Source organism: Streptococcus oralis (assembly GCF_001578705.1).
GTDB lineage: Bacteria > Bacillota > Bacilli > Lactobacillales > Streptococcaceae > Streptococcus > Streptococcus oralis_J.
This window is the reverse complement of sequence record NZ_KQ969037.1, coordinates 1,014,814-1,130,156: the sequence shown is the minus strand read 5'-3', so window position 1 is coordinate 1,130,156 and position 115,343 is coordinate 1,014,814. Positions and strand designations below refer to the sequence as shown.

Here is a 115,343-nt window from a genome sequence, read left to right as displayed (position 1 = left end):
TTTTAACTGCCGGCCTCGCTTTGCTCTTTCAATCTTGGGTTGTGCCGGTATCGGTGCTCTTTCCTCTCTTGATTGGTCTCAGCCGTTTATTGGCAACTTTTATCCAGGAAGCAAAATACCTGCCCGATCTGGCTACGCTAAATCTTTTTGACTATGAAGGACTTCAGCATTCAATAGATCTATCAGGGCTGGGAATACAGCTGTTCTGGCTAGCTTTGGTTTGGAGCTCTGCTATATTCTTAACCTTGAAACGAGATGTTCGTTAGAGGTATGCTATAATGGAAATCATGAGACAGTATCGTATTTTGGTGGTTGATGACGACCAGAGCATTTTAAAGCTGGTGAAAAACGTCCTAGAGCTCGATGCTTATGATGTGACGACGCTTGATCGGATAGAAGAGCTAGAGCTGACACATTTTGTCGGATATGACTTGGTTCTGCTGGATGTGATGATGGAGCCTGTTAATGGTTTTGAGCTGTGTTCCTATATTCGTCCGCATCTTTCTTGCCCAATCATATTTCTGACGGCTAAGGAATTGGAGGCTGACAAGGTGGAAGGGCTCTTTCGCGGAGCAGATGACTATATTGTCAAACCTTTTGGGACCAACGAATTGCTGGCGCGTGTCAAGGCTCATCTTCGGCGGGAGGAAAGACGTGAGGAGCGCTATTCTGAAATTGCTTCTTGTCAATTTTATCCGGAGCGCTATGAAGTTGCCTGTTTTGGTAAAGTCTTGAAATTCTCAGAGCGAGAGTTTAAATTGCTGCATTTACTAGCTAGCAATCCCAAACAGACCTTTTCAGCTGAACGTCTGCATACCTTGCTTTACCCAGAAAGTTCAGAAACACAGCTTCGTTCCATCTCAGAATACGTATATCAGATTCGTCAAAAATGCAAACAAGAAGGGCTGCAAGCAATCGCAACAGTGAGAGGAGTAGGCTATAGATGGCAATTAGAACCCGAAATTTTAAAAGCCTAGTCTGGACAACCAGTTTAAAAATCGTCTTTTTTCATGTTTTGATTTTTGTGCTTATCGGCTATGAATTTACACAAGGCAGCGATTATGCCCTTTTCACCTTGTTCTTTTGGGCAGGGAGCTTGCTGCTGATTACTTTTTATCATATTTTGAAATTGCTCCGAAAAATCGACAGGGAAATAAAAATGCTAAAGAGCGAGAAGCTTTTAGAAGAAAATCAAAGCCAGCTTTTTCGGATCGAGGAAATGCTAGAAGTTTATAGCGATTTACGAAGCAGCCATCAAGAAAATGCTCGTCTTCTAGAAAAAGAGCAGCAGCACAATCAGGAGTTGATTCTACAGCTATCAGCGACATCGCACGATTTGAAAACGCCCTTAACTGTGATTAAGGGGAATGCTGAGCTCTTGGAATTGGCGCAGTTGGACCAGCCACAGGCAGACTATGCTGCTGAGATTTTGCAGGCCAGTCACAAGATGGAAGAGTATTGTGGCTCTTTGATTGATTATGCTAAGACTTTTCAGATTGATGCTAATCAGTTCAGTCAGCTTTCCTTAGGGGACTTTTTGGCTGATCTACAGGACGACTGGGCACTGTTCAGCAAACAGGAAAGCTATCGTTTTTGTCTCCAAGAAGATTGTGATCCTAGCTTGAGTTTATCAATTCATTTGGACTATCTCAAGCGAGCTTTGCTCAATATTTTACTGAATGCGCTTGAACATGCTGACCCGGATCAAAAGGAAGTGAAGCTGACGGTATCAGTGCAGCAGGACCAGTTGGTTTTTGCTATCTGGAACAATGGCCCTGCATTTTCAGAGGAGATGCTGCTGGGAGCGGAACAGCTCTTTTATCAGAGTGACCAAAGCCGCAATTCAGCTAATCCCCATCATGGAATCGGCTTAGCCTTTTCTAAGCAGGTAGCTCTCTTGCACGGTGGTCGTCTGACCCTGCTCAATCCAGACCAAGGAGGAGCCTGTGTCGAGTTGACAATTTCATTGAAATAAATGAGGATGGAAAGAAACATAAAACGCATAATACCAAGTGTTCAAAAAAACTTGATATTATGCGTTTTATCTTTTATCATGTAAAGATTTACTGGATTTTCCCTCAGATTGAGTTTTTTTCCCAGCCTTGTTCATTTATTTGCGATACAAGCGATCGTATTGGTAGTAAGGGTCAAAGGTCACGTTGATGCCTAGCTTGCGAAGGACGTTCTTGTCTTCGTCTGTCAAGATGATAGTTGAGTGAGCTTCGCTTCCTTTGAGGTTACCAAGTTCCTTCATAGCGCGCGCAGCATCAGGGTTTTCCATGGCTGTGATGGCAAGAGCAATCAGGATTTCATTTGAGTGCAGGCGCGGATTGCGACTGCCTAGATGGTTGATCTTAAGACCTTGGATTGGTTTGACAACTTCAGGCTCGATTAGTTTTACTTCTTTAGCGATGTTAGCGGATTTCTTGATGGCATTGATCAAGGCAGCAGCTGTTGGACCAAAGAGTTCTGAGTTTTTACCAGTGACAATGTCACCAGATGGTAATTCGAGAGCTAGGGCAGGTCCGCCAGTTTCGTCAGCCTTTTGACGTGCTGCGACAGCAACTTTACGGTCTGCAGGTGTGATACCGAGGTCGTTCATGAGAAGTTCAATCTTCTTGACAGCAGTTTCTCCGACTTTTTCAGCTTTGAAATCAAGAACGGTTTGATAGTAGCGACGGATGATTTCTTGTTTAGAAGCTTCGATAGCGGCTTCATTATCTGTAATAGCAAAACCAACCATGTTGACACCCATGTCTGTCGGTGAAGCGTATGGAGATTCACCTAGGATACGTTCTAGCATGCGCTTGAGCACTGGGAAAATTTCGATATCACGGTTGTAGTTGACAGTGGTTTCTCCGTAGGTTTGGAGATGGAAGGGGTCAATCATGTTGACATCATCTAGGTCTGCTGTAGCAGCCTCGTAGGCCAAGTTGACTGGATGATGAAGGGGCAGGTTCCAGACTGGGAAAGTTTCAAACTTAGCGTAGCCAGACTTGATACCGTTGATTTGATCGTGGTACATATTGGACACACAGGTTGCCAATTTTCCAGAACCAGGTCCAGGAGCCGTTACGACGATTAATTTACGACTGGTTTTGATGTAGTCATTTTTCCCCATACCTTCTGGAGAAATGATATGATCCATATCCGTTGGGTATCCTTTGATTGGATAATGAAGATAAGAATCAATTCCGTTTTTCTCTAGCTGGTTGCGGAAGGCATCTGCAGCGGGTTGGCCAGCGTATTGTGTGATGACAACAGATTCGACAAAAATCCCCAATTCATTGAATTTATCAATCAAGCGAAGAACTTCTTGGTCATAGGAAATACCCAAGTCACCACGTGCTTTGGAATGCTCGATGTTGCTAGCATTAATGGCGATAACAACCTCAACCTGCTCTTTCAACTCCTGCAAGAGCTTGATTTTGTTATCAGGCTCATAACCAGGAAGTACACGAGCGGCGTGGAAATCTTCTAACATTTTGCCACCAAACTCTAGGTAAAGCTTGCCGTCAAATTGGTTAATACGCTCCAAAATGTGGTCGCGTTGTAGATTCAAATATTGTTCAGAACTAAAAGCTTGTTTTTTCATTTTTTTACCTCTGACCTCCATTATAATAAAAAATTGGAAGTTAGGAAACTATAAAGGTAAAAAAGAAATCAAAAAGATTAGGCAAACGCTTGCATAAAATTTTAAAAAGCGCTATCATAGACTATAGAATATTAAAATAATGAGGTAAAAAGATGCAAGAAAAATGGTGGCATAATGCCGTAGTCTATCAAGTCTATCCAAAGAGTTTTATGGATAGTAATGGAGATGGAATTGGCGATTTGCCAGGAATTACTAGTAAGTTAGATTATCTAGCCAAGCTAGGAATCACAGCGATTTGGCTTTCTCCCGTTTATGACAGTCCTATGGATGATAATGGCTATGACATTGCTGATTATCAAGCGATTGCTGGTATTTTTGGGACTATGGAGGATATGGATGAATTGATCGCAGAAGCTAAGAAGCGTGATATTCGAATTATCATGGACTTGGTGGTCAATCATACCTCGGATGAGCATGCCTGGTTTGTAGAGGCCTGTGAAAATCCTGACAGCCCTGAGCGAGACTACTATATCTGGCGGGATGAGCCTAACGATCTAGATTCTATCTTTAGTGGGTCTGCTTGGGAATACGATGAAAAGTCGGGTCAATACTATCTTCACTTTTTCAGCAAGAAACAGCCCGATCTCAACTGGGAGAATGAAAAACTCCGCCAGAAAATTTATGAGATGATGAACTTCTGGATTGATAAAGGTATTGGTGGTTTCCGCATGGATGTCATTGATATGATTGGTAAGATTCCTGATGAGAAGGTAGTCAATAACGGTCCCATGCTCCATCCCTATCTCAAAGAGATGAATAAGGCGACTTTTGGGGATAAAGATCTCTTGACGGTGGGAGAAACTTGGGGGGCGACGCCAGAGATTGCTAAGCTCTACTCTGATCCAAAGGGTCAAGAATTGTCTATGGTCTTCCAGTTTGAGCATATCTGTCTTCAGTATCAGGAAGAACAACCTAAGTGGCACTATCAAAAAGAGCTGAATATCAGTAAGTTGAAAGAAATCTTCAATAAATGGCAGACAGAGTTAGGAGTTGAAGACGGCTGGAATTCCCTCTTCTGGAACAACCACGATCTTCCTCGTATCGTCTCTATCTGGGGAAATGACCAAGAATACCGCGAAAAATCAGCCAAAGCCTTTGCAATCTTGCTTCATCTCATGAGAGGGACTCCATATATCTACCAAGGTGAGGAGATTGGAATGACCAATTATCCTTTTGAAACACTGGATCAAGTAGAAGATATTGAATCCCTTAACTATGCGCGTGAGGCTCTTGAAAAAGGCGTTCGACTAGAGGAAATTATGGACAGTATCCGTGTCATCGGACGTGATAATGCCCGTACTCCGATGCAATGGGATGAGAGCAAAAATGCTGGTTTCTCAACAGGTCAACCTTGGTTAACCGTTAATCCAAACTACCAAGAAATCAACGTTCAAGAAGCACTGGCAAATCCAGATTCTATTTTCTATACCTATCAGAGACTCATCCAAATCCGTAAGGAAAACAGCTGGTTGATTCGAGCTGATTTTGAATTGCTCGATACGGCTGATAAGGTCTTTGCCTATATCCGTAAGGACGGTGCCCGTCGCTTCCTAGTCGTGGCTAATTTGTCCAATGAAAAACAAAAATTTTCAGTAGAAGGAAAAGTGAAATCGGTCTTGATTGAAAACACTGTGGCTCAAGAAGCAATTGAAAAACAGGTCTTGGCTCCATGGGATGCTTTCTGTGTGGAACTAACGGATTAAAATAAGTGAACCTCAAGCCATTGATGCTTGAGGTTCTTTTACTAAAAAATGTGTAGAAAAGTCTTTAAAAAATATTTGTTAGAATTTTCTAAAAAATTATCCGAAAGTCCTTGCTTTTCTAAAAAAATAGGGTATAATGGTGAAAATACTATCTTTAAGGAGATTACTTATGAGATCGAAAAAGTGGCTCTTAGGAGCAGGTGCTGTTTTGAGTGCGGCCCTACTGTTAACTGCTTGTGGGCAAAGTGAAAAAAAGGCTGATGCTCCCAAGACATTTTCTTATGTCTATGCAATAGATCCATCATCTTTGGACTACAGCGTGACGAGCAAGAGCTCAACTTCTGACGTTATAGCCAACGTTGTCGATGGTCTTTTGGAAAACGATAAATACGGAAACTTGATTCCGTCGCTTGCAGAAGACTGGTCCGTTTCTAAAGATGGCTTGACCTACACCTACAAACTTCGTAAGGGTGTGAAATGGTATACTTCTGAGGGAGAAGAGTATGCTGAAGTCAAGGCTCAGGACTTTGTTACTGGTCTGAAACACGCAGCTGATGGTAAATCAGACGGCCTCTCCCTCCTTCAAGACTCTATCAAAGGTTTGGCTGCCTACATCAGTGGAGAAAGCAATGACTTTTCTACTGTAGGAGTCAAGGCTGTTGATGATTACACGGTTGAATACACGCTTAACAAACCAGAAAGCTTCTGGAACTCTAAAGTCACAACTGCTACCATGCTTCCAGTTAATGAAGAATTCTTGAATTCTAAAGGGAGCGATTACGGTGCGCCAACACCATCAAGCATCCTTTATAACGGTCCATACCTTTTGAAATCCTTGACTTCAAAATCAGTCATCGAGTATGAAAAGAATCCAAACTACTGGGACAAGGATAATGTTAAGATTGACAACATCAAACTAACTTTCTATGATGGTTCCGACCAAGAATCCTTGATTCGTAGCTTTACACAAGGTGCTTATACAACAGCTCGTCTCTTCCCAACAAGCTCAAACTTTGAGTCAACTAAAAAAGAGTACGGCGATAAGATTGTCTACAGTCCACAAGAAGCGACAAGCTACTACCTTACTGTTAACGTAAACCGCCAATCTTATAATAAAACAGCCAAAACAGACGAAGCTCAAAAAACATCAACGAAAGAAGCTCTTCTCAACAAGAACTTCCGTCAGGCGCTGAACTTTGCCCTTGATCGTCACTCTTACACTGCTCAGTTGAATGGTGAAGAAGGTGCGGACAAGATTATCCGTAACAGCCTAGTGCCTCATGACTACGTTCAAGTAGGTGAAAAGACATTTGGAGAGTTGGCACAGGCAGAGTTGGTTTCTTACGGAGACCAATGGAAAGATGTAGCTCTTACAGATGGTAAGGATACGCTTTACAACCCAGAAAAAGCCAAGGCAGCCTTTGCAAAAGCCAAAACAGAATTGCAGGCTAAGGGAGTGACCTTCCCAATCCATTTGGATGTTCCAGTTGAACAGACCGATGTCATTGCCGTTCAACAGACAAACTCACTCAAACAGTCTATCGAATCAACACTCGGAACTGAGAATGTCATCGTCGATGTCCTTCAAATGACCGATAATGAAAAAATGAGCATTACGTCTCAAGCTAAGGTTCCAGCACAAAAAGACTACGACTTGAATGGAACTGGTTGGGGACCAGACTATCAAGACCCAGCTACCTACCTAAACATTCTTGATGCTAAGAAGGGTTCTGCCCTTAAACACTTGGGTATTACTCGTGGAAAAGATCCAGAAGTGATGGCTCAAGTTGGTCTAGACGAATACAAGAAACTCTTGGATGATGCCGCAGCTGAAACAAGTGATCTCAATAAGCGTTACGAGAAATACGCTAAAGCTCAAGCCTGGGTATCTGATAGTTCGCTCTTGATTCCAGTTGCCTCTTCAGGTGGTTCTCCAACTGTTAGCCGTACTGTACCATTCTCAAAAGCATACTCTCAAGTCGGAATCAAGGGAGACCCATTTGTCTTCAAAGGTTTGGAGTTGCAGAATGATGTCGTGACTACAAAAGAATACGAAGAAGCTCTCAAGAAATGGCAGAAAGAAAAAATTGAAACAAATGCCAAATACCAAAAAGAGCTAGAAAAACACGTCAAATAGTCTATAAACAGAAAAGGAAGTTGCAGAAAATCTGTGCTTCCTTTTTCTGATTTTGAGATACCAGTTGTCGTAAAACTAGTAACTTTACATTTTTGGATGGATTTGATAGAATATGGTTATGTTACAAGAAGTGACATAAAGGAGTGAATGATTAAAATGAAAAAAAGACTTATCGGGACAGGTCTTGTCCTAGCGACGGGGCTCTTGCTTTCGGCATGTGGACAGTCCAACACAGATACCAGCACCTACTCGTCAACATTTGGTGCGAATCCAACAACTTTTAACTATCTTCTGGATTATTATGCAGATAACACTGCTGTTATTACCAATCTCGTAGATGGCTTGTTAGAAAATGATAGCTATGGAAATCTAACGCCAGCTTTGGCTGAAGAATGGTCTGTGTCGTCAGATGGTCTGATCTATACCTACAAGCTCAGAAAAGATGCCAAGTGGTACACGGCTGATGGTGAGGAATACGCTCCAGTCAAAGCCCAAGATTTTGTCACTGGGATTAAATATGCCGCGGACAACAAGGGGCAAGCCATGGATCTAATCCAAAATTCAATCAAGGGATTGAATGACTATGTGACGGGTGTGACCAATGACTTTTCAACTGTTGGTGTCAAAGCCTTGGATGATTATACAGTCGAGTATGCTTTGACTCGACCAGAGCCGTACTGGAATTCAAAGACAACCAATAGTATCCTTTTCCCAGTCAACGAAGAGTTCTTGAAATCAAAGGATAAAGATTTTGGTACATTGACACCAGACGGTATCCTTTATAACGGTCCATATCTGTTAAAAGATTTCACATCAAAATCTTCGATCGAATATGTGAAGAATCCACACTATTATGATCATGATAAAGTAACCATTGAAAAAGTTAAGTTAGCTTACTTTGATGGATCAGATCAGGAGATGACGATTCGAAACTTTGAAAGTGGTGCTTACTCGATTGCGGGAGTCTATCCAAATAGTTCGAACTATGCTAAGACAAAAGAAAAATACCAAGACAATATCGTTTATAGCTTGCAGGACAAGACATCTTGGTATTTTAACTTTAACGTTAACCGCAAGACCTATAACCATACCGCTAAAACAACGGACGAACAAAAGAAATCAGCTCAAACAGCTATCTTAAACAAAAATTTCCGTCAGGCTATCAACTTTGGTATTGATCGAACGGCCTACTCTGCTCAATCTAACGGTGAAGAAGCAGCGAGCAAAACCCTTCGTAATACTTTGGTTCCCCCAACATTTGTCCAGGTGGGAGATAAGACCTTTGGAGAAGTAACAGCTTCTAAGCTTGTAAACTATGGAACTGAGTGGTCAGGTATCAATTTGGCAGATGCTCAAGATGCCTACTTTAACAAGGAAAAGGCCCAAGCAAAATTTGCAGAAGCTAAAAAGGAATTGGAAGCCCAAGGCGTGACTTTCCCAATCCATTTGGATGTTCCTGTTGATCAGACGAATAAAAATGCGGTGTCTGGTATGAACTCGGTTAAACAAACCCTTGAAACAGTACTAGGTTCTGACAATATCATCATTGATGTTCAACAGCTTTCTACGGATGACTTTGGAAATGTTGCCTTCCTAGCGCCAAATCCAGCAGCTCGTGACTACGACCTAAACTTTGATGGTTGGGTTGGTGATTACCAGGATCCATCCACTTATCTAGATCCCTTCAATGCTGAAACAGGCTTTTATCTCAAGATTTTTGGTCTTGATGCCAAGGAAGACCAAGAACTCATCAAGAGTCTAGGGCTAGATACCTATACAAAACTTCTAAAAGAAGCGGATGCTGAGAATAAAGATATCGCTAAGCGTTATGAAAAATACGCTGAAGCTCAAGCTTGGATGATTGACAATTCTCTGGTCATGTCAGCTATGTCAAATGGTGGAACAGCCTCTGTAACTAAAGTAACTCCGTTTACACGTGCCTACTCTCTAGTGGGAATCAAGGGTGACGGAAACAACTATAAGTACATGAGATTACAAAAAGACCCTGTTACCAAGAAACAATTTGACGAGGCCAAGGCTAAGTGGGAAGAAGAAAGTAAAAAGGCTATCGAAAAGAGCCAAAAAGAATTTAAAAATCATATCAAATAACAGCGAAGACAAGGTCTCCTCCAAGAGGCCTTGTTTTTGTTTATCAAAACTCTCAATGCTGAAAGCTATAACTTCAAAAAATGATTAAGAAAAAGGAATGAAAACGCTGAGAATTGTAGGAGTGAATGGAAATTATCCTGTTTTTGTGATATAATTACTCTAATTATTTGAGTACGGGGGTATTATGACTAAGCGTTCAAAGAGATCTCGCTCGGGGAGAGTAAAACGAAGCATTAACATAGCCTTGTTGGCTGCTTACCTATTGTTGGCTGGCTTTTTACTGTTTTTGATTTTTAAATATAATATCCTTGCTTTTAGATATCTTAATCTAGTGGCAACTGCGTTGGTTCTACTAGTTGCCTTAGCAGGGCTGCTCTTGATTATCTATAAAAAAGCTGAGAAGTTCACCATTTTTCTATTGGTGCTCTCTATCCTTGTTAGCTCTGTGTCACTCTTTGCAGTACAGCAGTTTGTTGGACTGACCAATCGATTAAATGCGACTTCTAATTACTCAGAGTATTCTATCAGTGTCGCTGTTTTAGCAGATAGCGAGATTGGGAATGTTAAACAGCTGACGAGTGTAACGGCACCGACTGGGACTGATAATGAAAATATTCAAAAACTACTAGCTGATATCAAGTCGAGCCAGAACACTGACTTGACGGTTGACCAGAGTTCGTCTTACTTGGCGGCATACAAGAGTCTGATTGCAGGTGACACCAAGGCCATTGTTTTAAATAGCGTCTTTGAAAATATCATCGAGTCAGAGTATCCGGACTATGCGTCAAAGATTAAAAAGATTTATACCAAGGGATTCACTAAAAAAGTAGAAGCTCCTAAAACTTCAAAGAGTCAGTCTTTTAATATCTATGTGAGTGGTATTGATACCTATGGTCCGATTAGTTCTGTATCGCGCTCAGACGTCAATATCCTGATGACGGTCAATCGTGCTACCAAGAAAATCCTCTTGACCACAACGCCACGTGATGCCTATGTACCAATCGCTGATGGTGGAAATAATCAAAGAGATAAATTGACCCATGCGGGCATTTATGGAGTTGATTCATCCATCCACACCTTAGAAAATCTCTATGGAGTAGATATCAATTACTATGTGCGATTGAACTTCACTTCTTTCTTGAAATTGATTGATTTGTTGGGTGGGGTAGATGTTTATAATGATCAGGAATTCACAGCTCTACACGGGAAGTTTCAATTCCCTGTAGGCAATGTTCATCTTGATTCAGAACAGGCTCTCGGTTTTGTTCGTGAGCGCTACTCCCTAGCGGATGGTGACCGTGACCGTGGGCGCAATCAACAAAAGGTGATTGTGGCTATCCTTCAAAAATTAACGTCGACCGAAGCACTGAAAAATTATAGTACGATCATTGATAGCTTGCAAGATTCTATCCAAACAAACATGCCGCTTGAGACCATGATGAACTTGGTCAATGCTCAGTTAGAAAGCGGTGGAACTTACAAAGTGAACTCGCAAGACTTGAAAGGTACAGGACGGATGGATCTCCCTTCCTATGCGATGCCAGATAGTAACCTCTATATGATGGAAATTGACGACAGTAGCCTTGCATCTGTCAAAGCTGCTATTCAAGACGTGTTGGAGGGCATATGAAATGATTGATATTCATTCGCACATTGTCTTTGATGTAGATGATGGTCCCAAGTCAAGAGAGGAAAGCAAGGCCCTCTTGACAGAAGCCTACAGGCAGGGGGTGCGAACCATTGTCTCTACCTCTCACCGTCGCAAGGGCATGTTTGAAACTCCAGAAGAGAAGATAGCAGAAAATTTTCTTCAGGTTCGGGAAATAGCTAAGGAAGTTGCGAGTGACTTGGTCATTGCTTATGGGGCGGAAATTTACTACACACCAGATGTTTTGGATAAACTGGAAAAAAAGCGGATTCCAACCCTCAATGATAGTCGTTATGCCTTGATAGAGTTTAGTATGAACACCCCTTATCGCGATATTCATAGCGCCTTGAGCAAGATCTTGATGTTGGGAATTACTCCAGTCATTGCCCACATCGAGCGCTATGATGCTCTTGAAAATAATGAAAAACGTGTCCGAGAACTGATCGATATGGGCTGTTACACGCAAGTAAATAGTTCACACATCCTCAAACCCAAACTTTTTGGAGAACGTTATAAATTCATGAAAAAAAGAGCTCAGTATTTTTTAGAGCAGGATTTGGTTCATGTCATTGCAAGTGATATGCACAATCTAGACGGCAGACCTCCTCACATGGCAGAAGCATATGATCTTGTTGCTCAAAAATACGGAGATGCGAAGGCTCAGGAACTCTTTATAGACAACCCTCGAAAAATTGTAATGGATCAACTAATTTAGGAGAAATGATGAAAGAACAAAATACGATAGAAATCGATGTATTTCAATTACTTAAAACCTTGTGGAAACGCAAATTAATTATTTTATTAGTGGCACTTGTGACAGGGGCGGGAGCTTTTGCATATAGCACTTTTATTGTTAAGCCAGAATATACGAGCACCACGCGTATTTACGTAGTCAACCGTAATCAAGGAGATAAGCCGGGGCTGACAAATCAGGACTTGCAGGCAGGATCTTATCTGGTAAAAGACTACCGTGAGATTATCCTTTCGCAGGATGTATTGGAAAAGGTCGTGACAAATTTGAAATTAGACATGGCAGCAAAAACGTTAGCTAGCAAAGTTCAAGTGACTGTACCAGCTGATACTCGTATCGTCTCAATCTCTGTCAAGGATAAACAACCAGAGGAAGCCAGCCGCATCGCTAATTCTCTACGAGAAGTTGCTGCAGAAAAGATCATCGCTGTAACGCGAGTATCTGATGTAACGACGCTTGAAGAAGCGCGACCAGCTACGACTCCCTCTTCTCCAAATGTTCGACGCAACATCTTGTTTGGTTTTCTTGGAGGAGTCGTCGTAACAGTAATTACTGTTCTTTTGATTGAGTTACTCGATACCCGTGTGAAACGTCCTGAAGATGTCGAAGATGTACTGCAAATTCCGCTTCTAGGGGTCGTTCCAGATTTGGATAAAATGAAATAGGAGGAAGTTATGCCAACGTTAGAAATCTCACAGGAAAAATTGGATCTTGTAAAAAAGGCAGAGGAATATTATAACGCCTTGTGCACGAATCTACAGTTAAGTGGAGATGATTTAAAAGTGCTTTCTATCACTTCAGTGAATCCAGGAGAAGGAAAATCAACGACTTCCACCAATATCGCTTATGCTTTTGCGCGTGCAGGTTATAAAACGCTGCTGATTGATGGAGATATTCGCAATTCTGTTATGTCAGGCGTTTTTAAAACAAGGGATAAGATTACAGGGTTGACAGATTTTTTATCGGGAACTACAGACCTATCACAGGGGCTTTGTGATACCACTATTGAAAATCTCTTTGTGATTCAGGCTGGCTCTGTGTCACCGAATCCGACAGCTCTTCTTCAAAGTAAGAATTTCAGTACAATGCTTGAAACCTTGCGTAAATATTTTGACTACATCATTGTAGACACTGCCCCCGTAGGTGTCGTGATTGATGCAGCTATTATTACGCGAAAATGTGATGCTTCTATCTTAGTGACAGAGGTAGGTGAAACAAATCGACGGGATATTCAAAAAGCGAAAGAACAACTGGAACATACAGGGCAACCATTTTTAGGAGTTGTGTTGAATAGATTCGATACTTCGGTAGACAAATACGGTTCTTATGGAAGTTATGGAGATTACGGGAAAAAATAAGTCGTTAAGTATATATAAAGATGCTTTTAGATTTACAATCAGAATTCTTGGAGACTGCTGAATTCAAATAATATTGATTTGAAATGAAATTTGTAAAAGAGTTTTTAAGGTGAGTTTCATAATTAGTGACTGAAATCATTCTCTTACTTCCACACCATGGAAAAATAAGGTAAATGAGAAATGTTTTTTTCCATAGTAAAGTTTTGATATGGCTAGTAGAATGGTAATATTTTTAACTTTATCTAGTAATACAATTAACTGTAATCATTTGTGTTCATACCAAGAAATATCAAGTGCTTGTTTTTGAAAATCATAAATGTTAGATAGTTTTTAAATTTCTACAGAGAGATTGTTTTGAGAGGTAATTTATGTATAGGAAAATAAAACGATTAGGGGATATTTTACTTTCTTTTATAGGAATAATAGTACTGTTTCCAGTGTTTATTATAATTGCAATCGCTATAAAGCTTGATTCAAAAGGACCAGTAATATTTAAACAAAAGCGATTTGGACTTCATAAGGAATCGTTCTATGTCTTTAAATTTCGAACCATGAAGGTTGAATCGCCAAAATATGTGGCGACTCGAGACTTAGATAAGCCAGAACAGTGGATTACCAAGGTAGGTGCTTGCTTGCGAAAAACATCTTTGGATGAACTGCCTCAACTGTGGAACATTCTTGTTGGTGACATGAGTGTTGTAGGTCCTAGACCTGTGGCTATTAATGAACTTGATTTGATAAAAGAAAGAGAACAGTATGGTGCGAATGATATCTTGCCAGGATTAACTGGATGGGCACAAATTAATGGACGTGATAATTTATCAACAGAGATGAAGGCGGAAATAGATGGTTATTATGTAAAACATATGTCGTTAAGAATGGATCTTAGATGTATCGTTAGAACAATCCCTTACGTATTAAAACGTAAGGGAATTGTGGAGGGTAGTGGTAAGAAAGAGTTGGATTGAGGCAATGAAAATCTTATTTGTTTGTCAACATTACAAGCCAGAACCGTTTAGGTTGTCAGATATTTGTGAGGATCTAGTTCAACGAGGACATGAGGTGGCTGTTTTGACAGGGATTCCTAACTATCCCGAGGGGGAAATATATGCTGATTATCGTAAGAGAAAAAAAAGAAGAGAGACTATAAATGGTGTTACTATTTTTCGTTCATATACAATTGCTAGGAGAAAAAATACTTTATACCGTATATTGAATTATTTTAGTTTTGCTCTTTCTTCTACGATAGGTGTTATATTTGGGCGTTATAAAGCAAAAAATGGCTTAGATTTTGATTGTGTCTTTGTCAATCAACTATCTCCAGTTATGATGGCTTGGGCCGGCATAGTTTATAAGAACAAGTACAATAAACCTATGTTTTTGTATTGCATGGATGTTTGGCCAGATAGTTTAATTGTGGGTGGGGTGAAGGAAAATGGATTGATTTACAAGATATTTGAATTTATTTCAAAAAAAGTATATCAAGCCAGCGATTATATATTTGTTACTAGTCTATCTTTTAAAGATTATTTTGTAAAAAAATTTAATATTCCTCTCCACAAAATTACTTACTTACCACAATATGCAGAGGATTTATTTGTACCAAGTGAATTAAAAACGAACAAAAATGCTATCAACTTAACTTTTGCTGGAAATATTGGAAAAGCTCAGAATTTAGAGACTATTTTGAAAGCAGCTAGTGCAATAGAACAGATTCCTGATTTAGCAAAGAGAGTTCATTTTCATTTTGTTGGAGATGGTACGGAACTATTAAACATGCAAAAATTAGCATGTGAATTAGAATTAGAGAACACTTCATTTTATGGTAGACGTCCATTAGAAGAGATGCCTGATTTTTATACAAAATCAGATGCGATGCTAGTTTCTTTAATAGGCGACTCTATAATTTCTCGCACCTTACCAGGCAAGGTACAATCTTATATGGCGGCAGGAAAACCAATTATAGGGGCGATTTCAGGAGATACTCAGAGAGTTGTAGAAGAAGCAGAATGTGGTTTCATAAGTCCAGAAGGGGATGTTGATCAGTTAGTGCAAAATATTCGTAAGTTCTGTTTGCTTTCTGTAGAGGAAAGAGAGAAACTAGGAAGGCAAGCTCGTTGTTATTATGAAGAACAGTTTTCGAAAGAGTGGTTTATGACATACTTAGAAAATCATTTAAAAGAGGGGCTTCTATCATGAAGGTTTTAATGATTAATTCCGTTTGTGGTATTAGGAGTACTGGTAGAATTTGTACGGATATCGCAACTGCTTTGACAGAAGAAGGATATGAAGTTAAAATTGCTTATGGTCGTGAGTATGTTCCAAAACAATTTCAACAATATGCAGTGAAAATTGGTACAAAGTCTGATTTCCATTTTCATGCAATTCGTTCCCGATTATTTGATGAATCTGGTTTTGGAAGTAGGCAGGCAACGCTTAACTTTATTAAATGGATGAAAGAGTTTGATCCTGATATTATTCATCTCCATAACCTTCATGGATATTATATCAATGTTGAACTGTTATTTGATTATCTCCGAATATGCGGTAAAAAGATTATATGGACTTTGCATGATTGTTGGGCATTTACAGGACACTCGGCTTACTTTGATTGTTTGGAATGTGAGTCAAAGGGGGTTTGTGACCATCCATCTCAGAAAAATGATTATCCCAAGTCGTTCGTGAATTTTTCAAAGCGAAATTATCAAAGAAAGAAAAAATGTCTTACTCATATTCCTAATCTCACTATTGTTACTCCGTCTCAATGGCTAGCTAATTTAGTAAGACAGTCATTTTTAAAAGAATATCCAGTGAAAGTAATTCATAATGGTATTGATACTACTGTCTTTCAACCGAGGCTAATAGCCGCTCAAAAATTGAGAAAAAGATACCATCTTGAAGGAAAGCAGGTATTGCTTGGTGTGGCTGCTATCTGGGATGATAGAAAGGGATTTTCTGATATGTTAGCGCTCGCGAATGATCTAACTGATAATCAGAGAATAGTTTTGATAGGGTTAAAAGATAGGCAACTCAAAAAACTACCCAAAGGAATCATTGGGTTAACAGAAACTAATAGTCCAGAAGAGTTGGCAGCATGGTATACACTAGCGGATGTATTCCTAAATCCTACTTATCAAGATAATTACCCGACAACTAATTTAGAAGCTATTTCTTGTGGGACACCAGTTATCAGCTATCCGACAGGTGGTAGTGTAGAAAGTGCTAAACTTTATGGTCTCGTTTGTCAGGATAGAAACGTAGCTTCTATTTTATCTTCGTTAGAAAAAGTCTCTCAGCTATCTAAAACAGAAAAATTGGATTTTTCAATTGCAAGTTTTATTAAACAAATGAAATATTTATATTAGAACTTGACTTATAGGAAAACGAGGAATTTGCATTAAAATGATGAAAAGAATTTATTATCACCTTTTGGCTATTGTAGCTTGGACTCTTCCAAATTCTTATGCTTTTATTGATTCGTTAAAGGTGTTTTTCCCGAATATTAGTTTACAAATTGCAGGTTCTCTTTTGGCTGTTGTCTCAATAGGAATTTTTATTACTAGAATATATTATACAAGATATGAAGTTTTTATATCTCTATTGATTTGTATTTTTATTTTAATCTTTTATTCAACTCGCTTTTTTTATTCGACTAACGTAGAGTTGTATCAGTCTTTCTTCAATTCCTTTCTGATTCGTCCAGTTCCTGCGATATTAGTAGCGATGCTGTTAGCTAAGAATAATCATATAAAAGGTTTCATAAAATGGTCAGAACCTATGATGATTTTCTATACATTGACATCATTTTTAGCAGCCCTATCTCCTAGAAATAGCATTATTATTTACCAATCTTTATCTTATTATGCCATGACAGCTTATATGATTAATGTGTTTAATATTATATACAAAGAGAAAATATTGGAGGAGCAACTGACGTATTTCAGATTCTCAGCGTGGAATTTTATTAGATATTTTTTACTTTTGATTCAAGCTTTTAATGCACTCTCAGGAGGTGGGAGAGGTGCCTTTATTTTATTAATTATTTTTACAGGAATATTATTAATAAGAATTGCTATGAAATTTAAGTTCCTTTTCTCATTTATTGGAGGCCTGTCTGCTATAGCTCTAGTTGTTTTTTTTACAAAAGGTTTGGATTTGACATGGCTCTTGAATATGGACGGTGGAGAGCGATTGTTGAACTTCTTCGGCAGACCTGAACGTATATCTACAGATAATAGATTATTGATCTATGATACTGTTTGGTCTGCAATACAGGAAAAACCCTTTTTAGGATGGGGAGTTGGTTCAACTTTTTTAAAATTTAATGGATATTCACATAATATTGTATTGGATTTATTGCATGATATGGGAAGTTTTGGTTTATTAATTATTCTTTCGGCTTTCTGTGCTTCTTCAGTAATATTGTACAAATTACGTAAAATAGATTGGAAAGTGAATTTATTTATTCTGATGTTTCTAGAAGTATATGTTCACATGAGTTTCAGTGGAAGCTATCTTGCAGATGGTAGACTATGGTTTTTGGTGATCTTTACTTATTGTTACTACAGGTGGAAAGTGCAGGAAAAGGATGAAGTTAGCAATTTTATTATCTGATATTTCAAAAATAGGAGGAGTGCAGCGCGTCACGACAGCTCTTGTTAATGAACTTTGCCAAAATATAGACGTTACAATTATCAGCATCTTTTCGGAAAATGAGCTACCAGCTTTTGAACTTTCAGATAGAGTTCAGGTGAGCTATCTTTTGAAAGAACATGTTAATTTGAAGAAGAATTTTTTAAAAGTTAGTGGAGCTTTGCGAAAAGTGTTGAAAAAACAGCAGTTTGATGTTGTTCTATCGTCAGGAACTGGTCTAGTATCCTTTCTTTGGTTTGCTAGTTTGGGGATTCCTACCAGACTTTTGGCATGGGAACATCAATGTTTTTACTTTGGGAGATCGTTTGGTCTAGAGTGGTTGGGGCGAAAACTAGCCTGTCGTTTTGCTGAGAGTATTGTTGTCTTGACTAAAAAAGATGAAGGATTTTACAAAGAGAATCGTCCTAAGGCTCATATTGAACAAATCTATAATATCCTAGACATGAATTCACAAACAGCTAAGTGTCAGCTCTCTTCTAAAAAAATTATCAGTGTTGGCTCTTTAGGACGACAAAAAGGTTTTGATCTGGCTCTTGAGGTAGCTAGTCAAATACAATTAAGCTATCCAGATTGGCAGTGGGACATTTATGGTGATGGTTCCGATAGAGAAAAATTAGAGGAGAAAGTCAGGGAATACCATTTAGAAGGTTTTATAAATTTGAAAGGGCTTGTTCAGAATGTTCGGGAGCTCTATCCTGACTACTCTATCTACGCCATGACATCACGACATGAAGGATTACCAACTGTATTATTAGAGGCTAAAAACTGCCAGATGCCAGTTGTTTCATTTGATTGTAACTGTGGCCCATCTGATATTATTTCAGATGGAAGAAATGGTTTTTTGATTGATTGTTTTGATGTAAATATCTATGCAAAAACTTTATCTAAATTGATGGCTAGTTTAGAGTTGCGAGAACAAGTTGCAAAATCGAGTGTTATTCCAGTAGAAGAATTGTCAACAACTTATATCCTAGATAAGTGGAAAAATCTTTTAAAGATAGAAAGAAGATAATATGAAAATAGTCCATGTAGAAGATTTTTTTCATCCAGATGCAGGTTACCAGATTAATGTTTTACCAAAATATCTAGCAAAGTTTGGTCATGAACAAGTGATCATCACTTCAGAAATGGATAAAATCCCCGATAATCTTACCCAATTTTTTGGACGAGAAAATATAGAGGAGAGAGATAGAAGCTATGAAGAAAAGTATCATGTGAAGATCATTCGCTTGCCTCTTCATGGTTTTGTAAGCGGACGAGCAATTTTTTCTAGAAAGCTTATTTCAACTATTAAGGGTCTTTCTCCAGATGTATTGTATATTCATGGGAACGACACTTTAACAGGGATTCGTCTCCTTTTAGCACGAAAGAAACTTAATTGCAGAATCGTCACTGATAGTCATATGCTTGAGATGGCATCAAAAAATCCTTTCAACACCTACTTTAGGAGATTTTATAAAACCTTGATTACTCCCATTTTGATAAAAGAACAGATACCAATTATCCGAACGCAAGATGATAACTATGTTGAAAAACACTTGGGAATTCCTTTGTCGCAAGCTCCATGGATTTCTTATGGGTCGGATACAGCGTTCTTTCACGCAGATAGCCAGATTAAGGAAGATTTTCGTTCTCAATATCAGATCGCTTCAGATGCTCTTATTTGTGTTTATGCAGGAAAGTTAGATGAGCATAAGGGGGGGATGTTTTTGGCAGAATCCCTAAGTAAAAAGTTAAATACGGAGCAACCAATTGTTTTCATTATAGTGGGTAATACAAATGGAGAGTATGGAGAAGCTGTCGAGAAAAGTTTCTCCCAATCTGAAAATCAAATCTTGCGTTTTCCGACTCAAAAATATCAAAAATTAGCACAGTTTTTCCAAGTAGCAGATTTTGCTTTATTTCCTAAACAATGTAGTTTAAGTTTTTATGATGCACAGGCCTGTGGTTTACCAGTTTTATTGGAAGATAATAATATCAACCTTGATAGAACTTCTCATTATAATGGTTGGACGTTCAAGGCTAACAGCAAATTAAGCTTGAGAAATTCATTAAAAATGATTGCGAGTCTAGATGAAGAGAAGAGACAAGAGTACTCTCAGAATGCACTGCACTATATCCTTGAACATTATAATTATGAAGATAAAGCAAGAGAATATGAAAAGATTCTTATAGGGGAATGTACGAAATGAGATAGTTTATATTTCGTTATTTTTATGGGAAAGGTGGATTTAATGAAAATTTGTATTGTTTCAGTCGGAGTGAGCGGACTACCGATTCCAGCTGTAAAAGGGGGGGCAGTAGAAAATCTCATTGATAATTATTTAATTTACAATGAGAAATATAATCATGACGAAATTACGGTCGTTAGTTGTGATCATAAGAAGGCACGTGAGGCTTCAAAAAAATACAAGTATACTCAATTTGTCTATATAGATACTCATTCACTTAAATATAAAATAAACAAAATAATACGTTATACCATCAATAAATATTCACCTTTCTTCGTAGGGAATGCATATATCAGTCAATTATCAGACTTGTCTGATTTTGATACAGTTTTGATTGAAAATCGCCCTGAATACGGTTATTATATTCGTAAAAAGTTTAAAGGAAATCTTGTTTTACATCTTCATAATGATTTATTAATGGACAATGAGTATTCTGTAGATTATAGCGTTTATGATAAAATTATCACAGTATCTGACTATATTAGGGATAGGTCAGAAGTAGTAACGTCAGGTGTTCCGATACAGACTGTCTATAATGGTATTGACACAGAACTTTTTTTGCAGAATTTCTCTGAAGTTGATTTATCAGATCTTAAAAATCAGTTGGAAATTTTGTCGGACGATTTTGTGATTGGTTTTTTTGGACGTATCAACAAAAATAAAGGTATCAAAGAACTGCTTGAAGCCTTCTTGTTGCTACCAAAGAATTTGAATATAAAATTACTAGCTGTTGGTAGTTCTATATTTGGTCAGACGGAGTTGGATACTTTCACAACAGAGCTACGGCAATTGGCAAAACAAGCATCAGATAAAGTTGTTTTTACAGGCTATGTTAATTACAATGACATTCCTAAGTATCATCATATTGCAGATTGCATTGTTGTTCCATCTATTTGGGAGGAACCAGCGGGTTTGACGGTCTGTGAAGCTTTGATATCAGGAAAATATGTTATTACAACAGATGCTGGAGGGATACCAGAGATTGTAGCTGGCAGTGATGCCCTTGTGGTAGCAAATGATGAGTGTATAGTTGAACACCTTAAAACAGCCCTATTGAGTGTCTACCAAAAAGGGAAATGCTCTTCGGTTATTACTTCTAATAGAGATAGAGGAGCCTATTTTTCTATTAAAAAATATGGAAGAGACTTACGGAAAGAGCTCACACAAAATGAAAGAATCATTAACATATGAGTCGTGTAAAAAATAGTTTTTTTAATATTCTAGCTGGAATAGTTGGTACTATCATATCGAGTGTTTTAGCTTTCATAGTTAGAACAGTGTTTATCCGAGTTTTGGGAGAGACTTATCTAGGTTTCAATGGTCTATACACCAATATCTTAACAGTTTTATCCCTAGCTGAATTAGGGATCGGATCATCAATTGCTTATTTGATGTACAAACCTTTAGCAGAAAAAGATGGGGACAAATTAGCTCAAGTAGTTCAATTTTATAAAAAAATATATCGAGTGATTGGTATCATTATTCTTATTTTAGGTTTGTGTCTCGTTCCTTTTTTACCAGTCATTGTAAATTTAAAAAATGCAGAAGATTTGAACTATACAGCATTGTATTTGCTTTATTTAGCAGATACAGTTTCTACTTATCTATTCTTTGCATATAAAAGAGGGGTATTGGTTGCTGATCAAAAGGTCTATGTTGCGAATATCTTTGATATAATTATAACGACAATTTTATCTATTTTACAAATTATCACTTTGATGATTTTTAAAGATTTTTATCTATATATTATTTTAAAAATTGCTAAAAATCTTACTTTGAACCTAGTAATTAGTTTAAAAGTAGATAAAATGTATCCAAGTATTCATAAATTTAAAGGGATAGCTCCACTTCCAAAGATGGAAAGACGACTAGTTTGGAAAAATGTATATGCTACCTCTGTTCGACAAATCTTTAACGAATTAATGAATTCAACAGATAGTATAGTTATTTCCATTGTTTTAGGAATAGTTATGGTTGGTAAGTATTCGAACTATGCTTATATTTTATCAATCGTATATATTTTCTTTGGAGGAATTTTTAATCCGATTCAGGCTTCTATTGGAAACCTATCTCTTTCAGCTTCTATAGAGAAAAAAAATGAAATCTTCAATAGATTACGTTTTATAAATTTTTTCTTTTTATCATTTTGCTCAAGTTGTCTTCTAGTATTGGTAAATCCTTTTATTACTATTTGGATTGGAGAAAATTATACTTTATCATTTACAGGTGTGATTGCAATAGTTGGTATGTTATTCGTTAGACAAACTGGAAATTGTACAACCATTTTTCGTTTGGGAGAAGGATATTTTAGAGATTATCATTTTTCTCCTTTAATTGCGGGCATTTTAAATTTAGTTGTTTCAGTAATTTTAGTAAATTATATAGGTATTGCAGGTGTTTTTGTTGGAACAATGTTAGGATTTGGTTTCCAATTTATACTGGTGGATACAATTGTTACTTATAAAAAAGTACTTAGTCGTCCTCTATCAGAGTTTTATTTAAAATGGTTGCAGACGATCTTATTAACTGTAGGTTTATGTATTGCGAGTTACTATTTATCTCGATTGGTTAGAGTGAATAGTATATATGATTTGATACTGTTGTTTATAGTGGTTATTGGATTTAATTTTTTTGCTTTATGTTTTATTTATTGGCGAAATGATGATTTTCAATATTTTATTCAATTGGTTAAAAATTTTATAAAAAAGTTGGAGGAAAAAAATCATGATTAATGTAATCGGATTAGGTTATATTGGATTGCCAACAATTTTAATGTTGGCAACAAACGGCGTGAAAGTAGTTGGAACTGACTACAATCAGGATTTGGTGAGAACTTTAAATGAAGGTCAAACAACCTTTAAAGAAGATGGATTGGATGAACTATTCCATAAAGCAGTGGAGTCGGGTGTGGACTTTACAACCGAATATCAACAAACGGATACCTATATTATTTCCGTTCCAACACCATATGACTCCTTCTCTAAAAAAATTGATCCAAGCTATGTGATTGAAGCTACAAAAACGGTACTTGATAATTGCAATAAAGGAGCGGTTATTATTATTGAATCGACCGTATCACCAGGAACGGTTGATAAATTTATTCGACCTGTTGTAGAAGAAAAAGGTTTTGTTATTGGTAGTGATATTCATCTTGTCCATGCTCCAGAACGTATTATTCCAGGGAATATGGTCTATGAATTGGTGAATAATAACCGTACAATTGGAGCTGATGACCTAGAAATCGGCTATAAAGTGAAAGAGCTTTATGCTTCATTTTGTAAGGGCGATATTGTTGTTACAGATATTCGAACTGCGGAGATGACCAAGGTAGTAGAAAATACATTTAGAGCTGTAAATATTGCTTTTGCTAACGAATTAGCACAGATTTGTAGTTATGATAATATGGATGTTTATGAAATTATCCGGATCTGTAATATGCATCCACGGGTAAATATTCTACAACCTGGACCTGGTGTTGGTGGGCATTGTATTTCTGTGGATCCTTGGTTCTTAGTTGGAGATTATCCTGAGTTGACAAATGTTATTGGACATTCTATGCGAACAAATGCTGCCATGCCAGAATTTGTATTAAATCGTATCTATACCATTATGAACGAACATCATCTAACAGATATTAGTCGGGTTGGTCTATATGGTCTCACCTACAAAGAGAATGTAGATGATATGCGTGAATCTCCAACACTTCAGTTATTAGAATCTATGAGCCGCCATCTGGCAACACCTGCTATTAAAGTATATGATCCATTTATAGAAAAAAATGTTGTGGCGAATCAGTTACATGATTTAGATGAATTTTTATCTAATGTTGATATTGTTGTACTGTTGGTTGGTCATGATGAGATTTTACAAAATATGAATAAACTAAAAGATAAGATAGTGTTAGATACACGTTATATCTGTCATCTTGATGGAACTTACAGATTGTAATTAGTGATAAATAAAGTAAGGATTGACTATGAAAAAAATAGTTGTAATTTTCGGAACTCGTCCCGAAGCTATCAAGATGTGTCCCTTGGTTAAAGAGCTAAGAACACGTAAGAATCTTGAAACATTGGTCTGTGTTACGGGTCAACATCGTCAAATGCTGGATCAAGTTTTGGATACTTTTAGGATTACGCCTGATTTTGATTTATCTATTATGAAGGACAAACAAACTCTCTTTGATGTCACAATTGGCATTTTGGAAGGCATGAAGACTGTCTTAGAGTCAGTTAATCCTGATTTAATATTAGTTCATGGGGATACGAGTACAACATTTGCCAGTTCACTGGCCGCCTTTTATCTACAGATTCCAATTGGACATGTAGAGGCTGGTTTGCGTACTTATGATATTTATTCACCTTATCCTGAAGAATTTAATCGTCAAGCAGTAGGTGCTTTGGCTCAGTATCATTTTACACCAACACAACTCTCAAAAGACAATCTCTTGAGAGAAGGAAAAAATTCTGAAGCTATATTTATCACTGGTAATACAGCAATTGATGCTTTACAAACTACAATTCAAGAGGATTATACTCATCCTGAGTTAAATTGGGTTGGGGATAGCAAACTAATATTAATTACTGCTCATCGTCGCGAAAATATTGGTGACCCGATGAGGCACATGTTTAGAGCAATCCGACGTATCATTGAAGAACATTCGGATATAAAGGCTCTTTACCCCATTCATATGAATCCTCTAGTTCGTCAAATTGCTGAGGAAGAACTAAGCGGATGTGAACGTATCAAAATGATCGATCCGTTGGAAGTATTAGATTTTCATAACTTTTTATCACGGAGTTATCTCATTTTAACAGATAGTGGTGGTATCCAAGAAGAGGCACCTAGTTTAGGAAAACCTGTTTTAGTTATGAGAGATACAACTGAGCGTCCAGAGGGAATTAAAGCAGGAACTTTGAAGCTTGTAGGTACTGATGAGGACAATATTTATAGACATTTTAAAGAATTGTTAGAAAATGATTCAGTTTATCAAGCGATGAGCCAAGCTTCAAATCCGTATGGAGATGGAACAGCTTGCAAGAAAATTGCAGACATACTAGAAGGAGAAGTATAATATATGTCACAATTTACAGGAAAAACTCTCCTAATTACAGGAGGAACAGGTTCATTTGGCAATGCTGTTCTTAATCGTTTTTTACAGACTGATATTGGTGAAATTCGTATTTTTTCCCGCGATGAAAAAAAGCAGGATGATATGCGTCATGAATTTCAGGCTAAATTACCGGAAGTGGCGGGGAAGATTAGATTTTATATAGGTGATGTGCGCGATCTGCAGTCGGTAAAGAATGCCATGTATGGTGTTGACTATGTTTTTCATGCTGCTGCTCTGAAGCAAGTACCCTCTTGCGAGTTTTTTCCACTTGAGGCTGTAAAGACTAATGTTATAGGGACAGAAAATGTTTTAAGTGCAGCTATTGAAGCTGGAGTTAAGAATGTTATTTGTCTATCTACCGATAAGGCTGCCTACCCTGTTAATGCCATGGGAACTTCTAAAGCCATGATGGAAAAGGTGGCTGTTGCCAAATCTCGTACTATTAGCGAGGATAAAACCAAGATTTGTGTTACTCGTTACGGTAATGTTCTTTGTAGTCGAGGTTCTGTAGTGCCACTCTGGATTGAACAAATTAAGCAAGGAAATCCTATCACTATTACTGAACCAGATATGACACGATTTGTGATGACGTTAGAAGAGGCAGTGGATTTGGTTTTATTTGCATTTGAAGAAGGAAAATCTGGGGATGTTTTAGTTCAGAAAGCACCAGCTTGCACTATTGAAGTATTAGCTAAGGCTGTGTTAGAAATTTTTTCTCCAGAGAGAGGTATCCAAATTATAGGAATTCGGCATGGTGAAAAAATGTATGAAACCTTACTAACCAATGAAGAGTGTGCTAATGCTATTGATCTGGGTGAATTTTATCGAGTACCGAGTGATAACCGTAACCTCAACTATGACAAATACTTTAAAGATGGTAGTACGAATAGGAACCTATTGACAGAGTTCAATAGCAATAATACTGATTTGATGAATGTAGAGCAAGTTAAGGAAAAACTCTTGGAACTTCCATATATTCAAGAAGAATTGACTTTGATGGAGGTATAAATATGCCGTTAAACATTTTAGTGACTGGTTCCAAAGGATTTGTGGGTAAAAACCTCATTTGTACCCTAGAAGCTTTGAAGGACGGACGGGATAAGTCTCGACCAGGCTTGGAGATTGGGGAGATTTTTCAGTATGATCGCGATACAGATCCTGCTTTCTTGGAAGAATATTGTAAGAAGGCAGATTTTGTATTCCATCTAGCGGGTGTCAATCGTCCTCAGAATCCTGATGAGTTCATGGAGGGGAATTATGGATTTTCTAGTATATTGTTGGATACTTTGGAAAAGCATAGAAATATTTGCCCCATTTTACTCTCTAGTTCTACTCAAGCAAGCCTAGAAGGACGTTTTACAGATTCTGTCTACGGACAATCTAAACTAGCAGGAGAGAAGTTATTCTTCAAATATGGAAAGAGAACGGGAGCAACTGTTTTGGTTTATCGCTTTCCAAATCTCTATGGCAAATGGTGTCGTCCTAACTATAACTCCGCAGTGGCAACCTTCTGTTATAATTTGGCTCATGATCTACCTATTCAGGTGAATGATCCAAGTGTAGAATTGGATTTGCTTTATATAGATGATTTGATAATGGAGTGTTTGGCTGCTTTAGAGGGACATCCTCATCGTTGTGATTTAGACGGTCTGCAGGTTTTGCCTAACCCATTGGGAACTTATTGTTACGTTCCAACAACTCATCGTGCAACTTTAGGCGAAATTGTTACTCTATTAGAGACATTTAAAAAACAGCCCGATAGTCTGATTATGCCCGAAATTCCTCGTGGATCCTTTGCTAAGAAACTTTACTCGACCTACCTATCTTATCTACCAGTAGATAAATTTAAGTTTCCACTCAAGATGAATGTGGATGAACGAGGTAGTTTTACTGAGTTGTTAAAAACAGAGGGAGCGGGACAATTTTCAGTTAATATTTCTAAACCAGGTATTACTAAGGGACAGCATTGGCATCACTCCAAGTGGGAATTTTTTATGGTTGTGTCAGGTCGTGCTTTGATCCAAGAAAGACGAATGGGGTTGGATGAGAACGGACAAGAATACCCTATTTTCAATTTTGAAGTATCAGGAGAGAAGATCGAAGCTATACATATGGTACCAGGATATGCTCATAATATCATTAATCTTTCTGATACAGAAAATTTAGTTACGGTTATGTGGGCTAATGAATCCTTTGATCCTAACCATCCAGATACTTTTTTTGAACCAGTGGAGAAATAAATGAAGATTAGAACAGATTATAGCGATATTCGTTTCTTGAATAATGACAGACTTAAGTTATTAATTGTTGTGGGGACGCGTCCAGAGATTATTCGTCTAAGTAGTGTTATTACTAAGTGTCGTAAGTATTTCGATGTGATTTTGGCACATACCGGGCAGAACTATGATTACAATCTAAATGGTATTTTCTTTGATGATTTAGGTTTGGATGCTCCTGATGTTTATATGGATTCTGTTGGAGATGATCTTGGTGCTACTATAGGGAACATTATCAATACTTCTTATAAATTGATGAATCAAATCAAACCAGATGCTCTATTGATTTTGGGAGATACGAATTCTTGTTTATCAGCTATTGCAGCAAAGCGTTTGCATATCCCAATTTTTCATATGGAAGCAGGGAATCGCTGTAAGGATGAGTGCCTGCCGGAGGAGACCAATCGTCGTATTGTGGATATTATTTCAGATGTCAATCTAGCCTACTCTGAACATGCTCGCAAGTATTTACATGAGTGTGGTTTACCTAAGGAGCGAACCTATGTGACAGGTTCTCCTATGGCAGAAGTCTTACATAAAAATTTAGCTGCTATTGAATCGTCAGATATCCATAAACGTTTGGGATTGGAAAAAGGAAAGTATATCTTACTTTCAGCGCATCGTGAGGAAAATATTGATACAGATAAGAATTTTATTTCACTCTTTACAGCTATTAATAAACTAGCTGTAAAGTATAATATGCCAATCTTGTATTCTTGTCATCCTCGATCTAAGAAAAAATTAAAAGAGAGCGGTTTTGAGTTAGATAAGCGTGTGATTCAGCATGAACCGCTGGGATTCCATGATTACAATTGCTTGCAGATGAATGCTTTTGCTGTAGTGTCTGATTCGGGAACTTTACCAGAAGAAAGTAGTTTCTTTACTAGTCAAGGTAATCCCTTCCCAGCTGTTTGTATCCGTACTAGTACAGAACGTCCTGAGTCCTTGGACAAAGCAGGATTTGTTTTGGCAGGAATTGATGAAAAGTCTCTTCTTCAAGCAGTTGAAACTGCTGTTAGTTTGCATGGAGATGGAGATTTTGGTCTTCCAGTTCCAGACTATGTGGAGGAAAATGTCTCTACTAAAGTTGTTAAAATAATACAGAGTTATACAGGTATTGTAGACAGGATGGTTTGGAGAAAAAAGTAAAATGTCAAATTTCAAGTTGATTACTTGAGATAATTTCTCTAAGAGTTAGTCTTGTAGTTTAATATCTTTTTAGGATCATTATTGATCCGAGATTCTATTTGAACAGCTAGTCTTCTAGTCGCTGTTTTTGATCCTATAGGAAATAATCTGCGGATAAGGCGCATGTGATTTTCATTAGTTTCTCTCTCCCATGAACAACAGGGGTGAGTGTAAGTAGGTGCTTTCTTTACCAAACGCTTCTGTAGGATTCTTAACAGGGATTCATTGACAGCTTGATTGCTTTTTGGTTGATCAGCTAACGAATAACCTCATATCTGCTTTTTTGATTAGTTAGGGATAGAAAGCAAGCTTTTCCCCAAAAAGAATCCAGTAATGTAACGATGAGATTTCTCCCCTGATTTCCATCGCTCAATGAATTAACGTTCAGTTATTATCAGTGGTTTACCTTTCGATGTATAATGATTTTGTATCTCTATGTTTTTCTACTTGTTTTGTGGGCTCTTTGTCAACTGTAGTGGATTGAAGTCGGCTAAGATCTAGAAAGGACGAATTTCGTCCTTTCTTTTTTGATGTTCAAAGCGATGAAAATCCTTTTTTTGAAGTTTTCAAAGTTTCGAAAACCAAAAGCATTGCGTTTGATGAGTTTAATGAGATTATTAGTCGCTTCTAATTTGGCGTTGGAATAAGCTAATTGAAGGGCGTTGACGATTTTCTCTTTATCCTTGAGGAAGGTTTTAAAGACAGTCTGAAAAAGAGGATGAATCTGCTTTAGATTGTCCTCAATAAGTCCGAAAAAATTCTTCGGTTCCTTATTCTGAAAGTGAGAAAGCAAGAGCTGATAAAGATTATAGTGGTGTTTCAAGTCTTCGGAATAGCTTAAGAGCTTGTCAAGAATCTTTTTATTCGTCAAGTGCATGCGAAAAGTAGGTCTATAAAATCGCTTTTCAGAATATACCAAACTAACCCAAAAATTCTGAAAATTCTGTTGACATCTTTCTGAAAAGGTTCTATAATAGATAGAAAGTTTTAAAGGAGAAAATGATGAAAAGTTCAAAACTATTTGCCCTTGCGGGCGTGACATTATTGGCAGCGACTACTTTAGCTGCATGTTCTGGATCAGGTTCGAGCGCTAAAGGGGAGAAGACATTCTCATACATTTATGAGACGGATCCTGATAACCTAAACTATTTGACAACCAATAAAGCAGCTACAGCAAATATTACCAGTAACGTGGTTGATGGTCTGCTAGAAAATGACCGTTACGGAAACTTTGTGCCGTCTATGGCTGAGGATTGGTCTGTATCCAAGGATGGATTGACTTACACTTATACTATCCGTAAGGATGCAAAATGGTATACTTCTGAAGGTGAAGAATACGCGGCAGTCAAAGCTCAAGACTTTGTAACAGGACTTAAATATGCTGCTGATAAAAAATCTGATGGTCTTTACCTTGTCCAAGAATCGATCAAAGGATTGGACGCCTATGTAAAAGGGGAAATCAAAGATTTCTCACAAGTAGGAATCAAGGCCCTTGATGATTATACAGTTCAGTACACATTGAACAAGCCAGAAAGCTTCTGGAACTCTAAGACAACGATGGGTGTAATGGCTCCAGTTAACGAAGAATTTTTGAACTCTAAAGGGGATGATTTCGCCAAAGGGACAGATCCGAGTAGCATCCTTTACAATGGACCATTCTTGCTCAAGTCGATCGTCGCCAAATCTTCTGTTGAATTTGAAAAAAATCCAAACTACTGGGATAAGGACAATGTTCACATTGACAAAGTGAAATTGTCATTCTGGGATGGTCAGGATACCAACAAACCAACTGAAGCCTTTAAAGATGGTAGCTTCACAATGGCGCGTCTCTTCCCAACAAGTGCTGGCTATCCAGAAACTGAAAAAAACTTTAAAGACAACATCGTGTATACACAACAAGACTCAGCAACTTTTTTAGTTGGTATCAATATTGACCGTCAGTCCTATCAATATACTTCTAAGACAGCTGATGAACAAAAAACATCAACTAAGAAAGCTCTTTTAAACAAAGACTTCCGTCAAGCTCTTGCTTTTGGTTTTGATAGAACTGCCTATGCTTCTCAAGTAAACGGTGCAAGCGGTGCAACTAAACTTCTTCGTAACTTGTTTGTCCCACCAGCATTTGTGCAAGCAGATGGGAAAAATTTTGGTGAGTTGGTCAAAGAAAAGTTGGTGACCTATGGTGATGAGTGGAGCAACGTGAACTTGGATGATGCTCAAGATGGTCTCTACAATCCAGAAAAAGCCAAAGCAGAATTCGCCAAGGCTAAGACAGCTCTTCAAGCAGAAGGGGTGCAATTCCCTATTCACTTGGATATGCCTGTAGACCAAACAAACACAACAAAAGTTCAACGTGTTCAATCCTTGAAACAGTCACTCGAAGCTACTTTAGGAACAGACAATATCGTTGTCGATATTCAACAACTTCAAAAAGACGATGTTCTAAATATTACCTACTTTGCCGAAACTGCTGCTGGTGAAGACTGGGATATCTCAGATAACGTTGGTTGGTCTCCAGACTTTGCGGATCCATCTACCTATCTTGATATCATCAAGCCATCTGTAGGAGAAAACACGAAGACCTACCTAGGATTTGATTATGGAACCAACAACGCTGCTGCCAAGCAAGTTGGTTTGGAAGACTACGAAAAAATGGTTGTGGAAGCTGGGGAAGAAACTACTGACGTTTCAAAACGTTATGAAAAATATGCTGCTGCCCAAGCTTGGTTGACAGATAGTGCCTTGATCATCCCAACAACTTCTCAAACTGGTCGTCCAATGTTGTCTAAGATGGTACCATTTACTCTTCCGTTTGCTTACTCAGGTAACAAAGGTATGAGCGAAGCCCTTTTGTACAAATATCTAGAAGTACAAGATAAGCCAGTAACAACAGAAGAATACCAAAAAGCCCAAGAAAAATGGATGAAAGAAAAAGAAGAGTCGAATAAAAAGGCTCAAGAAGATCTCGCAAAACATGTGAAATAACTGTTGCAGAATATAAGAAAGGATTTAGTATTTCTCTTGAATGCTGAATCCTTTTTTACATTTGTAAAGAAAGATTCTAAATTTGGAGCCTCTTTTTGTCAGAATAGAGAAAATTTTTGTTAATTTTACTTGTTTCCTATTGCTTTCTTAGTTATTATTTGTTATATTAAAAGTATAATTATTTTTTGTTTATCGGGGTTAAGCATTGCACTTTCAGAGGAAGGAGTATTTTTTAAAAAGGAAATGTAAACGCTTACTCAAAAATGAAAGGATTTAGGAGTTTATGAACAAAGGATCATTTGAAAAACGTTGTAAATATAGTATTCGGAAATTTTCATTAGGTGTTGCTTCTGTTATGATTGGGGCTGCATTCTTTGGGACAAGTACAGTTCTTGCAGATAGCGTGCAGTCTGGCTCCACGGCGAATTTACCAGCGGATTTAGCTACTGCTCTTGCAACAGCAAAAGAGAATGATGGGCGTGATTTTGAAGCGCCTAAGGCAGGAGAAGAGCAAGGCTCTCCAGAAGTTACGGATGGACCTAAGACAGAAGAAGAACTATTAGCACTTGAAAAAGAAAAATCAGCTAGTTCAGATAAGTTACCAGAAGGCTTAGAGGGCAAATTAGACAAGGCTGAAGATAAAGGGAAAGAAGTTGACAAGGATCAATTAGCTAAAGATACTGGGAATCTCGTTCCAGAAGATGTAGCTAAAACAAAGAATGGTGAATTAAACTATGGAGCAACCGTTAAAATCAAGACTCCATCGGGTGAAGGTAGTGGTATCGTTATTGGAAAAAATCTTGTTTTAACAGTTTCCCATAACTTTATCAAGGATCGTCAAGATGGCAATATTCGTAAGGTTGTAGACAATGATCAGGGAGATGGGGAAATCTATAGCTTCTCCTATCCAGGCTTATCTGATGTAAAATTCAGTAAAAAAGACATCGTCCATTGGGATCGTGACGGTTATCTTAAGGGTTTTAAGAATGATTTGGCGCTTGTGAGATTGTCTACTGTCCTTGAAAATGCTCCGGTAGAAGTAAGTGAGAAACCAGCTGTCAAAAAAATCGGAGATAAACTCCATGTCTTTGGTTATCCAGAAGGAAAATTGGCGCCAGCTGTGAATACAACAGTTGATTTTACAGAATCGTACGGAGAAGGTGTTCAAGGAATTGGTTATCAAGGAGGGAAACCTGGTGCGAGTGGTGGAGGTATCTTTGATACAGATGGTAAACTGATTGGAGTTCATCAAAATGGTGTAGTTGGAAAACGAAGCGGTGGCATTCTCTTCTCACCTGCCCAATTGAAATGGATCCAAGATCACATGAAGGGAATTTCAAGTGTCAAACCTGCAGACTTGGAAGAGAAAGAAAAACCAGCCGAAGACAAACCAAAAGAGGACAAACCAGCTGCTAAACCTGAAACACCTGAGAAAGTGATAGCTGAATGGCAAACGGTAGCGAAAAAAGAGCAACAGGGCACAGTCACTGTTCGTGAAGAAAAGGGTGTTCGCTATAATCAATTATCCTCAACTGATCAAAATGATAACGCAGGCAAACCAGCCCTGTTTGAAAAGAAGGGCTTGACCGTTGATGCTAATGGAAATGCGACTGTCGATTTAACCTTCAAAGAAGATTCTGAAAAGGGCAAATCACGCTTTGGTGTCTTCCTGAAATTTAAAGATACCAATAATAATGTTTTTGTCGGTTATGACAAGGATGGCTGGTTCTGGGAGTATAAATCTCCAACTGCTAGCACTTGGTATAAGGGAGGTCGTGTAGCAGCACCTGAAACGGGGTCGACAAACCGTCTTTCTATCACTCTCAAGTCAGATGGGCAGCTCAATGCAACCAACAATGACACCAAACTCTTTGATACAGTGACTCTGCCAGCGGCGGTCAATGATCATCTTAAAAATGAGAAGAAAATCCTCCTTAAGGCAGGATCATACGGTAATGAGCGTACAGTTGTTAGTGTCAAAACAGATAATCAAGATGGCGTGAAAGCAGAGGACACTCCTGCTGAGAAAGAGACGGGAGCTGAGGTTGATGATAGCAAGATAACTTATGACACTATCCAGTCTAAAGTTCTCAAAGCAGTGATTGATCAAGCCTTTCCACGTGTTAAGGAATATAGCTTGAATGGACATACCTTGCCAGGTCAAGTACAAGAAATTAAGAAAATCTTGATCAACAAACATGCAGTCACACCTGAAGTTACCTATAAGAAAATAAACGAAACAACTGCAGAATATTTGATGAAACTGCGTGATGATGCTAATCTAATCAATGCGGAAATGACCGTTCGTCTGCAAGTTGTGGATAATCAATTGCATTTTGATGTGACCAGGATTGTCAACCACAATCAAGTCACCCCGGGTCAAAAGATTGATGATGAGAGAAAATTGCTCTCGACCATTAGTTTTCTTGGCAATGCTTTAGTTTCTGTTTCAAGTGATCAAACTGGAGCTAAGTTTGACGGGGCGACCATGTCAAACAATACACATGTTAGTGGGGATGATCATATCGCTGTAACCAATCCGATGAAAGATTTGGCTAAGGGTTACATGTATGGCTTTGTCTCTACAGATAAGCTTGCCGCAGGTGTTTGGAGCAATTCTCAAAATAGCTATGGTGGTGGCTCGAATGATTGGACACGTTTGACTGCCTACAAGGAGACGATTGGAAGCGCTAACTATGTAGGGATTCATAGTTCTGAATGGCAATGGGAAAAAGCTTATAAGGGGATTGTATTCCCAGAATACACCAAGGAACTTCCAAGTGCCAAAGTTGTCATCACTGAAGATGCCAATGGAGACAAGAAAGTCGACTGGCAAGATGGAGCTATTGCTTATCGTAGCATTATGAATAATCCTCAAGGTTGGGAAAAAGTTAAGGATATCACTGCCTACCGTATCGCGATGAATTTTGGTTCACAGGCACAAAATCCATTCCTCATGACCTTAGACGGTATCAAAAAAATCAACCTTCATACGGATGGACTTGGTCAAGGAGTTCTCCTTAAAGGTTATGGTAGTGAAGGACATGACTCTGGTCACTTGAACTATGCAGATATTGGAAAACGTATTGGCGGGGTTGAAGACTTTAAGTCTCTGATTGAGAAGGCTAAGAAGTACGGTGCTCATCTAGGTATCCACGTTAACGCCTCTGAAACTTATCCGGAGTCTAAGTATTTTAATGAAAAAATTCTTCGTAAGAATGCGGATGGTAGTTACAGCTATGGTTGGAACTGGCTAGACCAAGGTATCAACATTGATGCGGCTTATGACTTGGCGCATGGACGCTTGGCTCGCTGGGAAGACTTGAAGAAAAAACTTGGTGATGGTCTCGACTTTATCTATGTGGACGTATGGGGCAATGGTCAATCAGGTGATAACGGTGCCTGGGCTACCCACGTTCTCGCTAAAGAGATCAACAAACAAGGCTGGCGCTTTGCGATTGAGTGGGGCCATGGTGGTGAGTACGACTCTACCTTCCATCACTGGGCAGCTGACTTGACCTATGGTGGCTACACTAACAAAGGTATCAACAGTGCCATCACGCGCTTTATCCGTAACCACCAAAAAGATGCTTGGGTAGGGGACTACAGAAGTCACGGTGGTGCTGCAGACTACCCACTTCTAGGTGGCTACAGCATGAAAGACTTTGAAGGCTGGCAAGGACGGAGCGACTACAATGGCTACGTGACTAACCTCTTTGCTCATGATGTCATGACCAAGTATTTCCAACACTTCACTGTAAGTAAATGGGAAAATGGCACACCAGTTACCATGACTGACAACGGTAGCACCTATAAATGGACACCAGAAATGCGAGTGGAATTGGTAGATGCTGACAATAATAAAGTAGTTGTAACTCGTAAGTCAAATGATGTCAATAGCCCACTATACCGTGAACGTACAGTAACGCTCAACGGACGTGTCATCCAAGATGGTTCAGCTTATTTGACTCCTTGGAACTGGGATGCGAATGGTAAGAAACTTCCTACTGATAAGGAAAAAATGTACTACTTCAATACGCAGGCCGGTGCAACAACTTGGACCCTTCCAAGCGATTGGGCCAAGAGCAAGGTTTACCTTTACAAGCTAACTGACCAAGGGAAGACAGAAGAGCAAGAACTAACTGTGAAAGACGGCAAGATTACCCTAGATCTTCTCGCAAATCAACCATACGTTCTCTATCGTTCGAAACAAAGCAATCCTGAAATGTCATGGAGCGAAGGCATGCATATCTATGACCAAGGATTTAACAGCGGTACCTTGAAACATTGGACCATTTCAGGCGATGCTTCTAAGGCAGAAATTGTCAAATCACAAGGCGCAAATGATATGCTTCGTATTCAAGGAAACAAAGAAAAAGTTAGTCTCACTCAGAAATTAACTGGCTTGAAACCAAATACCAAGTATGCTGTTTATGTAGGTGTCGATAACCGTAGTAATGCTAAGGCAAGTATCACTGTGAATACTGGTGAAAAAGAAGTGACTACTTATACCAATAAGTCTCTCGCGCTCAACTATGTTAAGGCCTACGCCCACAATACACGACGTGACAATGCTACAGTTGACAATACAAGTTACTTCCAAAACATGTATGCCTTCTTTACAACTGGATCGGACGTCTCAAATGTTACTCTTACTTTGAGTCGTGAAGCTGGTGATGAAGCAACTTACTTTGATGAAATTCGTACCTTTGAAAATAATTCAAGCATGTACGGAGAAAACCATGATACAGGTAAAGACACCTTCAAACAAGACTTTGAAAATGTAGCTCAGGGGATCTTCCCATTCGTAGTGGGTGGTGTCGAAGGTGTTGAAGACAACCGCACTCACTTGTCTGAAAAGCATGATCCATATACACAACGTGGTTGGAACGGTAAGAAAGTTGATGATGTTATCGATGGAAATTGGTCACTCAAGACCAATGGACTAGTTAGCCGTCGTAACTTGGTTTACCAAACCATCCCACAAAACTTCCGATTTGAAGCTGGTAAGACCTACCGTGTAACCTTTGAATACGAAGCAGGCTCAGACAATACCTATGCCTTTGTCGTCGGTAAGGGAGAATTCCAGTCAGGTCGTCGTGGTAGTCAAGCAAGCAACTTGGAAATGCATGAATTGCCAAATACTTGGACGGATTCTAAGAAAGCCAAGAAGGCAACCTTCCTCGTGACAGGTGCAGAAACAGGCGATACTTGGGTAGGTATCTACTCAACTGGAAACGCAAGCAATACTCGTGGTGATTCTGGTGGAAATGCCAACTTCCGAGGTTATAACGACTTCATGATGGATAATCTTCAAATCGAAGAAATTACGCTAACAGGTAAGATGTTGACAGAAAATGCTCTGAAGAACTACTTGCCAACGGTTGCCATGACCAACTATACGAAAGAGTCTATGGATGCTTTGAAAGAGGCGGTCTTTAACCTCAGTCAGGCAGATGATGACATTAGCGTGGAAGAAGCGCGTGCAGAGATTGCCAAGATTGAAGCCTTGAAGAATGCTTTGGTTCAGAAGAAAACAGCCTTGGTAGCAGAAGACTTTGAAAGTTTGGATGCGCCAGCTCAACCAGGTGAAGGTCTTGAGAATGCCTTTGATGGCAATGTGTCTAGTCTATGGCATACATCTTGGAATGGTGGAGATGTAGGCAAGCCTGCAATCATGGTCTTGAAAGAGCCAACTGAAATCACAGGACTTCGCTATGTTCCACGTGGTTCAGGTTCAAATGGTAACTTGCGTGATGTAAAACTGGTTGTCACAGATGAGTCTGGCAAGGAGCACACTTTCACTGCGACGGACTGGCCTGATAATAATAAGCCCAAAGACATTAACTTTGGCAAGACAATCAAGGCTAAGAAAATTGTCCTTACGGGTACCAAAACATACGGAGACGGTGGAGATAAATACCAATCTGCAGCGGAACTTATCTTTACTCGTCCGCAGGTAGCAGAAACACCGCTTGACTTGTCAGGATATGAAGCAGCTTTAGCTAAGGCTCAAAAATTGACAGATAAAGAAAATCAAGAGGAAGTAGCTAGTGTTCAGGCAAGCATGAAATATGCGACGGATAACCATCTCTTGACGGAAAGAATGGTGAAATACTTTGCAGATTATCTCAATCAATTAAAAGATTCCGCTCCGAAACCTGATGCTCCGACAAGCAGTAAGGGTGAAGAGCAACCACCAGTTCTTGAAGTACCAGAATTCAAAGGCGGTGTTAATGCGGCAGAAGCAGCTGCTCATGACCTACCAGAGTTCAAGGGAGGAGTCAATGCAGCAGAAGCAGCTGTACATGAAGTACCAGAGTTCAAAGGCGGTGTTAATGCGGCAGAAGCAGCTGCTCATAAAGTCCCTGAGTTCAAGGGCGGCGTTAATGCGGTTGAAGCTTTGGTAAGTGAAGTTCCAGAATACACCGGTGGCGTCAATGGAGTTGAGCCAGCTGTACATGAAAAACCAGAGTACACAGGCCCGCTAGGTACAGCAGGTGATGAACCAGCACCAACTGTTGAGAAACCAGAGTATAAGTTGACACCAGCTCCGCTAGCTGATACAAAGACATCAGAAATCAAAGATACTCTGAAAAATGAAGAAAGCAAGAAGACACTCCCAGAAACAGGAGAAGCCCAGTCTGATACAGCCCTCTTCCTAGCAGGAATCAGCCTAGCATTGTCAGCCGCCCTCTTTGCTATTAACAGTAAAAAAGAATAGATATTTATTTATTCCACAACTACATTGTTTGGATAAGTGACTTGGACTTCTAGGGGAGTCAGAGTCGGAAAATGAATCAAACACCTGGAGAGGACCTCTTGGTTCTCTCCTTTTTAAAAGGAGAAATGATAACGCTTACTAGCGTAGGCGGATGAAAGGAAATAGGAGAAATATGGACAAACACTTTTTTGAGAAACGCTGTCATTATAGTATCCGCAAATTTGCAATTGGTGCAGCCTCAGTTATGATTGGTGCTAGTATCTTTGGAGCCAATATGGTTCAGGCAGCAGAAACAGCAGCGCCTTCAGAGACAGAGGGAAGTATCACTCATGTTCAAGCCCTGGATAAGCTACCAGATGATTTAGCCGCTGCGCTTGAAAAAGCAGATGCAGAAGCTGCAACAGAAGCAAGTCATGAAGAAACTCCATCGACTGATGAGGGAACCAATCCTGCAGCAAGTGAAGAGGCAAAACCAGAGACAAATCCTGCAACTCCCAAGCCAACAGAAACGCCGAAACCGGTTGAAACACCAAAGGCAGACAAACAACCTGCGGAAACCACTACACCAGCAGTAAAACCAGCTGAAAAGACAATCGAAGATAGAGAAGATGTCAACCATCTCGAGGGTGCTACTGCTCAGGCAAGCAACCATGAGACTGGGACCAACTTTACTGCAGATAAGGCTATCGATGGAGATGACAATACCCGTTGGGCTACAGATAGAGATGCAGTAAAACCAACTTTTGAATTAACTCTTCCAAAAACTACCCTTATCAAGCATGTGGAAATTGACTGGGATCGTCGTCTTCGTAATGGGCAAAATGACCCAAATATCAAATCTTGGAGTCTCTACTACGCAGGTCAGGAAGATGTGGGGGCTAATGGAGAAAAACAATGGAAACTCGCTCATACCAAAACAGGAGAACCTGTTTTAGATGAGAAAGTAGATCTAGCTGAAAGTATCAAAGCTAAGTATCTCAAATTGGAGGTCAATGATTACCAAGCGGGAACAATGAACTGGAGAAACGTTGGAATCCAAGAAATTCGAGCTTATTCTAACGTTCCGGACCATAGTAAGGTAACGGACATCCGCCAAGTAACCGAACTAACAGTAGCAGAAGACGGACAGTCTCTTGTCTTACCAACTTTACCAGGGAAAGTTAGCCTTATCGGAAGCAACAAGCAAGGTGTGATTGACCTTCAAAATCACATCTATAAGCCTTTGACAGATCAACGCGTCAAGGTCATGGTCCAACAAATCAGAGACAGTCATACTTTCACTAAGGAATTTGAAGTAGTCATCAAGGGCCTACATCAGGACGAAGGTGTGGGTGTCAAACCAAAAGTAGCACCAGCTGTTCAACAATGGTATGGGAAAGAAGGCCAATCTTCTATCACTTCAGATACAGTTCTTGCGACAGGAAATTCAGGCTTTGATCAGGCAGCAACCTTCTACCAGTCAGACCTTGCCAGCCGTGGATTGGAACTAGCAACAGGTGACAAGCAAGCTCAAAAACGAATCGAATTTAAAAAGGTTGAAAACAAGGGTTACGGTAAGGAAGGGTATGGCATCACTATCCAAAATAATGTGATTACCATCGAAGCTGCCACAAACACAGGAGCCTTTTACGCCACTCGGACTCTTCTTCAAATGGGAGAAACAGACCTACAAAATGGCGAAATTCGTGATTTCCCAAGTTTCAGCCACCGTGGCTTTATGCTAGATACAGGTCGTAAATTTATCCCTTACGACACCCTTGTAGACATCATGCTCAACATGGCTTACTACAAGATGAACGACTTGCAGTTGCACCTTAATGATAACTATATCTTTCTCAAGGAACACTTGGCAGGAAAGAATCTTTCTAAAGAGGAAGAACTCAAGTATGTCCTTGAACATGCCAAGACTGGTTTCCGTGTGGAGACAGACATTGTCGGTAAGAATGGCCAAAAATTGACATCAGATGAGCATTATACCAAGGAAGAAATGCAAAATCTGATTAAACTTGCCAAGGCCTTGCATATCAACCTAGTGCCAGAAATTGACACACCAGGTCATGCACTATCATTTGTCAAAGTTCGCCCAGACCTCATGTATCAAGGTAGTTTGAGCGATTATGCAGGCAAGCACAATGTTGAGCGCGTAGCCATGCTAGACTTGGATAACAAGTACGAAGAAACTCTTAAATTTGTCAAATCAGTTTATGACAAACTCCTCGATGGTCCAGATGCACCGCTTCATGGCGTGTCCACTGTTCATATCGGAACGGATGAATACTATGGCAGCAGAGAAAGCTATCGTCGCTATGTCAATGACCTTATCAAATACATTAAAGGAAAAGGCTATACCCCTCGAATCTGGGGCTCACTCAGTGCGAAACGTGGGAACACTCCTGTTGATTGGAACGGAGTAGAAGTTGATATCTGGAGTATTAGCTGGCAACGACCAAATGAAGCCATTGCTCAGGGAGCTAAGATTATCAACATCACGGATGTACCGACCTATAGTGTGCCAAGTGGAAGCAATAGTCAAGCAGCCTACGGGGACTATGCAAACTACGAACGTCAGTACAATAGCTGGACACCGAATGATTTTAGAACAGGTGGCGGTCCACTTCTACCAGCTTCTCATCCAAGTATCCTTGGTGGTGGGCACGCAGTTTGGAATGACAATATCGACCTTCATGAGACAGGTTTGACCTCTTATGACATCTTCAAACGCTTCTTCAAGAGCATGCAAACCACTGCAGAGCGCACTTGGGGATCTGACCGTGCAGCTGCGACCTTTGCAGAACGCACCCTACCAACGAGCCCTTATGCGCCACAGTCAAATCCTGATAAAGAGATTGATCAAAGCGACTTGTTTACCATCAATCCTGAAACAGTCAAGAACTATGCGAGCAAGAAAGTGAAGACAAGCGAGCAGGGATTGGCTTTTGAGAAAGACAGCAGTATCGAAGGCTTGGCAGGTGATGTTGGTCCAAGTCATGTCTTGAAGTTTGATGTAACTGTCACTGGAGACGGTGAACAAACCTTCTCAACAAGTGGGGACAACCGTATCTATCTAGCTGATAAAGATGGCTACCTTGCTTATCAATTTGAACAGTTCCATATTCAATTCAATAAAAAACTTGAAAAGAACAAACGTTATCAAATCTCCATCGTAACCAAACCACAGTCAACCGAAGTCTATGTAGATGGTGAAAAGATTGAGCGTATCACAAATCCAGCTCACCCTCGCTTTGCCCACAATAGCTTGGTACTACCGCTTGAAAGCATCGGTGGTTTCAAAGGAATCTTGCATAGTGCAGAGTTGTCAGATAAACCATTTGTAAATCCTCGTTTGATTGCAAATGATAAGATTACTGCAACCGCAAGCAGTCAGCAACTTCCAGGGAACGCGACTGAAGGCGCTGTTGAAAAGGCCTTTGACAATGATCCAAATACCTTCTGGCATACTAAGTGGACTGGTGACACTGCGCCATACACTCTTACTATGACCTTGAAAGAAGCAGAAAAAGTCAATGGCTTGACTTATCTCCCACGTCCAGGTGGTGGAAATGGTGTCGTTACTCGCTACGAAATCTACGCACAAAAAGATGGCCAAATGGTCAAGGTTTCAGAAGGAAACTGGGACAACAATGCCCAAGAAAAAACAGTCAACTTTGCGGCGGTACATACCAACAAGATTGAGTTGAAAGTATTGGAAGGCGTTGGTGGTTTTGCAAGTGCAGCTGAAGTTCATCTATTGAAACCTGTCAAAGAAGAGCAAGAAACGCCTGCACCAAGTCAACCAGAAAAACCAACTACTCCAGAAAAACCAAAAGTAGACCAAACCGGTGATGGAACAGTTGAATTGGCAGATCAATTCACAGCAAGTAAACCAGCTAGCGAAGATAGCATTGCAGCTGCTAGCAAGAGCGCAGACTATCTCAAGAAAGAGTACAAGGTCTTCCCAACGCCACAAAAAGTGACCTATGGCGAAGGTGTTACAGCCCTTCGTAAGCAAGTCAATCTGGTTATGGGCGATCAACTCGACATCTATACTCGCAATCGCTTGAAGAGTGTCTTGCAGGATAATCAAGTATCTTATACAACTGGTAAATCTGCAGTTGCTGGTGCAACCAATATCTATCTTGGAGTACATGGACAAGGTTCACAAGCAGAACAAAACTTGTCCAAGGTTTCAGCCGGTCTCTTTGACAAGATTGACGCCTATGCCTTGACAATTAAGGATAATTCGATTTCCATCGTCGGGAAAGATACAGATGCGGTCTTCTATGGCTTGACAACTTTGAAACACATGCTTAAGGAAAGCCAAGTACCAGTTCTTCGCAATGTGACAGTAGAAGATTACGCAGAGCTCAAGAACCGTGGTTTCATCGAAGGTTACTATGGAAATCCATGGTCTAACGCAGATCGTGTAGAGCTCATGCGTTTTGGTGGCGATTTGAAATTGAACCAATACTTCTTTGCACCAAAAGATGATCCATACCACAACAAGAAATGGCGTGAACTCTATCCAGAAGAAAAACTAGCTGAAATCCGTGAACTTGCTCGTGTCGGAAATCAAAGTAAAACCCGCTATGTCTGGACCATCCATCCATTCATGAACAACCGCATCCGCTTTGGCAATGAAGCGCATTACCAAGAAGATTTGGCAACCATCAAGGCTAAATTTACCCAGTTGATGAAAGTGGGTGTCCGTGAATTTGGTATCCTAGCAGATGATGCACCGAGCCCAGTTGGAGGCTACAATAGCTACAACCGCTTGATGAAAGACATGACGGATTGGTTGACTGAAATGCAGGGAACTTACAGCGGTCTTCGTAAAGAAATGATCTTTGTTCCTGGACAGTATTGGGGTAATGGACGTGAAGATGAGTTGAAATCCCTCAATGAAAATCTCCCGAGTTCAACATCCATGACCTTGACGGGTGGTAAGATTTGGGGTGAAGTTTCTGAAAGCTTCCTTTCAACTCTCAAGAACAATCTATCCGCAGGTGGCAAGACCTATCGCCCAGTTTCACTTTGGATTAACTGGCCGGTAACAGATAACTCTAAACAACACTTGATTCTAGGTGGTGGTGAGAAATTCCTTCATCCAAATGTGGATCCAAGCTTGCTATCTGGTATCATGTTGAACCCAATGCAACAGTCTGAACCATCTAAGATTGCCCTCTTTTCAGGAGCTCAATACTCATGGAAACAGTGGAAATCAGAAGAAGAAGCTAAGAAAATCAATGATATTGCCTTCAACTTTGTAGAAAATGGTCATTTTGAAGATAGCAAGGTATCAGCAGCCTTCCGCGAACTTGGTAAGCACATGATCAACCAAAACATGGATAATCGTGTCGTCAAACTAGAAGAATCTGTAGACTTGGCTCCAAAATTGACAGACTTCATGACCAAGCTCAAAGCAGGTCAGGATGTGACTGCAGAGCGTGCAGCCTTGCGAGCTGAATTTGCCAAGATTAAAGAAGCTGCTGAGCTCTATAAAGCATCAGGTGATAAAAAAATGGTTGCCCAAATCCACTATTGGTTGGATAATGCAATCGATCAAATGAATGCTCTCGATGCCTTCCTTACAGGAACTGAAGCCATGGCTACCAACGATGCAGCCAAACTTTGGGATAGCTACTATAAAGGCTTGAAGTTCTACGAACAGTCTCAAACTCATACCTTCCATTATGTAGACCATATGGAAAAAGCTGAATTGGGTGTTCAACATATTCGTCCATTTATCCTATCCTTGAAAGAAGTTTTGGCGTCTGAAGTTCAAAAAGTCTTGCATCCAGATCAAATCATCAGTACCTTTATCACCAATCGAACAGGTGTAGAGGGTGGCTTGGCAGAAGTAACGGATGGCGATTTGGCAACTCATGCGATTATTAAATCACCAAATAGCATCAAGACAGGTGATTATATTGGTATGAAGTTCAACAAACCAGTAGCGATTCAAACCTTGACCTTTGCAATGGGAACGCAGGCAAATCCACGTGATACCTTTAGTAAGGCAGAAGTACAGTATCAAGATGAAAATGACAACTGGGTAACCTTGAAAGAGCCAAGCTATGTCGGAAATGAATCCCTTCTTAAGTTTGAAAATCTCAATATCAAGGCCAAGGCAGTTCGCATGATTGCGACAGCAGATCGCGAGAACACTTGGTTTGCAGTTCAGGAAATTGCAGTTAACCGGTCAGTTGAAAAAGCTCGTAGCCAGCAAGCAACGACAGTTAGTCTAAGCTCAAACTTAGTTTACAAACTAAATACCTCAGCCCGTCAAATCACTGATGGCAAGGACAATACAGAAGCCATGATGGCAAATGCTGACGGTAGCAATACGACACCAGTAGATGCCTGGGCACAACTTGACCTCGGTGAAGTCAAGTCAGTCACTAAAGTACGACTTCGCCAAGGAACGGGTGATAAGCTTGCCACAGGTGTACTTGAGTACTCTACAGATGGAACTGCATGGCAAGAGTTGGATCGCCTATCAGGAGAACAAACCAAGGAAGTGACCAGAGCGATCAATGCTCGTTACATCCGAGTACGCAATACCAAGGCCCTCGACCTCTGGTGGCGTATTCAGGACTTCTCTGTTGAGACACGCTCTGGAAACAGTGAGTTAACAGACACCAACGTCGACGCCTTGAAGGAAACACCAGTAGTGGATAGCTTAGGCAGTTACGAACTTCAAATTCCAGCTGGAACCAAACTCCCTGCTCATAGCTATCTAGGTATGAAGCTTGACCGTATCCATCAGATCAAGAGCATCCAGCTCAAAGGCCAAGCCAACCCTGCTCTTAGCCTAGAGTATTCTGCAAATGCACAAGAATGGACACCAGCCAGCCAGTTGACAGACAGATCTGTGGCAACCCACTTAGTACGTTATGTGCGTCTGGTCAACAAAACAGATCAGGAACAAGCTGTCACAGCCACTTCTCTCCTTGTGACAACCAAAGAAGTGCAACCAACCAAACTAGAATCTACAACTATGGGCATTCATCCAACATACGGCAGCAATGATGTTCGTAAACTGAACAACCTAGATCAACTATTTGACGGTGTTTACAACAACTTCGTTGAGTTTTCAGACTATGCCCATAAAGATGGTCATGTGACCTTGAAACTTGGTAGCGAACGCACTATCAAGAAGATTAGAGCCTACATCCAAGACGGAACTCAAAACTACCTTCGTGATGGCAAGATCCAAGTCAGCCAAGATGGTAAAACTTGGACAGATGTCGTGACAGTAGGAGATGGTGTAGCCAATAGCCAACACGATGATTCTCTGACAGATGGTTGGACACATGATTCTAAGATGCCAGGAAATCGTTACATCGAAGGTGAATTGACGACACCAGTCAAAGCCAACTATCTCCGTGTTCTCTATACTGCAGACTATGATGCTCGTTTTGTAGGCTTTACAGAATTGGTCATCAACGATGGCGAATTTGTCAAACCAATCAATGATCCAACTGTAGAAGGAAATGGTGGCGAAAGCCAAGGTAATCTCTACAACAACCTTGTAGACGGCAAAGTCTTGACCAGCTACAAGTCTGAAAAAGACAAGGGCGAATTGGTGTATCACTTATCTGAGCCAACCAATGCCAACCACCTTCGTCTCGTTTCCAGTCTTCCTGAAGGAGCGAAAGCACGTGTTCTTGCTAGAACACTCAAGGATGGTCAAGACAGTTGGACAGACCTCGGTGCCATTACATCTAGTCTCCAAACCTTTGCTATCCGAAATGGTGGCTCTCTTCTAGACGTCAAATTAGTCTGGGAAGGTGGCAAGGCTGAGTTTTATGAATTGGCGAGCTTCTATCAAGAATTGACAGAAGAATCTGTTCAATCAAGCAAGGGTGATGAACCAGCACCCGTTCTTGAGATTCCTGAATTCACAGGTGGTGTCAATGCAGCTGAGGCCTTGGTACATGAAGTACCAGAGTACACAGGCCCAGTAGCAACAGTGGGTGACCAAGCTGCTCCAACAGTAGAAAAACCTGAGTTCCAGGGTGGTGTCAATGCAGTTGAAGCCTTGGTACATGAGCTTCCAGAGTACACAGGTCCACTTGGTACAGCAGGAGATCAACCAGCACTGACGGTCGAGAAACTGGACTTTACAGGTGGTGTGAACGCGGTAGAAGCAGCAGTACATGAAGTACCAGAGTACACAGGTCCACTTGGTACAGCAGGAGACCAACCAGCACCGACAGTTGAAAAACCAGAGTACAAATTGAACTTAAGTCCACTCGCTGATACTAAGACTCCAGAAGTTAAACATGATGATCAGAAGGAGCTTCCGGCAACAGGTGAAAGCAAATCTGACACGGCTCTCTTCCTAGCAGGCGTAAGTCTAGCCCTATCTGCTCTCTTTATCGCGAAAGGGAAAAAGGAATAGCTTCTGATTACCTTTGCTTTTGACAAATTTTAGCATCAAGAGAAAGTGAAAAGACAGCTCCATAACCTCTATAATAGTTAGAGAAACTATCAAAAGAGTTATGGTGCTGTTGGAATAAACTATTGAGCTATAAAGAATAAAAATCCTGAGAAGTAAAATTCTCAGGATTTTGCTTATTGTTGCGGTTGACTTGGTTGGTTTTGCTCAGCAGGTGCAGTGCCTGATTGTTGAGGAATCGTCTGCGTTTGACTTGTGCTTGGAGAAGTTGCGCTTGACTGAGAAGTCGAGCTCTCAGATGTTGAGCTAGAACTTTCAGATGTCGAACTTTGTTGTGTAGATGATGAAGGGGTCCACGTATTGCGTGCTCCATTCTTAAAGACAAATTCTCCGCTTCTGTAAAGGCCTTCAGGCATGGTCCAATCCCCTGGATGGTCATCTGTTGAGAGGTAGGTCATCATCGAACGATAGACCTTAGCAGCAACGTAGAAGCCATCACCAACGATAGGAGTAAGTCGGTTAGAGTAACCGGTCCAGACAGCCATTGAATATTTACGAGTATAGCCGACAAACATTTCGTCTGGAGCTACATAACCAGAGTTCTTAATGTATTTCTCAATTTCATCATCTGTATAGTTTGATGTACCAGTCTTACCAGCTTGTGGTAACCATGATAGGTAGGCTCCACGTCCTGTTCCATAAGTCAGAACTGTTTTCATCATCTCTGTCATCATGTAGGCAGTTGTTTCTTTCATAGCGCGTGTTCCTGAATCAGAAAACTCTTTTGAACTACCATCACTAAAGATGATTTTGTTGATGTACATTGGCTTATGGTAAATACCGCCATTGGCAAAGGCAGCATAGGCTGCGGCCATTTTTTCACTGCTTGCCCCATACTTTTTGTTAGATTCTGTTGTGTTACTTGAAATCGCGTTGGCATAGTGTATATCTGGGTAGTCAATACCGAGTCCATTTAGGAAGGTTTTGGCTCTATCCAAACCGACTTTATTCAAAGTTTCTACAGCTGTAACGTTCCGTGATTGTTGAAGAGCATACTGCAACGTGATGTTTCCAAAGTAACTCTTATCCCAGTTGTAGACAGGGGTGTTGGTCCCAGGATAGTTATAAGGTACGTCATGAACGATAGCAGCAGTTGAGTCGTAGATGTCATACTCCAAGGCTGGCGCGTAATCTGTGATGGGTTTCATGGTTGAACCCCAGTCACGGTTGGTTTCAACAGCTTGGTTCATACCGAAGGAAACATTGCTTGATTGATGGCGTGCACCTAGCTGGGCAATCACCTTTCCGTTTGTGACATCAACGATGGTAGAAGCTACTTGCAACTCATCATCTGGATAATTAACGTATTCGTCGGTATTGTAGATATCCCAGAGACGTTGTTGAACGGCTGGATCAACATTGGTATAAACTTCCATTCCTGTTGTCAAAAGGTTGTAACCAGTTTCCTGTTCGACTTGGTCGATTACTTCTTTGAGATAATTATCCATATAGGCTGGATAGTTGTTTCCAGAACGGAGGCTCTGCAGTCCATCTGTAATGGGAGTGTTAATGGCTTTTTCGTATTGTTCAGCAGAAATGTAGCCTTGACTTTTCATTTCCGAGAGGACAAGGTCACGGCGTTCTTGTGCCGCTTCTGGATGAGAATAGGGATCATATTGATTTGGAGCCTGAGGCATTCCAGCTAGGAGAGCCAATTGAGGTAGACTTAAATCTTTGAGGTCTTTACCATAGTAGTTTTGGGCTGCCGTTTGCATCCCGTAATTTCCGTTGGACATATAGACCTTGTTGATGTAGTAAGTTAGGATCTCTTGTTTGGTCGCTTTTTGTTCTAGCTGAACGGCTAGCCAAGCTTCCTGTGCCTTACGTGAAAGTGTTTGATCAGATGTTGATGTTGAGAAATAGGTTAGTTTAATCAACTGTTGTGTCAAGGTAGAACCACCTTGAAGACCACCCCCACCACGGAGGTTTCGTAAGGAAGCGCCTAGGATACGAATCGTATCTACTCCTCGGTGACTGAAGAAACGATGATCTTCAATAGAGACAATTGCATTGACCAGCTCCGTAGGGATTTCATTAGCCTGTGCATTGACACGGCGCTCAGAACCCAGATCAGCGATAAGTTCATTTTTGCTGTCATAGATCTTACTAGACGTTGTAGCGACTAGTTTGCTTTCGGATAGAGCCGGAGCCTTGCTTACATAGTAGAGAAAAAGGCCTCCACCTAGCATAATAGCTGCGATAAATACAGTCAAGAGGCAGATACTGACATACTTAACTATTCGCAGGAAAGTTTGTTTGTTCATCTTATTTTACCACCTAGTAAATGTTCTTTGATAACTTCGAGATAGGGAATCTGTGGAAAGGCACCAGGCTCAATCCTATATCCATTTTCTCGAATATATCCAAGTGGCATTGACTTTTGTCCCATATCTTGATGATAGAAACGAATCAAATCAATGGCCGGCAATAAGTAGGTTTCTTGCTGAGAAGAAAAGTGAAGGAGGACAAAGCAGATTCCTTGCTGGGCAAGAACTTGTTCCATATGCTGGATCTGATGGAGATGAAAATTCTTCATCGGAATCGCATGTTTTTGCCTGGTTTCCTTTGCTTCAAAGTCGATGTAGTATCCATCATAAACTCCTGAATAGTCAGTCGTTGAGGCCTGTCTAAAGTAGGCTTCAACAATCTTAGCACGACTTCGTTGGGGATAATCAACACGTACGATTTGGATGGGAGTCGGTTTCTTGTGAATAACTGCTAACCCATGCGACAAATAGTAGTCGTTCGTAGCGTTGATCATCTTTTCAAAAGACATTCCCCGATTTGCGAAATTTTTAGTTTGTGACGGGGGCGCTTGTCTCTTCTGTGATGAAAGTTTATGTGGATAGTTGACCATAATTCTCCTTATTGGTACAATAACATCACTCTATTATATCATAAATTTACAAAGAAAGGGTTAAAAATGACAACAGCCTTGATTTTAGGCTATTCAGCCTTCGACCTTAGTCTCTTTAATGACAAAGATATTCGCGTTGATATTATCAAAACAGCCATTCGGAGAGACCTAGAACGTCTAGCAGAAGAAGGGGTGACCTGGCTTGTCTTTACAGGGACTCTGGGCTTTGAGTACTGGGTGCTTCAAGTGGCAAAAGACATGCAAGCAGACTATGGATTTCAGCTGGCGACCATTTTCGATTTTGAAACCCATGGTAGTAACTGGAATGAAGCCAATCAAATCAAACTCAGTGAGTTTAAGCAGGTTGACTTTGTCAAATATGCCTATCCACAATATGAGCACAAGGGGCAACTACGTGATTATCAGAAATTTCTGCTGGAAAATACGGATGGATGCTACCTGTTTTATGACGAAGAAAATGAAACCAAGTTACAGTATTTTTACCAGATGATGAAAAATCAAGAAGGCTATGTTACAAAAAGATTAACATTTGAGGATCTGAACGAAATAGTGGAAAATTTTTCCGAAAAGTGAGGCTTTGACCTTGATTTTTGTTTGTCTTTTTTTATATAATAAGAATAGCAATCAAGAATGGAGAGAGAAATGGCAAGTATTATTTTTTCAGCAAAAGATATTTTTGAACAAGAGTTTGGACGTGAAGTTCGCGGATATAGTAAGGCAGAGGTAGACGAGTTCCTAGATGATGTGATCAAGGATTATGAGACTTACGCAGCTTTGGTCAAATCTCTTCGTCAGGAGATTGCTGATTTGAAGGAGGAATTGTCTAACAAGCCACAGGCAAGTTCTACTCAACAAAGTTCTATCGAAGTAACAAGTTCTACTCCAATGACAAATTTTGATATTTTGAAACGATTGAATCGACTTGAAAAAGAAGTATTCGGTAAGCAAATTGTAGACAATTCTGAGTTATAATTAGGTGTCTATTAGATGCAATTTTTGGATAATCGCGTGAAGAGAATCCCTTTTCATGAGGAAAGTCCATGCTAGCACAGGCTGTGATGCCTGTAGTGTTTGTGCTAGGCGAAACCATAAGCCTAGGGACGAGAGATCGTTACGGCAGTCGAAATGGCTAAGTCTTTGGATAGGTCAGAGTAGGCTTGAAAGTGCCACAGTGACGGAGTCTTTCTGGAAACGGAGAGAGTGGAACGCGGTAAACCCCTCAAGCTAGCAACCCAAATTTTGGTCGGGGCATGGAGTGCACGGAAACGAACGTAGTACTCTGACTGCTATCAGTTATAGGCTGTTAGCGGTAGACAGATGATTATCGAAGGAAGTGGTCCTAGTCACTTCTGGAACAAAACATGGCTTATAGAAAATTGCATATAGGTTGGGGCTGAGAATTTTTTCTCAACCTCATTTTTTAAAGTGAACAAGAGAAAGGTCTTGCAAGACTAGAAATGAAAGAACAATTTAATTTAATCGCAACTGCTGCGGCGGGTCTTGAGGCTGTCGTTGGACGTGAGGTGCGAGACCTTGGTTATGATTGCAAGGTTGAAAATGGGCGTGTCCGCTTCCAAGGAGATGTGAAGGCAATCATTGAGACCAATCTTTGGCTTCGTGCGGCTGATCGCATCAAGATTGTAGTCGGAAGTTTTCCAGCTAAGACCTTTGAAGAGCTTTTTCAAGGCGTTTTTGCTCTAGATTGGGAAAACTATCTCCCGCTTGGGGCACGTTTCCCTATTTCAAAGGCCAAATGTGTCAAGTCTAAACTGCACAATGAGCCTAGTGTTCAGGCTATTTCTAAGAAGGCGGTTGTGAAGAAACTGCAAAAGCACTATGCCCGTCCAGAAGGGGTTCCCTTGATGGAAACTGGTCCCGAGTTTAAGATAGAGGTGTCCATCCTTAAAGATGTGGCGACTGTCATGATTGACACGACAGGTTCTAGCCTTTTTAAACGTGGTTATCGTACGGAAAAGGGTGGAGCGCCTATCAAGGAAAACATGGCAGCAGCCATTTTACAACTCTCTAACTGGTATCCAGACAAGCCCTTGATCGATCCGACCTGTGGTTCAGGAACTTTCTGTATCGAGGCGGCTATGATGGCTAGAAAGATGGCGCCGGGGCTTCGCCGTTCCTTTGCTTTTGAGGAATGGAACTGGGTCAGCGATCGGTTAATTCAAGAAGTGCGTACTGATGCTGCCAAGAAAATTGACCGTGAACTTGAACTGGATATCATGGGCTGTGATATAGACGCTCGTATGGTTGAAATTGCTAAAGCCAATGCCCAAGCAGCAGGTGTGTCAGGTGACATCACTTTTAAACAAATGCGGGTACAGGACTTGCGCTCAGACAAGGTAAATGGTGTCATCATTTCCAATCCACCATATGGGGAACGCTTGTCAGATGATGCAGGAGTAACCAAGCTCTATGCAGAAATGGGACAGGTCTTTGCGCCATTGAAAACCTGGAGCAAATTTATCCTGACGAGTGACGAAGCTTTTGAAAGTAAGTACGGAAGTCCAGCGGATAAAAAGCGCAAACTTTATAACGGAACCTTAAAAGTGGATTTGTATCAATACTTTGGTCAGCGTGTGAAGCGCCAAGAGGTAAAGTAGAAAGGAAGACAGATGAGTAAAAAAAGACACAATCGTCATAAAAAAGAGCATCAAGAGTCCAAATTTGATTTTGACGAGGCGAAAGATCTGACAGTTGGTCAAGTCATCCGTAAAAATGAAGAAGTTGAAGCTGGAGTATTGCCTGAGGACAATATCTTGGATAAATACATCAAACAGCACCGCGAGGAAATCGAGGCGGACAAGTTTGAAACACGTCAATTTAAAAAAGAAGAACTGCAGGAAGCTCAGGCTCAAGAAGAATTGACACAGGAAGTCTCAGAAATCACTGAAGAGTCGGCGTCAATCATGGAGGAACCCGATACAGTTTCAGAAGAAACGGTGTCAGACTCAGTGGAAACTACAAGCTCGGATGTGATTTTGCCTCCTTTGGGAGAAGAAAATCAAGACTTGGAACCGCTTGTGTTGGAAAAGCAAACGCCAGCAGAGGTTGCTGATGAGAAAGAAGAGGAAGAGACGGCTCTACTTTCACGCTCAGCTCAGGCAGAATCAGAAACAGTTTCTAATTCTAAAAAGAAGCGCGTGTTTGTTATCGGTTCAGCCTTGGCAGCAGCCCTTATCTTGGCAGGTAGTTACTATATCTATCGTCAAGTAAATCGCTCCAACCAAGCCATCCAGTCTTCTTCTAGTAATCAAGAAACACAAACAGCCCTACAAGAGTTTAATGCCCTCTACGATGCCTTTTATACGGATGCTAATAAAACAGCCTTGAAAAATAGTCAGTTTGACAAGTTGAACCAACTCAAGGCTCAACTAGATAAACTCGAAGGCAGTCGAGAGTATACCCTTGCAAAATCTAAGTATGATAGTTTAGAAACTCAAATCAAGGCTGTGCAAGAAGTGAATAATCAGTTTGAAACTCCAGCAATTACTGATGGTGTCTTGGATACCAATTCAAAGGTCAAGGCAGATGCTAAATTTACAGAAATTAAAACAGGAAATACAGAGCTAGATAAACTGTTAGATAAGGCCATTAGCCTTGGTAAGAGCCAGCAAACAAGCGCCTCTAGTTCTAGTTCAAGTAGCAGTAGCCAAGAAAGTTCAAGTACAACGACTGATAGCAGTACGAGCAGTTCGTCTGCTTCATCGAGTTCAGCACCTGCCAGCAGACCAGAAAACGGAGGTTTGTCTAGCGATGGTGTCAATCTTCAAAGAAGTGCTAGTCGTGTACCGTACAATCAATCAGCTGTAGAGGATAGCAATAACCCTGCCTGGAATTTTGCTGATGGTGTTTTGGAACAAATCCTAGCAACATCACGCGCTCGTGGTTATATCACTGGTAATCAATATATCCTAGAACGGGTCAATATCGTAAACGGAAATGGTTATTACAACCTCTACAAACCAGATGGAACCTATCTTTTCACTCTTAACTGTAAGACTGGATACTTTGTCGGTAATGGAGCTGGTCACGCAGATGATTTGGATTACTAGGAGTCCGTTACAAAATTCTTTCCTTTCATAGGTAAAAATGATAAAATAAAACATATTAAACAAGAGGAGTGTCACATGACAAAAGCTAACTTTGGTGTCGTTGGTATGGCCGTAATGGGTCGTAACCTTGCCCTAAATATCGAATCTCGTGGTTATACAGTTGCCATTTACAACCGTAGTAAAGAAAAAACAGAAGACGTAATTGCCTGCCATCCTGAAAAGAACTTTGTACCAAGCTATGACGTTGAAAGTTTTGTAAACTCAATCGAAAAACCTCGTCGTATCATGCTGATGGTTCAAGCTGGACCTGGTACAGATGCAACTATCCAAGCTCTTCTTCCCCACCTCGACAAGGGTGATATCTTGATCGATGGAGGAAACACTTTCTACAAAGATACCATCCGTCGTAATGAAGAATTGGCAAACTCAGGTATCAACTTTATCGGTACTGGGGTTTCTGGTGGTGAAAAAGGTGCCCTTGAAGGTCCTTCTATCATGCCTGGTGGACAAAAAGAAGCCTACGAATTGGTTGCGGATGTTCTTGAAGAAATCTCAGCTAAAGCACCAGAAGATGGCAAACCATGTGTGACTTACATCGGTCCTGATGGAGCTGGTCACTATGTGAAAATGGTTCACAACGGTATCGAGTATGGTGACATGCAATTGATTGCAGAAAGCTATGACTTGATGCAACACTTGCTTGGCCTTTCTGCAGAAGACATGGCCGAAATCTTTACTGAGTGGAACAAGGGTGAATTGGACAGCTACTTGATCGAAATCACAGCTGATATCTTGAGCCGTAAAGACGATGAAGGTCAAGATGGACCAATCGTAGACTACATCCTTGATGCTGCAGGTAACAAGGGAACTGGTAAATGGACTAGCCAATCATCACTTGACCTTGGTGTACCATTGTCACTGATCACTGAGTCAGTATTTGCTCGCTATATCTCAACTTACAAAGAAGAACGTGTACATGCCAGCAAGGTTCTTCCAAAGCCAGCTACCTTCAAATTTGAAGGAGACAAGGCTGAGTTGATTGAAAAGATTCGTCAAGCCCTTTACTTCTCAAAAATTATCTCATATGCACAAGGTTTTGCTCAATTGCGTGTGGCTTCTAAAGAAAATAACTGGAACTTGCCGTTTGCGGATATCGCATCTATCTGGCGTGATGGCTGTATCATCCGTTCTCGTTTCTTGCAAAAGATCACAGATGCCTACAACCGCGATGCAGACCTTGCTAACCTTCTCTTGGATGAGTACTTCTTGGATGTCACTGCCAAGTACCAACAAGCAGTGCGTGATATCGTAGCTCTTGCTGTTCAAGCTGGTGTGCCAGTGCCAACCTTCTCAGCAGCTATTACTTACTTTGATAGCTATCGTTCAGCAGACCTTCCTGCAAACTTGATCCAAGCGCAACGTGACTACTTTGGTGCCCACACTTACCAACGTAAAGACAAAGAAGGAACATTCCACTACTCTTGGTATGACGAAAAATAAGTAGGTCTGCCATGGGGAAACGGATTTTATTACTTGAGAAAGAACGAAATCTCGCTCATTTTCTCAGTCTGGAACTCCAAAAAGAGCAATACCGTGTTGATCTGGTCGAGGAGGGGCAAAAAGCCCTCTCCATGGCTCTCCAGACAGATTATGACTTGATTTTACTGAATGCTCGTCTGGGGGATATGACGGCCCAGGATTTTGCAGACAAGCTGAGTCGGACAAAACCAGCCTCAGTGATCATGGTCTTGGACCATCGCGATGAATTGCAAGACCAGATTGAGACAATCCAGCGCTTCGCCGTTTCTTACATCTATAAACCAGTGATTATTGATCAGCTGGTGGCTCGTATTTCAGCGATTTTCCGAGGTCGGGACTTTATCGACCAACACTGTAGTCAGATGAAGGTCCCAACGTCTTACCGCAATCTGCGTATGGATGTAGAACATCATACCGTTTATCGTGGCGAGGAGATGATTGCTCTGACGCGCCGTGAGTATGACCTTTTAGCCACTCTCATGGGAAGCAAGAAGGTCTTGACTCGTGAGCAGTTATTGGAAAGTGTTTGGAAGTACGAAAGTGCGACAGAAACCAATATCGTGGATGTTTATATCCGTTATCTACGTAGCAAGCTTGATGTAAAAGGTCAAAAAAGCTACATTAAAACCGTGCGTGGTGTTGGGTATACCATGCAAGAATAGAAAAGCAGTTGCAGTTGTGTAACTGCTTTTTTTGAGAAATTTCTATATATTGACATACGGTAAAGTCTTTGCTACAATCAGTTATGGGGGAAAGATCTAATGAAAAAATTTAAAATCATGATGCAAGTTGGACTAGCAGTGTTTTTCTTCGGTTTGTTAGCGACAAGTACAGTATTGGCGGATACCACAGGTGGACAGTTTGTTGATAAGGACAATAGAAAATACTATATAAAAGATGACCATAAAGCAATCTATTGGCATAAGATTGACGGGAAAATGTACTATTTTGGTGATGATGGAGAAATGGTAGTTGGCTGGCAATACTTAGAAATTCCTGGGACGGGTTATCGTGATGATTTATTTGATAATCGTCCAGTTTTCGAAATTGGCCTTCAATATAAATGGTACTACTTTGATCAGGATGGGGTACTACAAGAATTTGTTGGCTGGCAACAATTAGAGGTTAAAGATTCATTAACTGTTGGTAAAAAACATGGTGAAGGTTTTGAAGGCCCAGAAGTTCTTAAATTAGCAAATTATTACTTTAATGAAGATCATTCTTTAAAGACAGGTTGGCTCTACGATCAATCTAACTGGTACTATCTAGCAAAAACAGGTCATTTAGGGAAAGACTACCTTGGTGGTGAAAGACGTGCGGGTTGGATAAACGATGATTCGACTTGGTACTACCTAGATCCAACAACTGGTATTATGCAAACTGGTTGGCAATATCTAGGTAATAAGTGGTACTACCTCCGCTCATCGGGAGCTATGGCAACTAGTTGGATTAAAGATGGTTCAACTTGGTATTACCTAGACCAATCAAATGGTGATATGAAAACTGGCTGGGCTTATGTCGGTAACAAGTGGTACTACTTCCGTTCATCAGGAGCTATGGCAACCGGTTGGTATCAGGAAGGTTCGACTTGGTATTATCTAAATGCAAGTAATGGAGATATGAAGACAGGCTGGTTCCAGGTCAATTGTAAATGGTACTACGCTTATAGTTCAGGTGCTTTAGCAGTGAATACGACCATAGAAGGCTACTACGTCAATTATAATGGCGAATGGGTCCAATAATGAAAGAGGCGATTGTGAAGGAAACAATCGCTTTTTTTGTGAAAATATAATAAAATAGATAGGAGAAAATACTACTGTATGAAATGAGACGGTCTTTTCGTCTAGTTAAAGGAAAACATGACAAAAAAAGTTGGTGTCGGTCAGGCACATAGTAAGATTATTTTAATAGGGGAGCATGCGGTCGTTTACGGTTATCCTGCCATTTCCATGCCTCTTTTGGAGGTGGAGGTGACTTGTAAGGTGGTACCTGCTGAAAGCCCGTGGCGTCTCTATGAGGAGGATACTTTGTCCATGGCAGTTTATGCTTCGCTGGAGTATTTGGATATCAAAGAAGCTTGCATTCGCTGTGAGATTGACTCGGCTATCCCTGAAAAACGGGGAATGGGTTCGTCAGCGGCTATTAGCATAGCGGCCATTCGTGCGGTTTTTGACTACTATCAAGCCGACCTGCCTCATGATGTACTAGAAATCTTGGTCAATCGGGCTGAGATGATTGCTCATATGAATCCTAGTGGTTTGGATGCCAAGACCTGTCTCAGTGACCAACCAATTCGCTTTATCAAGAATGTAGGATTTACAGAGCTTGAGATGGATCTATCGGCCTATTTGGTGATTGCTGATACAGGCGTTTATGGTCACACTCGTGAAGCCATCCAAGTGGTTCAAAGTAAGGGCAAGGATGCCCTACCGTTTTTGCATGCCTTGGGAGAATTGACCCAGCAAGCAGAAGATGCAATTAGACAAAAAGATGCTGAAGGGCTGGGACAAATTCTCAGTCAAGCGCATTTACATTTAAAAGAAATTGGTGTTAGTAGCCCTGAGGCAGACTCCCTCGTTGAAACGGCTCTGAGCCATGGTGCTCTGGGTGCCAAGATGAGTGGTGGTGGGCTAGGAGGCTGTATTATCGCCTTGGTAGCCAATCTGGACCAAGCACAAGAACTAGCAAAACGATTAGAAGAGAAAGGAGCTGTTCAGACATGGATCGAAAGCCTGTAACAGTACGTTCCTACGCAAATATTGCCATTATCAAATATTGGGGAAAGAAAAAAGAAAAAGAAATGGTGCCTGCTACTAGCAGTATCTCTTTGACTTTGGAAAATATGTACACAGAGACGACCTTGTCGCCTTTACCGACGGATGCGACTGCTGATGTCTTTTATATCAATGGTCAGCTCCAAAATGAGGCTGAGCATGCCAAAATGAGCAAAATCATTGACCGTTACCGCCCAGAAGGTGAGGGCTTTGTCCGTATTGACACTCAAAACAATATGCCTACAGCAGCGGGCTTGTCCTCTAGTTCTAGTGGTTTGTCCGCCTTGGTCAAGGCTTGCAATGCTTATTTCCAGCTTGGTTTGAATCGGAGCAAGTTGGCACAGGAGGCTAAGTTTGCCTCAGGTTCTTCCTCTCGCAGTTTTTATGGACCGCTAGGTGCCTGGGATAAGGATAGTGGGGAAATCTACCCTGTAGAGACAGACTTGAAACTAGCTATGATTATGTTGGTGCTAGAGGACAAGAAAAAACCAATCTCTAGCCGTGATGGGATGAAACTCTGTGTGGAAACCTCGACGACCTTTGATGACTGGGTGCGCCAGTCTGAGAAAGACTATCAAGATATGCTGGTTTATCTCAAAGAGAATGACTTTGCCAAGATTGGGGAACTAACGGAGAGAAATGCCCTAGCCATGCACGCTACGACGAAAACAGCATCGCCAGCCTTTTCTTATCTAACAGATGCGACTTATGAAGCGATGGACTTTGTCCGCCAACTTCGTGAGCAAGGCGAGGCTTGCTACTTTACCATGGATGCCGGTCCCAATGTCAAGGTCCTCTGTCAGGAGAAAGACTTGGAGCATTTGTCAGAAATCTTTGGTCAACGTTATCGCTTGATTGTGTCAAAAACAAAGGATTTGAGCCAAGATGATTGCTGTTAAAACTTGCGGGAAACTCTATTGGGCAGGTGAGTATGCTATTCTAGAGCCAGGACAGTTGGCCTTGATAAAGGACATTCCCATCTATATGAGGGCTGAGATTACTTTTTCTGACAGCTACCGTCTCTATTCAGATCTGTTTGATTTTGCAGTGGATTTGACGCCAAATCCTTCCTATAGTTTGATTCAAGAAACAATTGCTTTGATGAATGACTTCCTCGCTGATCGTGGTCAGACTTTGCGACCTTTTTCCCTAGAAATTCATGGCAAAATGGAACGAGAAGGGAAAAAGTTTGGTCTAGGCTCTAGTGGCAGCGTCGTTATTTTGGTTGTCAAGGCTCTGCTGGCTCTGTATCATCTTTCAATTGAACAGGATCTCTTGTTCAAGCTGGCTAGCGCGGTCTTGCTCAAGCGAGGAGACAATGGTTCTATGGGAGACCTTGCCTGTATTGTGGCAGAGGATTTGGTTCTCTACCAGTCTTTTGATCGCCAGAAGGTAGCCGCTTGGTTGGAAGAAGAAAACTTGGCGACGGTTTTGGAGCGTGATTGGGGCTTTTCGATCTCACAAGTGCAACCAGCTCTAGAATGTGATTTCCTAGTGGGATGGACCAAGGAAGTGGCTGTATCGAGTGACATGATCCAGCAAATCAAGCAAAACATCGACCAGAACTTTTTAGCTTCCTCAAAAGCAACAGTAGCTACTTTGGTAGAAACCTTGGAACAGGGGAAAGCAGAAAAAATTATCGAGCAGGTGGAAACAGCCAGCCAGCTTTTAGAAGGCTTGAGCACAGATATTTACACGCCTTCGCTTAGACAGCTGAAAGAAGCAAGCCAAGGTTTGCAAGCTGTTGCCAAAAGCAGTGGCGCTGGTGGCGGTGACTGTGGTATTGCCTTGAGTTTTGATGCGCAATCAACTGAAACCCTAAAAAACCGTTGGGCCAATCTGGGGATTGAGCTCTTATACCAAGAAAGGACAGGACATGACGACGAATCGTAAGGATGAGCACATCCGCTATGCCCTTGAGCAAAAAAGCTCCTATAATAGCTTTGATGAGGTTGAGTTAATCCACTCTTCGCTACCGCTCTATGACCTAGATGAAATTGATTTGTCTACAGAATTTGCAGGTCGCAAGTGGGACTTTCCTTTTTACATCAATGCCATGACGGGTGGGAGCGAAAAAGGTAAAGAAATCAATCAAAAACTGGCTCAGGTAGCAGAAGCCTGTGGGATTTTGTTTGTGACGGGTTCTTATAGCGCAGCCCTCAAGGATCCAACAGATGATACTTTTTCTGTCAAATCTAGCCATCCAAATCTCCTCCTTGGAACCAATATTGGATTGGACAAACCTGTTGAGTTAGGACTTCAGACTGTGACGGAGATGAATCCTTTACTTTTACAAGTGCATGTCAATGTCATGCAGGAATTACTCATGCCTGAGGGAGAACGAAAGTTTAGAAGCTGGCAATCGCATCTAGCAGACTATAGCAAGCAAATCCCCGTTCCAATCATTTTAAAGGAAGTGGGTTTTGGGATGGATGTGAAGACTATCGGGAGAGCCTATGAACTAGGAGTTCGAACCTTTGACCTGTCAGGTCGTGGTGGCACCAGTTTTGCCTATATCGAAAACCGTCGCAGTGGTCAGCGTGATTACCTCAATCAATGGGGCCAGTCTACCATGCAAGCCCTTCTCAATGCCCAAGACTGGAAAGACAAGGTCGAGCTCTTGGTCAGTGGAGGCGTTCGGAACCCACTTGATATGATTAAGTGCTTGGTCTTTGGAGCCAAGGCTGTGGGATTGTCACGAACCATGTTAGAGCTAGTAGAAAATCACTCAGTCGAAGAGGTGATTGCGATTGTCCAAGGATGGAAAGAAGATCTGCGTTTGATCATGTGTGCCCTTAATTGTGCCACCATAGCTGATCTGCAAAAAGTAGACTATCTTCTCTATGGAAAATTAAAAGAGGCAAAGGATCAGATGAAAAAGGCGTAACCACCGCCTTTTTTCCATCCTCAGACCGAGGTGACTTTTTTGAATTGTGATAAAATAGAAAAGAGAGGATGCAGCTATGAAAAAATTTCAAATCTTTTTATTTATTGAAGCCTGTCTGTTGACGGGAGCTCTGATTTTGATGGTATCAGAGCATTTTTCGCGTTTTCTGCTGATTCTCTTCCTCTTTCTTCTCCTGATACGCTATTATACAGGTAAAGAGGGCAATAACTTCCTCCTCCTTGTGGCGACCATTCTTTTCTTTTTCATCGTCATGCTCAATCCCTTTGTGATTTTAGCTATCTTTGTAGCAGTCATATACAGCCTCTTTCTTCTCTATCCAATGATGAATCAAGAGAGAGAGGAGACCGACTTGGTCTTTGAAGAGGTAGTGACGGTTAAAAATGAAAAGAATCGCTGGTTTGGCAATCTCCATCATTTTTCTAGTCACCAGACCTGCCAGTTTGATGATATCAATCTCTTTCGCCTCATGGGTAAGGATACCATTCATCTAGAAAGAGTTATCCTAACCAATCATGACAATGTCATTATCCTTAGAAAGATGGTCGGAACGACTAGGATTATCGTACCTGTAGATGTGGAAATCAGTCTCAGTGTCAACTGTCTTTATGGGGATCTAACTTTCCTCCATCAACCCAAGCGAGCCCTACGCAATGAACACTATCACCAGGAAACCAGGGACTATCTCAAGAGTAACAAGAGCGTCAAAATTTTCCTAACCAGTATGATTGGAGATGTGGAGGTGGTCAGAGGATGAAAAAGCAATCCTATCTGTTAATCGGGCTGACTTCTCTCCTCTTTATCCTCTTTTTGACCAATAGTCTGCTTGATATTTTTGAACTAGACTGGCCCTATTTGCTACAAGATATCGAGAAAACTGAAAAGTTAATTTTTTTGATCTTTGTCTTTAGCCTTTCCATGACCTTCTTTTTTGTCCTATTTTGGCGAGTGATAGAAGAAGTCTCTCGCAGAAAAATGCAGGTCAATCTCAAGCGCTTATTAGCAGGAAAAGAGGTAATTTCCTTTGCAGATCCAGATTTGGATGCCAGTTTCAAGTCCTTATCTGGCAAGCTCAACCTCTTGACAGAGGCTGTTCAAAAGGCTGAAAATCAAAGCCTGGTCAAGGAAGAAGCAATCATCGAGAAAGAACGGAAGCGGATAGCACGTGACTTACACGATACGGTTAGTCAGGAGTTGTTTGCGGCCCATATGATTTTATCAGGTGTCAGCCAGCAGGCTTTGAAGCTTGATAGAGAAAAGATGCAGACCCAGTTGCAAAGTGTCGCGGCCATCCTCGAAACAGCCCAGAAAGATCTGCGGGTCTTGCTCTTGCATTTGCGACCAGTTGAGTTGGAAGAGAAGAGTTTGGTTGAGGGGATTCAAATCCTCTTAAAAGAGCTTGAGGACAAGAGCGATCTCAAGGTCAGTCTCAAGCAAAATGTGTCTAAATTGCCTAAGAAAATCGAAGAGCATATCTTCCGTATATTGCAGGAGTTGATCAGCAATACCCTCCGCCATGCCCAGGCATCTTGTTTAGATGTTTATCTCTATCAGACAGATGTTGAATTGCAGCTGAAGGTGGTGGACAATGGGATTGGTTTCCAGTTAGGGAGCTTAGATGACTTGAGTTATGGACTGCGAGATATCAAGGAGCGGGTCGAGGATATGGCAGGAACGGTTCAACTCTTGACAGCACCTAAGCAAGGACTGGCGGTTGATATCCGTATTCCCTTGCTAGATAAGGAATTATAAAGGAGTATAGATGAAAATTTTACTGGTAGATGACCATGAAATGGTCCGATTGGGCTTGAAAAGCTACTTTGACCTTCAAGAAGATGTAGAAGTTGTGGGCGAGGCGGCCAACGGTGTTCAAGGGATTTCCTTGGCCTTGGAACTGCGTCCAGATGTTATTGTCATGGATATTGTTATGCCTGAGATGAATGGGATTGATGCTACCTTAACCATCCTCAAAGAATGGCCTGAAGCCAAGATTTTGATTGTGACATCTTATTTGGACAATGAAAAAATCATGCCGGTCTTGAACGCGGGTGCTAAAGGCTATATGCTCAAAACTTCCAGTGCAGACGAACTGCTCCATGCTGTTCGTAAGGTTGCTGCTGGTGAGCTTGCTATTGAACAAGAGGTCAGCAAGAAGGTCGAATACCACCGCAATCATATCGAACTTCATGAAGAACTGACTGCGCGTGAGCGAGACGTGCTTCAACTGATTGCTAAGGGCTATGAAAATCAGCGCATTGCAGATGAGCTCTTTATCTCCCTTAAGACAGTCAAGACCCATGTGTCAAATATCCTATCCAAGCTTGAGGTCAGTGATCGCACCCAGGCTGCAGTCTATGCCTTTCAGCACCACTTGGTAGGGCAGGAGGACTTTTAGATGAGTCTTGCAGATATAGTTGAGAAGCTAGAAGCGGCAAAAAATCCAGAAAAAGCAGGCCCCATGGAAGCCTATATGCGCCATCAATTTTCCTTTCTAGGTATTGCAGCTCCTGAAAGAAATGTCCTTTATAAAAAATACTTTCCAAGTGCGAAAAAAACAAAGATCATCGATTGGGATTTTGTGGACACTTGCTGGGAAAAGGAACCTAGAGAATACCAATATGTGGCGGCCAACTATTTGAAAGCCATGCAGTCTTATCTAACGAAGGATGATTTGCCTAAGCTTGAGCATCTAGTCGTGACCAAGTCTTGGTGGGACACGGTAGATATCCTAGACCGAGTAGTAGGGAGTTTGGTAGCCGACCATCCGGAACTTGAAGAAGTGATTTTAAAATGGAGCCTATCAGACAATATATGGCTGAGACGCGTCGCTATTGATCACCAGTTGTTAAGAAAAGAGAAAACCGATGTCCGACTGATGGAAAAAATCCTGCTCAACAATCTGGACCAGACAGAATTTTTTATTAACAAAGCCATCGGCTGGGCACTAAGAGACTACTCCAAAACCAATCCAGACTGGGTAGCAAGTTTTATCGAAAAAAACAAGGAAAAAATGGCTGAACTTAGTATCAAGGAAGCCAGCAAATACCTTTAGCATCGTTGAAAAGCGTATTCATTACTTGAAAAAAGTCGCCCGTTTATGTTATAATAGACTGTATTTAAAAAATTTTAAGGAGAAATGACAGAATGTCTGTATCATTTGAAAACAAAGAAACAAACCGTGGTGTCTTGACTTTCACTATCTCTCAAGACCAAATCAAACCAGAAGTGGATCGTGTATTTAACTCAGTAAAGAAAACTCTTAACGTTCCAGGTTTCCGTAAAGGTCACCTTCCACGTCCTATCTTTGATAAAAAATTTGGTGAAGAAACACTTTACCAAGATGTGTTGAACGCTCTTTTGCCAAACGCTTATGAAGCAGCTGTAAAAGAAGCTGGTCTTGAAGTGGTTGCGCAACCAAAAATTGACGTGACTTCAATGGAAAAAGGTCAAGACTGGGTCATCACTGCTGAAGTCGTGACAAAACCTGAAGTAAAATTGGGTGACTACAAAAACCTTGAAGTATCAGTAGATGTAGAAAAAGAAGTAACAGACGCTGACGTTGAAGAACGTATCGAACGCGAACGCAACAACTTGGCTGAATTGGTTATCAAGGAAGCTGCTGCTGAAAATGGCGATACTGTTGTCATTGACTTCGTTGGTTCTATCGACGGTGTTGAATTTGACGGCGGGAAAGGTGAAAACTTCTCACTTGGACTTGGATCAGGTCAATTCATCCCTGGTTTCGAAGACCAATTGGTTGGACACTCAGCTGGCGAAACGGTTGACGTTATCGTAACATTCCCAGAAGACTACCAAGCAGAAGATCTTGCAGGTAAAGAAGCGAAATTCGTAACAACTATCCACGAAGTTAAAGCTAAAGAAGTTCCAGCTCTTGATGATGAACTTGCAAAAGACATCGACGAAGAAGTGGAAACACTTGCTGAATTGAAAGAAAAATACCGTAAGGAATTGGCTGCTTCAAAAGAAGAAGCATACAAAGATGCCCTTGAAGGTGCAGCAATCGATAAAGCTGTAGAAAACGCTGAAATCGTAGAACTTCCAGAGGAAATGATCCACGAAGAAGTTCACCGCTCAGTAAACGAATTCCTTGGAAACTTGCAACGTCAAGGTATCAACCCTGACATGTACTTCCAAATCACTGGAACTACTCAAGAAGACCTTCACAAACAATACGAAGCAGAAGCTGAGTCACGTACTAAGACTAACCTTGTAATCGAAGCAGTTGCCAAGGCTGAAGGATTTGACGCTACTGAAGAAGAAATCCAAAAAGAAATCGAACAATTGGCAGCAACTTACAACATGGAAGTGGCACAAGTTCAAAACTTGCTTTCAGCAGATATGTTGAAACATGATATCGCAATCAAAAAAGCTGTTGAATTGATCACAAGCACTGCAACAGTAAAATAATCTTAAAAGATAAAAAGCCCACCTGACTAGGTGGGTTTTCTGATGCTCTACTTTCCAAAAATATCTTTGAGGTCTGCGTCTGTAATCCCGATCATAGCTGGGATGCTTGACCAGTTTTCCTCGGTGAGGATGTAGGATAGAGGAGCTCCCTCTTGATTTGTTGTTTCAGTTGGGGCTGGGTTGGTTTGGTCAGCTGATTCAAGCAGATCCTTGAAGCGTTCAATCAGATAGGTCTTACGGGCAGTTCCGATATGTTTGACTGCATAGTCAAAGGCCTGTAATTCGCCTAGTAAGATGAGCTTGCTCTTAGCCCGTGTAATAGCTGTGTAGATTAGATTGCGTTCCAGCATGCGCTTGCTAGCACTAGTAATGGGCAGGATGACAACGGGAAACTCACTCCCTTGTGACTTATGAATACTCATGGCATAGGCCAGACGAATCTTGTACCATTCATTGCGTGGATAGATGACCTCATTGCCATCAAAATCAATGACAATCTCGTCTTGTTTTGACTCGGTGTACTTACTAGGGATCAGATCTGAGATGTAGCCTAGGTCTCCATTAAAGACATTGACTTCAGCGTCGTTGACTAGGTGAATGACCTTGTCCCCTGTTCGATAGTGACACTGAGTTGCTTCAAAGCTAACTTGTCCCTTTTGAAGAGGATTGAGTAGGCCTTGCATGAGTTGGTTGATGGCGTCAATACCAGCAGTTCCTCGATACATAGGCGCCAGCACCTGAATATCACGAGCCGGAATGCCACTTCTGAGGGCAGCACCAAGAATTTTCTCAATGGTAGCAGGGATATGGCCGCTAGCAATTTCAAAGTAGGAGCGGTCTGCCTTTTTCTTAGTAAAGTCAGCTGGCAAGATGCCTTGTCGAATCTGGCTAGCCAAGGTGACGATGGTTGATTCTTCACTCTGACGGTAAATCCGTTCCAAGCGAGTCTGCGGAATCAGGGGTATCTGGAGCAGGTCAGCAAGGACTTGCCCAGGACTAACAGAAGGTAGCTGGTCGCTATCACCCACGATGAGGATTTTACTGTTAGAAGAGATGTTGGAGAAAAGTTGGTTGGCTAGCCAAGTGTCCACCATGGAGAATTCATCCACGATAATAAAGTCGGCATCCAGATAATCTTCCAGATGGCTAGTATCATCGTCCCCCGTCATTCCCAAATGGCGGTGAATGGTCGCGCTGGGCAAACCTGTTAATTCATTCATGCGCCGAGCTGCTCGACCAGTTGGAGCTGCTAGAAGGATAGGCAGGTTGCTTTTTTTTCTGAGGTCAAGTCCTTCTAAAAGTGCATAGACAGCGATAATCCCATTGATAACAGTCGTCTTACCTGTACCAGGTCCACCTGTTAGGATAAAGACCTTGTTCTGGATAGCGTCACAGATAGCCTGTTTTTGAATGCTATCGTATTGGATACCCAGTTCCTCCTCGACAGTAGCGATATGCTTTTGAATGGTTTCTAAATCCTGATTTTTCTGTTTTCCTTTTTCAAGGATACGAACCAAGTGGCTGCGAATGCCTTCTTCGGCGAAAAAGAGACTATTGTCAAAGATTTTGGTATCAATCTGCTGAACCTTGTCTTCTTCGATGAGGTAGGAGAGTTCTTGGGCTACTTGGCTGGGATCCAGTTCTACGGGTCGGGAAGACTCGAGGAGAGTCAGGGTCTGTTCCAGCAAATCTCGGGCTTCCATGTAGGTATCGCCCGTATCCATACAGCCTTGAAAGAGACTGTGGACAAGGCCAGCACGAAAGCGCTCGGGAGCCTGACTTTCGATGCCTAGTTCCTCCGCTAGTTGGTCAGCAATGGTAAAACCCAATCCCTTGATATCCTCGACCAGTTGGTAGGGATAGTTTTCGACAATATCCAGCGTTTCTTCCTTGTAAAAGTCTTGAATCTGAAAGGCTAGTTTATTGGGAATGCCGTAGTTAGCTAGTTTTGCCAAGACCATTTCTGTCCCATAGTTGAGACGGAGGGTAGAGAGGAAAGCCTCACGGTTTTGGGCAGAGAGTCCTGAGATGCCTTCTAGCTTTTCAGGATGTTCCAGAATTTCGTCTATGGTATTTTCACCATAGCAATCCACGATTTTTTGAGCCGTTTTGAGACCAATTCCCTTGAAGTGGCTACTCGAAAAGTACTTAACTAGCCCTTTTTTAGTTGGTTTTGCCCGCTCATAACGGCTGATTTGCAGTTGTTCTCCGTACTTGGAGTGTTGAACGATTTGTCCCCAAAAGGTGTAGTCTTCGCCCTCAATCACGTCAGCCATGGTTCCTGTAATGATAATTTCAAAATCGTCAAAGTCCTCCGCATTGGTATCTTCGATATCTAGGAGGAGGATGCGATAAAAATTGCTGGGATTTTCAAAAATAATACGTTCAATGGTGCCTGAAAAATAAACTTCCATAGATTTCCTTTTTGATAGAAAAAGAGCTGGGATAGAGCTTTCAGTTAGGCTTTCCTTTGATTTGGGACTTGGTACAAGATATTGCCAAGTTGCAATCTAATCCTAAAAGCTAACTCAAAAAGACTATCACAGCATCTAGTTGCTGATTTTAAAAGATTCCGATACGGTTGAGTGGCCAGAAACGGAATTTGGCTTCTCCTTTGATTTGACTGGCTTTAAAGGTTCCGACATGGCGACTGTCACTGGAAACCAAACGGTCATCTCCAAGGAGGAGGTACTCGCCCTCAGGTACTGTAAAGCTGAAACTGGTGTTGAAATTCACATCGACAGTAAAGGCCTGAGCTTTCTGGGCTAGACTTCTAAAATACACCCCCTTATCTCCTTCAAAGCCTTTCCCCGAATAGGCGTTTTGCAGTTTATCATTTTTAAACTGTTGGAGGTAGTCTGCTAGGTAAGGTTCGTCGGTTTCTTGATTGTTGATAAAGAGCTTGTCGTTTTCGTAGCGAATGGTATCACCAGGCATGCCGATGACGCGTTTAACGATGTCTTTATTTCCATCATCTTCATGAGCAACTACAATGTCAAAACGGTTGATAGGGAGGTGTTTGACGACAAAGAGAATCTCTCCATCAGCTAGGGTCGGATCCATAGAGTGTCCTTCCACACGGACATTGGTCCAGAGAAAGAGACGACTAAGACCGACTAGTATAATGATGAGGAACGTAAGTCCCCACTCTTTTAGAAATGTTTTAAAATAATTCATAATTTACCTTTCTAGAAGTGCTTTGGCTTTTTCAGTGTTTTTAAAATGCAGTTTGGCACAGAAACGAAGTCCTTTCATGCCATAGGCTTGAAGGACTTTGCTAGCAACCTTATCAGATGCAGTTCCAGCGCCGCTTGGCAGTTGATAGCCTAGTTCTCGTCCAAGATTTTCCAAGTTTTCGAGGAAGAGGTCACGAGCGATGATGGAGCTAACTGCAACAGCCAGGTATTTTCCCTCGGCTTTTTCTTCTAAGCTAATTTTGTTTGGAAAACGGTTGGCTTCTTGCGCCAAGTACTTGTTATAGTTTTTAGGACTTGTAAAAGCGTCAATCACGATTTTTTCTGGCTGGACTCCTTTTTGGAGAAGGAGAAAGATAGCCTGGTTGTGTAGGGCAACCTTTACAGAAACAGCATTGTAACGATCTCCGATAACTTCGTTGTACTTACTCGGTGAAAGAAGGAGCGCTTGATGCTGGATCTTTTCCTTGAGGATAGGGGCAATCTGACGAATCTTTTGGTCGGTCAAGGTTTTTGAATCCCCTACGCCGAGTTTTCGCAAGAAGTCGTGCTGGTCAGGTGTCACGAAGGAAGCCACGACAGCAAGCCCACCAAAGTAGGAACCATTTCCCACCTCATCAGTCCCAATCATAGGAAAATCTTGTCCACTGTTTTCTTGTTGAACTTTATAGCCAAAGAAAGTGGCGTATTGTTCAGCAGCTTCGCCCTGCAGGAGGACTTTTCCAGAAGTATAGATGGAAACCGTTGCCTGAGGGAAGCGCAAAAAATAGCGAATATAAGGATTTTTACTAGGGGCGAGAGCCTTCTGATACTGACTTAAAAAGCTCTGAATTTCCTGTTCACTTGGTGTGAGTGTGATACTTGCCATAGTCTCTATTGTACCATAAAAGCAGGAGAATTGGTAAAAACTGACAAAGTTAGCGAAATTTGGTATAATATCGTGAGGTGAATTTTATGGCAAATCTAAATCGATATAAGTTTACATTCGGGAAAAAGACATTAACCTTGACAACCGAGCATGACAACCTCTTTATGGAGGAAATTGCTAAGGTTGCGACTGAAAAATACCAAGCAATTAAGGAACAAATGCCTGGAGCGGATGATGAAACCATTGCCCTCCTTTTAGCGATTAACAGCCTATCGACGCAGCTTAGTCGTGAGATTGAGTTTGACGATAAGGAGCAGGAGCTTAAAGACCTTCGAAATAAGCTAGTGGCAGTCAAGCAAGAGCAGAGCAAGATTGAGGATTCCCTATGATTTCGATCCTTCTCTTACTGGTTCTAGCTTGGGGTTTTTACATCGGCTACCGTAGAGGTCTGGTGCTGCAAGTTTATTATTTCCTCGTGGCAGTGATTTCAGCCTTTATTGCTGGGCAGTTTTATAAATCGCTGGGAGATCAATTTCACTTGCTTGTCCCTTATGCCAATCCTCAGGAAGGACAGGGTACCTTTTTCTTCCCTTCAGCCCAGCTTTTTCAGCTAGACAAGGTCTTTTATGCGGGTCTGGCCTACCTCCTAGTTTTCGGAATTTGTTACAGTATCGGACGTTTTATCGGTTTGTTCCTACACTTGATTCCGACTAATAAGCTAGGGGGCATCTGGTTTCGTATCGGAGCAGGTGTTTTGTCATTATTGGTAACCTTATTTGTCTTGCAAATGGCTTTGACCATTCTTGCAACGGTGCCTATGGCAGCCGTTCAAAATTCACTTGAAAAGAGCGTGGTAGCTAAACATATCATCCAAAGTATCCCTTTTACGACAAACTTTATCAAACAACTCTGGGTGACAAATTTAATCGGATAAAAAGGGCGGGATTTTTCCTAGCCCTTTGTTTACAGATTGGAGGACTAGGTCAAAACCTCTAGTTGCTACGATTTTGTAAACAAATACACAAGGAAAAAATATGAATACAAAAATACTAGAAACTTTAGAATTCAATAAAATCAAAGCCTTGTTTGAACCTCATCTTCTGACAGAACAAGGACTAGAGGAGTTAAAAGGTTTGGCTCCAACTGCCAAGGCGGATAAGATCAAACAAGCCTTTACAGAGATGGAGGAAATGCAGGCGCTTTTTGTGGAGCAACCTCACTTTACCATCCTAGCGACACGTGAGATATCAGCGATTTGTAAGCGTCTGGAGATGGGGGCGGACCTCAATATCGAGGAGTTCCTGCTCCTCAAACGGGTTTTGCTTGCTAGCAGAGAGTTGCAAAGTTTTTATGCTAATCTCGAAAATGTTCGCTTGGAACAGTTGGCGAGATGGTTTGAAAGACTGCATGATTTCCCACACTTGCAAGGGAGTCTTCAATCCCTAAATGATGCAGGATTTATCGAAAATTTCGCCAGTGAAGAGCTAGCACGCATCCGTCGGAAAATTCATGATAGCGAGAGTCAAGTTCGAGATGTCTTGCAAGACTTACTTAAACAAAAAGCGCAGATGTTGACCGAAGGAATCATTGCTAGCAGAAATGGCCGTCAGGTTTTACCTGTCAAGAACACCTATCGTAACAAGATTGCAGGTGTTGTTCATGACATCTCTGCCAGCGGAAACACGGTCTATATCGAGCCACGTGAGGTCGTGAAACTGAGCGAAGAAATCGCTAGTTTGCGAGCAGACGAACGCTATGAGATGATTCGCATCCTACAGGTGCTCTCAGAACGGATCCGCCCTCATGCTGCTGAGATTGCTAATGACGCTTGGATTATCGGCCATTTAGACTTGATTCGTGCCAAGGTGCGTTTCATCCAAGAAAGACAAGCAGTCGTTCCTCAACTTTCACAGAATCAAGAGATTCAACTCCTTCATGTCCGCCATCCTTTGGTTAAAAATGCTGTCGCAAACGATGTACACTTCGGTAAGGAATTAACGGCCATTGTCATTACAGGTCCCAATACTGGTGGTAAGACCATCATGCTCAAAACCTTGGGCTTGACCCAACTCATGGCCCAGTCAGGCTTGCCCATTTTAGCTGATAAGGGGAGCTGTGTCGGTATTTTCGAAGAAATCTTCGCAGATATTGGGGATGAGCAGTCTATCGAGCAAAGCTTGTCTACCTTCTCCAGTCACATGACTAATATCGTAGATATTCTTGGCAAGGTCAACCAACACTCGCTTTTATTACTAGATGAGCTTGGCGCAGGTACCGATCCGCAGGAAGGAGCAGCCCTTGCCATGGCCATTTTGGAGGATCTTCGTCTGCGTCAGGTTAAGACCATGGCGACGACCCACTACCCAGAACTCAAGGCTTATGGTATCGAGACAGCCTTTGTGCAAAATGCCAGCATGGAGTTTGACACAGCTAGTCTGCGTCCGACCTATCGCTTTATGCAGGGTGTCCCTGGTCGAAGTAATGCCTTTGAAATTGCCAAACGCCTGGGCTTGTCAGATGTCATCGTGGGAGATGCCAGCCAGCAGGTTGATCAGGATAATGATGTCAACCGCATCATTGAACAATTGGAAGAGCAAACGCTTGAAAGTCGCAAACGCTTGGACAATATCCGTGAGGTGGAGCAAGAAAACCTTAAGATGAACCGAGCTCTTAAAAAGCTCTACAACGAACTCAATCGTGAAAAGGAAACTGAGCTTAACAAGGCGCGTGAACAAGCAGTCGAGATTGTGGAACTTGCTCTAAATGAGAGTGACCAGATTCTCAAGAACCTCCACAGTAAGTCTCAACTCAAACCCCATGAAATCATTGAAGCCAAGGCTGAGCTGAAAAAACTGGCCCCTGAAAAAGTAGATTTGTCCAAAAACAAGGTCCTTCAAAAAGCCAAGAAAAAACGAGCTCCAAAGGTGGGAGATGACATTGTGGTTCTCAGTTATGGACAACGTGGAACCTTGACCAATCAGCTTAAGGACGGCCGTTGGGAAGCCCAAGTCGGTTTGATCAAGATGACCTTGGAAGAGAAAGAATTTGACCTTGTTCAGGCTCAGCAAGAAGCCCCAGTCAAGAAAAAACAAGTCAATGTCGTCAAACGTGCTTCTGGTCGTGGTCCGCAAGCGAGGCTGGATCTCCGAGGCAAACGGTACGAAGAGGCTATGAATGAGTTGGACGCCTTTATCGACCAAGCCCTGCTCAATAACATGGCGCAGGTAGACATCATCCATGGTATCGGTACGGGAGTCATCCGTGAGGGCGTTATCAAATACCTACAAAGAAATAAGCATGTTAAGAGTTTCGGCTATGCTCCACAGAATGCTGGCGGTAGTGGCGCAACCATTGTGACCTTTAAAGGATAGAGAGAAGAAGGAGTCAATCTTTCTGAAAAAAAGAAATGAAAACTAAAAATTTTCATAGAAAACATTGACAAAGGCTAACTTTTCTTGTAGAATAATAAAAAATAAAATACCAACACCGAATGAAGTTTAATAGAAATGGAGAAAGGTTTGTTTTCCATGACTGTAAATGGACGGAACTCTGGAGAGACCGTAAAGGCACCGAAGGGGCAAGGCAGGCAACTGCTCAAACTCTCAGGTAAAAGGACAGAGCTAAGATAGACCGCTTTTTAGCATTTATCTAAGCATTCCAGAGTACATGTATCTTGCATGTGCTCTTTCTTTTGGGGTTGAAAAGATAGGAGAAGGAAATGTTAGAATTGCTAAAAGCGCTTGATGCTTTCGTTTGGGGGCCTCCCCTCTTGATCTTATTGGTCGGAACGGGTATCTATTTGACCATCCGACTAGGTCTTTTGCAGGTAGCTCGTCTCCCTAAGGCCTTTCAGTTGATCTTTACCAAGGACAAGGGGCACGGCGATGTGTCGAGCTTTGCTGCCTTATGTACAGCCCTTGCAGCTACTGTTGGAACGGGAAATATCATCGGGGTCGCGACAGCCATCAAGGTTGGTGGGCCAGGGGCCCTCTTTTGGATGTGGATGGCGGCCTTTTTTGGGATGGCAACCAAGTATGCTGAAGGCTTGCTGGCAATCAAATACCGTAGCAAGGATGCAAATGGAGCTGTAGCTGGAGGACCCATGCACTACATCCTTTTGGGGATGGGAGAAAAGTGGCGTCCACTTGCTATCTTCTTTGCCCTAGCTGGTGTATTGGTGGCGCTTCTAGGGATTGGTACCTTTACCCAGGTCAATTCGATTACAGAATCCATTCAAAATACAGCCCAAGTTGATCCAGCCATCACAGCTCTGATTTTATCCATTTTTGTAGGGATTGCCGTCTTTGGTGGTCTTAAATCCATATCAAAAGTTTCGACAGCAGTGGTTCCTTTTATGGCTATTGTCTATATTTTAGGAACTCTTACAGTTATTCTCTTTAATATCGAGAAAATCCCAGCCACACTTACCCTCATCTTTACTTCAGCCTTTAGTCCAGCTGCTGCGGTAGGTGGTTTTGCAGGTGCCAGCATTCGGATGGCTATCCAGAATGGTGTGGCGCGAGGAGTCTTCTCTAACGAATCTGGTCTTGGTTCAGCTCCCATTGCAGCGGCTGCAGCTAAGACTAATGAGCCTGTCGAGCAAGGCTTGATTTCCATGACAGGAACCTTTATTGATACTTTGATTATCTGTACTCTGACGGGTCTAACAATCTTAGTAACTGGTGTTTGGAGCGGAGATTTAAATGGTGTTGCCTTGACCCAGTCAGCCTTTTCAACAGTTTTTTCACACTTTGGACCTGCTCTTTTGACCATCTTCCTTGTGCTCTTTGCCTTTACGACGATTCTCGGTTGGAACTACTACGGAGAGCGCTGTTTTGAGTTTCTCTTTGGTGTCCGCTTTATCTGGCTTTACCGTGTAGTCTTTGTAGTCATGGTCTTGTTGGGAGGATTTATCGAGTTGGATATGGTTTGGATTATCGCAGACATTGTCAATGCCTTGATGGCTCTACCAAACTTGATTGCCCTCTTAGTCTTGTCGCCAGTCGTCATTGCTGAGACTAAAAAGTATTTTAAACACTAACCCAATCACACTTTTAGTGTGATTTTTTCATTTTATAGACATTTTCTATCAAGGCGATTGAAAATATATATTATCCAAGGGGAAAATTCTATGATAGACTAAATGACAATAAAATGAAAAGAGGTTTCTTATGACAACATTTACCATCCACACAGTAGAATCAGCACCAGCAGAAGTGAAAGAAGTTCTTGAAACAGTACAAAAAGATAACAACGGCTATATTCCCAACCTAATCGGTCTCTTGGCCAATGCCCCAACCGCTCTTGAAGCCTACCGAACTGTCGGAGCCATCAACCGTCGCAATAGCCTGACACCAGTGGAACGCGAAGTAGTGCAAATCACAGCTGCCGTAACCAATGGTTGTGCTTTCTGCGTCGCAGGTCACACAGCCTTTTCAATCAAACAAATCCAGATGAATGATGATCTTCTCCAAGCCCTCCGTAACCGTACTCCAATCGAGACAGATCCTAAGCTAGATACTCTAGCCAAGTTTACCTTGGCAGTCATCAATACCAAGGGTCGTGTAGGAGATGAAGCCTTGGCTGAATTCTTAGAAGCCGGCTATACGCAACAAAATGCCTTGGACGTGGTTCTCGGTGTCAGCCTAGCCAGCCTTTGCAACTATGCAAACAACTTAGCTGATACGCCAATCAATCCAGAATTGCAACCTTATGCCTAGTTCGAATCCTAAAGAAAAAATGAAGGCTGATCTACCCAGTCTTCATTTTTCTATGCTATTTTAAAGGCTTTTATGCTATACTGATAATAATATGATTAACGGAGGTTGCCATGAAAAAACTCCCTTTGGTATTTTCTGGTTGTTTGTTAGGTTTGGCAGGTGCAGGAAACTTGATTGCGGATACTTGGCCTGTTCTTTCGCATTTATTGAGTCTGACTGGTTTAGTTTTGTGGATTTTCTTTCTGATTCTTCATCTTTTTAATTGGGAAGAAACCAAGAAAGAATTGACCAAGCCCCCTCTTTTATCTGGTATAGCTACCTTTCCTATGGCTGGGATGATTTTATCGACCTATGTCTTGCGACTAGTTCCGTCTATGCCTATCCTAGCCCAGCTTTTGTGGTGGTTTTCCTTTATCTTGGATCTTGCTTTGATTGCTTATTTTTCTCGTCGCTTTCTTGGAGTGGAGGAAAGAGCTAGTGCAACACCAAGCTGGACAGTACTTTATGTGGGCATAGCAGTTGCAGCCTTGACCTATCCAGTCGTTGGCCTGATTCAGATTGCCTACCTAACGGTGACTTTCGGCTTTCTCGCTACTTGTTTTCTCTATCCGTTGATTTACAGTGATCTAAAGAAACAGCCATTGACTCCAGCTCTACTAGGGCAAGAAGGAATCTACTGTGCTCCTTTTTCTTTGCTCTTAGCAGCTCTGGTGCGTATCGGTGGAGTTACCCTTCCGACCTGGGCCTTGTTACTGCTGATGCTTGTCTCTCAGTCGTTTTTCATCTTCGTTTTAACTCGCCTGCCCAATATTTTAAAACAAGGCTTTCAACCAGCCTTCTCAGCCCTCACCTTCCCAACCATTATCACAGCTACCTCGCTCAAGATGGCTCAGGGAATTTTGAAACTTCCATTTCTGGATTATCTGGTGTTTGCTGAAACGGTTATATGCCTCACTATTTTACTCTTTGTCTTGAGTGGTTATCTGATTTGGTTACGAAAAAAGGTCTAGCTATTATCTAGCTAGGCCTTATTTTTTATGGTTTGATAAGTTCAGCGCCACCCATGTATGGACGAAGTGCTTCTGGAATAGTCACAGATCCATCTTCATTTTGATAGTTTTCAAGAATAGCGGCTACTGTACGTCCAACTGCAAGTCCAGAACCATTCAAGGTATGAAGGAGTTTAACCTTGCCATCGGCTTCGTCACGGTAACGGATTTGAGCACGACGAGCTTGGAAATCTTCTGTATTTGAACAGCTTGAGATTTCACGGTAAGTATTTTGTGCTGGGATCCAAACTTCCAAATCGTAAGTCTTGGCAGCTGAGAAGCCCATGTCTCCAGTAGAGAGCGCGACCACACGGTATGGAAGATTGAGTTTTTGAAGAATATTTTCAGCGTTGGCTGTCATTTTTTCTAATTCTTCATAAGATTCCTCTGGTTTGGCAAATTTGACCATTTCAACCTTGTGAAATTGGTGCAGACGAATCAAGCCACGTGTGTCACGACCAGCAGAACCCGCTTCAGAACGGAATGATGGGCTCATAGCAGTGAAGTAGATTGGTAGGTCTTTTCCGTCAAGGATTTCATCACGGTAGTAGTTTGTAAGAGGCACTTCAGCTGTAGGAATGAGGACATAATTAGTGTCTTTCAATTCAAAAGTGTCTTCCTTGAATTTTGGATATTGACCAGTACCAAACATTGAGTCATGGTTAACAATGTAAGGTGTGATAACTTCCGTATAGCCTTCTTTACCATGCTCATCCAACATGAAGTTGTAGATAGCACGTTCCAAACGAGCTCCAAGTCCTTTATAGAAGAGGAAGCGAGCTCCCGTCACTTTTCCACCACGTTCCCAGTCAAGAATACCAAGGTCTTCACCCAGATCCCAGTGAGCTTTTGGTTCGAAGTCAAACTCGCGTGGAGTTCCCCAACGGCGAACTTCAACGTTGTCATCCTCATCAGCTCCAACAGGAACGCTGTCAGCAGGAATGTTTGGAAGTGTAGTCGTAAATTCTGTCAATTTAGCATCGATTTCTGCCAATTCAGCATCAAGAGATTTGACTTCAGCAGAGAGAGCTTGCATAGCAGCAATCTTGTCATCAGCATTTTCCTTATTGCGCTTGGCTTGAGCAATCTCTGCAGAAACTGTGTTACGTTCTGCCTTGAGGTTTTCGACCTTGACCAAGATATCACGACGTTTAGCGTCGATTTCTTTCATTTCATTCAAAACAGCAGCATCTACACCACGTGTAGCTAGTTTTTCAGCGACAGCATCAAAGTCTGTACGAATACGTTTGATATCTAACATAAAAACTCCTTTATGAAAAAAGCACACCTAACAAAGCGTTGGAGTGGCAGGGCCACGGTTCCATCCAACTTCACAGGTGTGCACTTGATTCTGTATTTAATTGTTGATAACGGTAGAATTTCACTTATCTCCTCTATCTGCTCGCAGCATCCGCAGACTTTCTGAAAGAAGAGGATAACTTACTTATCCGTTGCTATGATTATACTAAAGTTTCTACTTTTTTGCAAATAGATTTTTAAATTTTTGTCCAATGGTCTGGAGTAGAGTCGGAAGTTTCACAACCTTTTCGTTTCCTAATTTTTCCCGAGCGATTTTGAGGATAGCCCCAGAGTCTTTTGAGGCAAAGAGGAATTTACCTTGATCGGTGAAGACTTCAAAGTGGCGGCTGATCTTGCGGCCGCTTACGTTGGCTCCGACTTGCTGAATGCTGGACCAGGGGATCTGGATATATTGTTCAACATTGACATCGGGATAAAACTCTAAGGCTTGATCCCCGACTAGAAATTTTCCAACTTTTCCAGAGATAGAGAGGTAAGATGTTCCAGTGGTTTGGAGGTCAATGACTTTATTGAGAGATTGGGCCATGGTTAGTCTTCCTTACTTTCATCGAAAAAGGCGTGGTAGAGAGCCTTGATAGCTGCTTTTTCTTGATCTTTATTGACAACAAACATGATGGAAACTTCGCTTGAACCTTGGGACATCATCTGGATGTTGATTTTATTCTCAGACAAAGCACGTGTTGCAGTAGCAGTTACCCCGATATGACTCTTCATCTTTTCTCCGACAATCATAATGATGGAAAGGTCGTGTTCGATTTCAGCATGGTCCACTTCTGCTTTTTGAACCAACTGACGAAGGATTTCTTCTTCCTTGATAGGAGTTAGTTCGCGAGAACGGAGGATGATTGAAAGATCATCGATACCTGTTGGCATGTGTTCCCATCCGATGTTAAGATCTTCGAGGATTTGCAGAACCTTGCGTCCAAATCCAACTTCACGGTTCATGAGGTATTTCGACATGTTGATGCTGACAAAGCCAGAATCACCAGCGATTCCAACGACTGGGAATTTATCACTGCTATGCTTTAGAACGATACGAGTACCCGGATGGTCAGGGTTATTGGTATTTTTGATAACGAGAGGAATTTTCCCACGGTAGGCAGGGAGCAGAGCTTCATCGTGAAGAACTGAGAAACCTGCATAAGCCAATTCCCGCATTTCACGGTAGGTCAATTCAGGGATAGAATGAGGCTGGTGAATGATACCTGGATGGGCAGCAAAGATACCGTCTACGTCCGTAAAGTTTTCATAGAGATCAGCCTTAACACCTGCAGCGATGATGGAACCAGTTATGTCGGATCCACCACGGGAGAAGGTACAGATTTGATTTTCCTTAGTGACCCCAAAGAAACCAGGAATAACAAGGACTTCGTTGCTGTCAGCCAAGCCTTCAATCTTGTCATAGCTAGATGGGATGATGCGTGCGTTTCCTGGTTCACTTGTGACAACGATTCCAGCCTCTCTTGGGTGAACATAGCGTGCATCAATGCCGTTTTGGTTAAAGTAGGCTGCAATAAGTTTGGCGTTGTTGTTTTCTCCAGCCGCTAGGAAGGTGTCATAGAGAAAGTCATTGGCGTCTATAGGAAGAGTTGCCAAGGCGCGAATGCTTTTAGAGATTTTTTCTAAAACAGCAGGTTTTAGCCCTAGTTCACTAACCATGGCGGCATAACGGTCAATGATCCAGCTTTGGCTAGCACTGATGTCATTTCCAGCTACATAGTCACGATAGTATTTGATCAAAGCATCGGTCACCTTGGTATCATCAGCATTGCGTTTGCCGGGTGCAGAAACGACTACAAAACGGCGTTCTTTATCACTTTTAACGATGTTTAAAACTTTTTCTAACTGACTAGCAGAGGCAAGCGAGCTTCCGCCAAATTTAACAACCTTCATAAGGACTCCTCAAGTAAGTATTTTATACGATTATAGCAGAAAGAGGGGCATTTTTCAATGAAGAAAATACTAAGGTCTTTAGGATAAAGTGAGCGTTTTGATCAGCTGAGACACTTTCCTTTAGTTTTTTCTTGCCTCTTTATCTAAAAAAAGGTATACTTTGATGATGAAATAATTCTATTGTCTTATAAAAGAAAAGGAGAAGCTATGAATCATATCTTATATCAGATCCTAGATGATCTGGCTATCATTACTTTGAATCGTCCCGAAGTGGCAAATGGTTTCCATATCCCAATGTGTGAGGAGATTTTAGAAGCTTTGACCCTAGCAGAGCAGGAACAAGCTGTTCAATTCATCTTGATTAATGCTAATGGGAAGGTCTTTTCAGTTGGGGGAGATCTGGTTGAGATGAAGCGTGCAGTGGATGAGGATGATATCCCTTCTTTGAATAAGATTGCAGAATTAGTCAATACAATCTCCTATAAAATTAAGCAGATCCCTAAACCTGTTTTGATGGAGGTAGATGGAGCAGTTGCTGGTGCTGCAGCCAATATGGCAGTGGCAGTCGATTTTTGTTTGGCGACTGATAAGGCAAAATTCATCCAAGCCTTTGTTGGAGTTGGATTGGCGCCGGACGCTGGTGGAATCCATCTCTTGAGTCGTAGTATCGGGGTAACACGGGCTGCACAACTTGCCATGACAGGAGAAGCTTTGACTGCGGAAAAAGCACTGGAATGGGGTGTGGTATACCGTGTCTGCGAAGCTGATAAATTAGAAAAAACTAGAGAACAAGTTCTGAAGAAATTAAGACGAGGCTCAGCAAACTCATACGCAGCCATTAAGAAGCTAGTTTGGGAAAGCCAATTTAAGGATTGGCAAAATTATGCTGAATTGGAATTGAAACTGCAAGAATCTTTGTCTTTGACTGAAGATTTTAAAGAGGGAGTTCGAGCTCATTCTGAAAGAAGACGACCAAAATTTTCAGGAAAATAAAAAAATACTTGCACAATTCTTTGAAGTTTGATATACTTTTCGTGTCAAATGTTTTGAATGCAAAAGTTTTTTTGAGAAGGAGGGAATACTTTGGACTACCAACAAGTGAATGAGTATTTAACATCTATTTTTAATAATGTCCTTGTGATTGAGGAGGTTAGCTTACGAGGTAGTCGTTTCAAAGACATCTCCATCAAAGAAATGCACACGATTGATGTGATTGGCAAGTTCCCAGAGGCGACACCAAGTAAGGTTTCTAAAGAACTGATGGTCACTCTTGGAACTGTTACGACCAGCTTGAATAATCTAGAAAGAAAAGGTTATGTTGAGCGCATTCGTTCTGATCAGGATCGTCGTGTGGTCTACTTGCATTTGACAAAGAAAGGTCGTTTGGTTCACCGCCTTCATAAACGTTTCCACAAGGCCATGGTCGAAAAAATTATCGATGGTATGAGCTCTGAAGAGATAGAAGTGATGGGTAGGGGCTTAACTAACCTTTATCAATTTTTGGAGGATTTGAAATAATGGCTTTTGCAAAAATAAGCCAGGTTGCTCATTATGTTCCAGAGCAAGTGGTCACTAATCAGGACTTGGCTCAAATTATGGATACAAGCGATGAGTGGATTTCAAGTCGGACAGGAATTAAACAGAGACATATCTCAAAAACAGAGTCTACAAGTGACTTGGCGACAGAAGTTGCTAAGAGTTTGCTGGCTAAAGGGAGCTTAACAGCGGATCAGATTGATTTTATCATTGTAGCGACGATTACTCCTGATTCGATGATGCCTTCTACGGCAGCTCGGGTTCAGGCAAATATCGGAGCGCATAGAGCTTTCGCCTTTGATTTGACAGCAGCTTGCAGTGGCTTTGTATTCGCTCTCTCAACTGCAGAAAAGTTTTTAAGTTCTGGACAGTTCAAAAAAGGGATTGTTATCGGGGCTGAGACCTTATCCAAGGCAGTTGATTGGTCAGATCGTTCGACAGCTGTTCTCTTTGGAGATGGTGCAGGTGGGGTTCTCTTGGAAACGAGCGAAACACGGCACTTCCTTGTGGAAAGTCTCTATACGGATGGCTCTCGGAGCGAGTGTTTGACCTATGGCCAAACGGCTTTGGCTTCTCCTTTCTCAGATCAAGAGGCAGTTCCTGCTTTTTTGAAAATGGATGGACGAGCAGTTTTTGATTTTGCAAATCGTGATGTTGCTAGATCGATCAAAGAGACTATTGAAAATAGTCCAATCGCAGCATCGGAATTGGATTATCTCTTGCTTCATCAGGCAAATATCCGCATTTTGGATAAGATGGCTAAGAAAATCGGTGTAGACCGAGACAAGCTTCCTGCCAATATGATGGAGTATGGAAATACCAGTGCTGCAAGCATCCCGATTTTGCTCTCAGAGTGTGTGGAGAATGGCAAGATTCGTTTAGATGGTAGCCAGACTATTCTCCTATCAGGCTTCGGCGGAGGTTTGACATGGGGCACACTCATTCTCACAATCTAGGTAATCATGTGGTAAACACATAGTTATAAATTTTTTATATTTTAAAGGAGTCCTATCATGGCAGTATTTGAAAAAGTACAAGAAATTATCGTTGAAGAACTTGGAAAAGACGCATCAGAAGTAACACTTGAATCTACTTTTGATGATTTGGATGCAGATTCATTGGACTTGTTCCAAGTAATCTCTGAAATCGAAGATGCTTTCGATATCCAAATCGAAGCAGAAGATAACTTGAAAACAGTTGGTGACTTGGTTGCCTACGTTGAAGAGCAAACAAAATAATTAACATATTACTAGAAGGAGTAGGGGAGACCCGCTCCCTCTTGTTTAGGTAATAGTTTGAGACTCAAATGATAAACTCATCGAACTATTACGTAAGCAAGGAATGATGGAGGCACTATGAAAACACGTATTACAGAATTATTGAACATTGATTATCCTATTTTTCAAGGAGGAATGGCCTGGGTTGCTGATGGTGACTTGGCTGGTGCGGTATCAAAAGCTGGTGGTCTAGGGATCATCGGTGGTGGAAATGCACCTAAAGAGGTCGTAAAGGCTAATATCGATAAAATCAAATCACTTACAGACAAACCTTTTGGTGTCAACATCATGCTCTTGTCACCTTTTGTAGAAGACATCGTTGATCTCGTGATTGAAGAAGGGGTCAAGGTGGTGACAACTGGTGCAGGAAATCCAAGTAAATATATGACTCGTTTCCATGATGCAGGAATTACTGTTATTCCTGTTGTTCCAAGTGTTGCTTTGGCAAAACGTATGGAAAAAATTGGTGCAGATGCAGTTATTGCAGAGGGAATGGAAGCCGGTGGACATATTGGTAAATTAACAACTATGACCTTGGTTCGTCAGGTTGCTGCGGCTGTTTCAATTCCAGTTATCGCAGCTGGAGGAATTGCGGACGGTGAGGGTGTCGCTGCAGGCTTTATGCTTGGTGCAGAGGCCGTTCAGGTTGGTACACGTTTTGTAGTAGCTAAGGAATCTAACGCCCATCCAAAATATAAAGAAAAAATCTTAAAGGCGCGTGATATCGATACGACTATTTCAGCTCAACACTTTGGTCATGCTGTTCGTGCCATTAAAAACCAGTTGACACGTGACTTTGAGCAGGCTGAAAAAGATGCCTTTAAACAAGAAAACCCAGATTTAGAAATCTTTGAACAAATGGGAGCTGGTGCTCTTGCTAAAGCCGTTGTTCATGGAGATGTAGAAGGTGGATCTGTAATGGCAGGTCAGATTGCTGGTTTGGTTTCTAAAGAGGAAACTGTCGAAGAAATCCTAAAAGATCTATACTATGGTGCAGCCAAGAAAATTCAAGAAGAAGCCTCTCGTTGGGCAGGAGTTGTAAGAAATGACTAAAACAGCCTTTCTATTTGCGGGTCAAGGTGCTCAGTATCTAGGAATGGGACGTGATCTCTATGATCGTTATCCTATCGTCAAGGAAACAATTGACCAAGCCAGTCAGGTTTTGGGTTATGACCTTCGTGACTTGATTGATAAGGACGAAACTAAGTTAAACCAGACTCGCTATACGCAACCAGCTATTTTAGCGACTTCGGTTGCTATTTACCGACTATTGAAAGAAAAGGGCTACGAGCCGGATATGGTAGCAGGATTGTCTCTTGGGGAATATTCTGCTCTTGTAGCAAGTGGTGCCTTGGACTTTGAGGATGCAGTTGCCTTGGTTGCTAAGCGTGGTGCTTATATGGAAGAAGCTGCACCTGCAGGCTCTGGAAAGATGGTTGCCGTCCTAAATACTCCAGTAGAAGTGATTGAGGAAGCTTGTGAGGCAGCCTCTAAAGTTGGAGTAGTGACCCCAGCCAACTACAACACCCCAAGCCAAATCGTTATCGGTGGTGAGGTGGCTGCAGTTGACCGCGCAGTTGAACTCTTGCAGGAAGCAGGAGCAAAACGATTGATTCCTTTAAATGTATCTGGTCCTTTCCATACAGCCCTTCTTGAGCAAGCCAGTCAGCAACTAGCTGGAGCTCTGGAGGGAGTGAGTTTCTCTGATTTTACTTGCCCACTAGTCGGCAATACGGAAGCTGCTATTATGGAAAAAGATCGAATCCAAGAGCTCTTGACGCGTCAGGTGAAAGAACCTGTTCGTTTTTATGAAAGTATTGCTGTGATGCAGGATGCTGGTGTGACCAATTTTATTGAAATTGGTCCAGGGAAAGTCCTGTCGGGATTTGTCAAAAAGATTGATAAATCAGCTAAGCTAGCTAACGTTGAAGACCAAGCAAGCTTGGATGCTTTGTTAGGAAACTAATGATCCCTTCTCCCACAAAATACAAGAGGAAACAGGAGAAAAGAATGCAACTAAAAAATAAAAATATCTTTATTACAGGTTCGAGTCGTGGAATTGGTCTTGCCATTGCTCACAAATTTGCCCAACTAGGTGCTAATGTAGTCTTGAATAGCCGCGGAGCAATCTCAGAAGAATTGCTGGCTGAGTTTTCAAACTACGGTGTCAAAGTAGTACCGATATCAGGTGATGTTTCAGACTTTGTAGATGCCAAGCGTATGATAGATCAAGCGATTGCAGAACTCGGTTCTGTCGATGTCTTGGTCAACAATGCTGGGATCACTCAAGATACGCTTATGCTCAAGATGACCGAAGAAGACTTTGAAAAAGTGCTTAAGATCAACTTGACAGGTGCTTTCAACATGACGCAAGCAGTTTTGAAACAGATGATCAAGGCACGTGAAGGTGCGATCATCAATATGTCGAGTGTGGTCGGTTTGATGGGAAATATCGGACAAGCCAATTATGCAGCTTCTAAAGCAGGTTTGATTGGTTTTACCAAGTCAGTAGCACGTGAAGTTGCCAATCGCAATGTACGTGTAAATGCTCTTGCACCAGGGATGATCGAGTCTGATATGACTGCTGTTTTGTCTGATAAGGTCAAGGAAGCGACATTGGCCCAAATCCCAATGAAACATTTTGGTCAAGCAGAACATATTGCAGATGCTACAGTGTTCCTGGCTGGACAGGATTATTTGACTGGACAAGTTCTCGCTGTTGATGGCGGACTTAGCATGTAAAAAATAAGGAAAGATATAGGTAAGACAGATGAAACAAAATCGAGTTGTAGTAACAGGTTACGGATTGACCTCTCCTATCGGAAATACTCCAGAAGAATTTTGGAACAGTTTGCAAACTGGGAAGATTGGAATTGGAGAAATCACTAAATTTGACCACAGCGAATTTGCTGTGCACAATGCGGCAGAAGTTCAAGATTTCCCATTTGATAAATACTTTGTCAAAAAAGATACCAACCGTTTTGATAACTATTCTTTGTATGCCTTGTATGCGGCTCAAGAAGCGGTGACAAATGCAAATCTTGATGTAGAAGCAATCGATAAAGATCGCTTTGGTGTCATCGTTGCTTCTGGTATTGGGGGAATTAAAGAAATCGAAGATCAGGTTATCCGTCTTCATGAAAAAGGTCCAAAACGCGTTAAACCAATGACACTTCCAAAAGCCTTGCCAAATATGGCTTCAGGTAATGTTGCCATGCGCTTCGGAGCAAACGGTATCTGTAAATCAATCAATACAGCCTGTGCCTCATCAAATGATGCCATTGGAGATGCCTTCCGCTCAATCAAGTTTGGTTTCCAAGATGTCATGTTAGTTGGTGGATCAGAAGCTTCTATCACTCCATTTGCCATCGCTGGTTTCCAAGCTTTGACTGCCCTATCAACTACAGAGGATCCAACTCGTGCGTCTATTCCATTTGATAAAGACCGTAATGGTTTTGTGATGGGAGAAGGTTCTGGTATGTTGGTGCTTGAAAGCCTTGAACATGCTGAAAAACGTGGTGCAACTATCTTGGCTGAAGTAGTTGGTTATGGAAATACCTGTGATGCTTACCATATGACTTCACCTCATCCAGAAGGTCAAGGTGCCATCAAGGCAATTAAATTGGCTTTGGAAGAAGCAGAAATTTCTCCAGAGCAAGTGGCTTACGTCAATGCTCACGGTACTTCAACTCCTGCTAATGAAAAAGGAGAAAGTGGTGCGATCGTAGCTGTCCTTGGTAAAGAAGTACCTGTATCTTCAACCAAGTCCTTTACAGGACACTTGCTTGGAGCTGCGGGAGCGGTAGAAGCAATCGCTACAATTGAAGCCATGCGTCATAACTTCGTGCCAAAAACAGCTGGAACAAGTGAATTGTCAGACTATATCGAAGCGAATGTCGTTTATGGACAAGGCTTGGAGCAAGAAATCCCTTATGCTATTTCAAATACTTTTGGTTTTGGTGGACACAATGCGGTTCTTGCTTTCAAACGTTGGGAGAATAAATAACTATGAATTTAAATGAGATCAAGGACTTGATGGCTCAATTTGACCAATCAAGTTTGAGAGAATTTTCTTATAAAAACGGAGCGGACGAATTGCAGTTCAGTAAGAATGAAGCAAGAATGGCTTCTGAAGCACCAACTCAAGTTGTTCCAGTGCCAGCTGCAGTAGCGGCAAGTCCAGTAGTTTCTACCCCTTCAACTCCAGTAGAGAGTGCAGTGGAAGAAGCTCCAGTACCAGCTGAAACGACGGTTGCTCCGGAGGGTGATGTTGTTGAGAGCCCACTTGTAGGGGTGGCTTACTTGGCTGCTGGACCAGATAAACCTGCCTTCGTCACAGTTGGAGACAGTGTTAAAAAAGGCCAGACTTTGGTGATCATCGAAGCCATGAAGGTCATGAATGAGATTCCTGCACCTAAGGATGGTGTGGTGACAGAAATTCTCGTTTCAAATGAAGAAATGGTTGAGTTCGGTAAAGGATTGGTACGTATCAAATGATCGATATTCAAGGAATCAAAGAAGCTCTACCCCATCGCTACCCTATGCTCCTAGTGGACCGTGTCTTGGAAGTGAGCGAGGATACCATTGTTGCCATTAAAAATGTGACTATCAACGAACCTTTCTTCAATGGTCATTTTCCTCAATACCCAGTCATGCCAGGTGTTCTTATCATGGAGGCCTTGGCTCAGACTGCTGGTGTCTTGGAATTGTCCAAACCTGAAAATAAAGGGAAACTGGTCTTCTATGCTGGCATGGATAAGGTTAAGTTCAAGAAGCAAGTTGTACCAGGTGACCAATTAGTTATGACGGCTACTTTTGTCAAACGTCGTGGTACGATCGCTGTGGTTGAAGCAAAGGCTGAAGTAGATGGTAAGCTTGCAGCGAGTGGTACTCTTACCTTTGCAATTGGAAACTAAGGAGGTTCTCCATGTTTCGTAAAATTTTGATTGCCAACCGTGGTGAGATTGCGGTTCGCATTATTCGAGCTGCGCGTGAATTGGGCATTGCGACCGTAGCAGTTTATTCAACTGCTGATAAGGAAGCTCTTCACACACTTCTAGCGGATGAAGCTATCTGTATCGGACCTGGTAAGGCGACAGAGTCTTATCTCAATATCAATGCTATTTTATCTGCTGCAGTCTTGACAGAAGCAGAAGCCATCCACCCAGGTTTTGGTTTTCTTAGCGAAAATTCCAAGTTTGCCACGATGTGTGATGAAGTGGGGATTAAGTTTATCGGTCCTTCTGGGGCTGTAATGGATACCATGGGGGATAAGATCAATGCGCGTGAGCAAATGATCAAGGCTGGGGTTCCAGTTATCCCAGGATCTGATGGTGAAGTTCACACAGCTGAAGAGGCACTTGCAGTTGCAGAAAAAATTGGCTACCCAGTCATGCTTAAGGCATCGGCAGGTGGTGGTGGAAAAGGGATTCGTAAGGTTGAAAAGGCGGAAGACTTGGTCGCAGCCTTTGAGACAGCATCTAGTGAAGCCAAGGCCAACTTTGGAAATGGCGCTATGTATCTTGAGCGTGTGATTTATCCAGCTCGTCATATCGAAGTTCAGATTCTTGCAGATCAAGAGGGTCATGTTGTCCATCTTGGTGAACGGGACTGTTCACTCCAACGGAATAACCAAAAAGTCTTAGAAGAAAGCCCATCCATTGCGATTGGCAAAACCCTTCGTCATGAAATTGGTGCTGCAGCCGTTCGTGCAGCAGAGTCTGTTGGCTATGAAAATGCAGGGACGATTGAATTTCTTCTCGATGAAGCGAGTGGCAATTTCTACTTCATGGAAATGAATACTCGTGTGCAAGTTGAACACCCAGTCACAGAGTTTGTTTCAGGTGTTGATATCGTGAAAGAGCAGATTCGCATTGCTGCAGGGCAACCTTTACCTTTCAAACAAGAAGATATTGTCCTACGAGGTCATGCTATCGAATGTCGGATCAATGCGGAAAATCCAGCATTTAACTTTGCTCCAAGCCCAGGGAAAATTACCAATCTCTATCTACCAAGTGGTGGAGTTGGCTTGCGCGTGGACTCAGCAGTTTATCCAGGTTATACCATTCCCCCTTACTATGATAGTATGATTGCTAAAATCATTGTTCATGGGGAGAATCGTTTTGATGCTCTTATGAAGATGCAACGGGCACTTTATGAACTTGATATAGAAGGTGTGCAAACCAATGCAGACTTCCAGTTGGATCTGATTTCAGACCGCCGAGTTATCGCTGGTGACTACGATACTTCCTTCTTGATGGAAACTTTCTTGCCAAAATACCAAGAAAAAGAATAGACTTTCAAACAGTATGAGAACTAAAAGGGGGAGTTATGGCTCTATTTAGTAAAAAGGATAAGTATATTCGGATCAATCCTAACCGTTCCGTAAGGCAGAAACCACAAGCCAAGCCTGAGGTTCCTGATGAACTCTTTTCCAAGTGTCCTGGATGTAAACATATCATCTACCAAAAGGATCTTGGGAGTGAACGAATTTGTCCCCATTGTAGCTATACTTTCCGTATTTCAGCTCAGGAACGCTTGGATTTGACGATTGATTCTGGTAGCTTTGTGGAGATGTTTACAGGTATTGAAACTCAAGATCCATTAAACTTTCCTGGCTACCAGAAAAAACTTGCAACAATGCGTGAAAAGACAGGTTTGGATGAAGCAGTACTAACTGGTACAGCTAGTATCAAGGGACAAAAAGTTGCCCTTGGGATCATGGATTCAAACTTTATCATGGCTTCTATGGGAACCGTTGTGGGTGAAAAAATCACGCGCTTGTTTGAGTATGCGACGGTAGAAAACTTGCCAGTCGTTCTCTTCACAGCTTCTGGTGGAGCCCGTATGCAAGAAGGAATCATGAGCTTGATGCAGATGGCTAAAATTTCTGCAGCAGTTCAACGTCATTCCAAGGCAGGACTTTTTTACCTAACTATTTTAACCGATCCGACAACAGGTGGGGTGACTGCTTCTTTTGCTATGGAAGGTGATATTATCCTAGCGGAGCCACAGACTTTGGTTGGTTTTGCTGGGCGTCGTGTTATCGAAAATACAGTTCGTGAGACCTTGCCGGATGACTTCCAAAAGGCAGAATTTCTGCTTGAACATGGATTTGTTGATGTAATTGTTAAACGGAGAGAATTGCCTGAAACAATTGCTAAATTAGTGAGATTGCATGGAGGAAGTCGCGGATGAATATTGCAAAAATAGTCAGAGAGGCACGCGAGCAGAGTCGCTTGACAGCCCTTGATTTTGCCAATGGAATTTTTGACGAGTTTATCGAATTGCATGGAGATCGCTCTTTCCGCGATGATGGTGCGGTTATCGGTGGAATTGGCTGGTTAGGCGAACAGGCAGTAACTGTCGTTGGTATCCAAAAGGGAAAAAGTCTTCATGACAACCTCAAACGAAATTTTGGGCAACCTCATCCAGAAGGCTATCGCAAGGCTCTTCGCCTGATGAAACAGGCAGAAAAGTTTGGTCGTCCAGTTGTGACCTTTATCAATACGGCGGGTGCTTACCCAGGTGTTGGAGCAGAGGAACGTGGACAAGGTGAAGCAATCGCCCGAAACCTGATGGAAATGAGTGACCTCAAGGTTCCAATCATCGCGATTATTATCGGTGAAGGTGGATCTGGCGGGGCCCTAGCTCTAGCAGTAGCTAACCGTGTCTGGATGTTAGAAAACTCAATCTACGCAGTACTTAGCCCTGAAGGATTTGCCTCTATCCTTTGGAAGGATGGAAGTCGTGCTATGGAAGCAGCGGAATTGATGAAAATCACTTCACATGAACTCCTAGAAATGGGAATCGTAGACAAGGTAATCTCAGAGGCAGGGTTGTCAAGTAAAGAACTGCTAGGTTGCGTTAAAAATGAATTGCGTGCAGAACTAGATAGGTTGAAAGAACTACCACTCGACCAACTTATCGAAGAACGTTACCAACGCTTTAGAAAATACTAAGAATGACTAAATGAGACTAGAAAGGTCTCATTTTTTTATAGAAAATGCCATTCAGGTTGAAAAATTGATAGTTGAGGAGAAGACTAATAAAATAGATAAAAAAGAAGTATACTGTAGATGTGAGCCTACAACAATATTTTAAGAAGGTACTTGCAATGACAGGTACAGAAACATTTACAGTTCTTTCGTCAGAAGACTTAGACCAAGTTTCAGATGGTCTTGCTGTTTGGGAAGATGGTTATGGTAGGCGGTTATATTATAGAGAATTTTCTTCCTATATGGGGCAAGAGGCACTTAATTCTTATAGAGATGCTTGGAAGTACGGCTTCCGAGCAGGATAACCTTTCAAAAAAAGTACGATGAGAAACACAAAGAAACTAAGACAATTTGGAATATTTTTGCTTATTATTTTACTATCTACCTATTTACCACAAACAATTGGATTGTATGTGGCAATCATTTTAGGGTTAGGTGCTGATGTCTATTCCCTTATTTTAACAATAGGATTAGTAGGAAGTTTCCTTTTATTAATTTGGTGGTTAAAAAAGCAAAAGATGCTCTTTATCTTTGAGAAAAAGAGCTGGAACTGGTCAACTATCTTTTACTTGTTTGCATGTTATGTGGTTCATCAGATTCTCGGTAATTTTTGGACACGCTATGCTCATTTGATTAATGCTAGGAATATTCATGATGAGTATTTTACCGTGGTTCTTTCAAATGGACAACCAACTTTTTTATCTACAGTTCTTAGTTTTATCTTAACAGTCGTTATTGGTCCTCTTTTGGAAGAGACGTTTGATCGTGGGTATTTTATGAATACCTTCTTTCCTAAGTCAAAGTACTATTTAGATGTCATCTTATCAGGGCTTATCTTTGGACTCAGTCATTTGATACTATCTCATCAGGACCCAATTAGTTTATTATATTATAGTCTGATTGGTCTCTTTTTTGCCCTTGTTTATCGTTCTACCGACAATCTGAGATTAACGATTCTCTGCCATAGTTTTTTTAACTTTCTCAATCATGCAAAACCTATCTGGATTTTTGTTTATAATTATATCTATTACCACTTTTTTAGATAGTGGAAGGCAAAGAAAAAAGTGTTTGATAATTGTCAAACACTTTTTTTGTTTACTGTTCTTCGGTTACAAACTGGCTGAGCAGTCCATTGATAAAACGGGCAGACTTTTGATCTGAGAAGTTCTTTGCAAGCTCGATAGCTTCATTAACAGCAACTAGCTGAGGGGTGTCAAATGAAGTGATTTCAAAAACTCCCAAGCGAAGGAGATTTCTCTCCACGAGTGTTAAACGCTCGATGGTCCAACCTGCTTTTAGATGTTGTGTGATTTGCTTGTCTAGTTCTTCCTTTTTAGTTTGAACACCAGAAACGAGCTCTGTCAAAAAGGCTGGGAGTTGCACATCCGTATCTTCACGATCGTGTGTGTAGGCGAAACGACAAGCAGTTTCGACGTCTGTATCAAACTCAAGACTCATAAGAGCTTGAAAGGCACACTTACGGAGCTCACGTCTAGATTCTAATAGTGGACTAGTCATTGAGGAAGTCCTCATCAAACAAGTCTTTCAAGTCTGGTTTTGGTGTTTTATCTGGAACAATACCTGCAACGTGGATATTGATAGCAGCGAGTTCTACATCAGCCATATTGCGGACTGCATCTTTGACAGCTTTTTGGATAGCAACAGCTACCTTAGGAACTTTTACTCCGTACTCAAGGTAGAGGTAGATATCTGCTGTGAGTTCTTCGTCCACGTTTTTAAGATAAACGCCGCGGCCGAGCGAAAGTTTTGAAAGGGTGTCAGATACTGATTTGTTTGAAAAAGAGTGTACACCCTCTACTTTTGCTGTAGCAATAGCAATGATTTTTTCAAGTACACGTGGGGCGATAACGATTTCGCCAAGTTGTTCTTCAATTCCCATAGAATGACCTCTTTCTAGAGATTAGGCACGAGAAACGTAAGTTCCTTCTGCAGTGTTGATAACGAGTTTTTGTCCTGCTTCGATGAAGTCTGGAACGTTTACGACAAGTCCAGTTTCCATCGTTGCTGGTTTACCAGAACCTGTAACAGTAGCACCTTTGATAGATGGTTGAGTTTCTGCAACTGTCAATTCAACAGTAGTAGGAACGGTAACACCAATCACTTCAGTTCCGTAGAATTGGATCTTCACTTCTGAGTTTTCAAGGATGTAAAGCAATTCGTTTTCAACATTGACTACAGGGATTTCGTATTGGTCGTAAGTTTCTGTATTCATGAAGTATGCTGTGTCATCCATTTTGTACAAGTATTGAGCTGGGACAGTCTCGATGATGGCTTGTTCAAATTTTTCCTCTGGACGGTAGCTTGTGTCAAATGTAGAACCAGTACGGACATCACGCAATTTCATACGCATGATCGTGTTCCCTTTACCTGGTTTGTGGTGGCTAGCTTCCAAAACGCGGATCAATTTTCCGTCAGCTGTTTCAAAGGTCATACCAGCTTTTAATTTACTTGCTTCAATCATGTTTTTACCTCTTTAATAAATATTATTACTCTTCATTTTACCATAAAATACTCTGGAAATAAAGCCAAAATAGTTATTGGGAGTTGGTAGAGAAGAAAAAACCAACCTTAGGGCTGGTTTTTTCTGTCTAGTTTTCTTTCAACTTCGCCAATTCCTGCGCAAGCAGTTTAAGGGCAACTTGTGGGTTGGCTTGGCCTTTGGTTGCCTTCATAAGGAAGCCTGTGAAGGCCTTGTCTGCGTTGCGTTTGCCTGACTTGAAGTCGGCAACGGCTGCTTCATTATCTGCGAAGACTTGGTGGATGATTGGAATCAAGATATCTGGATCTGAGATTTGAACCATTCCGGCTTTTTCCACGTATTCACGCGCTCCACCGCCATTTTTAGCCAGATGAACAAAGACTTTCTTGGCAATCTTAGATGAGATAGTGCCGTCTTCGATGATGGCAATCATTTCAACCAAGTTTTCTGGTGTCAACTCGATTTGTTCCAGAGTTTTGCCTTCAGCGTTCAAGAATTGAGCGACTTCGCCTTGGAGCCAGTTTGAGACTTGCTTAGCATCGCCACCGAGGGCAACAGCTTTCTCAAAGAAGTCAGAAGTGACTTTGTTTGCTGTCAACTGGCTAGCATCGTAGTCTGACAAGCCAAGGTCAGCAACGTAGCGCGCACGGCGTTCTTTTGGAAACTCTGGCAATTCTGTACGCATTTCCTCAATCCACTCATCAGAGATTTCAAAGAGGGGTAGGTCTGGTTCTGGGAAGTAGCGGTAGTCAGCAGCTCCTTCCTTGACACGCATGAGGATGGTTGCCTTGTTGGCTTCATCGTAACGGCGAGTTTCTTGGCGGATTTGACCACCTGAGCGAAGGATTTCAGCTTGACGTTGGACTTCGTATTCAAGACCCTTGCGAACGTTGGAGAAGGAGTTGAGGTTTTTCAACTCAGTCTTGGTACCGAATTTTTCTTGACCATAAGGACGAAGGGAGATGTTGGCATCCACGCGCATAGAACCTTCTTCCATCTTAACGTCAGAAATACCAGCGTACTGGATGACTTCCTTGAGGGCAGTTAAATAAGCGTAGGCTTCCTCTGGCGAACGCATGTCAGCTTCAGATACAATCTCAATCAATGGCACCCCTTGACGGTTGAGGTCAACATAAGAGTAGCCATCTGTACCGTGGGTGTTTTTACCAGCGTCTTCTTCCAAGTGGGCGCGTTCGATACCGATTTTCTTGGTCGTACCGTCTTCTAGCTCCACTTCAATCCAGCCGTTGTAGCCGATTGGCTCATCAAACTGAGAAATTTGGTAGGCTTTGGGATTATCAGGATAGAAGTAGTTCTTGCGGTCAAAGTGCATGTGCTTGTGGATGTCCATGTTGAGGGCAAGAGCTGCCTTGATACCGGCATCGACAACACCCTTATTGAGAACTGGAAGTACTCCTGGGAAGGACCAGTCAATCACGTTGGTGTTGGCATTTTGGTCATTTCCAAAGTGGGCAGATGTAGGTGAGAAGATTTTTGAATTGGTGTTGAGCTCTACGTGGACTTCAAGTCCAATGACGGTTTCAAAGTTCATTAGTTATCACCTCCAAAAATCACGGGTTGTTGTTTGTGGTAGTCTGTTGTTGCTTCAAAAGCAGCAGCAGCTTGGTAAATGGTTTCTTCTGAGTATTTAGGACCGATCAATTGGAGACCGACAGGTAGACCTTGAGAGAATCCAGCAGGGATCGAAATCCCTGGGAGACCAGCTAAGTTGACAGGGATGGTCAAAAGGTCAGCCAAGTACATAGCAACGGGATCGTGGTTGAGTGAATCCAAGTCATAGGCAACGCTTGGTGCAGTTGGTCCCAAAATCAGGTCGTAATCCGCAAAGACTTTTTCGAAATCTTGGATGATGAGGGTACGAACTTGTCCAGCCTTCTTGTAGTAGGCATCATAGTAGCCTGATGAAAGGCTGAATGTTCCAAGCATGATACGGCGTTTCACCTCTTCACCGAAACCTTGGCTACGGCTGTTTACATAGATTTCATCAAGGTTGCTTGCATCTTCTGCGCGGTAGCCGTAACGGATACCGTCAAAACGTTGCAAGTTTGATGAGGCTTCTGATGAAGCGATGATATAGTAAACGGCAACACCGTATTTAGAATGAGGAAGGCTGACTTCTTCAATGATAGCACCAAGTTTTTCAAAGTGTTTGGCTGCGTTCAGAATGGTTTCTTTAACTTCTGGGTCAATCCCTTCACCGAGGTATTCTTTAGGCAGAGCGATTTTCATGCCCTCGATGTCTTGACCGATTTTTGAAGTAAAGTCAGCAATGCGAACAGGAGCAGAAGTAGAGTCTTTAGCATCTTCGCTGGCAATAGCGTTGAGCAAGAGGGCATTTTCCTTAACAGTTGGTGCAAAAGGTCCAATCTGGTCTAATGAGCTACCGAAGGCAATGAGACCGAAACGAGAAACCGTTCCGTAGGTTGGTTTGAGACCAACGATCCCGTTGAAGGCGGCAGGTTGGCGGATGGAACCACCAGTATCTGAACCAAGTGACAAGCGAACTTGTCCTGAAGCTACAGCTGCAGCAGAACCACTTGATGAACCACCAGGAACCTTGCTATGGTCCCAAGCGTTTTTAGTGGCACCGTAGTGAGAAGTCTCACCTGAACCACCCATGGCAAACTCGTCCATGTTGGTTTTTCCGACAACAATCATGCCCTTGGCTTTTGCATTGGCGACAGCTGTCGCATCAAAGATAGGCTCGTAGTTGTAGAGCATTTTTGAGGCTGCAGTTGTCAGGATACCGTCTGTGGAGATATTATCCTTAACAGCTAGCGGAATTCCCGAAAGGACATTATCCACGTCAATTCCAGCTTCATCAATAGCCTTAGCTTGAGCTAGAGCTTGCTCCTCAGCGATGGTAACAAAAGCGTTGATAGCTGTCTCGCGAGACTTGATATCTTCAAGCGTAGCTTGGGTCAATTCAGTTGCAGAAATTTCCTTAGAGACAAGGAGATTGTGCAAGTCTTCAATAGTTTTGTTATTAAAAGTCATTAGGCATCTCCCCCATCATCTAGGATAGCTGGTACCTTGATATAGTAGTTTTCTTTTTCAGGTACGTTTTTAAACAGGCGGTCACGGTCTGTTCCTTCTTCGGCCACATCAGGGCGGAGTACGGTCTTGCGGTCAGCCATGGTCGTAGTAGGTGCAATACCAGTTGTGTCGACTTCGCCCAGCAACTCAACCATGTCAACAATTTTAGACAAGGTTGTCGCAAAGGCGGCAGTTTCTTCTCCAGAGAATTTTAATTTTGAAAGATTGGCAACGTGTGTTACCTCTTCTTGCGTAATTTTCATCTTGCATCCTTTCGTGAAATGATGATTTTTAGTCTGTTCTATTTTACCATATTTTCCTATAAATAAGGGAGCCAAACTGAAAAGAAATAGAAATTGAAAAATCGTTTTTAATTCGCTATAATGGTTAAACTAGAAAAAAAGAAAAAATAAGAGTTAGGATAGAAACATGTTCTATCAATTTATCACCAGATCTCAGACGGTCCCTCCTCCCATTTCGCTTTTTTGGTATGGAGTTATGATGCTTGTCTTAGTGCTTTGTATTTATGGAGCACTTGCTTATCACAAAAATCCGAAATTTGTTCGCTTATTTAAGGGGATTCAGATCCTCCAGTTACTATCCCTATATATCTGGTATGTTGGTTTTGGGATTCCCTTTTCTAATAGCCTTCCATTTTATCATTGCCGTTTGGCCATGTTTGCGGTGGTTTTCTTGCCAGATAAATGGCGGAGCAAGCAGTATCTTGCCCTCTTAGGAGCAAGTGGAGCGGTTTTTGCCTTGGTTTACCCCGTTTTTGACCCCTATGATTTTCCGCACATTACCAGTTTCTCGTTTTTGATTGGGCACTATGCTCTTTTGGTGAACTCCTTGGTCTATTTGTTGAATCACTACGACAAGAGCCTGCTCAAGAAATATATGATTGTAGCCTATACCTTTATCCTCAATCTCTTTCTAGTTGGGGTTAATCAGGTGACTGGTGGAAATTATGGGCTCTTAAGAGATACACCATTTATCTCGAATGCACCTCTATGGATAAAGTACCTCCTTGTGTCGGTTATTCTTTCTCTTGCCTTGCTTCTCTTTGATATCTTGTTCAAGAAACGGTGGAAAAAGGGAAATCAGGTAAAATCTGTGTTCTAGCTTGACTTTTTCATCAGACGAGCAATTGAAAAACTCCCTGAAATTCGCTATAATAGGTAAGTTGAAAGGATTGGAATATTCCGATGTAAAAATATAAAATAAAATATAGCATTCACTATTATCCTGAAAGAAAAGAAAGAGAAGATATGACTTTACAAGAAGAAATTAAGAAACGCCGTACCTTTGCCATCATCTCCCACCCGGACGCGGGGAAAACAACCATCACTGAGCAGTTGCTCTACTTTGGGGGCGAGATTCGTGAGGCTGGTACTGTAAAAGGGAAGAAAACAGGGACTTTTGCCAAGTCTGACTGGATGGATATCGAAAAACAACGTGGGATTTCGGTCACTTCATCTGTGATGCAATTTGACTACGATGGCAAACGCGTAAACATCCTAGACACACCAGGGCACGAGGACTTCTCAGAAGATACCTATCGTACCTTGATGGCGGTGGATGCTGCGGTCATGGTCGTGGATTCTGCCAAGGGTATCGAAGCCCAAACCAAGAAATTGTTTGAGGTTGTCAAACACCGTGGGATTCCCGTCTTTACCTTTATGAACAAGCTGGACCGTGATGGTCGTGAGCCGCTGGACCTCTTGCAAGAACTAGAAGAAGTCCTAGGTATTGCGAGTTATCCGATGAACTGGCCAATCGGGATGGGGAAAGCCTTTGAAGGCTTGTACGACCTCTATAACCAACGCTTGGAACTCTATAAAGGGGATGAGCGTTTTGCCAGCCTAGAAGATGGTGACAAACTCTTTGCGAGCAACCCATTTTATGAACAAGTAAAAGAGGATATTGAGCTTTTGAATGAAGCAGGAAATGAATTCTCAGAAGAAGCCATTCTTGCAGGTGATTTGACTCCGGTATTCTTTGGATCAGCCCTCACTAACTTTGGTGTGCAGACCTTCCTTGAGACCTTCCTCAAGTTTGCTCCAGAACCTCATGGACACAAGAAAACAGACGGCGAAATTGTGGATCCTTATGACAAGGATTTCTCAGGATTTGTCTTTAAAATCCAAGCCAACATGGACCCTCGTCACCGTGATCGAATCGCCTTTGTCCGTATCGTTTCGGGTGAATTTGAACGTGGGATGAGTGTCAATCTGCCTCGAACTGGTAAGGGTGCCAAGCTGTCTAATGTTACTCAGTTTATGGCGGAAAGTCGTGAGAATGTGACCAATGCCGTGGCAGGAGATATCATCGGGGTTTACGATACAGGTACCTATCAGGTTGGAGACACTTTGACGGTTGGAAAAAACAAGTTTGAATTTGAACCACTGCCAACCTTTACTCCAGAGATTTTCATGAAGGTTTCGCCTAAGAACGTCATGAAACAAAAATCCTTCCACAAGGGCATGGAGCAGTTGGTACAAGAAGGGGCCGTCCAGCTTTATAAGAATTACCAAACAGGCGAGTATATGCTGGGTGCTGTCGGCCAACTCCAGTTTGAAGTCTTCAAGCACCGCATGGAAGGTGAGTACAATGCAGAAGTTGTCATGACTCCAATGGGGAAAAAGACGGTTCGTTGGATCAAGCCAGAGGACTTGGATGAACGGATGTCGTCAAGTCGCAATATCTTGGCCAAAGACCGCTTTGACCAACCAGTCTTCCTCTTTGAAAATGACTTTGCCCTTCGCTGGTTTGCAGACAAGTATCCGGATGTAGAGTTAGAGGAAAAGATGTGATCTTTGGAGAATTGAATGAGTAAAAAAAATATAGAGAGAAATACACCGTGTCCTTGTGGTTCAGGAGAAAAATATAAAAATTGTCATTTGAAGTTTAATAAAAAAGTTCAAGAGTACCCTAATAATGACTATTTAAACAACAATCTAATTATGATAAATAAGTACCAGACGCTTTATTCCAATGGTCTGGATATAGATGATGTGATTGAAAAGATAGGTAAGAATTACTTTGGTGAATTAAATATTACTGATTTAGTTAGATTTAGAGTATTTTTAGATTCAGCTATTCTATTATTTAATAGGGAAAAACTAGAGAAAGACTATTTTAAAAAAAATTTTATTTATGCTGACTTTTTTAACCATTTGAATAATAGCGAAAAAGATAAAATATTGCTTGATTTATATAAGAAATATTTCAATTTATATAAAGATGAACTAATGATTAATGAAGGAACGGTTCAATCGTTTGATAAATTTTATGTAAGCAGTAATAGAGAGAGTAAAAGTCCGTATGACCAATTAGCAATTTTAAGAAATGCTCTTGCTCATATGAACTACGGAAATTTTATAACTTTGGAAAATGGTTATTTTCTAGGGTATTTTATATATAACAATAAAAATGGTAAAGCTATTAATCATGGCTTTATTTTAGAACCAATTTTACACAGATTCATTCAGTCATATTTTTCTAATTACACTTCATACGGTGTCGTATATAAACATAGTTGGTTTAATTTTAATAGTACAAATAAGATATCTCCTGAGCAAGTTATTGATTTTAAAAAACAATCATTTATTTCAAGGATAGTAAGAAAATTATTAAATAAGAAAAACAAAACATTTGCTTTTTTTAATATTCTAACATACGACGGTAAAGGTGATGAAAAATTAAAATATGCTGGTGATAATCAGCATGCAATGAACATATTTACTCAAAAATTAAATAACTTGAACTTTATAGAATTAGAAAACTTTATAAAAAATAATAGGGAAATTTATAATCATGTAGTTACGGAAATTCCTGAAAATAGAATAGAGGTCGAGGTGTCTTTTTTAACAACATACTTAAATAAAAAAGAAATAACTTATAAAGAATTTTCTTCTGAAATAAAGTTTTTGTATGATTTTGAAACAGAGTTTTCTAATTTTTTAGTCCATTTAATGCAATTAAATGATAGATAGATTGATTATTGGTGTAATATTTTCTATATTGAAGATGTTTCCCCAGAGAAGACACAAAATCAAATTAAAGAAATAAATAAGAGTATTAGGGAGTTAAAAGAGGATGAAGATAAAATTGTTGGATTTAATTTTATGTTTCCAGTGTTGAGACTGTTGGATATTTCCTTGAGGTTAGAAGATGACGATTTGAAGAAAATTTCTCCTTTATCTGTTAATATTGACGGATTTACATATGAAGAAGACAATTTGCAGAAATATTATCAAAATAATTCTAGTACAATAAATAAAAGAAGTGAGACCAAGTATTATTATATTTTAGAGCGAATTAGAAATGCCATAGCTCATGGACATATTACAACATATCTTGATTCCAATAGCAATATTGTTTACAAGTTGGAAGATATTTGGAATAATAGGACTGAAAAAGTAGAGATTGATTATGACTCGATGATAAATTTTTTAGAACAGCCTATTTTTACAGAGCGGTAGCACCTAAAGTATAGATCATCAAGATTTTCTATAGTTACTTTTTGTAAAGTGTATATGAAGAGTGTTTTAAAATCAGAGGATTTATAGTTGATGCAAGAATGTGTTTAAAAGTACATTATAATTTGAGTGAATATTGACCATGTCAAGAGTTTAGTCTTGTGGACTTAATGAATAATGATTGAAATTGTTCTTACTATGTGGTTAAGTTAACTGAGAATAGTAGCTTTACAATTCTTATTTTGAATATTAGTAAGTTAAGACTAATTGCTTTTGATAAACTGGTGGAAATTAACTGATTTCTTTACTATTTAGTAATTAGATTCCGCTTCCTATTATAGAAACCGAAAAACTAGCTCAGGGAACTGCACCCATAAAATGAGACACAAGAAAACACTCCTGTTGAATTCTGGTAAACTAGAAACAGGAGTGTTTTGTTATGGTCAAAAAAGCATATTCATTAGAAACTAAGTTAGCCTGCATCGAAATGAAAAAGGTTGGTAAGTCCAATAAGGTCATCATGGAGATCTTGGAAATTAAGAATGACAGTCAAATCTACACCTAGATGCGATGGTATGAGAATGATGAGCTACATCGTTTTCATCAACCTCTGGGGAAACAATATACTTATGGTAAAGGAATGGAACAGCTATCCGAAGTCGAACAGTTACGTTTGCAGGTAGAATTACTAAAAAAGTATCAGAGCTTGGTAAGAAAATCGACAAAGTAAGTCTTATCAAGCTAGTAGAAGAGTATAAGAAAACGTGCCCTGTGTCTGTTATTTTAGAGTGTTTCGGAGTCAAACGCTTCACCTTTTATCGCTGGAAACAGGAGTGTAAGAATTCTTAGAAAAGAGACGAAATAATAGATAAAATCGAACAACTCTGTATGGAAAATCACTTTATTTATGACTATCGAACCATCACTCGCTTACTAAAGAAAGTTTATAACCTCGTCGTAAATTGTCAGAAAGTCTATCGTATCATGAAGGAAAAGGGCTGTCTTTGCTGTGTCCGTCCCAAGAAGGGACCTAAATTAGGGAAGCCTTATCATTTAACAGACAATAAGCTGGATCGTGATTTTCAGGCAGACAAGACTATGGAGAAGCTTGTCACAGACATCACCTACCTCTACTTTGGGAACTGTAGACTTTATCTATCTTCGATCATGATCTCTATAATCGCGAAATTGTAGCTTATACCATCTCCGATTGCCAAGATAATAACTTTGTGCTCGATACACTTCATCAACTTGAACTACCTCAAGGAGCGCTTTTACACAGCGACCAGGGATCTGTTTACACCTCAAAATCCTACTATCAGGCTTGCATAGAAAAAGGCATCACCCGCTCCATGTCCCGAAAAGGAACACCAGCAGATAATGCCTGTATTGAATGGTTTCATGCTGTCCTCAAGTCTGAAACCTTCTATCTCCATAATTGGAGAAACCTAACTAAAGATAGTATAACAGAAATTGTCAATCTTACATCATATTTTATAATGAAACTAGAATTCAACAGAGATTAAATGACCAGTCTCCTGTAGATTACAGAAAACTGGCCTCATAAATGTGTTTTTCTTGTGTCTCATTATAAGGGTGCAGTGCCTTTTGATTCGTGGATTTTTTCATATAGTAAAGGTAATTGAAGTCAAAGGTAAATTAAAAACCTCAGAGAAATCATGTTACATGAATTCTTCTGGGGTTTTTCTAGTTTCCATATTTTTGGTAAAAATCGACCTTGACCTGGATAAAGGTTTCGGCTTCGCGTAGTAACTGCAGGAGAGTGGCGCGAGTCTCAAACTCCTCACGTGTTTTAGGGAGACTCCGATTGCGGAAGACTTGCAGATAGCGTTCAATGTCATCAAGTAGGTCGTGAGCAGGATTGGTCTGGCTTAGCTGGACAGCAATATTTGAAAAGAGTTGAGCCAAAATCAAACTCTCACTTGCGGCCAGATGACAGGTATTGATCTGCTGGGCCATATTTCGCAGGATACGACTTTGTCGCTGTCTCATCTCAAAGTAGTGGATGTGGTAGTCCGTCTGGTGAAAGAGGTGGTCCGAGTGATCCAAATAAACCAGTTTGAGAGCTTCATCGAGGAGCTTGTCTAATTGGTCAACGAGTTGGGCTTGGTTGCGTCCGTCTCCTCTTGACAGATAGTATTTAAAGCGAAGCAGGATGTCTTTTAACTTTTCTTCAACCTGAAGGTGGTAGCATTGAATAGCTTTCTCACGAGAGGGCATATAAAGGTTGACCAATAAAGCAAAGCTTGTCCCGATGAGAAAGAGGAGTACTTCATTAAGCAAGAGGTCTGGAGAGGTAGACTTCTGTACCAAGAGATGACTGACCAAGACACTGCTAGGGGTGATGCCGATTTCCCAGCCCATTTTATAGGCTAGAGGCACATAGAGAGCCAGATAGAGGCCCAGACTCCAGATGTGAAATCCTGTCAGTTGAAAGGCTAGAACACCGATAGCGAGTGCTAGGAGCATGGAAAAGAGGCGGTTACGGGCTAATTTCAGAGTACTTCTGCGCGTGTCGGAGAGGCTTAAGAGAGCGATAATTCCAGCTGAAACTGCTGATGATAAATCTAAAAAATAAGCGAGAAAACAAGCAAGGCAGGTCGCTAAGATCAGTTTTGTCGTACGTTGGGTGATAGACATGAGAATTTCCTATAATACTAGAATAAGAGTATAAAAGACAAGGCTTGGAAGACTTGTCTTAAAAATCTATTTTTTACGTGCCGATGCGTACTCAGCTACTGCCGTAAAGAGGACGTCGGTAGAAGAGTTCAGGGCAGTTTCGCAGGAGTCTTGGACGACACCGATGACAAAACCAACTCCGACTACCTGCATAGCAACGTCATTTGAAATCCCAAAGAGACTACAAGCGACGGGAATGAGGAGGAGTGATCCACCAGCGATTCCAGAAGCTCCGCAGGCAGAAATGGCAGCCACTACACTGAGCACAAAGGCTGTACCAAAGTCGACAGAGATTCCTAGCGTATTGACTGCAGCTAGAGTCAAAATGTTAATGGTTACGGCTGCGCCAGCCATGTTAATAGTGGAGCCAAGGGGAATAGAAACAGAGTAGGTATCTGGATTGAGTCCGAGATCTTGGCAGAGTTTCATGTTTACAGGAATATTAGCAGCAGAACTACGAGTAAAGAAAGCTGTAATCCCACTGACACGTAAACATTTAAAAACAAGAGGATAAGGATTTTTTCTCATAAAGAGAAAGGCAATGAGGGGATTGATGACAAGGGCCACAAAAGCCATAGTTGCAATCAAGAGTCCTAGCAAAATTCCGTAGTTAGCAAGGCTGGTAATTCCTTTATCAGAGATGGTCTTGAAGACCAAGCCCATAATTCCGAAAGGAGCCAAATTGATAATCCATTCCACAATCTTGGAAGTTACTCCTGCCATGGTTTTGAGCAATTCCTTACTGTTTTTGCTAGCTTCCCTCATAGCAAGTCCAAAGACAACAGCCCATGATAGGATCCCGATATAATTAGCTTGGACGATAGCGTTTAGGGGATTATCTACGAGATTTAGCAGAAGATTGCTGAGAACTTGACCGATGCCGTCTGGTGGGGCAATCTCTGTACTAGCACTGCTAAGAGTGATCTGGACAGGAAAGAGAAAACTAGCCAATACAGCGAGTAAGGCAGCAGCAAAGGTACCAAGTAGATAGAGAAAAATAACCGTCTTCATATTGGTATCTTGCCCTTTTTGATGTTGTGAAAGGGCATTTGCAACGAGGGTAAAGACCAAAACAGGAGCGATGGCTTTTAATCCCCCAACAAACAGATCACCGAGAATGCCAATACCTGACAAACTAGGGAAAAGCAAACCTAGGGAGGCTCCAAGAAGCATGCCGATTAGGATACGTTTGATGAGGCTGGCCTTGTTCCAGGCTCGAATGATTCTTTTCATAATAGTCTCCTTCAAAGTGTATTGTTTATGATTATAGTATAAATATGTCGTTGAGGCAAGTCCTTTTTTGAATTTTGGGGGATGTCGGTATATTTATGAAAAATATGGCTGGATAATTTATGGTATAATACTAAAAAGGAGTTTTGTATGCAAGAATTTTTTCAACGTTATCTTGATAAATTGGATGTAACAACTGTATTAGAGAATGTCTTGACCAAGGTGATCTCTCTTTTGATTTTGTTTCTGCTATTTTATATAGCTAAAAAGATGCTTCATGCGACTGTCCGAAAGATTGTCAAGCCCTCGCTTAAATTTTCAAATCGGGATGCAGGCAGACAAAAGACCATTTCTCGTTTACTTGAGAATATTTTTAACTACACACTTTATTTCTTTTTGATTTACTGTATCTTGTCTATTTTGGGTTTGCCAGTTTCTAGCCTCCTTGCTGGTGCGGGGATTGCTGGGGTTGCCATTGGGATGGGCGCACAAGGTTTTCTGTCTGATGTTATCAATGGTTTCTTTATCCTCTTTGAACGCCAGCTCGATGTGGGCGACGAAGTGATCCTCACAAATGGTCCTATTACCGTATCTGGAAAGGTCGTTAGTGTAGGGATCCGTACAACTCAACTGCGAGGTGACGATCAAGCCCTTCACTTTGTTCCTAACCGCAATATCACTGTTGTTAGCAACTTCTCTCGTACAGAGTAGGTCTGCTATTTTGGCAGATTTGTGGTACAATAGAAGGAGTTTGGTAAAGGAGAGAGTATGCTATTTGTAGAGAAAAAACTAGGTCATGATTGTACCTGGATAGACCTTGATGTGGACAAAATTAAAAACATGGAAGATCTTTCTGACGTCTATGGATTGGACAAGGAAACCATCGAGTATGCTCTAGATAGAAATGAACGCGCCCACATGGATTATAACCGTGAAACGGGGACGGTAACCTTCATTTATAATGTTCTTGATTTAGAAAAAGATAAAGAATATTATGAAGCGATTCCGATGACCTTTATAGTTGAAAAACAACGGCTGATTACTATCAGCAATCACAAGAATACTTATGTGATTAAACGCATGGCGACCTACCTTGAAAGCCATGAAATGATTTCCATCTACAAATTTCTTTTTGCCAGTTTAGAGATTATTAGCAATGCTTATTATCCAGTTATTGAAGAGATGGATAAAAGTAAGGATGAAATCAGTGCACTTCTTCGTCAAAAAACAACTAAAAAAAATCTTTTTGCCCTCTCTGACTTGGAAACCGGTATGGTTTACTTGACAGCTGCTGCCAAACAAAATCGTCTCCTCTTGGAACATATCCAAGGGCATGCTCTTTATCGCAATCTTAATGAGGTAGAAAGAGAGCAGTTTGATGATGCTATGATTGAAGCCCATCAGTTGGTTTCGATGACAGACTTGATTTCCCAAGTTTTGCAACAACTCTCAGCCTCTTACAACAACATCCTAAATAATAATCTAAATGACAATTTGACAACTTTGACAATTATCTCAGTCTTGCTGGCTATCCTTGCGGTTATTACAGGATTCTTCGGAATGAATGTCCCTTTACCGTTTACAGATGAACCGAATGCTTGGATTTATATTTTGATAGCTAGTCTCATTTTATGGGCAGTCTTAGCCCAATGTTTAAAGAAAATTGCTAGAAATTAAAAAGAAAAGGAGCCGGAATGGCGATTGAAAACTACATGCCAGATTTTGCTGTGGAAGCAGTCTATGATCTGACAGTCCCAAGCCTGCAGGCGCAGGGGATCAAGGCTGTTTTGGTCGATTTGGATAATACCCTCATTGCTTGGAACAACCCTGATGGGACGCCAGAGATGAAGCAATGGCTACATGACCTTCGTGACGCAGGTATTCGTGTCATCGTGGTCTCAAATAACACCAAAAAACGAGTTCAACGTGCAGTTGAGAAATTTGGAATTGATTACGTTTATTGGGCCTTGAAGCCTTTCACATTTGGGATTGACCGTGCTATGAAGGAATTTCACTACGAGAAAAATGAAGTGGTCATGGTCGGCGACCAACTCATGACGGATATTCGCGCAGCCCATCGTGCAGGCATTCGATCAATATTAGTCAAACCTTTAGTCCAACACGACTCGATCAAAACGCAGATTAACCGAGCTCGTGAACGCCGTGTCATGCGAAAAATCACTGAAAAGTACGGACCGATTACATATAAAAAAGGAATTTAACTATGGAAGAAATTCTCTGTATTGGTTGTGGAGCAACCATTCAGACGACAGACAAGACTGGTCTTGGATTTACTCCCCAGTCAGCACTCGAAAAAGGTTTGGAGACTGGCGAAGTCTATTGCCAACGCTGTTTCCGTCTCCGTCATTACAATGAAATCACAGATGTCCAGTTGACGGACGATGATTTCCTCAAACTCTTGCACGAGGTGGGAGACAGTGATGCCTTGGTGGTCAATGTCATTGATATCTTTGACTTCAATGGATCAGTTATTCCAGGCTTGCCACGCTTTGTATCGGGAAATGATGTCCTCTTAGTTGGAAATAAAAAAGATATCCTGCCCAAGTCAGTTAAACCGGGCAAGATTAGCCAGTGGCTCATGGAACGTGCCCACGAAGAAAGACTTCGTCCAGTGGATGTCGTCCTGACTTCAGCCCAAAACAAGCATGCCATTAGGGAAGTCATTGACAAAATTGAGTACTACCGTAAGGGGCGTGATGTCTATGTAGTTGGGGTAACCAACGTTGGGAAATCAACTCTTATCAATGCCATTATCCAAGAAATCACAGGTGACCAAAATGTCATCACGACTTCGCGTTTCCCGGGGACAACCTTGGACAAGATTGAGATTCCGCTTGACGACGGATCTTATATCTACGATACACCGGGAATTATTCACCGCCACCAGATGGCCCACTACTTGACGGCTAAAAACCTCAAGTATGTCAGCCCTAAAAAGGAAATCAAGCCAAAAACCTATCAGCTCAACCCTGAACAAACTCTATTTTTAGGTGGTTTGGGACGCTTTGACTTCATATCAGGTGAAAAGCAAGGATTTACCGCTTTCTTTGACAATGAACTCAAACTCCATCGTACCAAGCTAGAAGGAGCGACTGACTTTTATGACAAGCACCTTGGAACTCTCCTCACACCACCAAATAGCAAGGAAAAAGAAGATCTTCCAAAATTGGTTCAGCATGTATTTAATATCAAGGACAAGACTGACCTAGTCATCTCAGGACTAGGCTGGATCCGTGTAACGGGCACCGCCAAAGTCGCCGTCTGGGCACCCGAAGGCGTCGCCGTCGTCACACGCAAAGCCATTATTTAAACACAGAAAGGAAAGGGTTGTCTTTATTAAGGCGAGCATTGCGAGCCCGTAGAGAATACTTTTCGCCGTGGTGTCAGTTGGTACAAGTGATTGTACCAACTGCGGAAAATTTGAGACCTTAGGCTCAAATTTTAGTCATGAAAGTCCAAAGGACTTTGCTGACGTCCGTCACCACTTTAGAAAAGTATAAAAAGAAACTCTTTTAAAGAAATTATGTCATTAACCTCAAAACAACGTGCCTTCCTCAACAGCCAGGCACACACCCTCAAACCCATCATCCAAATCGGGAAAAATGGTCTCAACGACCAAATCAAAACCAGCATCCGTCAAGCTCTTGACGCCCGTGAATTGATTAAAGTCACACTCTTGCAAAATACAGATGAAAACATCCACGAAGTAGCTGAAATCTTGGAAGAAGAAATTGGTGTAGATACTGTCCAAAAAATCGGACGCATCTTGATCTTGTTTAAGCAATCCAGCAAGAAAGAAAATCGCAAGATTTCCAAGAAAGTTAAAGAAATCTAAACACCTACTCCAAACAACTGTTTTTACAGAGAATTAAAGGAAGACGAGCCTATGGCAATCGAATTATTGACTCCCTTTACCAAGGTAGAGTTGGAGCCAGAAATCAAGGAGAAAAAACGCAAACAAGTCGGGATTTTAGGGGGAAATTTTAACCCTGTTCACAATGCCCATCTGATCGTTGCAGACCAAGTACGACAACAGTTAGGACTAGACCAGGTTCTGCTCATGCCTGAGTACCAACCACCTCACGTGGACAAAAAAGAAACCATCCCCGAGTACCATCGGCTCAAGATGCTTGAGTTGGCGATTGAGGGGATTGAAGGCCTGGCCATTGAAACCATTGAGTTAGAGCGCAAGGGTATTTCTTACACCTACGACACCATGAAGATTTTGACAGAGCAACATCCAGATACGGATTATTACTTCATTATCGGGGCTGATATGGTGGACTATCTGCCTAAGTGGTACCGAATTGATGAGCTGGTCGACATGGTTCAGTTTGTAGGAGTTCAGCGTCCGCGCTACAAGGCAGGGACTTCCTATCCAGTTATCTGGGTGGATGTGCCTCTCATGGACATCTCGTCCAGCATGGTGCGTGACTTCATTGCTCAAGGTCGGAAACCTAACTTTCTCCTACCTCAGCCAGTGCTAGACTACATCGAGAAGGAGGGGCTTTACTGATGGCATACCAAGACTATATCAACTGTTCCCGAGAGGCTTTGTTGGAAAGAATGGCAGAGCTTCTACCCGAGAAACGCCTAACCCACTGTCTAGGTGTGGAGTGTGCAGCCATAGAGCTAGCTCAACGCTTCGGTGTGGATGCTGAGAAAGCTGGTCTAGCAGGCCTTCTTCATGATTATGCTAAAAAGCTGTCAGATCAGGAATTTCTAGACTTGATTGACTGTTACCAGCTAGACCCTGACCTCAAAAACTGGGGAAATAATGTCTGGCATGGTATGGTTGGCATCTACAAGATTCAGGAAGATTTGGATTTGCAAGACTCTGAAATCCTGCGAGCCATTGAAATTCATACAGTCGGTGCTGGTCAGATGACAGATCTAGATAAGGTTATCTACGTCGCAGACTATATTGAGCATAACCGCGCCTTTCCAGGTGTGGATGTGGCGCGTGAGATTGCTGTGCTATCGCTCAATAAGGCAGTGGCCTACGAAACAGCTCGTACCGTGGAGCATCTAGCTCATCAGGGATTCCCCATCTATCCCCAAACCCTTGAAACCTATAACGCTTTTGTGCACTATTTGAAAGAGGACTAAATGAACGAAAAAGAATTACTAGAACTAGTCGTGAAAGCGGCTGATGAGAAACGTGCGGAGGATATCCTTGCACTTGACGTACAGAATTTGACCAGCGTGACGGACTACTTTGTCATCACGAGTTCAATGAATAGCCGTCAGTTGGACGCTATCGCTGACAATATTCGTGAAAAAGTAGCTCAAGCAGGCTTTAAAGGTAGCCATGTTGAAGGCGATGCAGCGGGAGGCTGGGTCTTACTGGATCTGGGTGGTGTCGTTGTGCATATCTTCTCAGAAGAAATGCGTGCCCATTATAACCTAGAAAAACTGTGGCATGAGGCGTATTCAGTAGATATATCTGAAACTCTGGCGTAGAAGATGACTTGAACTTCGTATGGGAATTGCTTTGAAATTCGACAATGTATTGAGATTATTCTTGTTTTCTGAGTGAGAAGTGAGAAATTACCGAGACTTTCCGTTGTGATAAAACTTCTTGAAACGATAATGTTTCAAGAACTCGGGAGTTTTGAGAGTAAAACAGTTCGGGGAACTGTTTTAGCCTGAGTTTAGAGATGAAAAACGAAGGGCTCAAAACTAAGTCTTGGAACTTCAAAGAAGGTCGCAGACGTCCGAAATCACTTAAGGAAAGTCTTAAAAAGACTTTGTCTTCAATCGAACTCAGTTGCAGTCAACTGGGTTTATTTGCTTATTTTAGAAAATTGATGGAAAGGTGAGGGCGTCGTGTTTTGTTCATATCGAAACTGAACACGAGCTAAAAGCTACGAGAAAAAGAGTAACTTCCTTTGTATCTGACGATACAGCAGAAAGTTTCCTATTTTCTCCTTGCTTTTAACGCTCTTTGTATCTTAGAAAGGATTTGAACCCGTCCTGTAATCGCCGGAAAATAGATAGCTTAGTCTTGGATCAGGATCCTAAGCCCAAGCTCCTAATTTTCATTCTGATTACGGGTGGACTTGGTATCATGAATATGGCAACTTATGAAACCTTTGCGGCTGTTTACGATGCTGTGATGGATGATAGTTTATACGATAAATGGACGGATTTTTCGCTTCGCCATTTGCCTAAGACTAAGGAGAGAAAGAAACTTTTGGAACTGGCTTGCGGAACAGGTATCCAGTCTGTTCGCTTTTCTCAGGCTGGTTTTGATGTGACAGGACTTGACTTGAGCGCGGATATGCTGAAGATTGCTGAAAAGAGAGCTGCTTCAGCCAAGCAAAAGATTGATTTTATAGAGGGCAATATGCTGGATTTGTCCAAGGCTGGTAAATATGATTTTGTGACTTGTTACTCTGACTCTATCTGCTACATGCAGGATGAGGTGGAGGTGGGAGACGTCTTTAAGGAAGTGTATAATGCTCTCAACGAAGATGGCATCTTTATCTTTGACGTGCATTCGACCTACCAGACTGATGAGATTTTTCCAGGCTATTCCTACCATGAAAATGCGGAAGATTTTGCCATGCTTTGGGATACCTATGAGGACGAAGCTCCTCACTCCATCGTGCATGAGCTGACCTTCTTTGTAAAGGAAGCGGACGGTTCCTTTAGTCGCCACGATGAAGTGCATGAGGAGCGGACCTATGAGGTCTTGACCTATGATATTTTGCTGGAACAGGCTGGTTTCAAGTCCTTCAAACTCTATGCGGACTTTGAGGACAAGGAGCCGACAGAAACCAGCACCCGTTGGTTTTTTGTCGCGCAGAAGTAGGAGAACATCATGACCATCACAGGTATTATCGCGGAGTTTAATCCTTTTCATAATGGGCATAAATACCTGCTGGATCAGGCGGAGGGACTGAAAATCGTTGCCATGTCTGGGAATTTCATGCAGCGTGGAGAGCCTGCTATCGTGGATAAGTGGACACGGGCCCAGATGGCACTGGAAAATGGCGCAGATTTGGTAGTGGAATTGCCCTTTTTAGTCAGTGTTCAGGCAGCAGATTTCTTCGGTCAAGGAGCTGTGGATATCTTGGCTCGCTTGGGCATTGATACCCTCGCTTTCGGGACAGAGGAAGTTCTGGATTATCAGAAAGTTGCTGACTTATACACAGAGAAAGGTACCGAGATGGAGAATTTTGTGGAAAATCTGCCTGATGCCCTCTCCTATCCTCAGAAAACCCAAGCCATGTGGAAGGAATTTGCAGGTCTAGATTTTTCAGGCAATACCCCCAATCATGTCCTTGCTCTGGCCTATGCCAAGGCGGTTGCGGGACGCAACATCAAACTGCATCCGATTCAGCGTCAGGGAGCTGGCTATCACTCTGTGGACAAGAATGTGGAATTTGCCTCGGCAACAGCCCTCCGTCAGCACCAGAAGGACCAAGATTTCTTGGAGTGTTTTATGCCTTCTGTAGAGCTTTTTGAAAAAACTAGTAAAGTGAGCTGGGATGATTATTTTCCCTTGCTCCGCTATCAAATCTTATCAAATCCAGACCTAACAACCATCTATCAGGTCAATCAGGAAATGGCTGTGCGCATCAAGGATGCTATCAAAACAGCCCAGTCTGTGGAAGAATTAGTCGAGGCGGTTGCGACCAAGCGCTACACCAAGGCGCGTGTCAGACGCCTCTTGACCTATATCTTGGTGCAGGCCAGAGAAAGCGACTTGCCAGAAGCTATACATGTTCTTGGCTTTACTGAAAAAGGCAGACAACACCTCAAGTCTCTGAAAGAGCGGGTCCATCTAGTCAGCCGAATTGGAAAAGAACCTTGGGATGCTATGACTCAAAAGGCAGACCAGATTTACCAACTAGGACAGCCAAGCATCGCAGAGCAGAATTTTGGTCGAGTGCCGATTAGAATGGAAATAAGTGGAAACTGAAGTGGGTGACATATAACGAAGCATAGAGGGAATCAGATTGATTCTCTCTTTTGTCATGTTTAAAGCTATGAAAATTCTGGTTTTGACATTGTCAAAGTTCTAACAATCAAAGGCATTTCGTTTAATGACTATGATAAGGTTGATAGTGGCTTCCCGTTTTGTATGAGAACAGGGTGTTCCAAAGCGTTAATAATCTTGTCCTCATCTGTATCTTTCGAAAACGTCTGAAAAACGATTAAAAGTATGGGATTTACAAAAGAAATGATCTCTTCTAATGATGGTTTGGTCATTTTTATTGGAAGTATTAATGGGCTTGATTTCGAAAATCGTAAGAGAATTTCAATAGTTTGAACTTTAAAAGCGAATTTTTAACAAAAATTAAGTGTTTTCATTTGTCATTTCGCATATAATTACTTGAAAAGGGCAAGCCGTTTTGGTAAAATGGTAAATGGTGTATACCAGTTAAAAACAACTGGTATATCCCAGATGGAATCTGCTTTTTCTGAGTCAAAGGGATAAAAACTGAAACTGACTGCGGTTTTATTATTTTGGTTTTGAGAGGGCAGCGCAACTACGCTTTGTTAATGGTCATGAGGTTAACAAAGGGTCGCAATTGGATAAAAGAAAGGAAACAAATGTTTCGAAGTAAAAAATTTAACAAAGATTTCGAGATCGTAGATGAGAAAAAGCGTTATAAGCTTTACAAGTCGGGTAAAAACTGGGTAAAAGCCTCGAACTCTCAATTGGATCTCTTCCGTATCGGTGGGATGGGCGAAGTTGTCTCTAGTACCCTGTCAGACACTGAAGAACTTGATCACGCACACCTTAGTTTTAACACGCTAGCGGGTATAGGGGGAATCCTGGCCGCGGGAGCTGCAGGATTTGTGATGACACAAGAGCAAACTGTATACGCAGATGAAACATCTGAGTACAAAGAAACGGATAAAACAGTCATCGCAGCTGAACCAAAAGCAGCTGAAACAACTGAAACAAGTACTAACTCAATCATCGCTCAAGCGCAAGCAGAAGTAAAGAAAGCTCAAGCAGAACAAGCATCTGCCTCAGCTTCTGTATCAGTCAGTCAATCTGTTGAGGCTCAAGCGAGTGCGAGTCAGTCAGCTTCAGTCAGTCAATCTGCCTCAGCAAGTCAGTCAGTCTTAGCGAGTCAGTCAGCATCTGCAAGTACTTCAACCTCAGCAGGTCAGTCAACTGCTCCAGCATCTGAGTCAGCGAGTCAATCAACATCAGCTCCTGTATCAGCTTCAGCAAGTGCAACAGCATCTGCATCAGTAAGCTCTACACCATCAGAGTCAGCAAGCACTCAAGCACCTGCCTCTGTAGTTGAGAGTACATCAGTTGTTAGCGAACCATCAGCTCAGGCTTCTGTGTCTACCTCAGCTTCTGCATCGCTCAACCTTAAGGTCAATCCTGCAGCAAGCCTTGTATCAGGTAGTGCTAACCAAAGTTTGGCAAGTGTAGCTCTTAGCACAAGCCAAGCAGTAACAACAAGCAACAACATCGCAGCTGGTGTTGTAGCGGATAAGAACCAAGCTCAAGGTAAGGATACAACCAAGCAAGCTGAGAAGGATCAAGCGGCAGACAAACAAGTAACAACTGCACCGAAAAAGGGTTACTCTGGTTTCCGCCAAGGTATTCCAGGTATTATTGACTCTGAAGCTGGTGTATTTCTTACCGATACACCAAATGGTCAATATGCCAAGAGATATCCAATTCCTGATCAAACAGCTTATAAACCAATGCCTGAGACACATGTTTATTTCCATAATGGACAAAACAAGCACTTTAATGGTACTTGGAAGCAGGAGCATATTGCTAGAGATGCCCTCTATATTTCTGAGACAGACACTAATCGTTTGAAACAACTTGGTCTTAACTATCGATTGGATGTTGTGCAAGTACGGAGTCAACAAGGTCAGATTGGATATTTACCACGTTTGACTATGTGGGGTTATCCAACGCCTGTCAAAGGGAACTTGGTATTGTTCAATGTACGAGTTAGTGGCGCAGGTGGTCAAGGAGTGGTCAATCAAGCTACAATAAGCTTCAATGTTACTCGTAACCCTCGATATGAGAGTCAATCTACATCTATAAGTCAATCAACGTCAGCATCAACAAGTACACAGTCAGCTTCAGAATCAATGAGTTTGAGCGCGAGTGACTCTGCGTCAATTAGTGCTAGTCAAAGTGCGTCAGCATCTATCTCAGCAAGTATTAGTGCATCAACGTCAGCCAGTGCGAGCCAAAGTGCCTCAGCCAGTGCGAGCGTGAGCCGTAGCGTATCTGCTTCTGTATCAGGAAGCCAAAGTGCGAGTGCATCACTCAGCGCAAGTCGTTCAGCCTCAGCAAGCGTAAGCTCAAGCCGTTCAGCAAGTGCCTCAGCAAGTGCATCACTCAGCTCAAGTCGCTCAGCCTCAGCGAGCGTAAGCTCAAGCCGTTCGGCAAGTGCCTCAGCGAGTGCATCACTCAGCTCAAGTCGCTCAGCCTCAGCAAGCGTAAGCTCAAGCCGTTCAGCAAGCGCCTCAGCGAGTGCATCGCTTAGCGGAAGTCGCTCAGCCTCAGCGAGCGTAAGCTCAAGCCGTTCAGCCTCAGCAAGCGTAAGTTCAAGCCGTTCAGCGAGTGCATCACTTAGTGCAAGTCGCTCGGCCTCAGCAAGCGTAAGCTCAAGCCGTTCAGCAAGTGCTTCAGTAAGCTCAAGCCAATCAGCTTCAGCATCAGCATCAACTAGTGCATCAGTATCTGCAAGCCAAAGTGCATCAGCGTCTGTATCAGCTAGCCAAAGTGCATCAGCAAGTGCCAGCCAATCAGCATCAAACTCAGCAAATGCTAGCCAAAGCGCTTCAGCGTCTGTATCAGCAAGCCAATCAGCAAGCACATCAGTAAGCTCAAGTCAATCCGCTTCAGCATCTGTATCCGCTAGCCAAAGCGCATCAGCTTCTGTAAGTGCAAGTCAATCAGCTAGCGCATCA

The 115,343-nt window shown here is 41.5% G+C and carries 95 protein-coding genes, 1 other RNA gene, 3 pseudogenes and 1 riboswitch (1 of these 100 running past the window's edge); of the genes and pseudogenes, 80 read left to right on the top strand and 19 right to left on the bottom strand.

Annotation, left to right across the window (positions count from 1 at the left end; all coding sequences use genetic code 11):
• The 3 genes in view from SORDD05_RS05580 to SORDD05_RS05570 are tightly spaced (at most 12 nt apart) and all read left to right on the top strand, a layout consistent with a single transcriptional unit that may run on beyond the window.
• Nucleotides 1–266: the 3' portion of a lantibiotic ABC transporter permease gene (locus SORDD05_RS05580; protein WP_061417644.1), read on the top strand. 457 nt of this gene lie to the left of the window's left edge; only the last 266 of its 723 coding nucleotides appear in the window; the start codon falls outside the window, past its left edge; the stop codon is at nt 264–266.
• Between the two features lie 12 nt (nt 267–278).
• Complete coding sequence (locus SORDD05_RS05575; protein WP_061417641.1) at nt 279–977, top strand: response regulator transcription factor; 699 nt, start codon at nt 279–281, stop codon at nt 975–977.
• The gene (locus tag SORDD05_RS05570; protein WP_061417638.1) at nt 944–1,975 is read left to right on the top strand and encodes a sensor histidine kinase; all 1,032 of its coding nucleotides are present in this window, start codon (nt 944–946) and stop codon (nt 1,973–1,975) included. Before SORDD05_RS05575 ends, SORDD05_RS05570 begins: the two co-directional genes overlap by 34 nt.
• Before the next feature lie 135 nt (nt 1,976–2,110).
• Here SORDD05_RS05570 and SORDD05_RS05565 read toward each other — a convergent pair whose 3' ends face one another.
• Nucleotides 2,111–3,595, bottom strand: a complete 1,485-nt coding sequence (locus tag SORDD05_RS05565; RefSeq protein WP_061417635.1) for a DUF1846 domain-containing protein — start codon at nt 3,593–3,595, stop codon at nt 2,111–2,113.
• Between the two features lie 152 nt (nt 3,596–3,747).
• Between SORDD05_RS05565 and SORDD05_RS05560 the strand changes: the two genes are divergently transcribed.
• The 20 genes from SORDD05_RS05560 (at nt 3,748) to SORDD05_RS05465 (ending at nt 28,783) form a co-directional block, all read left to right on the top strand.
• Nucleotides 3,748–5,358: a glycoside hydrolase family 13 protein gene (locus SORDD05_RS05560; RefSeq protein WP_061417632.1), complete on the top strand. Its 1,611-nt coding sequence runs from the start codon at nt 3,748–3,750 to the stop codon at nt 5,356–5,358.
• 169 nt (nt 5,359–5,527) lie between these two features.
• The gene (locus SORDD05_RS05555) at nt 5,528–7,495 is read left to right on the top strand and encodes a peptide ABC transporter substrate-binding protein (RefSeq protein ID WP_061417629.1); all 1,968 of its coding nucleotides are present in this window, start codon (nt 5,528–5,530) and stop codon (nt 7,493–7,495) included.
• A 147-nt stretch (nt 7,496–7,642) separates the two neighbouring features.
• The gene (locus SORDD05_RS05550; RefSeq protein ID WP_081102458.1) at nt 7,643–9,604 is read left to right on the top strand and encodes a peptide ABC transporter substrate-binding protein; all 1,962 of its coding nucleotides are present in this window, start codon (nt 7,643–7,645) and stop codon (nt 9,602–9,604) included.
• Nucleotides 9,605–9,788: 184 nt separating this feature from the next.
• On the top strand, nt 9,789–11,234 hold the full coding sequence (locus SORDD05_RS05545; protein WP_061417626.1) for an LCP family glycopolymer transferase CpsA: 1,446 nt from the start codon (nt 9,789–9,791) through the stop codon (nt 11,232–11,234).
• 1 nt (nt 11,235) lies between these two features.
• A complete protein-coding gene (gene cps4B, locus SORDD05_RS05540; RefSeq protein WP_061417623.1) occupies nt 11,236–11,967 on the top strand; it encodes a capsular polysaccharide biosynthesis protein Cps4B in 732 nt (243 codons plus the stop codon).
• A gap of 8 nt (nt 11,968–11,975) precedes the next feature.
• On the top strand, nt 11,976–12,668 hold the full coding sequence (gene cpsC / locus SORDD05_RS05535) for a capsular polysaccharide biosynthesis protein CpsC (RefSeq protein ID WP_061417620.1): 693 nt from the start codon (nt 11,976–11,978) through the stop codon (nt 12,666–12,668).
• Between the two features lie 9 nt (nt 12,669–12,677).
• Nucleotides 12,678–13,361, top strand: coding sequence for a tyrosine-protein kinase (locus SORDD05_RS05530; RefSeq protein WP_061417617.1), 684 nt, complete (start codon nt 12,678–12,680; stop codon nt 13,359–13,361).
• A 368-nt stretch (nt 13,362–13,729) separates the two neighbouring features.
• Nucleotides 13,730–14,329, top strand: a complete 600-nt coding sequence (locus SORDD05_RS05525) for a sugar transferase (protein ID WP_061417613.1) — start codon at nt 13,730–13,732, stop codon at nt 14,327–14,329.
• Between the two features lie 4 nt (nt 14,330–14,333).
• Entirely contained in the window at nt 14,334–15,560 is a 1,227-nt protein-coding gene (locus SORDD05_RS05520; RefSeq protein ID WP_061417849.1) for a glycosyltransferase family 4 protein, read from the top strand.
• Complete coding sequence (locus tag SORDD05_RS05515) at nt 15,557–16,726, top strand: glycosyltransferase (RefSeq protein WP_061417611.1); 1,170 nt, start codon at nt 15,557–15,559, stop codon at nt 16,724–16,726. The genes SORDD05_RS05520 and SORDD05_RS05515 overlap by 4 nt, the downstream gene beginning before the upstream one ends.
• A 37-nt stretch (nt 16,727–16,763) precedes the next feature.
• The gene (locus SORDD05_RS05510; protein ID WP_061417608.1) at nt 16,764–17,975 is read left to right on the top strand and encodes an O-antigen ligase family protein; all 1,212 of its coding nucleotides are present in this window, start codon (nt 16,764–16,766) and stop codon (nt 17,973–17,975) included.
• Nucleotides 17,950–19,026, top strand: a complete 1,077-nt coding sequence (locus SORDD05_RS05505; RefSeq protein ID WP_061417606.1) for a glycosyltransferase family 4 protein — start codon at nt 17,950–17,952, stop codon at nt 19,024–19,026. Before SORDD05_RS05510 ends, SORDD05_RS05505 begins: the two co-directional genes overlap by 26 nt.
• A gap of 1 nt (nt 19,027) precedes the next feature.
• Nucleotides 19,028–20,206, top strand: coding sequence for a glycosyltransferase family 4 protein (locus SORDD05_RS05500; protein ID WP_061417604.1), 1,179 nt, complete (start codon nt 19,028–19,030; stop codon nt 20,204–20,206).
• A 42-nt stretch (nt 20,207–20,248) separates the two neighbouring features.
• Entirely contained in the window at nt 20,249–21,436 is a 1,188-nt protein-coding gene (locus tag SORDD05_RS05495) for a glycosyltransferase family 4 protein (protein ID WP_061417601.1), read from the top strand.
• Complete coding sequence (locus SORDD05_RS05490; RefSeq protein ID WP_061417598.1) at nt 21,433–22,977, top strand: lipopolysaccharide biosynthesis protein; 1,545 nt, start codon at nt 21,433–21,435, stop codon at nt 22,975–22,977. The genes SORDD05_RS05495 and SORDD05_RS05490 overlap by 4 nt, the downstream gene beginning before the upstream one ends.
• Nucleotides 22,970–24,193: a nucleotide sugar dehydrogenase gene (locus tag SORDD05_RS05485; RefSeq protein ID WP_061417595.1), complete on the top strand. Its 1,224-nt coding sequence runs from the start codon at nt 22,970–22,972 to the stop codon at nt 24,191–24,193. Before SORDD05_RS05490 ends, SORDD05_RS05485 begins: the two co-directional genes overlap by 8 nt.
• Before the next feature lie 28 nt (nt 24,194–24,221).
• Entirely contained in the window at nt 24,222–25,319 is a 1,098-nt protein-coding gene (wecB, locus tag SORDD05_RS05480; protein WP_061417592.1) for a non-hydrolyzing UDP-N-acetylglucosamine 2-epimerase, read from the top strand.
• Nucleotides 25,320–25,322: 3 nt separating this feature from the next.
• Nucleotides 25,323–26,366: a nucleoside-diphosphate sugar epimerase/dehydratase gene (locus SORDD05_RS05475; RefSeq protein ID WP_061417591.1), complete on the top strand. Its 1,044-nt coding sequence runs from the start codon at nt 25,323–25,325 to the stop codon at nt 26,364–26,366.
• Between the two features lie 2 nt (nt 26,367–26,368).
• A complete protein-coding gene (locus tag SORDD05_RS05470) occupies nt 26,369–27,598 on the top strand; it encodes a capsular polysaccharide biosynthesis protein CapF (RefSeq protein WP_061417589.1) in 1,230 nt (409 codons plus the stop codon).
• Nucleotides 27,599–28,783, top strand: a complete 1,185-nt coding sequence (locus tag SORDD05_RS05465; protein ID WP_061417587.1) for a UDP-N-acetyl glucosamine 2-epimerase — start codon at nt 27,599–27,601, stop codon at nt 28,781–28,783.
• A 529-nt stretch (nt 28,784–29,312) separates the two neighbouring features.
• Here the strand turns inward: SORDD05_RS05465 and SORDD05_RS05460 are convergent.
• Nucleotides 29,313–29,732, bottom strand: a pseudogene (locus SORDD05_RS05460) (transposase); the annotation flags it as partial.
• A 92-nt stretch (nt 29,733–29,824) separates the two neighbouring features.
• Here SORDD05_RS05460 and SORDD05_RS05455 point away from each other — a divergent pair.
• The 3 genes from SORDD05_RS05455 (at nt 29,825) to SORDD05_RS05445 (ending at nt 46,935) form a co-directional block, all read left to right on the top strand.
• A complete protein-coding gene (locus tag SORDD05_RS05455; RefSeq protein ID WP_061417585.1) occupies nt 29,825–31,807 on the top strand; it encodes a peptide ABC transporter substrate-binding protein in 1,983 nt (660 codons plus the stop codon).
• Nucleotides 31,808–32,090: 283 nt separating this feature from the next.
• On the top strand, nt 32,091–38,531 hold the full coding sequence (locus SORDD05_RS05450) for a SpGH101 family endo-alpha-N-acetylgalactosaminidase (protein WP_081102456.1): 6,441 nt from the start codon (nt 32,091–32,093) through the stop codon (nt 38,529–38,531).
• A gap of 172 nt (nt 38,532–38,703) precedes the next feature.
• Complete coding sequence (locus SORDD05_RS05445; RefSeq protein WP_061417583.1) at nt 38,704–46,935, top strand: SIALI-17 repeat-containing surface protein; 8,232 nt, start codon at nt 38,704–38,706, stop codon at nt 46,933–46,935.
• 173 nt (nt 46,936–47,108) lie between these two features.
• Here SORDD05_RS05445 and pbp1a read toward each other — a convergent pair whose 3' ends face one another.
• A complete protein-coding gene (gene pbp1a / locus SORDD05_RS05440; RefSeq protein WP_061417581.1) occupies nt 47,109–49,256 on the bottom strand; it encodes a penicillin-binding protein PBP1A in 2,148 nt (715 codons plus the stop codon).
• Nucleotides 49,253–49,849, bottom strand: a complete 597-nt coding sequence (gene recU / locus SORDD05_RS05435) for a Holliday junction resolvase RecU (protein WP_000248771.1) — start codon at nt 49,847–49,849, stop codon at nt 49,253–49,255. The genes pbp1a and recU overlap by 4 nt, the downstream gene beginning before the upstream one ends.
• 66 nt (nt 49,850–49,915) lie before the next feature.
• Between recU and SORDD05_RS05430 the strand changes: the two genes are divergently transcribed.
• From SORDD05_RS05430 to tig, 17 genes are all read left to right on the top strand, one after another.
• A complete protein-coding gene (locus SORDD05_RS05430) occupies nt 49,916–50,443 on the top strand; it encodes an SLOG family protein (RefSeq protein WP_061417579.1) in 528 nt (175 codons plus the stop codon).
• Between the two features lie 69 nt (nt 50,444–50,512).
• On the top strand, nt 50,513–50,842 hold the full coding sequence (gene gpsB / locus SORDD05_RS05425) for a cell division regulator GpsB (protein WP_000146526.1): 330 nt from the start codon (nt 50,513–50,515) through the stop codon (nt 50,840–50,842).
• Nucleotides 50,843–50,862: 20 nt separating this feature from the next.
• Nucleotides 50,863–51,244: RNase P RNA component class B (gene rnpB / locus SORDD05_RS05420), an RNA gene on the top strand.
• Nucleotides 51,245–51,327: 83 nt separating this feature from the next.
• Nucleotides 51,328–52,485, top strand: coding sequence for a THUMP domain-containing class I SAM-dependent RNA methyltransferase (locus SORDD05_RS05415; protein WP_061417577.1), 1,158 nt, complete (start codon nt 51,328–51,330; stop codon nt 52,483–52,485).
• Between the two features lie 12 nt (nt 52,486–52,497).
• Nucleotides 52,498–53,937, top strand: a complete 1,440-nt coding sequence (gene mapZ / locus SORDD05_RS05410) for a cell division site-positioning protein MapZ (protein WP_061417574.1) — start codon at nt 52,498–52,500, stop codon at nt 53,935–53,937.
• A 75-nt stretch (nt 53,938–54,012) separates the two neighbouring features.
• Entirely contained in the window at nt 54,013–55,437 is a 1,425-nt protein-coding gene (gene gndA, locus SORDD05_RS05405) for an NADP-dependent phosphogluconate dehydrogenase (protein WP_050219820.1), read from the top strand.
• A gap of 11 nt (nt 55,438–55,448) precedes the next feature.
• Nucleotides 55,449–56,138: a response regulator transcription factor gene (locus SORDD05_RS05400; protein WP_061417572.1), complete on the top strand. Its 690-nt coding sequence runs from the start codon at nt 55,449–55,451 to the stop codon at nt 56,136–56,138.
• 99 nt (nt 56,139–56,237) lie between these two features.
• Nucleotides 56,238–57,218, top strand: a complete 981-nt coding sequence (locus tag SORDD05_RS05395; RefSeq protein WP_061417570.1) for an N-acetylmuramoyl-L-alanine amidase family protein — start codon at nt 56,238–56,240, stop codon at nt 57,216–57,218.
• A 117-nt stretch (nt 57,219–57,335) separates the two neighbouring features.
• Complete coding sequence (mvk, locus tag SORDD05_RS05390) at nt 57,336–58,214, top strand: mevalonate kinase (protein WP_061417568.1); 879 nt, start codon at nt 57,336–57,338, stop codon at nt 58,212–58,214.
• Nucleotides 58,196–59,149, top strand: coding sequence for a diphosphomevalonate decarboxylase (gene mvaD / locus SORDD05_RS05385; protein ID WP_061417566.1), 954 nt, complete (start codon nt 58,196–58,198; stop codon nt 59,147–59,149). The genes mvk and mvaD overlap by 19 nt, the downstream gene beginning before the upstream one ends.
• On the top strand, nt 59,136–60,143 hold the full coding sequence (locus tag SORDD05_RS05380; protein WP_061417561.1) for a phosphomevalonate kinase: 1,008 nt from the start codon (nt 59,136–59,138) through the stop codon (nt 60,141–60,143). Before mvaD ends, SORDD05_RS05380 begins: the two co-directional genes overlap by 14 nt.
• Nucleotides 60,127–61,137 carry a type 2 isopentenyl-diphosphate Delta-isomerase gene (gene fni, locus SORDD05_RS05375; protein WP_061417559.1) on the top strand — a complete coding sequence of 337 codons (1,011 nt, stop codon included), beginning with the start codon at nt 60,127–60,129 and terminating at the stop codon, nt 61,135–61,137. The genes SORDD05_RS05380 and fni overlap by 17 nt, the downstream gene beginning before the upstream one ends.
• Before the next feature lie 76 nt (nt 61,138–61,213).
• The gene (gene liaF, locus SORDD05_RS05370) at nt 61,214–61,912 is read left to right on the top strand and encodes a cell wall-active antibiotics response protein LiaF (RefSeq protein WP_061417557.1); all 699 of its coding nucleotides are present in this window, start codon (nt 61,214–61,216) and stop codon (nt 61,910–61,912) included.
• Nucleotides 61,909–62,907, top strand: coding sequence for an envelope stress sensor histidine kinase LiaS (locus SORDD05_RS05365; protein ID WP_061417555.1), 999 nt, complete (start codon nt 61,909–61,911; stop codon nt 62,905–62,907). The genes liaF and SORDD05_RS05365 overlap by 4 nt, the downstream gene beginning before the upstream one ends.
• Nucleotides 62,908–62,917: 10 nt before the next feature.
• On the top strand, nt 62,918–63,550 hold the full coding sequence (locus SORDD05_RS05360; protein WP_061417553.1) for a response regulator transcription factor: 633 nt from the start codon (nt 62,918–62,920) through the stop codon (nt 63,548–63,550).
• Nucleotides 63,551–64,207, top strand: a complete 657-nt coding sequence (locus SORDD05_RS05355; protein ID WP_061417551.1) for a DNA alkylation repair protein — start codon at nt 63,551–63,553, stop codon at nt 64,205–64,207.
• Between the two features lie 92 nt (nt 64,208–64,299).
• A complete protein-coding gene (gene tig / locus SORDD05_RS05350) occupies nt 64,300–65,583 on the top strand; it encodes a trigger factor (RefSeq protein WP_061417549.1) in 1,284 nt (427 codons plus the stop codon).
• A 47-nt stretch (nt 65,584–65,630) separates the two neighbouring features.
• Here the strand turns inward: tig and SORDD05_RS05345 are convergent, their stop codons facing one another.
• From SORDD05_RS05345 to rnhC, 3 genes are all read right to left on the bottom strand, one after another.
• On the bottom strand, nt 65,631–67,997 hold the full coding sequence (locus SORDD05_RS05345; RefSeq protein WP_061417548.1) for an SF1B family DNA helicase RecD2: 2,367 nt from the start codon (nt 67,995–67,997) through the stop codon (nt 65,631–65,633).
• A 148-nt stretch (nt 67,998–68,145) separates the two neighbouring features.
• Nucleotides 68,146–68,760: a signal peptidase I gene (lepB, locus tag SORDD05_RS05340; protein ID WP_001105831.1), complete on the bottom strand. Its 615-nt coding sequence runs from the start codon at nt 68,758–68,760 to the stop codon at nt 68,146–68,148.
• A 3-nt stretch (nt 68,761–68,763) separates the two neighbouring features.
• On the bottom strand, nt 68,764–69,645 hold the full coding sequence (gene rnhC / locus SORDD05_RS05335) for a ribonuclease HIII (protein WP_061417546.1): 882 nt from the start codon (nt 69,643–69,645) through the stop codon (nt 68,764–68,766).
• A gap of 86 nt (nt 69,646–69,731) precedes the next feature.
• Here rnhC and zapA point away from each other — a divergent pair, with 86 nt between their 5' ends.
• The 6 genes from zapA (at nt 69,732) to SORDD05_RS05305 (ending at nt 76,375) form a co-directional block, all read left to right on the top strand.
• On the top strand, nt 69,732–70,034 hold the full coding sequence (zapA, locus tag SORDD05_RS05330) for a cell division protein ZapA (RefSeq protein ID WP_000002027.1): 303 nt from the start codon (nt 69,732–69,734) through the stop codon (nt 70,032–70,034).
• Complete coding sequence (locus tag SORDD05_RS05325) at nt 70,031–70,579, top strand: CvpA family protein (protein ID WP_061417544.1); 549 nt, start codon at nt 70,031–70,033, stop codon at nt 70,577–70,579. The genes zapA and SORDD05_RS05325 overlap by 4 nt, the downstream gene beginning before the upstream one ends.
• A gap of 100 nt (nt 70,580–70,679) precedes the next feature.
• On the top strand, nt 70,680–73,016 hold the full coding sequence (locus SORDD05_RS05320) for an endonuclease MutS2 (protein ID WP_061417542.1): 2,337 nt from the start codon (nt 70,680–70,682) through the stop codon (nt 73,014–73,016).
• 168 nt (nt 73,017–73,184) lie between these two features.
• Nucleotides 73,185–73,273, top strand: a riboswitch (glycine riboswitch).
• A 90-nt stretch (nt 73,274–73,363) separates the two neighbouring features.
• Nucleotides 73,364–74,686, top strand: coding sequence for an alanine/glycine:cation symporter family protein (locus SORDD05_RS05315; protein ID WP_061417540.1), 1,323 nt, complete (start codon nt 73,364–73,366; stop codon nt 74,684–74,686).
• Nucleotides 74,687–74,816: 130 nt separating this feature from the next.
• Nucleotides 74,817–75,365: a carboxymuconolactone decarboxylase family protein gene (locus SORDD05_RS05310; RefSeq protein WP_061417538.1), complete on the top strand. Its 549-nt coding sequence runs from the start codon at nt 74,817–74,819 to the stop codon at nt 75,363–75,365.
• A gap of 110 nt (nt 75,366–75,475) precedes the next feature.
• Nucleotides 75,476–76,375: a TDT family transporter gene (locus SORDD05_RS05305; protein ID WP_061417536.1), complete on the top strand. Its 900-nt coding sequence runs from the start codon at nt 75,476–75,478 to the stop codon at nt 76,373–76,375.
• 25 nt (nt 76,376–76,400) lie between these two features.
• Here the strand turns inward: SORDD05_RS05305 and serS are convergent, their stop codons facing one another.
• The 3 genes from serS to SORDD05_RS05290 all read right to left on the bottom strand — a co-directional run bounded on the left by serS (nt 76,401) and on the right by SORDD05_RS05290 (nt 79,627).
• Entirely contained in the window at nt 76,401–77,675 is a 1,275-nt protein-coding gene (gene serS / locus SORDD05_RS05300; RefSeq protein ID WP_061417534.1) for a serine--tRNA ligase, read from the bottom strand.
• A gap of 213 nt (nt 77,676–77,888) precedes the next feature.
• The gene (locus tag SORDD05_RS05295) at nt 77,889–78,260 is read right to left on the bottom strand and encodes a DUF956 family protein (protein ID WP_061417532.1); all 372 of its coding nucleotides are present in this window, start codon (nt 78,258–78,260) and stop codon (nt 77,889–77,891) included.
• Between the two features lie 2 nt (nt 78,261–78,262).
• Entirely contained in the window at nt 78,263–79,627 is a 1,365-nt protein-coding gene (locus tag SORDD05_RS05290) for an aspartate kinase (protein WP_061417530.1), read from the bottom strand.
• Nucleotides 79,628–79,834: 207 nt separating this feature from the next.
• On the opposite strand from SORDD05_RS05290, the gene SORDD05_RS05285 reads away from it, so the two are divergent.
• The 15 genes from SORDD05_RS05285 (at nt 79,835) to SORDD05_RS05215 (ending at nt 91,483) form a co-directional block, all read left to right on the top strand.
• Nucleotides 79,835–80,620, top strand: coding sequence for an enoyl-CoA hydratase (locus tag SORDD05_RS05285; protein WP_061417528.1), 786 nt, complete (start codon nt 79,835–79,837; stop codon nt 80,618–80,620).
• Nucleotides 80,621–80,710: 90 nt separating this feature from the next.
• On the top strand, nt 80,711–81,145 hold the full coding sequence (locus tag SORDD05_RS05280; RefSeq protein ID WP_000386342.1) for a fatty acid biosynthesis transcriptional regulator FabT: 435 nt from the start codon (nt 80,711–80,713) through the stop codon (nt 81,143–81,145).
• Nucleotides 81,145–82,119: a beta-ketoacyl-ACP synthase III gene (locus SORDD05_RS05275; RefSeq protein WP_061417526.1), complete on the top strand. Its 975-nt coding sequence runs from the start codon at nt 81,145–81,147 to the stop codon at nt 82,117–82,119. Before SORDD05_RS05280 ends, SORDD05_RS05275 begins: the two co-directional genes overlap by 1 nt.
• A 57-nt stretch (nt 82,120–82,176) precedes the next feature.
• Nucleotides 82,177–82,401: an acyl carrier protein gene (locus tag SORDD05_RS05270; protein ID WP_000257840.1), complete on the top strand. Its 225-nt coding sequence runs from the start codon at nt 82,177–82,179 to the stop codon at nt 82,399–82,401.
• A 117-nt stretch (nt 82,402–82,518) separates the two neighbouring features.
• Nucleotides 82,519–83,493: an enoyl-[acyl-carrier-protein] reductase FabK gene (gene fabK, locus SORDD05_RS05265; RefSeq protein WP_000857452.1), complete on the top strand. Its 975-nt coding sequence runs from the start codon at nt 82,519–82,521 to the stop codon at nt 83,491–83,493.
• Nucleotides 83,486–84,406, top strand: a complete 921-nt coding sequence (gene fabD, locus SORDD05_RS05260; protein ID WP_061417524.1) for an ACP S-malonyltransferase — start codon at nt 83,486–83,488, stop codon at nt 84,404–84,406. The genes fabK and fabD overlap by 8 nt, the downstream gene beginning before the upstream one ends.
• 44 nt (nt 84,407–84,450) lie before the next feature.
• The gene (gene fabG, locus SORDD05_RS05255; protein ID WP_061417522.1) at nt 84,451–85,182 is read left to right on the top strand and encodes a 3-oxoacyl-[acyl-carrier-protein] reductase; all 732 of its coding nucleotides are present in this window, start codon (nt 84,451–84,453) and stop codon (nt 85,180–85,182) included.
• Nucleotides 85,183–85,210: 28 nt separating this feature from the next.
• Nucleotides 85,211–86,446: a beta-ketoacyl-ACP synthase II gene (gene fabF / locus SORDD05_RS05250; protein WP_061417520.1), complete on the top strand. Its 1,236-nt coding sequence runs from the start codon at nt 85,211–85,213 to the stop codon at nt 86,444–86,446.
• Nucleotides 86,447–86,448: 2 nt separating this feature from the next.
• Nucleotides 86,449–86,937 carry an acetyl-CoA carboxylase biotin carboxyl carrier protein gene (gene accB / locus SORDD05_RS05245; RefSeq protein ID WP_061417517.1) on the top strand — a complete coding sequence of 163 codons (489 nt, stop codon included), beginning with the start codon at nt 86,449–86,451 and terminating at the stop codon, nt 86,935–86,937.
• Nucleotides 86,934–87,356 carry a 3-hydroxyacyl-ACP dehydratase FabZ gene (gene fabZ, locus SORDD05_RS05240; RefSeq protein ID WP_000565515.1) on the top strand — a complete coding sequence of 141 codons (423 nt, stop codon included), beginning with the start codon at nt 86,934–86,936 and terminating at the stop codon, nt 87,354–87,356. Before accB ends, fabZ begins: the two co-directional genes overlap by 4 nt.
• An 11-nt stretch (nt 87,357–87,367) precedes the next feature.
• Complete coding sequence (gene accC, locus SORDD05_RS05235) at nt 87,368–88,735, top strand: acetyl-CoA carboxylase biotin carboxylase subunit (protein ID WP_000488663.1); 1,368 nt, start codon at nt 87,368–87,370, stop codon at nt 88,733–88,735.
• Between the two features lie 35 nt (nt 88,736–88,770).
• Nucleotides 88,771–89,637 carry an acetyl-CoA carboxylase, carboxyltransferase subunit beta gene (gene accD, locus SORDD05_RS05230; RefSeq protein WP_061417514.1) on the top strand — a complete coding sequence of 289 codons (867 nt, stop codon included), beginning with the start codon at nt 88,771–88,773 and terminating at the stop codon, nt 89,635–89,637.
• Nucleotides 89,634–90,401, top strand: coding sequence for an acetyl-CoA carboxylase carboxyl transferase subunit alpha (locus SORDD05_RS05225; protein ID WP_061417512.1), 768 nt, complete (start codon nt 89,634–89,636; stop codon nt 90,399–90,401). The genes accD and SORDD05_RS05225 overlap by 4 nt, the downstream gene beginning before the upstream one ends.
• Nucleotides 90,402–90,556: 155 nt before the next feature.
• Nucleotides 90,557–90,742 carry a biofilm-regulating peptide BriC gene (gene briC / locus SORDD05_RS10045; protein ID WP_061417510.1) on the top strand — a complete coding sequence of 62 codons (186 nt, stop codon included), beginning with the start codon at nt 90,557–90,559 and terminating at the stop codon, nt 90,740–90,742.
• 18 nt (nt 90,743–90,760) lie between these two features.
• A complete protein-coding gene (locus SORDD05_RS05215; RefSeq protein ID WP_061417507.1) occupies nt 90,761–91,483 on the top strand; it encodes a CPBP family intramembrane glutamic endopeptidase in 723 nt (240 codons plus the stop codon).
• Between the two features lie 49 nt (nt 91,484–91,532).
• Here the strand turns inward: SORDD05_RS05215 and nusB are convergent, their stop codons facing one another.
• From nusB to gatC, 6 genes are all read right to left on the bottom strand, one after another.
• Nucleotides 91,533–91,955, bottom strand: a complete 423-nt coding sequence (gene nusB / locus SORDD05_RS05210; protein ID WP_061417505.1) for a transcription antitermination factor NusB — start codon at nt 91,953–91,955, stop codon at nt 91,533–91,535.
• Nucleotides 91,948–92,337 (bottom strand): Asp23/Gls24 family envelope stress response protein, encoded by a 390-nt coding sequence (locus SORDD05_RS05205; RefSeq protein WP_000510583.1) that lies wholly within the window; start codon nt 92,335–92,337, stop codon nt 91,948–91,950. Before SORDD05_RS05205 ends, nusB begins: the two co-directional genes overlap by 8 nt.
• A 21-nt stretch (nt 92,338–92,358) precedes the next feature.
• Nucleotides 92,359–92,919, bottom strand: coding sequence for an elongation factor P (gene efp, locus SORDD05_RS05200; protein ID WP_000568642.1), 561 nt, complete (start codon nt 92,917–92,919; stop codon nt 92,359–92,361).
• Nucleotides 92,920–93,046: 127 nt separating this feature from the next.
• Nucleotides 93,047–94,489 (bottom strand): Asp-tRNA(Asn)/Glu-tRNA(Gln) amidotransferase subunit GatB, encoded by a 1,443-nt coding sequence (gene gatB / locus SORDD05_RS05195; protein ID WP_061417504.1) that lies wholly within the window; start codon nt 94,487–94,489, stop codon nt 93,047–93,049.
• The gene (gene gatA / locus SORDD05_RS05190) at nt 94,489–95,955 is read right to left on the bottom strand and encodes an Asp-tRNA(Asn)/Glu-tRNA(Gln) amidotransferase subunit GatA (protein ID WP_061417501.1); all 1,467 of its coding nucleotides are present in this window, start codon (nt 95,953–95,955) and stop codon (nt 94,489–94,491) included. The genes gatB and gatA overlap by 1 nt, the downstream gene beginning before the upstream one ends.
• The gene (gatC, locus tag SORDD05_RS05185) at nt 95,955–96,257 is read right to left on the bottom strand and encodes an Asp-tRNA(Asn)/Glu-tRNA(Gln) amidotransferase subunit GatC (protein ID WP_061417499.1); all 303 of its coding nucleotides are present in this window, start codon (nt 96,255–96,257) and stop codon (nt 95,955–95,957) included. Before gatC ends, gatA begins: the two co-directional genes overlap by 1 nt.
• Before the next feature lie 166 nt (nt 96,258–96,423).
• Here gatC and SORDD05_RS05180 point away from each other — a divergent pair, with 166 nt between their 5' ends.
• The 5 genes and pseudogenes from SORDD05_RS05180 (at nt 96,424) to SORDD05_RS09835 (ending at nt 102,042) form a co-directional block, all read left to right on the top strand.
• On the top strand, nt 96,424–97,116 hold the full coding sequence (locus SORDD05_RS05180) for a YwaF family protein (protein ID WP_061417497.1): 693 nt from the start codon (nt 96,424–96,426) through the stop codon (nt 97,114–97,116).
• 146 nt (nt 97,117–97,262) lie between these two features.
• Entirely contained in the window at nt 97,263–98,807 is a 1,545-nt protein-coding gene (locus tag SORDD05_RS05175; protein WP_061417495.1) for a peptide chain release factor 3, read from the top strand.
• Between the two features lie 15 nt (nt 98,808–98,822).
• Nucleotides 98,823–99,989 (top strand): YecA family protein, encoded by a 1,167-nt coding sequence (locus SORDD05_RS05170; protein WP_061417493.1) that lies wholly within the window; start codon nt 98,823–98,825, stop codon nt 99,987–99,989.
• 165 nt (nt 99,990–100,154) lie between these two features.
• On the top strand, nt 100,155–100,478 hold the full coding sequence (locus SORDD05_RS05165; protein ID WP_155718840.1) for a HEPN family nuclease: 324 nt from the start codon (nt 100,155–100,157) through the stop codon (nt 100,476–100,478).
• Between the two features lie 436 nt (nt 100,479–100,914).
• Nucleotides 100,915–102,042 (top strand): annotated as a pseudogene (locus tag SORDD05_RS09835) (IS3 family transposase).
• Between the two features lie 140 nt (nt 102,043–102,182).
• Here the strand turns inward: SORDD05_RS09835 and SORDD05_RS05150 are convergent.
• Both SORDD05_RS05150 and sstT read right to left on the bottom strand, forming a co-directional pair.
• Nucleotides 102,183–103,136 carry an aromatic acid exporter family protein gene (locus SORDD05_RS05150; protein ID WP_061417489.1) on the bottom strand — a complete coding sequence of 318 codons (954 nt, stop codon included), beginning with the start codon at nt 103,134–103,136 and terminating at the stop codon, nt 102,183–102,185.
• Nucleotides 103,137–103,202: 66 nt separating this feature from the next.
• The gene (sstT, locus tag SORDD05_RS05145; RefSeq protein WP_061417487.1) at nt 103,203–104,408 is read right to left on the bottom strand and encodes a serine/threonine transporter SstT; all 1,206 of its coding nucleotides are present in this window, start codon (nt 104,406–104,408) and stop codon (nt 103,203–103,205) included.
• A gap of 147 nt (nt 104,409–104,555) precedes the next feature.
• Between sstT and SORDD05_RS05140 the strand changes: the two genes are divergently transcribed.
• From SORDD05_RS05140 to SORDD05_RS05095, 10 genes are all read left to right on the top strand, one after another.
• The gene (locus tag SORDD05_RS05140; protein ID WP_061417485.1) at nt 104,556–105,116 is read left to right on the top strand and encodes a mechanosensitive ion channel family protein; all 561 of its coding nucleotides are present in this window, start codon (nt 104,556–104,558) and stop codon (nt 105,114–105,116) included.
• A gap of 57 nt (nt 105,117–105,173) precedes the next feature.
• Nucleotides 105,174–106,082 carry a magnesium transporter CorA family protein gene (locus tag SORDD05_RS05135; RefSeq protein ID WP_061417483.1) on the top strand — a complete coding sequence of 303 codons (909 nt, stop codon included), beginning with the start codon at nt 105,174–105,176 and terminating at the stop codon, nt 106,080–106,082.
• A gap of 17 nt (nt 106,083–106,099) precedes the next feature.
• Nucleotides 106,100–106,627 carry a YqeG family HAD IIIA-type phosphatase gene (locus SORDD05_RS05130; protein WP_061417481.1) on the top strand — a complete coding sequence of 176 codons (528 nt, stop codon included), beginning with the start codon at nt 106,100–106,102 and terminating at the stop codon, nt 106,625–106,627.
• 2 nt (nt 106,628–106,629) lie between these two features.
• Complete coding sequence (yqeH, locus tag SORDD05_RS05125; RefSeq protein ID WP_061417479.1) at nt 106,630–107,736, top strand: ribosome biogenesis GTPase YqeH; 1,107 nt, start codon at nt 106,630–106,632, stop codon at nt 107,734–107,736.
• Nucleotides 107,737–107,949: 213 nt separating this feature from the next.
• The gene (gene yhbY, locus SORDD05_RS05120; protein WP_000060164.1) at nt 107,950–108,261 is read left to right on the top strand and encodes a ribosome assembly RNA-binding protein YhbY; all 312 of its coding nucleotides are present in this window, start codon (nt 107,950–107,952) and stop codon (nt 108,259–108,261) included.
• Between the two features lie 51 nt (nt 108,262–108,312).
• On the top strand, nt 108,313–108,942 hold the full coding sequence (locus SORDD05_RS05115; protein WP_061417477.1) for a nicotinate-nucleotide adenylyltransferase: 630 nt from the start codon (nt 108,313–108,315) through the stop codon (nt 108,940–108,942).
• A complete protein-coding gene (yqeK, locus tag SORDD05_RS05110; protein ID WP_061417475.1) occupies nt 108,942–109,535 on the top strand; it encodes a bis(5'-nucleosyl)-tetraphosphatase (symmetrical) YqeK in 594 nt (197 codons plus the stop codon). Before SORDD05_RS05115 ends, yqeK begins: the two co-directional genes overlap by 1 nt.
• A complete protein-coding gene (gene rsfS / locus SORDD05_RS05105; protein ID WP_061417473.1) occupies nt 109,536–109,889 on the top strand; it encodes a ribosome silencing factor in 354 nt (117 codons plus the stop codon).
• Between the two features lie 613 nt (nt 109,890–110,502).
• Nucleotides 110,503–111,243, top strand: a complete 741-nt coding sequence (locus SORDD05_RS05100; RefSeq protein ID WP_061417842.1) for a class I SAM-dependent DNA methyltransferase — start codon at nt 110,503–110,505, stop codon at nt 111,241–111,243.
• Between the two features lie 9 nt (nt 111,244–111,252).
• Nucleotides 111,253–112,356, top strand: coding sequence for a nucleotidyltransferase (locus SORDD05_RS05095; protein ID WP_061417471.1), 1,104 nt, complete (start codon nt 111,253–111,255; stop codon nt 112,354–112,356).
• A gap of 24 nt (nt 112,357–112,380) precedes the next feature.
• Here the strand turns inward: SORDD05_RS05095 and SORDD05_RS10250 are convergent.
• Nucleotides 112,381–112,631: pseudogene (locus tag SORDD05_RS10250) on the bottom strand (ISL3 family transposase); the annotation flags it as partial.
• A gap of 360 nt (nt 112,632–112,991) precedes the next feature.
• Between SORDD05_RS10250 and SORDD05_RS10345 the strand changes: the two are divergent.
• A partial coding sequence (locus SORDD05_RS10345) for a KxYKxGKxW signal peptide domain-containing protein (RefSeq protein ID WP_196757198.1) occupies nt 112,992–115,343 on the top strand: 2,352 nt, incomplete at its 3' end.

Bases quoted from the DNA above. Each gene is read 5' to 3' on its own strand.
- SORDD05_RS05525 (WP_061417613.1), top strand. From the start codon at position 13,730: ATGTATAGGAAAATAAAACGATTAGGGGATATTTTACTTTCTTTTATA.
- SORDD05_RS05510 (WP_061417608.1), top strand. From the start codon at position 16,764: ATGATGAAAAGAATTTATTATCACCTTTTGGCTATTGTAGCTTGGACT.
- SORDD05_RS05465 (WP_061417587.1), top strand. From the start codon at position 27,599: ATGAAGATTAGAACAGATTATAGCGATATTCGTTTCTTGAATAATGAC.
- SORDD05_RS05505 (WP_061417606.1), top strand. From the start codon at position 17,950: ATGAAGTTAGCAATTTTATTATCTGATATTTCAAAAATAGGAGGAGTG.
- SORDD05_RS05560 (WP_061417632.1), top strand. From the start codon at position 3,748: ATGCAAGAAAAATGGTGGCATAATGCCGTAGTCTATCAAGTCTATCCA.
- SORDD05_RS05305 (WP_061417536.1), top strand. From the start codon at position 75,476: ATGAAAAAACTCCCTTTGGTATTTTCTGGTTGTTTGTTAGGTTTGGCA.
- fabZ (WP_000565515.1), top strand. From the start codon at position 86,934: ATGATCGATATTCAAGGAATCAAAGAAGCTCTACCCCATCGCTACCCT.
- SORDD05_RS05455 (WP_061417585.1), top strand. From the start codon at position 29,825: ATGAAAAGTTCAAAACTATTTGCCCTTGCGGGCGTGACATTATTGGCA.
- gpsB (WP_000146526.1), top strand. From the start codon at position 50,513: ATGGCAAGTATTATTTTTTCAGCAAAAGATATTTTTGAACAAGAGTTT.
- fabF (WP_061417520.1), top strand. From the start codon at position 85,211: ATGAAACAAAATCGAGTTGTAGTAACAGGTTACGGATTGACCTCTCCT.
- SORDD05_RS05180 (WP_061417497.1), top strand. From the start codon at position 96,424: ATGTTCTATCAATTTATCACCAGATCTCAGACGGTCCCTCCTCCCATT.
- SORDD05_RS05365 (WP_061417555.1), top strand. From the start codon at position 61,909: ATGAAAAAGCAATCCTATCTGTTAATCGGGCTGACTTCTCTCCTCTTT.
- SORDD05_RS05150 (WP_061417489.1), bottom strand. From the start codon at position 103,136: ATGTCTATCACCCAACGTACGACAAAACTGATCTTAGCGACCTGCCTT.
- SORDD05_RS05205 (WP_000510583.1), bottom strand. From the start codon at position 92,337: ATGGGAATTGAAGAACAACTTGGCGAAATCGTTATCGCCCCACGTGTA.
- SORDD05_RS05395 (WP_061417570.1), top strand. From the start codon at position 56,238: ATGAAAAAATTTAAAATCATGATGCAAGTTGGACTAGCAGTGTTTTTC.
- fabK (WP_000857452.1), top strand. From the start codon at position 82,519: ATGAAAACACGTATTACAGAATTATTGAACATTGATTATCCTATTTTT.
- SORDD05_RS05550 (WP_081102458.1), top strand. From the start codon at position 7,643: ATGATTAAAATGAAAAAAAGACTTATCGGGACAGGTCTTGTCCTAGCG.
- SORDD05_RS05325 (WP_061417544.1), top strand. From the start codon at position 70,031: ATGATTTCGATCCTTCTCTTACTGGTTCTAGCTTGGGGTTTTTACATC.
- SORDD05_RS05470 (WP_061417589.1), top strand. From the start codon at position 26,369: ATGCCGTTAAACATTTTAGTGACTGGTTCCAAAGGATTTGTGGGTAAA.
- fabD (WP_061417524.1), top strand. From the start codon at position 83,486: ATGACTAAAACAGCCTTTCTATTTGCGGGTCAAGGTGCTCAGTATCTA.
- gndA (WP_050219820.1), top strand. From the start codon at position 54,013: ATGACAAAAGCTAACTTTGGTGTCGTTGGTATGGCCGTAATGGGTCGT.
- SORDD05_RS05570 (WP_061417638.1), top strand. From the start codon at position 944: ATGGCAATTAGAACCCGAAATTTTAAAAGCCTAGTCTGGACAACCAGT.
- SORDD05_RS05215 (WP_061417507.1), top strand. From the start codon at position 90,761: ATGAGAAACACAAAGAAACTAAGACAATTTGGAATATTTTTGCTTATT.
- SORDD05_RS05225 (WP_061417512.1), top strand. From the start codon at position 89,634: ATGAATATTGCAAAAATAGTCAGAGAGGCACGCGAGCAGAGTCGCTTG.
- SORDD05_RS05095 (WP_061417471.1), top strand. From the start codon at position 111,253: ATGACCATCACAGGTATTATCGCGGAGTTTAATCCTTTTCATAATGGG.
- SORDD05_RS05520 (WP_061417849.1), top strand. From the start codon at position 14,334: ATGAAAATCTTATTTGTTTGTCAACATTACAAGCCAGAACCGTTTAGG.
- gatC (WP_061417499.1), bottom strand. From the start codon at position 96,257: ATGAAAATTACGCAAGAAGAGGTAACACACGTTGCCAATCTTTCAAAA.
- fni (WP_061417559.1), top strand. From the start codon at position 60,127: ATGACGACGAATCGTAAGGATGAGCACATCCGCTATGCCCTTGAGCAA.
- SORDD05_RS05545 (WP_061417626.1), top strand. From the start codon at position 9,789: ATGACTAAGCGTTCAAAGAGATCTCGCTCGGGGAGAGTAAAACGAAGC.
- SORDD05_RS05170 (WP_061417493.1), top strand. From the start codon at position 98,823: ATGAGTAAAAAAAATATAGAGAGAAATACACCGTGTCCTTGTGGTTCA.
- SORDD05_RS05345 (WP_061417548.1), bottom strand. From the start codon at position 67,997: ATGGAAGTTTATTTTTCAGGCACCATTGAACGTATTATTTTTGAAAAT.
- gatB (WP_061417504.1), bottom strand. From the start codon at position 94,489: ATGAACTTTGAAACCGTCATTGGACTTGAAGTCCACGTAGAGCTCAAC.
- liaF (WP_061417557.1), top strand. From the start codon at position 61,214: ATGAAAAAATTTCAAATCTTTTTATTTATTGAAGCCTGTCTGTTGACG.
- nusB (WP_061417505.1), bottom strand. From the start codon at position 91,955: ATGACTAGTCCACTATTAGAATCTAGACGTGAGCTCCGTAAGTGTGCC.
- recU (WP_000248771.1), bottom strand. From the start codon at position 49,849: ATGGTCAACTATCCACATAAACTTTCATCACAGAAGAGACAAGCGCCC.
- rsfS (WP_061417473.1), top strand. From the start codon at position 109,536: ATGAACGAAAAAGAATTACTAGAACTAGTCGTGAAAGCGGCTGATGAG.
- SORDD05_RS05400 (WP_061417572.1), top strand. From the start codon at position 55,449: ATGGGGAAACGGATTTTATTACTTGAGAAAGAACGAAATCTCGCTCAT.
- tig (WP_061417549.1), top strand. From the start codon at position 64,300: ATGTCTGTATCATTTGAAAACAAAGAAACAAACCGTGGTGTCTTGACT.
- fabG (WP_061417522.1), top strand. From the start codon at position 84,451: ATGCAACTAAAAAATAAAAATATCTTTATTACAGGTTCGAGTCGTGGA.
- gatA (WP_061417501.1), bottom strand. From the start codon at position 95,955: ATGACTTTTAATAACAAAACTATTGAAGACTTGCACAATCTCCTTGTC.
- SORDD05_RS05270 (WP_000257840.1), top strand. From the start codon at position 82,177: ATGGCAGTATTTGAAAAAGTACAAGAAATTATCGTTGAAGAACTTGGA.
- SORDD05_RS05555 (WP_061417629.1), top strand. From the start codon at position 5,528: ATGAGATCGAAAAAGTGGCTCTTAGGAGCAGGTGCTGTTTTGAGTGCG.
- SORDD05_RS05490 (WP_061417598.1), top strand. From the start codon at position 21,433: ATGAGTCGTGTAAAAAATAGTTTTTTTAATATTCTAGCTGGAATAGTT.
- SORDD05_RS05310 (WP_061417538.1), top strand. From the start codon at position 74,817: ATGACAACATTTACCATCCACACAGTAGAATCAGCACCAGCAGAAGTG.
- accB (WP_061417517.1), top strand. From the start codon at position 86,449: ATGAATTTAAATGAGATCAAGGACTTGATGGCTCAATTTGACCAATCA.
- SORDD05_RS05380 (WP_061417561.1), top strand. From the start codon at position 59,136: ATGATTGCTGTTAAAACTTGCGGGAAACTCTATTGGGCAGGTGAGTAT.
- mvk (WP_061417568.1), top strand. From the start codon at position 57,336: ATGACAAAAAAAGTTGGTGTCGGTCAGGCACATAGTAAGATTATTTTA.
- SORDD05_RS05530 (WP_061417617.1), top strand. From the start codon at position 12,678: ATGCCAACGTTAGAAATCTCACAGGAAAAATTGGATCTTGTAAAAAAG.
- SORDD05_RS05575 (WP_061417641.1), top strand. From the start codon at position 279: ATGGAAATCATGAGACAGTATCGTATTTTGGTGGTTGATGACGACCAG.
- SORDD05_RS05450 (WP_081102456.1), top strand. From the start codon at position 32,091: ATGAACAAAGGATCATTTGAAAAACGTTGTAAATATAGTATTCGGAAA.
- pbp1a (WP_061417581.1), bottom strand. From the start codon at position 49,256: ATGAACAAACAAACTTTCCTGCGAATAGTTAAGTATGTCAGTATCTGC.
- SORDD05_RS05360 (WP_061417553.1), top strand. From the start codon at position 62,918: ATGAAAATTTTACTGGTAGATGACCATGAAATGGTCCGATTGGGCTTG.
- SORDD05_RS05290 (WP_061417530.1), bottom strand. From the start codon at position 79,627: ATGAAGGTTGTTAAATTTGGCGGAAGCTCGCTTGCCTCTGCTAGTCAG.
- SORDD05_RS05500 (WP_061417604.1), top strand. From the start codon at position 19,028: ATGAAAATAGTCCATGTAGAAGATTTTTTTCATCCAGATGCAGGTTAC.
- yhbY (WP_000060164.1), top strand. From the start codon at position 107,950: ATGTCATTAACCTCAAAACAACGTGCCTTCCTCAACAGCCAGGCACAC.
- rnhC (WP_061417546.1), bottom strand. From the start codon at position 69,645: ATGGCAAGTATCACACTCACACCAAGTGAACAGGAAATTCAGAGCTTT.
- briC (WP_061417510.1), top strand. From the start codon at position 90,557: ATGACAGGTACAGAAACATTTACAGTTCTTTCGTCAGAAGACTTAGAC.
- zapA (WP_000002027.1), top strand. From the start codon at position 69,732: ATGGCAAATCTAAATCGATATAAGTTTACATTCGGGAAAAAGACATTA.
- SORDD05_RS05565 (WP_061417635.1), bottom strand. From the start codon at position 3,595: ATGAAAAAACAAGCTTTTAGTTCTGAACAATATTTGAATCTACAACGC.
- SORDD05_RS05445 (WP_061417583.1), top strand. From the start codon at position 38,704: ATGGACAAACACTTTTTTGAGAAACGCTGTCATTATAGTATCCGCAAA.
- SORDD05_RS05495 (WP_061417601.1), top strand. From the start codon at position 20,249: ATGAAAATTTGTATTGTTTCAGTCGGAGTGAGCGGACTACCGATTCCA.
- SORDD05_RS05315 (WP_061417540.1), top strand. From the start codon at position 73,364: ATGTTAGAATTGCTAAAAGCGCTTGATGCTTTCGTTTGGGGGCCTCCC.
- accC (WP_000488663.1), top strand. From the start codon at position 87,368: ATGTTTCGTAAAATTTTGATTGCCAACCGTGGTGAGATTGCGGTTCGC.
- yqeH (WP_061417479.1), top strand. From the start codon at position 106,630: ATGGAAGAAATTCTCTGTATTGGTTGTGGAGCAACCATTCAGACGACA.
- yqeK (WP_061417475.1), top strand. From the start codon at position 108,942: ATGGCATACCAAGACTATATCAACTGTTCCCGAGAGGCTTTGTTGGAA.
- SORDD05_RS05100 (WP_061417842.1), top strand. From the start codon at position 110,503: ATGGCAACTTATGAAACCTTTGCGGCTGTTTACGATGCTGTGATGGAT.
- mapZ (WP_061417574.1), top strand. From the start codon at position 52,498: ATGAGTAAAAAAAGACACAATCGTCATAAAAAAGAGCATCAAGAGTCC.
- SORDD05_RS05130 (WP_061417481.1), top strand. From the start codon at position 106,100: ATGGCGATTGAAAACTACATGCCAGATTTTGCTGTGGAAGCAGTCTAT.
- accD (WP_061417514.1), top strand. From the start codon at position 88,771: ATGGCTCTATTTAGTAAAAAGGATAAGTATATTCGGATCAATCCTAAC.
- SORDD05_RS05355 (WP_061417551.1), top strand. From the start codon at position 63,551: ATGAGTCTTGCAGATATAGTTGAGAAGCTAGAAGCGGCAAAAAATCCA.
- serS (WP_061417534.1), bottom strand. From the start codon at position 77,675: ATGTTAGATATCAAACGTATTCGTACAGACTTTGATGCTGTCGCTGAA.
- sstT (WP_061417487.1), bottom strand. From the start codon at position 104,408: ATGAAAAGAATCATTCGAGCCTGGAACAAGGCCAGCCTCATCAAACGT.
- SORDD05_RS05140 (WP_061417485.1), top strand. From the start codon at position 104,556: ATGCAAGAATTTTTTCAACGTTATCTTGATAAATTGGATGTAACAACT.
- mvaD (WP_061417566.1), top strand. From the start codon at position 58,196: ATGGATCGAAAGCCTGTAACAGTACGTTCCTACGCAAATATTGCCATT.
- cps4B (WP_061417623.1), top strand. From the start codon at position 11,236: ATGATTGATATTCATTCGCACATTGTCTTTGATGTAGATGATGGTCCC.
- SORDD05_RS05135 (WP_061417483.1), top strand. From the start codon at position 105,174: ATGCTATTTGTAGAGAAAAAACTAGGTCATGATTGTACCTGGATAGAC.
- SORDD05_RS05320 (WP_061417542.1), top strand. From the start codon at position 70,680: ATGAATACAAAAATACTAGAAACTTTAGAATTCAATAAAATCAAAGCC.
- SORDD05_RS05115 (WP_061417477.1), top strand. From the start codon at position 108,313: ATGGCAATCGAATTATTGACTCCCTTTACCAAGGTAGAGTTGGAGCCA.
- wecB (WP_061417592.1), top strand. From the start codon at position 24,222: ATGAAAAAAATAGTTGTAATTTTCGGAACTCGTCCCGAAGCTATCAAG.
- efp (WP_000568642.1), bottom strand. From the start codon at position 92,919: ATGATTGAAGCAAGTAAATTAAAAGCTGGTATGACCTTTGAAACAGCT.
- SORDD05_RS05475 (WP_061417591.1), top strand. From the start codon at position 25,323: ATGTCACAATTTACAGGAAAAACTCTCCTAATTACAGGAGGAACAGGT.
- SORDD05_RS05515 (WP_061417611.1), top strand. From the start codon at position 15,557: ATGAAGGTTTTAATGATTAATTCCGTTTGTGGTATTAGGAGTACTGGT.
- SORDD05_RS05430 (WP_061417579.1), top strand. From the start codon at position 49,916: ATGACAACAGCCTTGATTTTAGGCTATTCAGCCTTCGACCTTAGTCTC.
- SORDD05_RS05415 (WP_061417577.1), top strand. From the start codon at position 51,328: ATGAAAGAACAATTTAATTTAATCGCAACTGCTGCGGCGGGTCTTGAG.
- SORDD05_RS05175 (WP_061417495.1), top strand. From the start codon at position 97,263: ATGACTTTACAAGAAGAAATTAAGAAACGCCGTACCTTTGCCATCATC.
- lepB (WP_001105831.1), bottom strand. From the start codon at position 68,760: ATGAATTATTTTAAAACATTTCTAAAAGAGTGGGGACTTACGTTCCTC.
- SORDD05_RS05275 (WP_061417526.1), top strand. From the start codon at position 81,145: ATGGCTTTTGCAAAAATAAGCCAGGTTGCTCATTATGTTCCAGAGCAA.
- SORDD05_RS05485 (WP_061417595.1), top strand. From the start codon at position 22,970: ATGATTAATGTAATCGGATTAGGTTATATTGGATTGCCAACAATTTTA.
- cpsC (WP_061417620.1), top strand. From the start codon at position 11,976: ATGAAAGAACAAAATACGATAGAAATCGATGTATTTCAATTACTTAAA.
- SORDD05_RS05295 (WP_061417532.1), bottom strand. From the start codon at position 78,260: ATGGCCCAATCTCTCAATAAAGTCATTGACCTCCAAACCACTGGAACA.
- SORDD05_RS05285 (WP_061417528.1), top strand. From the start codon at position 79,835: ATGAATCATATCTTATATCAGATCCTAGATGATCTGGCTATCATTACT.